Annotated in this window: 78 protein-coding genes and 3 pseudogenes; 42 read left to right on the top strand and 39 right to left on the bottom strand. The window is 63.1% G+C overall.

Annotated features, from left to right (window positions below; all coding sequences use genetic code 11):
• Window positions 1-249: 249 nt before the first annotated feature.
• The 4 genes from KUO17_RS16490 (at window position 250) to KUO17_RS16475 (ending at window position 3,285) form a co-directional block, all read left to right on the top strand.
• The gene (locus tag KUO17_RS16490) at window positions 250-651 is read left to right on the top strand and encodes an SH3 domain-containing protein (RefSeq protein ID WP_217976600.1); all 402 of its coding nucleotides are present in this window, start codon (window positions 250-252) and stop codon (window positions 649-651) included.
• A gap of 7 nt (window positions 652-658) precedes the next feature.
• Window positions 659-1,336, top strand: a complete 678-nt coding sequence (locus tag KUO17_RS16485) for a response regulator transcription factor (RefSeq protein ID WP_217976599.1) — start codon at window positions 659-661, stop codon at window positions 1,334-1,336.
• 140 nt (window positions 1,337-1,476) lie between these two features.
• On the top strand, window positions 1,477-1,893 hold the full coding sequence (locus KUO17_RS16480; protein ID WP_217976598.1) for a Spy/CpxP family protein refolding chaperone: 417 nt from the start codon (window positions 1,477-1,479) through the stop codon (window positions 1,891-1,893).
• Between the two features lie 54 nt (window positions 1,894-1,947).
• Complete coding sequence (locus KUO17_RS16475; RefSeq protein ID WP_217976597.1) at window positions 1,948-3,285, top strand: sensor histidine kinase; 1,338 nt, start codon at window positions 1,948-1,950, stop codon at window positions 3,283-3,285.
• A 126-nt stretch (window positions 3,286-3,411) separates the two neighbouring features.
• Here KUO17_RS16475 and KUO17_RS16470 read toward each other — a convergent pair whose 3' ends face one another.
• On the bottom strand, window positions 3,412-3,975 hold the full coding sequence (locus tag KUO17_RS16470; protein ID WP_217976596.1) for a nitroreductase family protein: 564 nt from the start codon (window positions 3,973-3,975) through the stop codon (window positions 3,412-3,414).
• 100 nt (window positions 3,976-4,075) lie between these two features.
• On the opposite strand from KUO17_RS16470, the gene KUO17_RS16465 reads away from it, so the two are divergent.
• Window positions 4,076-5,530 (top strand): TrkH family potassium uptake protein, encoded by a 1,455-nt coding sequence (locus tag KUO17_RS16465; RefSeq protein WP_217976595.1) that lies wholly within the window; start codon window positions 4,076-4,078, stop codon window positions 5,528-5,530.
• On the opposite strand, the gene KUO17_RS16460 is transcribed toward KUO17_RS16465, so the two are convergent.
• The gene (locus KUO17_RS16460) at window positions 5,487-6,560 is read right to left on the bottom strand and encodes an AraC family transcriptional regulator (RefSeq protein ID WP_217976594.1); all 1,074 of its coding nucleotides are present in this window, start codon (window positions 6,558-6,560) and stop codon (window positions 5,487-5,489) included. The genes KUO17_RS16465 and KUO17_RS16460 overlap by 44 nt on opposite strands.
• Window positions 6,561-6,719: 159 nt before the next feature.
• Here KUO17_RS16460 and KUO17_RS16455 point away from each other — a divergent pair.
• Window positions 6,720-7,032: pseudogene (locus KUO17_RS16455) on the top strand (Mpo1-like protein).
• Window positions 7,033-7,132: 100 nt separating this feature from the next.
• Window positions 7,133-7,720, top strand: coding sequence for an HD domain-containing protein (locus KUO17_RS16450; RefSeq protein ID WP_217976593.1), 588 nt, complete (start codon window positions 7,133-7,135; stop codon window positions 7,718-7,720).
• Here the strand turns inward: KUO17_RS16450 and KUO17_RS16445 are convergent.
• Both KUO17_RS16445 and KUO17_RS16440 read right to left on the bottom strand, forming a co-directional pair.
• Window positions 7,710-8,546: a UDP-2,3-diacylglucosamine diphosphatase gene (locus KUO17_RS16445; protein ID WP_217976592.1), complete on the bottom strand. Its 837-nt coding sequence runs from the start codon at window positions 8,544-8,546 to the stop codon at window positions 7,710-7,712. The two genes, KUO17_RS16450 and KUO17_RS16445, sit on opposite strands and share 11 nt — an antisense overlap.
• Window positions 8,547-8,641: 95 nt before the next feature.
• Window positions 8,642-8,926, bottom strand: a complete 285-nt coding sequence (locus KUO17_RS16440; RefSeq protein WP_217976591.1) for an Rdx family protein — start codon at window positions 8,924-8,926, stop codon at window positions 8,642-8,644.
• 70 nt (window positions 8,927-8,996) lie between these two features.
• Between KUO17_RS16440 and KUO17_RS16435 the strand changes: the two genes are divergently transcribed.
• A complete protein-coding gene (locus tag KUO17_RS16435) occupies window positions 8,997-11,186 on the top strand; it encodes a patatin-like phospholipase family protein (protein ID WP_217976590.1) in 2,190 nt (729 codons plus the stop codon).
• Here the strand turns inward: KUO17_RS16435 and KUO17_RS16430 are convergent.
• The gene (locus tag KUO17_RS16430) at window positions 11,183-11,617 is read right to left on the bottom strand and encodes a MarR family transcriptional regulator (RefSeq protein WP_217976589.1); all 435 of its coding nucleotides are present in this window, start codon (window positions 11,615-11,617) and stop codon (window positions 11,183-11,185) included. The genes KUO17_RS16435 and KUO17_RS16430 overlap by 4 nt on opposite strands.
• A gap of 118 nt (window positions 11,618-11,735) precedes the next feature.
• Window positions 11,736-13,868 carry a DNA helicase RecQ gene (gene recQ, locus KUO17_RS16425; RefSeq protein ID WP_217976588.1) on the bottom strand — a complete coding sequence of 711 codons (2,133 nt, stop codon included), beginning with the start codon at window positions 13,866-13,868 and terminating at the stop codon, window positions 11,736-11,738.
• A gap of 245 nt (window positions 13,869-14,113) precedes the next feature.
• Between recQ and KUO17_RS16420 the strand changes: the two genes are divergently transcribed.
• Window positions 14,114-14,701 (top strand): UPF0149 family protein, encoded by a 588-nt coding sequence (locus tag KUO17_RS16420; protein WP_217976587.1) that lies wholly within the window; start codon window positions 14,114-14,116, stop codon window positions 14,699-14,701.
• Complete coding sequence (locus tag KUO17_RS16415; protein WP_217976586.1) at window positions 14,655-15,077, top strand: YbaN family protein; 423 nt, start codon at window positions 14,655-14,657, stop codon at window positions 15,075-15,077. The genes KUO17_RS16420 and KUO17_RS16415 overlap by 47 nt, the downstream gene beginning before the upstream one ends.
• Window positions 15,078-15,197: 120 nt before the next feature.
• Here KUO17_RS16415 and KUO17_RS16410 read toward each other — a convergent pair whose 3' ends face one another.
• Window positions 15,198-21,608, bottom strand: coding sequence for a retention module-containing protein (locus KUO17_RS16410; protein ID WP_217976585.1), 6,411 nt, complete (start codon window positions 21,606-21,608; stop codon window positions 15,198-15,200).
• Between the two features lie 513 nt (window positions 21,609-22,121).
• On the opposite strand from KUO17_RS16410, the gene KUO17_RS16405 reads away from it, so the two are divergent.
• The 3 genes from KUO17_RS16405 to KUO17_RS16395 are packed head-to-tail and all read left to right on the top strand — an operon-like array spanning window position 22,122 to window position 27,043.
• Window positions 22,122-23,495 (top strand): TolC family outer membrane protein, encoded by a 1,374-nt coding sequence (locus KUO17_RS16405; RefSeq protein ID WP_217976584.1) that lies wholly within the window; start codon window positions 22,122-22,124, stop codon window positions 23,493-23,495.
• Window positions 23,496-23,522: 27 nt separating this feature from the next.
• On the top strand, window positions 23,523-25,676 hold the full coding sequence (locus tag KUO17_RS16400) for a type I secretion system permease/ATPase (protein ID WP_217976583.1): 2,154 nt from the start codon (window positions 23,523-23,525) through the stop codon (window positions 25,674-25,676).
• A gap of 11 nt (window positions 25,677-25,687) precedes the next feature.
• Window positions 25,688-27,043 (top strand): HlyD family type I secretion periplasmic adaptor subunit, encoded by a 1,356-nt coding sequence (locus KUO17_RS16395; protein ID WP_217976582.1) that lies wholly within the window; start codon window positions 25,688-25,690, stop codon window positions 27,041-27,043.
• Between the two features lie 30 nt (window positions 27,044-27,073).
• On the opposite strand, the pseudogene KUO17_RS16390 reads toward KUO17_RS16395, so the two are convergent.
• The 4 genes and pseudogenes from KUO17_RS16390 to KUO17_RS16380 all read right to left on the bottom strand — a co-directional run bounded on the left by KUO17_RS16390 (window position 27,074) and on the right by KUO17_RS16380 (window position 30,342).
• A pseudogene (locus KUO17_RS16390) lies at window positions 27,074-27,668 on the bottom strand (tRNA-uridine aminocarboxypropyltransferase).
• Window positions 27,669-27,745: 77 nt separating this feature from the next.
• Entirely contained in the window at window positions 27,746-28,774 is a 1,029-nt protein-coding gene (locus KUO17_RS16385) for a methyl-accepting chemotaxis protein (RefSeq protein WP_425274868.1), read from the bottom strand.
• A gap of 255 nt (window positions 28,775-29,029) precedes the next feature.
• Window positions 29,030-29,305, bottom strand: a pseudogene (locus tag KUO17_RS27245) (PAS domain-containing protein); the annotation flags it as partial.
• Window positions 29,306-29,448: 143 nt separating this feature from the next.
• Complete coding sequence (locus KUO17_RS16380) at window positions 29,449-30,342, bottom strand: LysR family transcriptional regulator (RefSeq protein WP_217976580.1); 894 nt, start codon at window positions 30,340-30,342, stop codon at window positions 29,449-29,451.
• A gap of 222 nt (window positions 30,343-30,564) precedes the next feature.
• Here KUO17_RS16380 and speB point away from each other — a divergent pair, with 222 nt between their 5' ends.
• Window positions 30,565-31,515: an agmatinase gene (gene speB / locus KUO17_RS16375; RefSeq protein ID WP_217976579.1), complete on the top strand. Its 951-nt coding sequence runs from the start codon at window positions 30,565-30,567 to the stop codon at window positions 31,513-31,515.
• A 140-nt stretch (window positions 31,516-31,655) separates the two neighbouring features.
• Complete coding sequence (locus KUO17_RS16370) at window positions 31,656-33,035, top strand: sodium:solute symporter family protein (protein ID WP_217976578.1); 1,380 nt, start codon at window positions 31,656-31,658, stop codon at window positions 33,033-33,035.
• Between the two features lie 218 nt (window positions 33,036-33,253).
• Here the strand turns inward: KUO17_RS16370 and KUO17_RS26970 are convergent, their stop codons facing one another.
• From KUO17_RS26970 to KUO17_RS16360, 3 genes are all read right to left on the bottom strand, one after another.
• The gene (locus KUO17_RS26970) at window positions 33,254-33,379 is read right to left on the bottom strand and encodes a PA1414 family protein (RefSeq protein ID WP_341869625.1); all 126 of its coding nucleotides are present in this window, start codon (window positions 33,377-33,379) and stop codon (window positions 33,254-33,256) included.
• Window positions 33,380-33,537: 158 nt separating this feature from the next.
• The gene (locus KUO17_RS16365) at window positions 33,538-34,467 is read right to left on the bottom strand and encodes a DMT family transporter (RefSeq protein WP_217976577.1); all 930 of its coding nucleotides are present in this window, start codon (window positions 34,465-34,467) and stop codon (window positions 33,538-33,540) included.
• Between the two features lie 100 nt (window positions 34,468-34,567).
• Window positions 34,568-34,963 carry a transcriptional regulator gene (locus KUO17_RS16360; protein WP_217976576.1) on the bottom strand — a complete coding sequence of 132 codons (396 nt, stop codon included), beginning with the start codon at window positions 34,961-34,963 and terminating at the stop codon, window positions 34,568-34,570.
• Window positions 34,964-35,091: 128 nt separating this feature from the next.
• Between KUO17_RS16360 and KUO17_RS16355 the strand changes: the two genes are divergently transcribed.
• Complete coding sequence (locus KUO17_RS16355; RefSeq protein WP_217976575.1) at window positions 35,092-35,361, top strand: hypothetical protein; 270 nt, start codon at window positions 35,092-35,094, stop codon at window positions 35,359-35,361.
• Between the two features lie 49 nt (window positions 35,362-35,410).
• Here the strand turns inward: KUO17_RS16355 and KUO17_RS16350 are convergent, their stop codons facing one another.
• The gene (locus KUO17_RS16350; RefSeq protein ID WP_217976574.1) at window positions 35,411-36,739 is read right to left on the bottom strand and encodes a DEAD/DEAH box helicase; all 1,329 of its coding nucleotides are present in this window, start codon (window positions 36,737-36,739) and stop codon (window positions 35,411-35,413) included.
• Between the two features lie 142 nt (window positions 36,740-36,881).
• Between KUO17_RS16350 and KUO17_RS16345 the strand changes: the two genes are divergently transcribed.
• Complete coding sequence (locus tag KUO17_RS16345) at window positions 36,882-38,183, top strand: mechanosensitive ion channel family protein (RefSeq protein WP_217976573.1); 1,302 nt, start codon at window positions 36,882-36,884, stop codon at window positions 38,181-38,183.
• Here KUO17_RS16345 and KUO17_RS16340 read toward each other — a convergent pair.
• The 3 genes from KUO17_RS16340 to KUO17_RS16330 form a co-directional block, all read right to left on the bottom strand.
• Window positions 38,124-39,002: a carboxylate/amino acid/amine transporter gene (locus KUO17_RS16340; protein WP_217976572.1), complete on the bottom strand. Its 879-nt coding sequence runs from the start codon at window positions 39,000-39,002 to the stop codon at window positions 38,124-38,126. The two genes, KUO17_RS16345 and KUO17_RS16340, sit on opposite strands and share 60 nt — an antisense overlap.
• Window positions 39,003-39,170: 168 nt before the next feature.
• Complete coding sequence (locus KUO17_RS16335) at window positions 39,171-39,770, bottom strand: FMN-dependent NADH-azoreductase (protein WP_217976571.1); 600 nt, start codon at window positions 39,768-39,770, stop codon at window positions 39,171-39,173.
• A gap of 109 nt (window positions 39,771-39,879) precedes the next feature.
• Window positions 39,880-40,194 carry a 3-phosphoglycerate kinase gene (locus KUO17_RS16330; RefSeq protein WP_217976570.1) on the bottom strand — a complete coding sequence of 105 codons (315 nt, stop codon included), beginning with the start codon at window positions 40,192-40,194 and terminating at the stop codon, window positions 39,880-39,882.
• A gap of 49 nt (window positions 40,195-40,243) precedes the next feature.
• Here KUO17_RS16330 and KUO17_RS16325 point away from each other — a divergent pair, with 49 nt between their 5' ends.
• The 4 genes from KUO17_RS16325 (at window position 40,244) to KUO17_RS16310 (ending at window position 44,448) form a co-directional block, all read left to right on the top strand.
• Window positions 40,244-41,167: a PA3225 family LysR-type transcriptional regulator gene (locus KUO17_RS16325; RefSeq protein WP_217976569.1), complete on the top strand. Its 924-nt coding sequence runs from the start codon at window positions 40,244-40,246 to the stop codon at window positions 41,165-41,167.
• A gap of 12 nt (window positions 41,168-41,179) precedes the next feature.
• Window positions 41,180-41,995: an alpha/beta fold hydrolase gene (locus KUO17_RS16320; RefSeq protein ID WP_217976568.1), complete on the top strand. Its 816-nt coding sequence runs from the start codon at window positions 41,180-41,182 to the stop codon at window positions 41,993-41,995.
• Window positions 41,989-42,546: a peptidylprolyl isomerase gene (locus KUO17_RS16315; protein WP_217976567.1), complete on the top strand. Its 558-nt coding sequence runs from the start codon at window positions 41,989-41,991 to the stop codon at window positions 42,544-42,546. Before KUO17_RS16320 ends, KUO17_RS16315 begins: the two co-directional genes overlap by 7 nt.
• Before the next feature lie 69 nt (window positions 42,547-42,615).
• Window positions 42,616-44,448: an ABC transporter ATP-binding protein gene (locus KUO17_RS16310; RefSeq protein WP_217976606.1), complete on the top strand. Its 1,833-nt coding sequence runs from the start codon at window positions 42,616-42,618 to the stop codon at window positions 44,446-44,448.
• Window positions 44,449-44,539: 91 nt separating this feature from the next.
• On the opposite strand, the gene KUO17_RS16305 is transcribed toward KUO17_RS16310, so the two are convergent.
• From KUO17_RS16305 to hrpA, 6 genes are all read right to left on the bottom strand, one after another.
• The gene (locus KUO17_RS16305; protein WP_217976566.1) at window positions 44,540-45,664 is read right to left on the bottom strand and encodes a GNAT family N-acetyltransferase; all 1,125 of its coding nucleotides are present in this window, start codon (window positions 45,662-45,664) and stop codon (window positions 44,540-44,542) included.
• A 97-nt stretch (window positions 45,665-45,761) separates the two neighbouring features.
• Window positions 45,762-47,075 carry an OprO/OprP family phosphate-selective porin gene (locus tag KUO17_RS16300; protein ID WP_217976565.1) on the bottom strand — a complete coding sequence of 438 codons (1,314 nt, stop codon included), beginning with the start codon at window positions 47,073-47,075 and terminating at the stop codon, window positions 45,762-45,764.
• Between the two features lie 209 nt (window positions 47,076-47,284).
• Window positions 47,285-47,524 carry an anti-sigma factor family protein gene (locus KUO17_RS16295; RefSeq protein WP_217976564.1) on the bottom strand — a complete coding sequence of 80 codons (240 nt, stop codon included), beginning with the start codon at window positions 47,522-47,524 and terminating at the stop codon, window positions 47,285-47,287.
• A complete protein-coding gene (locus KUO17_RS16290) occupies window positions 47,518-48,126 on the bottom strand; it encodes an RNA polymerase sigma factor (RefSeq protein WP_217976563.1) in 609 nt (202 codons plus the stop codon). Before KUO17_RS16290 ends, KUO17_RS16295 begins: the two co-directional genes overlap by 7 nt.
• Window positions 48,127-48,139: 13 nt before the next feature.
• Window positions 48,140-49,261: a beta-ketoacyl-ACP synthase III gene (locus tag KUO17_RS16285; protein WP_217976562.1), complete on the bottom strand. Its 1,122-nt coding sequence runs from the start codon at window positions 49,259-49,261 to the stop codon at window positions 48,140-48,142.
• A gap of 206 nt (window positions 49,262-49,467) precedes the next feature.
• On the bottom strand, window positions 49,468-53,379 hold the full coding sequence (gene hrpA / locus KUO17_RS16280; protein WP_217976561.1) for an ATP-dependent RNA helicase HrpA: 3,912 nt from the start codon (window positions 53,377-53,379) through the stop codon (window positions 49,468-49,470).
• 447 nt (window positions 53,380-53,826) lie between these two features.
• Between hrpA and KUO17_RS16275 the strand changes: the two genes are divergently transcribed.
• Both KUO17_RS16275 and KUO17_RS16270 read left to right on the top strand, forming a co-directional pair.
• A complete protein-coding gene (locus KUO17_RS16275; RefSeq protein ID WP_217976560.1) occupies window positions 53,827-55,191 on the top strand; it encodes a glutamine synthetase family protein in 1,365 nt (454 codons plus the stop codon).
• A gap of 27 nt (window positions 55,192-55,218) precedes the next feature.
• Window positions 55,219-56,526: an NAD(P)/FAD-dependent oxidoreductase gene (locus tag KUO17_RS16270; RefSeq protein ID WP_217976559.1), complete on the top strand. Its 1,308-nt coding sequence runs from the start codon at window positions 55,219-55,221 to the stop codon at window positions 56,524-56,526.
• Window positions 56,527-56,629: 103 nt separating this feature from the next.
• Here KUO17_RS16270 and fadD1 read toward each other — a convergent pair whose 3' ends face one another.
• Both fadD1 and fadD2 read right to left on the bottom strand, forming a co-directional pair.
• Window positions 56,630-58,327: a long-chain-fatty-acid--CoA ligase FadD1 gene (fadD1, locus tag KUO17_RS16265; protein WP_217976558.1), complete on the bottom strand. Its 1,698-nt coding sequence runs from the start codon at window positions 58,325-58,327 to the stop codon at window positions 56,630-56,632.
• Window positions 58,328-58,601: 274 nt separating this feature from the next.
• Window positions 58,602-60,290: a long-chain-fatty-acid--CoA ligase FadD2 gene (gene fadD2 / locus KUO17_RS16260; RefSeq protein WP_217976557.1), complete on the bottom strand. Its 1,689-nt coding sequence runs from the start codon at window positions 60,288-60,290 to the stop codon at window positions 58,602-58,604.
• A 200-nt stretch (window positions 60,291-60,490) separates the two neighbouring features.
• Between fadD2 and KUO17_RS16255 the strand changes: the two genes are divergently transcribed.
• Both KUO17_RS16255 and KUO17_RS16250 read left to right on the top strand, forming a co-directional pair.
• A complete protein-coding gene (locus KUO17_RS16255; RefSeq protein WP_217976556.1) occupies window positions 60,491-61,435 on the top strand; it encodes an alpha/beta hydrolase in 945 nt (314 codons plus the stop codon).
• Between the two features lie 43 nt (window positions 61,436-61,478).
• Window positions 61,479-61,949 (top strand): MaoC family dehydratase, encoded by a 471-nt coding sequence (locus KUO17_RS16250; RefSeq protein ID WP_163946281.1) that lies wholly within the window; start codon window positions 61,479-61,481, stop codon window positions 61,947-61,949.
• Here KUO17_RS16250 and KUO17_RS16245 read toward each other — a convergent pair.
• The 3 genes from KUO17_RS16245 to KUO17_RS16235 are packed head-to-tail and all read right to left on the bottom strand — an operon-like array spanning window position 61,936 to window position 64,046.
• Window positions 61,936-63,189, bottom strand: coding sequence for an RNA polymerase sigma factor (locus KUO17_RS16245; RefSeq protein WP_217976555.1), 1,254 nt, complete (start codon window positions 63,187-63,189; stop codon window positions 61,936-61,938). The genes KUO17_RS16250 and KUO17_RS16245 overlap by 14 nt on opposite strands.
• On the bottom strand, window positions 63,189-63,680 hold the full coding sequence (locus KUO17_RS16240; RefSeq protein WP_217976554.1) for an SRPBCC family protein: 492 nt from the start codon (window positions 63,678-63,680) through the stop codon (window positions 63,189-63,191). Before KUO17_RS16240 ends, KUO17_RS16245 begins: the two co-directional genes overlap by 1 nt.
• Before the next feature lie 21 nt (window positions 63,681-63,701).
• Window positions 63,702-64,046, bottom strand: a complete 345-nt coding sequence (locus tag KUO17_RS16235) for a YciI family protein (protein WP_217976553.1) — start codon at window positions 64,044-64,046, stop codon at window positions 63,702-63,704.
• Between the two features lie 137 nt (window positions 64,047-64,183).
• On the opposite strand from KUO17_RS16235, the gene KUO17_RS16230 reads away from it, so the two are divergent.
• Window positions 64,184-64,972 (top strand): helix-turn-helix transcriptional regulator, encoded by a 789-nt coding sequence (locus KUO17_RS16230; RefSeq protein WP_255263621.1) that lies wholly within the window; start codon window positions 64,184-64,186, stop codon window positions 64,970-64,972.
• A 193-nt stretch (window positions 64,973-65,165) separates the two neighbouring features.
• Here KUO17_RS16230 and KUO17_RS16225 read toward each other — a convergent pair whose 3' ends face one another.
• The gene (locus KUO17_RS16225; RefSeq protein ID WP_217976552.1) at window positions 65,166-65,825 is read right to left on the bottom strand and encodes a LysE family translocator; all 660 of its coding nucleotides are present in this window, start codon (window positions 65,823-65,825) and stop codon (window positions 65,166-65,168) included.
• Window positions 65,826-65,955: 130 nt separating this feature from the next.
• Window positions 65,956-66,912 (bottom strand): threonine dehydratase, encoded by a 957-nt coding sequence (locus KUO17_RS16220; protein ID WP_217976551.1) that lies wholly within the window; start codon window positions 66,910-66,912, stop codon window positions 65,956-65,958.
• A gap of 89 nt (window positions 66,913-67,001) precedes the next feature.
• Between KUO17_RS16220 and KUO17_RS16215 the strand changes: the two genes are divergently transcribed.
• The 3 genes from KUO17_RS16215 to ada all read left to right on the top strand — a co-directional run bounded on the left by KUO17_RS16215 (window position 67,002) and on the right by ada (window position 70,172).
• Entirely contained in the window at window positions 67,002-68,396 is a 1,395-nt protein-coding gene (locus KUO17_RS16215; RefSeq protein ID WP_217976604.1) for an aminotransferase-like domain-containing protein, read from the top strand.
• The gene (locus tag KUO17_RS16210) at window positions 68,393-69,016 is read left to right on the top strand and encodes a DNA-3-methyladenine glycosylase family protein (protein ID WP_217976550.1); all 624 of its coding nucleotides are present in this window, start codon (window positions 68,393-68,395) and stop codon (window positions 69,014-69,016) included. Before KUO17_RS16215 ends, KUO17_RS16210 begins: the two co-directional genes overlap by 4 nt.
• Before the next feature lie 97 nt (window positions 69,017-69,113).
• The gene (gene ada / locus KUO17_RS16205) at window positions 69,114-70,172 is read left to right on the top strand and encodes a bifunctional DNA-binding transcriptional regulator/O6-methylguanine-DNA methyltransferase Ada (RefSeq protein ID WP_217976549.1); all 1,059 of its coding nucleotides are present in this window, start codon (window positions 69,114-69,116) and stop codon (window positions 70,170-70,172) included.
• A gap of 1 nt (window position 70,173) precedes the next feature.
• Here the strand turns inward: ada and KUO17_RS16200 are convergent, their stop codons facing one another.
• A complete protein-coding gene (locus KUO17_RS16200; RefSeq protein ID WP_217976548.1) occupies window positions 70,174-70,431 on the bottom strand; it encodes a DUF2790 domain-containing protein in 258 nt (85 codons plus the stop codon).
• Window positions 70,432-70,711: 280 nt separating this feature from the next.
• Here KUO17_RS16200 and KUO17_RS16195 point away from each other — a divergent pair, with 280 nt between their 5' ends.
• Window positions 70,712-71,164, top strand: a complete 453-nt coding sequence (locus KUO17_RS16195; RefSeq protein WP_341869624.1) for a GNAT family N-acetyltransferase — start codon at window positions 70,712-70,714, stop codon at window positions 71,162-71,164.
• Here the strand turns inward: KUO17_RS16195 and def are convergent.
• From def to KUO17_RS16180, 3 genes are all read right to left on the bottom strand, one after another.
• On the bottom strand, window positions 71,116-71,655 hold the full coding sequence (gene def, locus KUO17_RS16190; protein WP_217976547.1) for a peptide deformylase: 540 nt from the start codon (window positions 71,653-71,655) through the stop codon (window positions 71,116-71,118). The two genes, KUO17_RS16195 and def, sit on opposite strands and share 49 nt — an antisense overlap.
• Window positions 71,645-72,628: a YihY/virulence factor BrkB family protein gene (locus KUO17_RS16185; protein ID WP_217976546.1), complete on the bottom strand. Its 984-nt coding sequence runs from the start codon at window positions 72,626-72,628 to the stop codon at window positions 71,645-71,647. The genes def and KUO17_RS16185 overlap by 11 nt, the downstream gene beginning before the upstream one ends.
• 166 nt (window positions 72,629-72,794) lie before the next feature.
• Window positions 72,795-72,986 carry a CsbD family protein gene (locus KUO17_RS16180; RefSeq protein ID WP_217976545.1) on the bottom strand — a complete coding sequence of 64 codons (192 nt, stop codon included), beginning with the start codon at window positions 72,984-72,986 and terminating at the stop codon, window positions 72,795-72,797.
• A 243-nt stretch (window positions 72,987-73,229) separates the two neighbouring features.
• Between KUO17_RS16180 and KUO17_RS16175 the strand changes: the two genes are divergently transcribed.
• Both KUO17_RS16175 and KUO17_RS16170 read left to right on the top strand, forming a co-directional pair.
• Window positions 73,230-74,714, top strand: a complete 1,485-nt coding sequence (locus KUO17_RS16175; RefSeq protein ID WP_217976544.1) for a right-handed parallel beta-helix repeat-containing protein — start codon at window positions 73,230-73,232, stop codon at window positions 74,712-74,714.
• Between the two features lie 188 nt (window positions 74,715-74,902).
• A complete protein-coding gene (locus KUO17_RS16170; RefSeq protein ID WP_217976543.1) occupies window positions 74,903-75,286 on the top strand; it encodes a hypothetical protein in 384 nt (127 codons plus the stop codon).
• On the opposite strand, the gene KUO17_RS16165 is transcribed toward KUO17_RS16170, so the two are convergent.
• Entirely contained in the window at window positions 75,287-76,123 is an 837-nt protein-coding gene (locus KUO17_RS16165; protein ID WP_217976542.1) for a CvfB family protein, read from the bottom strand.
• 148 nt (window positions 76,124-76,271) lie between these two features.
• Here KUO17_RS16165 and KUO17_RS16160 point away from each other — a divergent pair, with 148 nt between their 5' ends.
• Window positions 76,272-76,991: a TorF family putative porin gene (locus tag KUO17_RS16160; RefSeq protein ID WP_217976541.1), complete on the top strand. Its 720-nt coding sequence runs from the start codon at window positions 76,272-76,274 to the stop codon at window positions 76,989-76,991.
• A gap of 65 nt (window positions 76,992-77,056) precedes the next feature.
• A complete protein-coding gene (locus KUO17_RS16155) occupies window positions 77,057-77,923 on the top strand; it encodes a DUF6279 family lipoprotein (protein WP_217976540.1) in 867 nt (288 codons plus the stop codon).
• A gap of 6 nt (window positions 77,924-77,929) precedes the next feature.
• Here the strand turns inward: KUO17_RS16155 and aceK are convergent, their stop codons facing one another.
• The gene (gene aceK, locus KUO17_RS16150) at window positions 77,930-79,651 is read right to left on the bottom strand and encodes a bifunctional isocitrate dehydrogenase kinase/phosphatase (RefSeq protein WP_217976539.1); all 1,722 of its coding nucleotides are present in this window, start codon (window positions 79,649-79,651) and stop codon (window positions 77,930-77,932) included.
• A 254-nt stretch (window positions 79,652-79,905) separates the two neighbouring features.
• Between aceK and KUO17_RS16145 the strand changes: the two genes are divergently transcribed.
• Window positions 79,906-80,808: a DMT family transporter gene (locus KUO17_RS16145; RefSeq protein ID WP_217976538.1), complete on the top strand. Its 903-nt coding sequence runs from the start codon at window positions 79,906-79,908 to the stop codon at window positions 80,806-80,808.
• On the opposite strand, the gene KUO17_RS16140 is transcribed toward KUO17_RS16145, so the two are convergent.
• A complete protein-coding gene (locus KUO17_RS16140; protein ID WP_217976537.1) occupies window positions 80,790-81,692 on the bottom strand; it encodes a DMT family transporter in 903 nt (300 codons plus the stop codon). The two genes, KUO17_RS16145 and KUO17_RS16140, sit on opposite strands and share 19 nt — an antisense overlap.
• A gap of 526 nt (window positions 81,693-82,218) precedes the next feature.
• On the opposite strand from KUO17_RS16140, the gene KUO17_RS16135 reads away from it, so the two are divergent.
• Genes KUO17_RS16135 through KUO17_RS16125 form a run of 3 tightly spaced genes read left to right on the top strand, consistent with a single transcriptional unit; the run spans window position 82,219 to window position 87,214 of the window.
• Window positions 82,219-85,908 carry a hypothetical protein gene (locus tag KUO17_RS16135; RefSeq protein WP_255263620.1) on the top strand — a complete coding sequence of 1,230 codons (3,690 nt, stop codon included), beginning with the start codon at window positions 82,219-82,221 and terminating at the stop codon, window positions 85,906-85,908.
• Window positions 85,905-86,807, top strand: a complete 903-nt coding sequence (locus KUO17_RS16130; protein WP_255263619.1) for an RHS repeat-associated core domain-containing protein — start codon at window positions 85,905-85,907, stop codon at window positions 86,805-86,807. Before KUO17_RS16135 ends, KUO17_RS16130 begins: the two co-directional genes overlap by 4 nt.
• The gene (locus KUO17_RS16125) at window positions 86,783-87,214 is read left to right on the top strand and encodes a hypothetical protein (RefSeq protein WP_217976536.1); all 432 of its coding nucleotides are present in this window, start codon (window positions 86,783-86,785) and stop codon (window positions 87,212-87,214) included. Before KUO17_RS16130 ends, KUO17_RS16125 begins: the two co-directional genes overlap by 25 nt.
• Window positions 87,215-87,265: 51 nt before the next feature.
• Here KUO17_RS16125 and KUO17_RS26710 read toward each other — a convergent pair whose 3' ends face one another.
• A complete protein-coding gene (locus KUO17_RS26710) occupies window positions 87,266-87,391 on the bottom strand; it encodes a hypothetical protein (protein WP_255263618.1) in 126 nt (41 codons plus the stop codon).
• A gap of 199 nt (window positions 87,392-87,590) precedes the next feature.
• Here KUO17_RS26710 and KUO17_RS16120 point away from each other — a divergent pair, with 199 nt between their 5' ends.
• The 4 genes from KUO17_RS16120 to KUO17_RS16105 form a co-directional block, all read left to right on the top strand.
• Window positions 87,591-87,896, top strand: a complete 306-nt coding sequence (locus tag KUO17_RS16120; protein WP_255263617.1) for a hypothetical protein — start codon at window positions 87,591-87,593, stop codon at window positions 87,894-87,896.
• 825 nt (window positions 87,897-88,721) lie between these two features.
• Window positions 88,722-89,069 carry a hypothetical protein gene (locus KUO17_RS16115; RefSeq protein WP_217976534.1) on the top strand — a complete coding sequence of 116 codons (348 nt, stop codon included), beginning with the start codon at window positions 88,722-88,724 and terminating at the stop codon, window positions 89,067-89,069.
• A gap of 585 nt (window positions 89,070-89,654) precedes the next feature.
• A complete protein-coding gene (locus KUO17_RS16110) occupies window positions 89,655-90,056 on the top strand; it encodes a hypothetical protein (protein ID WP_217976533.1) in 402 nt (133 codons plus the stop codon).
• Between the two features lie 48 nt (window positions 90,057-90,104).
• Window positions 90,105-90,287, top strand: a 183-nt coding sequence (locus KUO17_RS16105) for a hypothetical protein (RefSeq protein ID WP_217976532.1), incomplete at its 3' end; no start/stop codon positions are given.

Below are 90,287 nucleotides of genomic sequence, written 5' to 3'. Positions count from 1 at the left end.
GGGGCTGCGCCCTGCCCCCTGCACGACACCTACGTTCGGCCTCCTGGGGGACGGAAAATCAAGATCAACAGCAAGATCAAGATCAAGATCAAGATCAAGATCAAGATCAAGATCAAGATCAAGATCAAGATCAAGATCAAGATCAAGAGCTGACCGTGCGGTTACTGCCTAAAATTCGCCCAGATGTTCATCCTTCTCGTTTACCTGCCGACAACGTACTCAACACCCGATTGGAATCAAGGAGTTCCGATGCGTCAAGGTCCGTTGTCCATGCTGCTGTGCCTGCTACTGCTGACCCCGCTCGCCCAGGCCGAAGAACCTGCCGCCAGCACCCCACTGTCGTTGAGCGCGGGTAGCCAGATCACCGAATTGCAACAACGCCTCAAAGAAAGCGAACGCCAGCGCGAAGCATTGAGCCAGCAATTGCACAATGCCGACAGCGAACGCGAAAGCGCACAGCTGACCCGCCTGCGCCAGGAAAACCAGCGCCTGAAGCTGCAACTCAAGGAAACCCAGGCCAACCCGCTGCCAAAACTGCTCACCGAACAGCAACAATGGTTCGTGATTGGCGCCGCAGTTGCCCTGTTGGCCGTGCTCTGCGGTATCTTTGCCAGTGGCAGCCACAGACGGCGCCGGCAATGGTTGAATTGAGTGAGACATGAGCGAGCTGTTACTGATTGATGATGACCAGGAACTGTGTGAGCTGCTAAGCAGTTGGCTGACCCAGGAAGGCTTCCAGGTACGTGCCTGCCACGACGGCCAGAGCGCCCGCCGCGCGCTGGCCGAGCACGCGCCGGCAGCAGTGGTGCTGGACGTGATGCTCCCCGACGGCAGCGGCCTGGAGCTACTCAAGCAGCTGCGTAGCGAACACGCCGAACTGCCCGTGCTGATGCTCTCGGCCCGCGGCGAACCGCTGGACCGCATCCTGGGCCTGGAACTGGGCGCCGATGACTATCTGGCCAAACCCTGCGACCCCCGCGAACTGACCGCCCGCCTGCGCGCCGTGCTGCGCCGCAGCCACCCGGCGGCTACGCCCACCCAGATGGAGATCGGCGATCTGCGTTTCAGCCCCGCACGCGGCGTGGTCGATATCGACGAGCGCGAGCTGACCCTGACCCTGTCCGAAAGCCGCATTCTCGAAGCCCTGCTCGGCCAGCCAGGCGAACCGCTGGACAAGCAGGAGCTGGCGCAGATTGCCCTGGGCCGCAAACTGACGCTGTACGACCGCAGCCTGGACATGCACGTCAGTAATCTGCGCAAGAAGATCGGCCCACACGCCGACGGGCGCCCGCGTATCGTCGCACTGCGCAGCCGCGGCTATTACTACAGCCTGTGAAGACCATCACGGCCTCGGTAATGTCAGCGAGGCCCACAATCCTCTTTACCCAAGCTTTACCCTTGCCTGACCGCCGCTGACCTTGATCTCCCTAAACTGGGCACATCCGGTAACGACCGGCCTCAGAAAGGAGAGTCACCATGCGCAAGACCCTTATCGCCCTGATGTTCGCTGCCGCTCTGCCGACCGTAGCCATGGCCATGCCAGAAGGCGGCCCACGCCACGGCGGCGAGCACCACCGCGGTGGAGCGCCTTTCGCCCAGCTGGACCTGACCCGCGAGCAGCGCCAGGAAATCGGCAAGCTGATGGGCGAGCAGATGAAGAGCCGCCACGAGATCACCGAACGCTACCTGGCCAAGCTGCCAGCCGCCGATCAGAAGGCCATGAAAGACGAGGTCAAGGCCAGGCATGACAAGATCGACGCCCAGATCCGCGGCCTGCTCAAGCCTGAACAACAGAAGCAGTTCGATGAAATGAAGAAAAAACAGGCAGAGCGCAAGGCCGAATGGGCCGAGTTCAAAGCCTGGAAAGCTGAAAAAGCGCAAAAGGCCCAGTAAGCTGTAGCCCCGCCCGGCCTGCCCCAGCAGGCCGGGCTTTCCTGTGTTGAGGTAATGCCCTTGCGATCATTGTTCTGGCGCATCCTGGCCAGCTTCTGGCTGGCCATCACCCTGGTTGCCGGGCTGTCGATCCTGCTCGGCCATATGCTCAATCAGGATGCCTGGATTCTCAGCCGCCACCCGGGGCTCAACACACTGGCGCAAAAGTGGTCGCAGCGCTACGAACAACAAGGGCCGGAAGTGGCCCAGCGGTTCCTGGAGCACCGCAAGCGGCGCTACAACATCGATGTGCAGGTGCTCAACGAAAGTGGCGAGGCAGCAGTGCCCGGCACCTTTCCGCGCCGCGCCGCAGCCTTCGAGGCGCGTCGCCACAACGGCGAACCCCTGCCATGGCGGCGCCTCACCGAGGAATACACCAGCCCCACCAGCGGCGACACCTACCTGCTGATCTACCGTATCCCGCACCCCGAGCTCGACGCCTGGCACCGTGACAGTCTGCTGTGGCCGTTGAGTGCACTGGGAATCGCACTGGTGGTGCTGACCCTGTTCAGCCTGCTGGTGACCCTGTCGATCACTCGGCCACTGAGCCGCTTGCGCGGCGCCGTGCATGACCTGGGCCAGACCACCTATCAGCAGAACAGCCTGGCGCGCCTGGCCAACCGACGCGATGAATTCGGCGTGCTGGCCAACGACTTCAACCGCATGGGCGCGCGCCTGCAGAGCCTGATCGCCAGCCAGCGGCAACTGCTGCGCGATGTGTCGCACGAGTTGCGCTCGCCGCTGGCGCGCCTGCGCATCGCCCTGGCGCTGGCTGAACGCGCCGAGCCTGCGCAACAACAGACCTACTGGCCGCGCCTGACCCGCGAGTGCGATCGTCTCGAGGCCTTGATCAGCGAGATTCTGGTACTGGCGCGGGTCGATGCCGAAAGCGCCAGTGCCGAGCCGGTGGACCTCAATACGGTATTGGCCACTGTGCGCAAGGATGCGCTGCTCAGCGCCGCCGAGCAGCAGATCCAGTTGCATGCCGTACCCGGTTTGAATCTGCAGGGCTGGCCGACGCTGATCGAGCGGGCACTGGACAACCTGCTGCGTAATGCACTGCGCTTCAATCCACCGGGACAACCCATCGAGATGACCGCGCAGCGTGACGGCGAGCGTATCGTGCTGACGGTACGCGACCATGGGCCGGGGGTAGCCGAGGAGCATCTGGCGCAGTTGGGTGAACCGTTCTTCCGTGCGCCTGGGCAGGCGGCAGCCGGGCATGGCCTGGGCCTGGCGATTGCGCGCAAGGCGGCGGAGCGCCATGGCGGCAGCCTGACCCTGGGCAATCATCCACAGGGCGGGTTCGTGGCGAGCCTGGAACTGCCGCTGGCGGGGCCGACCAGCAACTGATCATGAACCGATTGCCCTCTTCGCTGGCAAGCCAGCTCCCACAGGATTATCACTGCTCTGAAAGGCAGTGAAGTACCTGTGGGAGCTGGCTTGCCAGCGAAAGGGCCATCATCAGTACAGCCCGTCTTACTCCGGCTGCAACCAGGCGCTGACAAAGGCCTCGGTGTCCACTACCGGTGCGGTACGCGGCTCGTTCAACGGCGTGCCTACATACAGGAAGCCGATCACCTCCTCGCCCTCGCCCAGCCCCAACCCCTTGGCCACCTGCGAGCTGTACGACAGCTCACCCGTACGCCACACCGCACCGATGCCCTGGGCATAAGCGGACAGCAGAATCGCGTGCGCAGCACAGGCCGCCGTCAGCCGCTGTTCGGACCTGGGCACCTTGAAATGATCCTGCAGCCGGGCAATCACCACAATCAGCAACGGCGCGCGCAGTGGCATTGCATGCGCCTTGTCCAGTGCGGCCTGGGTCGCGTCACCCTGGGCCTGTACCGCGTCTGCCAGCAACACGCCCAACTGCTCTCGGGCCGCCCCTTCGATGGTCAGAAAACGCCAGGGGCGCAACTGCCCGTGGTCTGGCGCGCGCGACGCAGCCTGAAACAGCAGCTTGCGCTGCGCGGCGTCGGGTGCCGGTTCCACCAGGCGTGGAACGGAAACACGGTTGAGCAACGCGTCGAGAGCCTCCATCGGCTACCCCCTGTCGAGAAATGTGCGGCTATTCTACCGTTTACTTAAAGGGGGCCATAGGTAGAATGGCGCCCCTCCGTTTCAGACCAGAGCAGATCACATGGCGTTGCCGACCTTAAGGATCATCGGTTTCATTATCGGCATCTTCCTGATCACCCTGGCGATCAGCATGACCGTACCCATGGGCACGCTGATCATCTACGAACGCACCGAAGACCTGCACTCGTTCCTGTGGGCCAGCATGATCACCTTCATCGCCGGCCTGGCGCTGGTGATCCCCGGCCGCCCCGAGCACGTGCACCTGCGCCCGCGCGACATGTACCTGCTGACCGTGAGCAGTTGGCTGGTGGTGTGCATCTTCGCCGCATTGCCGTTCCTGCTCACCCAGCACATCAGCTATACCGACGCCTTCTTCGAGAGCATGTCGGGCATCACCGCCACCGGCGCTACCGTGCTCAGCGGCCTGGACAGCATGTCGCCGGGCATCCTGATGTGGCGCTCGCTGCTGCACTGGCTGGGCGGCATCGGCTTCATCGGCATGGCGGTGGCGATCCTGCCACTGCTGCGTATCGGTGGCATGCGCCTGTTCCAGACCGAGTCGTCCGACCGCTCCGAAAAGGTCATGCCGCGCTCGCACATGGTGGCCAAGTCGATCGTGGCAGTGTACGTGGGCATCACCGCCATTGGCGGGCTGGCATTCTGGCTGGCCGGCATGAGCGTGTTCGACGCCATCAACCACGCCATGTCGGCGATTTCCACCGGCGGGTTCTCCACCTCCGACCAGTCCCTGGCCAAATGGGATGCGCCTGCGGTGCACTGGGTGGCGGTGGTGGTGATGATCCTGGGCAGCGTGCCGTTCACCCTCTACGTGGCCACAATGCGCGGCAACCGCAAGGCACTGCTCAAGGACCAGCAAGTGCAAGGCCTGCTAGGGCTGCTGGTGGCCACCTGGCTGGTACTCGGCACCTGGTACTGGGCCACCACCAACCTGCACTGGCTGGATGCACTGCGCCATGTGGCGCTGAACGTGACCTCGGTAGTGACCACCACCGGCTTCGCCCTGGGCGACTACAGCCTGTGGGGCAACTTCTCGCTGATGCTGTTCTTCTACCTGGGGTTCATCGGCGGCTGTTCAGGCTCGACGGCGGGCGGGATCAAGATCTTCCGCTTTCAGGTGGCCTACATCCTGCTCAAGGCCAGCCTCAACCAGCTGATCCACCCACGCGCAGTGATCAAGCAGAAATACAACGGTCACCGCCTGGACGAAGAGATCGTGCGCTCGATCCTGACATTCTCGTTCTTCTTCGCCATCACCATCTGCATCATCGCACTGCTGCTGTCGCTGCTGGGCGTGGACTGGATGACCGCGCTCACCGGCGCGGCCGCCACCGTGTCGGGCGTGGGCCCGGGGCTGGGCGAAACCATTGGCCCGGCGGGCAACTTCTCGAGCCTGCCGGATGCGGCCAAATGGATCCTGGCCGGCGGCATGCTGCTGGGGAGGCTGGAGATCATCACGGTGCTGGTGCTGTGCATGCCGGCGTTCTGGCGTCACTGATCCCCTCGGCACTGCCGCCCTTGGCGGCACCCTTGCGCGCACGGTACTCACCCGGCGTGAGGTCGAACCAGCGGCGGAACGCCCGAAAGAAGTTGCTCGGGTCGGCAAACCCCAACAGGTAGGCCGTCTCCAGCAGGGTCATGTTCGGTTGCGCCAGGTACTGCTCGGCCAGTTCACGGCGAGTATCGTCGAGCAGCGTCTGGAAGCTGGTGCCCTCTTCCTGCAGGCGCCGCTGCAAGGTGCGCTGGGACAGATGCAGGGCCTGTGCAACCATCTCGCGCTTGGGTTCGCCCTGGGGCAACATCCGGCACAGCACCTGACGGGCCCGATGGGTGACCCGACTTTCGGAAAAACGCGCCAGGTACTCACCGGCAAAGCGGTCGTGCAGGATGGCCATGGCTTCATTGGCCGTTGGCAGCGGCGCCTCCATGTCGGCACGTTCGAACAGCAACGCATCGTGCGGCGCGCCGAACACCAGAGGGGCGCGAAACGCCTGCCTGTAGGGCTCGATATCCACCGGCTGCGGCCCCTGCACCAGCACACGGCGCAACTGGATGACGCGTCCGCTCAACCAGCTGCACAGCGACAGCGCGCACGCCAGCGACGCTTCGGCACTGTGCCGGGTGGGCGGCAGGTGATCGCCATGTACGGTGAGTATCAGCGAATAGCCTTCCGGCCCCAGGCGAAAGCTCAGGTCCGAGCTTTCGGCAATGATGCGCTGGTAACGCACCAGGCGCTCGAAGCCTTCGGCCAGGGTACGGCTGGACATCAGCGCATAGCCCACCACATGAAACGAAGCCGGGCGCACCACCCGAGCCATGTTCAGGCCAATGGCGTGGTTGCCCGACAGGTCTTCGGCCAGTTGCCAAAGCCGGGTCATGGCGTCTTGGGTGAAGCGTGCATCGGGGTCGTCCAGGGCTGCAAAGTCCAGACCGAGCTGCTTGAACAAGGCACGGCAATCGAGCCCTTCGAACTCAAGTGCCTTGACGATCCCCGAGGCCCAGCTTGCTGAAGTGGTTCTTTCGCTCATGGCTGGCTTCTTTTGGCTGATACCGCTCCTGCGGTGAACGCAAAGGATACTAAAGTGGCGCCTATTGTCACTGGTTGATACCGCGCCTGAATTCTAGACTCGGTGCAGGCTCCACCCTATGCGTGTTTCGTCACACCCGACAAACCTGGGAGCGTTGCAGTGAACAGCCCCCCACGCTTCAACAGCTTTGCCGAGTTCTACCCGTACTACCTCGCTGAGCATAGCAACCCTGCGTGCCGGCGCCTGCACTTCGTCGGCACCAGCCTGGTCATCGTTCTGCCGGCCTGCGCCCTGGCCAGCGCCAACGGCTGGCTGCTGCTCGCGGTGCCTGCTGCCGGTTACGGCTTCGCCTGGGCCGGGCACTTTTTTTTTCGAGAAGAACCGACCGGCCACCTTCACCTACCCGTTCTACAGCCTGCTGGGTGATTTTGCGCTTTATCGCGACATGCTGCGCGGCAAGGTGCACTTCTGATAAACGGCACGCAAGGCCAGAAACCCGTCCCGACAAGCCACTACCCGTATCGGCGCAGTGCCTAAACTGACAGTTCTGGCCGTCAACCCACGGAGTGCCGATGACCCAGCAGGCCCGCTTCACCCATATGCAGGACGGTACCGAACAGGACTGGGCCATTATCGCTGGTGACTTTCAGGCCTATGCGCGGCAACTGCCCAATCGTGTGCTGGCGCACTTGCGCCTGCTGGACGGCGACTTCGGCGGTTTTCCCGTCGACCGCCTGAGCCACTCGCTGCAAACCGCCAGCCGGGCCTGGCGTGACGGCCGCGACGAGGAATACGTGGTGTGTGCACTACTGCACGACATCGGCGACACCTTGGGCAGCTACAACCATCCTGACATCGCCGCCGCCATCCTCAAGCCCTTCGTCAGCCCGGAAAACCTGTGGATGGTGGAAAAGCACGGGGTCTTCCAAGGGTATTACTTCTTCCATCACCTGGGCATGGACCGGCACCTGCGCGAGCAATTCGAAGACCACCCGCAGTACCAGCAGACCATCGAATTCTGCGCCCGCTACGATGCCGCCGCGTTCGACCCCGACTACCCGAACCTGCCATTGAGCTTCTTCGAACCGATGCTGCACCGGGTCTTCGCCCAGCCACGCCAGTCGCTTTACAAGGCGGCCCTGCACAAACTCAGCGCCTGACCTGGCGACCCGGCTCGCCAAGCGACTCAAGCTCGGCCACGCGCCGGGCTTCGCTGGCCTGTGCGTCAGCCAGCCGGTACAGCTCGATGCTGCCGTCCCAGTGCTCGATCAGCGCGGTGCACGACTCCACCCAGTCGCCACAGTTGAGGTAGTCCACCTCGCCCACCTTGCGAATCTCGGCGTGGTGGATATGCCCGCATACCACGCCATGAAAGCCGCGCTTGACGCACTCGTGGGCAATCGCCTGCTCGAAGTCGCTGATGAAGTTCACCGCCGTCTTGACCTTGTGCTTCAGGTACGCGGACAACGACCAGTAACCATAGCCATAACGTGCCCGCCAGTGGTTGAGCCAACGGTTGAGGGTCAGGGTGATTTCGTAGGCCGAGTCGCCCAGAAATGCCAGCCAGCGGTGATAGCGGGTAATCACGTCGAACTGGTCGCCATGAATCACCAGCAGGCGCCGACCGTCGGCCGTCAGGTGTTCGGCCTGGTCCACCAACTGGATATTGCCCAGCACCAGTTTCGAGTAACGACGCAGGAACTCGTCATGGTTGCCGGTCACGTAGATCACGTCGGTACCGCGCTTGCTCATGGTCAGCAGGCGGCGGATCACGTTGGTATGGGCCTGCGGCCAGTACATGCCCCCGCGCAGCTTCCAGCCGTCGATGATGTCGCCGACCAGATAGATGCGGTCGGCCTGGTAGCCCTTGAGAAACTGCGACAGGCGTTCGGCCTGACAGTCGCGGGTGCCCAGGTGCACATCCGAGATCCACAAGGTACGCACACGCTGCTTGCGCGAGGGTTTACCAAGCTCGGCATGGGTCATGGGCAGGCTCCGGGAGAGTTTGTGCGAGCTTGCCTGTGGGCGGTTAACCGAAAGTGACCGTCGTGCTGCAGTTGCGTGACAGGGCGCCGGCCGGCTCAAGGCCGGTCGTTGTGGCCCAGGTCACGCTGCGGGTCGATCTGATCACGCACCCGTTGCTTGAGCACCTTGGCTTCGGGAAAGCCGCCATCGGCCTTGCGCTCCCAGATCTGTACACCGTCACAGGTGATGCGAAAGGCGCCCCCGGTGGCGGGCTCCAGCGCTACCCGGCCCAGGTCGTCGCTGAAGGTGCTCAGCAGTTCCTGGGCCAGCCAGGCCGCGCGCAGCAGCCACTGGCACTGCGTGCAATAGGTGATGACAATTTCGGGTTTGGGCGTGGACATACGCTAACGGTCTCCTGAACGGTGGTCGCGCTTATACTAGCGACCTTTAGCCTTTGCTCCGAGAGCCACGATGCGTCGTCTGCTGTTGTGCCTGCTGCTGTCTTTCACCTCCCTTGCCCTGGCCGCAACCGAAACCACTCGCCCCAAGGTCGGCCTGGTGCTGTCTGGCGGCGCGGCGCGGGGCCTGGCCCACATTGGCGTACTCAAGGCGCTTGAGGAGCAAGGGGTGAAGATCGACGCCATTGCCGGCACCAGCATGGGCGCGGTGATCGGCGGGCTGTATGCCTCGGGCTACAAGGTCGACGAGCTGGAGAAACTTGCCCTGGCCATCGACTGGCAACAGGCGCTGTCGGACGCGCCACCGCGCAAGGACATCCCGTTCCGGCGCAAGCAGGATGACCGCGACTTTCTGGTCAAGCAACGCCTGAGCTTTCGCGATGACGGCAGCCTGGGCCTGCCGCTGGGGGTGATCCAGGGGCAGAACCTGGCGCTGCTGCTGGAAAGCATGTTCGCGCACGCCAGCGACACCCGCGACTTCGACAAGCTGCCGATCCCGTTCCGTGCGGTAGCCACCGACATCGCCAGCGGCGAGAAAGTGGTGTTTCGCAAGGGCCACCTGCCCCAGGTGATTCGCGCCAGCATGTCGATCCCAGCGGTGTTCGCCCCGGTCGAGCTGGAGGGGCGGCTGCTGGTGGACGGCGGCATGGTCGACAACATTCCGCTGGATATCGTGCGCGAAATGGGCGTGGACATCGCCATCGTGGTCGACATCGGCACCCCGCTGCGCAGCCGCAAGCAACTGGCCACGGTGGTCGATGTGCTCAACCAGTCCATCACCTTGATGACGCGGCGCAACTCCGAGGAGCAACTGGCCTCGTTGCACGCCACCGACATCCTGGTGCAGCCGCCGCTGGCCAGCTTCGGCGTGACCGACTTCGGCCGCGCACAAGAGATGATCGACGCCGGTTACCGCGCCACGCGCATTCTGGACCCACGCCTGGCGAAATTGCGCGTGCCCGACAGCACCACCGCCGAGCTGGCCGTCGCGCGCTCGCCCGGCCAGCGAACACCGGTCATCACCGCGATCAAGGTGGAAAACGACTCCAAGGTCAGCGACGACGTGATCCGCTACTACATCCGCCAGCCCATCGGCGAGCCTCTGGAACTCGATCGCCTGCGCACCGACATGGGCACCCTGTACGGCCTGGACTACTTCGACCGTGTGCAATATCGCGTGGTGCACAAGGGGCAGGACAACACCCTGGTAATCAACGCGCGCGGCCGACGTGGCGGTACCGATTACCTGCGCCTGGGGCTGAACCTGTCGGACGACCTGCGCGGTGACAGCGCCTTCAACCTGGGCGCCAGCTATCGGGTCAACGGCATCAACCGGCTGGGGGCCGAATGGCTGACCCGGGCGCAGATCGGCGACCAGCAGGAGCTCTACAGCGAGTTCTACCAACCACTGGACATCGGCTCACGCTACTTCCTCGCGCCCTACCTGGACATCGGCTCGCAGAACATCGAAGCCACCCTGGACAACGACCCCATCGCCGAGTATCGCCTGGAGCGCTACGGCCTGGGCCTGAACCTGGGCCGCCAGATCGGCAACAACGGCGAAGTGCGGCTGGGGATTGGCCAGGCCTGGGGCCAGGCCGAGGTGCGCATTGGCGAGCAAAACCTGCCCAAGGTGAATTTCAACGAAGGCTTCTACGACCTCAAGTACTCGTTCGACACCCTGGATAACGTGTACTTCCCCCACAGCGGTGAAGACATCAGCATGACCCTGCGCCAGTTCGAGCCGGGCCTGGGGTCGGACCAGCGCTACCGGCAATGGGACCTGAAGCTGGACAAGGCGCTGAGCAGCGGGCCTAACTCCTGGGTGTTCGGCGGGCGCTACGGCAGGACCCTGGACGATGCCGAGGTGGTCACCTCCAGCTTCGTGATGGGCGGTGCGCGGCAGTTGTCGGGCTTTCGCCAGGACTCGGTGTCGGGCCAGAACATCAGCCTGATGCGCATGGTCTACTACCGCCGCCTGACCCCGCAAGCGTACCTGCCGCTGGACTTCCCGCTGTACCTGGGCGGCTCGCTGGAGCGCGGCCGCGCATGGAACAACGACAATGAGTTCGACAGCGGCTACATCAATGCCGCGAGCATCTTCCTGGGCTTCGATACGCCGCTAGGCCCGTTGAACTTCAGCTATGGCAGCAACAGCGACAACCAAAAGGCCTTCTACCTCAACCTCGGGCAGACCTTCTAGGATTTTTCCAGATTGGCCAGGATGCGCGCATGTACCCGCATGCACACGCGCAGCTCTTCTTCGTCGACCCCGTCGAAGAGTTCGACGCGCAGGGCGTTGGCGATGGTCTCGATCTGATCGATCAGGGGTTTTGCCGGTGGGCACAGCACGATTTTCTTCGCCCGCCGATCCTCCAGTACCGCCTGGCGCTTTACCAGGCCCTGCGCCTCCAGGCTGTCGAGCAGGCGTGCCAGGGTAGGCCCTTCGACGCCCACGCTCTGCGCCAGCTCACGCTGGGTCGGGGCGTGTTCGAAGCGCGCCAGATGCAACAGCACCAGCCAGCGCGCCTGCGACAGGTTGAGCCCGGCCAGGCGGCGGTCGAGCTCGGCGCGCCAACCCCGGGACATGTGGGCCAACTGCATCCCGAAGCGGTGTTGATCGGTCAACGGCATAGAAAACTCATCATCAGAACTAATTAATAGGCAGCTAATCATGACCTTGGGCCTTAGGCAAGGCTCAGGCCTTGGGTCAGCCTGCGATAATCGTCATAAATGATGACAAGACGCTCGCTTACATCTCGAACTCGGCCGCCAGTGCCGCGCGTACGCAGTACAGCACGCCTTCGGGCACACGCCCGCCAAACTGCTCAATGATCGCCGAAACCGGTGGCAGCTCGCCTTCGCCGTCGAGGAAGGCGTCCTGGATTTCGCCCATCAGCTCTTCGGGCAGGTCCAGTGCCTGCTCCAGCGACAGCTGCTGACGGCCGATGGCCTCGGCCAGCAGGCTGTATACGTTCTTTTCACTGCATTGCAGCTGCCCGGCGATCTGTACCGGGGTCATGCCGGCGCGGGCCAGGCTGATCAGTTCGTGCCGCAGGTCGGCCACCACCGCCGGCGCCTCTGCCGCGCCCCCCAGCACTTCGAGGAAGGCCTGGCCGTAGCGCTCCAGCTTGCGCGCGCCCACGCCACTGACCTGGGCCATTTCACTCAGGCTGCCTGGCTGGCTGCGCAGCATCTCCAGCAAGGTGGAGTCGGGGAAGATGACGTACGGCGGCACACCGTGCTCTTCGGCCAGTTTGCGCCGCAGGGCACGCAGGGCTTCCCACTGCTCGCGCTCTTCGCCGCGCACCAGCTGGCTGGCCGGGCTGCCCGAGCTGCTGCTCTTGCTGCTGGTCTGCGGCTTGAGGTCACGGCGCAGCTCCAGGCTGACTTCACCACGCAACAGTGGCCGGCAGGTATCGGACAGGCGCAGCCCGCCATAGCCCTCCAGGTCGATATCGGCCAGGCCACGGGCCACCAATTGGCGGAACAGCGAACGCCATTCGCCTTCGGAGCGGGCCTTGCCCACACCCCATACCGCGAGCTTCTCATGGCCGAAGTTACGGATCTTTTCGTTGTCCTTGCCCAGCAGTACATCCACCAGATGGCCCACGCCATAGCGCTGACCGGTACGGTAGATGGCCGACAGAGCCTGGCGTGCAGGCTCGGTGGCATCCCAGGTCTGTACCCCGTCGACGCAGTTGTCGCAATGGCCGCACGGCTGCGGCAGCTCTTCATCGAAATAGTTGAGCAGGATCTGCCGGCGGCAGCGAGTCTCTTCGCACAACGCCAGCATCGCATCGAGCTTGTGCTGCTCGACGCGCTTGTGGCGCTCGTCGCCTTCGGAGTTCTGCAGCATCTGCTTGAGCATCACCATGTCTTGCAGGCCGTAGGCCATCCAGGCATCGGCGGGCAGGCCGTCGCGCCCCGCACGCCCGGTTTCCTGGTAGTAGGCTTCCAGCGACTTGGGCAGGTCGAGGTGGGCGACGAAGCGCACGTTGGGCTTGTCGATGCCCATGCCGAACGCGATGGTCGCGACCATGATCAGGCCTTCCTCATTGAGGAAGCGCCGCTGGTTGCTGGCACGGGTCTCGGCGGGCAGGCCGGCGTGATAGGGCAACGCCGGAAAGCCCTGCTCGCAGAGAAACGCCGCCACGTCGTCGACCTTCTTGCGCGACAGGCAGTAGACGATGCCGGCGTTGCCGCGCCGCTCGCCAAGGAACGCCAACAGCTGCTTGCGCGGCTGCTCCTTGGGCACGATGCGGTAGAAGATGTTCGGCCGGTCGAAGCTGGACAGAAAGCGCTCGGCGTTCTGCAGGTGCAGGCGCGTGACGATCTCTTCACGGGTACGCATGTCGGCCGTGGCGGTCAGGGCGATGCGCGGCACATTCGGGAACAGTTCGGCCAGTTGCCCCAGTTGCAGGTATTCGGGGCGGAAATCATGGCCCCATTGCGATACGCAGTGGGCTTCGTCGATGGCGAACAGGGCAATGTCGAGGCTGCGCAGGAAGTCGAGCATGCGTGGCTGTACCAGGCGCTCGGGCGCCAGGTAGAGCATCTTGAGTTCACCGCGCCGGATGCGTGCGGCCAGCTCGCGCTGCTGTTCGGCGCTCAGCGTGGAGTTCAGCGAGGCCGCAGCCACGCCCAGCTCGTCGAGGGTGGCGACCTGGTCTTCCATCAGAGCGATCAGCGGCGACACGACCACGGCCAGGCCTTCGCGCAGCAGCCCCGGCACCTGGAAGCACAGCGACTTGCCACCGCCGGTGGGCATCAGGACCAGCGCATCGCCGCCCTTGGCCACGCATTCGATGATCGCCCCCTGGCGACCGCGAAAGCTGTCGTAGCCGAAGATGTCCTTGAGGACGCGCTGAGCCTGTTCGAGCATAAAAACTCCATAAATCGCAGAACCATCCTGGCCACAGGCTGGATGAAAAGCTTGCCCGCCACACCTGAAATTGCGTAAGCGGCTTTTGCCGCAGCCGCGCGCAGGCGTGGCCAGGCCGAAAAGCCGGGCATTATACCGGACCCTGCGTCTGTGCAGGGGGCTCTGCGATAGGCGTCATCCTTTGCCTCGCAGGCGCCGCAAGATGCTAGAATTCCAACATCGTTTATTCCCAAGGTAGCCCTGTAATGTCCTTCGCTGAGCAATTAACCCGCCTGCAAGCCTTCCTCGACGCCGACGAGCTGCACGAAGAAGCGCTGGACTACGTTGCCGCCCACGGCTACCTGACCGCGCTGTCGATCTGCTCCGAGGTCGTTCCCGACCGTGAATGGATCGACGCCCTGTTCGCCGAGCCGCCACACTACAAGGACGACGCCCAGCGCGACGAGATCGAAGCCACGCTGCTGCAGCTCAAGGCACACATTGCCCGCCAGCTGGCCAGCGACGAGGAGTTCGAGCTGCCGTGCGACCTCGACCTGGGCGAAGAGCCAGACGACTCCGAGCTGCGCGGCTGGTGCATCGGTTTCATGGAAGGCGTGTTCCTGCGTGAAGAGGCCTGGTTCGAAACCGCCGAAGAAGAAGTCAGCGAAATGCTGCTGCCGATCATGGTCGGTTCGGGGCTGTTCGATGATCAGCCCGAGTTCGAAGACATCGCCAAGGACGCCAACCTGATGGATGACATGATCGTGCAGATCCCCGAGGCGCTGACCGCCTTGTACCTGCTGTGCCATGCCCCTGAAGAGAAACCGGCCCTGCTCAAGCCTCGTCACCACTGAGTCTGCATCCGTGCGCTACCTGCTGCTGGCCATCGGCTGGCTCAGCGTCGCGCTGGGGGTGATCGGCATCTTCCTTCCGGTGTTGCCGACCACCCCTTTTTTATTGCTGGCCGCCGCGTGCTTTGCGCGCAGCTCGCCGCGCTTTCATGCCTGGCTGGTGAATCACCCGCGGCTGGGGCCGTGGATACGTGACTACCTCAGTGGCGAGGGCATCCCGCTCAAGGGCAAGGTGTACGCGATCGGGCTGATGTGGTTGAGCATCGGCTTTTCGTGCTACCTGGTGCCATTGGCGTGGGCACGCGGGTTCATGCTGGCCAGTGCGGTGCTGGTGACGGTGTATATCCTGAAGCAGAAGACCTTGCGCAGACCGCTTTAGCGCTGCGTCGGCCCCCTTCGCTGGCAAGCCAGCTCCCACAGGTTGACCACCGCCCTCATGCTCAGCGGTGTACCTGTGGGCGAAGAGGCCTGTGCAGTCGCTACAGGACGGCTCGACTGCTTACACCGTATCCACCTTCAACGAATGATCATTGAGCATGCCGTTGATGATCGTCGCGGTATCCGCCCCCGCCGAGATCACCCCGCCCGCCCCCGCCGTCACGCCATAGTGGTGAGCCAGGTCCACGCCCGCCAGTTCGATGGTCTGCGTCGGTGACGCACCCGCCACCGCGCTCACTTCGATGGTCGAGATCACCCCGGTGCCGGTCTGGTTCACCTTGAAGTGCAGGTAGTCATCCAGGGACGCCGACGTGGCATTCTCTCCCTGCAGCAGCTGTGAAAGGTCAAGGCGATCGGTGCCCGGGGTGAAATCGGTGAGCCGATCATGCCCGCTGTTGCCCTGTTGCCACAGGAAGGTGTCGCTGCCTGCCCCGCCGGTCAGGGTATTGTTGCCCGGCCCGCCGATCAGCACGTCATCCCCACCGCCGCCGATCAGGATGTCATTCCCCAACCCGCCTGTCAGCGTGTTGGCGTGGTCATCGCCGGTCAGCTTGTCATCGAAATTCGAGCCCACCAGGTTCTCGATCGACACCAGCCGGTCCAGCCCGGCGCCCACGGTATTCTGCTCCCCCAGTTCGGCCAGGCTGACGGTCACACCGCTGCCCGCACTGGCATAGCTGGCGGTATCGATGCCGGCGCCGCCGTCGAGCAGGTCGTTGCCGGCACCACCGATCAGCAGGTCATTGCCCTCCCCGCCATACAGCAGATCGTCGCCTTCGCCACCGACAAGCACGTCATTGCCCGCACCGCCATTGAGCGTGTCGTGGCCCGCCCCGGCCAGCAGGATGTCATCGTGATCGGTGCCGTTGAGCGTGGTGCCGGCCTGGTAGTTGATGTCCACTGCCCCCGTGGCGCTGCCGCCGTGCCCGTCGCTGACGGTGTAGGTGCCGTTGTAGGTCGGCGCCTGCTCATGCGCGCCGGCGTAGTTGATGGCCATGTTCAACTGGTAGCTTTCCGCGCCCTTGCCACCATCATCGTTCACCTGATTGACCAGGCGAATGCTGTACACCCCGTCATGCTCGGCGGCGAAACTGCCGCCGTCGGCGATCGTGTGGTAGGTGCCGCTCTCGTCTTTCCATTGCATCAGCAGGTTTCGATCGGCGGTGCGATTGTGATCAAGCGTCAGGGTCTCACCCTCACGCAGGCTCACCTTGATCACGTCCTCGTCGTTGCCGTTGGCATTGCTGACTGCGCCCAGGTAGCCACTGACCACCAGCGCTGCAGTCATGGACCCTGCCGTACCGGTGAAGGCACTGCGGGCAATCACGCGTTCCTGATTGGCCAGGGTATCGTCCGAGCCATTGAAGCCGATGGTCGGCCTGGTGCTGCCCAGGGTGAAATCGGCGCCCTTCTTCCAGCCCGTGTCGAAGGTGATGGGCGAAGCGCCGAGCGCGTCCTTGTTGGCATCGCTGTCATTGGCCAGCAAGGCTTCGGCCGGCACACTGATGCTCGGCGCGAAGATGTTGGTAATGATGTGGTCGGCACCGGCCACCGGCACAGCATTGGTGTTGACGTTGATCACCAGATTGGCGCTGCTCAGATCGCCGTCATTATCGCTGGCGACGAACTTGATGGTCTCCACCTGATTGCTGCCAGTGTCCTTGGGTGGCGTGTAGGTGAACTGGCCATTGTCCATGTCCACCACCAGCGTCCCACCCAAAGTGGCCTTGACCGTGATGCTGTTGGTGGTGGTGTCGAACACGCCGCGGTCCGCGCCGCCGCTGGCGGCATAGCTGCCCTGGTTGGACTGGCCCTTGGGGTCGAAGGTGTAGGTGGTGCCATCGATGACCAGCGACTTGATGAAGCCACCGTCGGCGCCAAAGTCGCCACCACTCATCAGGCTGCCGGTGATCGGCGCGCCCTGCACCGTGCCAGACAACACATTGCCCAACTGCGAAAGGTCAGTGACCACCACCGAGTGGGTGTCGGTGTGGGTGCTGCCGTCATAGGCCGCCGGGTTGAGGTTGCCGGCATTGACGCCGTTGCCCAGGCCGATGGCGTAGGACTTGATGCCGTTCTGGTCGAGGAAGTTCTCCCAGGCCGCAGTGCGCGTATCGGTCAGGGCATGCCCCGAGGTCGGTACGCCGTCCGAGAAGAAGTAGCTGACGCTCTGCGCCCCCTCCAGCTTGCCTGCCGTCTTGTAAGCGTCCTGCGCCACGTTGACGGCCGAATCGTAGTAGGTCGAGCCATTCGGGGTCAGGTCCTTGATCAGCGCCTTGGCCTGGTCCACCGTGACCCACACCTCGGACCGGTCGCTGGCGCCAGTGGCGAAGGTGACGACTTTCACTTTCACGTCGCCCATGTCGTCGTACTTGTCGAGCAGCGCGCCGATCGCCTCCTTGGCCAGTTCCATGCGCGTCAGACCGCGCACCCCGGACTTGTCGGCCATGCTGCCGGAGATGTCGATGACCAGCAGCAGGTTGGTGTCGACCTGGCCCGGGGTGATCGAGCGCGCCGCGTCCACGGCCTTGGGCACATCGTCGACGATACGGATCACGATGCTGCTGGTGGTCGAATTGCCCAGCGCGTCGGTGGCCTTGTAGGTGAAGGTTTCGTTGCTCACCACATTGGGGCCATCGTTCAGCCCGCCCTCGGTTTTCGGGGCCGAGGTGAGCGTGTACTTGTAGGAACCATCGGCGTTCAGCTGGATCTGGCCATAGCCCCCCGTGGCGCTGCCCACCAGGGTGTAGGTGAGCGCCCCCGAACCGCCATGAACAGAGCCGACCAGGCTGCCCGTGGCCGTCTCGCCGGGCGAGGTGGGGTTGCTGCCCACCACGCTGCCCGGCGCCAGGTCCTGAGGGTCCTGGGTCAGGTCCAGGGCTTTTTCGTAGACCTTCACATCATTGTCCGGGCACGCCACCAGCTTGCTGTCGGTGACGTTGATGGTAAGGGTCGTGGTGCTTTCATCGCCGTCTGCGTCACGGATGGTGTAGGTGAAGACATCCTTCGCGCCCGTTGGGTTCACGGCGTTGGGGTCGGCCTTGTAGACCGCCTCGCCATTGGCATTGAGGATCAGCGTGCCATAGCTACCGGCAATGCCCACGCCCAATGAACCACTGGCCGAGGTCGACGTATCGGAGCCGGCACGCACGCCGACCACCGCACCGTTCAGGGCCGGCCCGTCGGCACCGAGCACATCGTTGCCCAGCACGTTGCCGGTAACGGTGCCACCCTCGATCACCGTGGCGCTGTCCGACTCGGCAACCGGCATGTCGTCGACGATCTTGATCACGATGGTGCTGGTGGTGGTATTGCCCAGCGAGTCGGTGGCCTTGAAGGTGAAGGTCTCGGTACTGTCTACATTGGCGCCGTCATTGCCGTTGCCGCTGTGCGGGGCCGAGGTCAGGGTGTACTTGTAGCTGCCATCGGCGTTGATCTGGATCTGTCCGTAGGCACCGGTAGCGCTGCCCACCAGGCTGTAGGTAATGGCGCCGACACCGCCCGACACCGTCCCTTGCAGATTTCCGATCGAGGTTTCGGTCGCCCTTTCCGGCGCGCTGCCCACCACCGTACCCGGCGCAAGGTCCCAGGTATCCTGGGTGAGGTCCAGCCCGCGTTCATACACCTTGATGTCATCGTTATCAGGGCACGCCACCAGCTTGCTGTCGGTAACATTGATGGTGAGGGTGGTGGTGCTTTCGTCACCGTCCGCATCACGGAGGGTGTAGGTGAACACATCCTTCGCGCCGTCCGGTGTCACGGCATCCGTATTGGCCTTGTACTGGGCCTCGCCATTCGCGTTGAGGATCAGCGTGCCGTAGGTGCCGGCGATCGCGACGCCCAGCGAGCCACTGGCCGGGGTCGAGGTGTCGGAACCTGCGCGTACGCCAACCACCGCCTGGTTGAGGTCGGGTTTATCGGCACCGAAGGTGTCGTTGATCAGTACATTGCCCGTGACCGTGCCGCCTTCAACCACAGTGGCGCTGTCGGACTCGGCCCTGGGCACGTCGTCCACGATGCGGATCACGATGGTGCTGGTAGTGGTATTGCCCAGCGCGTCGGTGGCCTGGTAGGTGAAGGTCTCGCTGCTGACGATATTGGCGCCGTCATTGCCGTTGCCGACATGCGGGGCAGACGTCAGGGTGTACTTGTAACTGCCATCGGCATTCAGCTGGATCTGGCCATATGTGCCCGTGGTGCTGCCTACGAGGGTATAGGTGAGTGCACCCGAGCCACCTGTGACGGCCCCCACGAGGCTGCCGGTCGCGGTCTCGCCGGTCGAGTTGGGATTGCTGCCCACCACCGTGCCCGGGGCCAGGTCCTGCGGGTCCTGATTCAGGTCCAGGGCTTTCTCGTACACCTTCACATCATCATCCGGGCAGGCTACCAGCTTGCTGTCGGTCACATTGATGGTGATGGTCGTGGTGCTTTCATCGCCGTCTGCGTCGCGGATGGTGTAGGTGAACACATCCTGGGCGCCGGGCGGTGTCACGGAGTCAGGGTTGGACTTGTACTGCGCTTCGCCATTGGCATTCAGGATCAGCGTGCCATAAGTGCCGGCAATGCCGACGCCCAGCGAACCGATGGCGGACGTCGAGGTATCGGAACCGGCGCGCACGCCGACCACCGCCTGGTTCAGATCCGGTCTGTCTGCGCCGAAGGTATCGTTGTCGAGCACATTGCCGGTGACCGTGCCGCCTTCGACCACTGTGGTGCTATCGGCATGGGCCTTGGGCACGTCGTCGACGATCTTGATCACGATGGTGCTGGTGGTAGTGTTGCCCAGCGCATCGGTGGCCTTGTAGGTAAAGGTCTCGGTGCTGACGATATTGGCGCCGTCGTTGCCATTGCCGATTTGCGGGGCCGAGGTCAGGGTGTACTTGTAGCTGCCGTCGGCGTTCAGCTGGATCTGGCCATAGGCACCCGTCGTGCTGCCCACCAGGGTGTAGGTGATTGCCCCAGAACCGCCAGTGACGGCCCCCACCAGGCTGCCGGTCCCCGTCTCGGCGTTGGAGCCGGGGTTGCTGCCCACTACCGTACCCGGCGCCAGGTCCTGCGGATCCTGAGTCAGGTCCAGCGCTTTCTCGTAGACGGTCACATCGCCATCGGAGGTGGCGACCAACGTGCAGTCGGTCACGTTGATCGTGATGGTGGTGGTGCTCACGTCGCCGTCAGCATCCCGGATGGTGTAGGTGAACACATCCTGGGCACCGGGCGGTGCCACGGAGTCAGGGTTGGACTTGTACTGGGCCTCGCCATTGGCATTCAGGATCAGCGTGCCGTACGTACCGGCAATGCCGACGCCCAGCGAACCGATGGCGGACGTCGAGGTATCGGAACCGGCACGCACGCCCACCACAGTCTGGTCAGGCGCTGGGCGATCGGCGCCCAGGCTGTCGTTGACCAGTACATTGCCGGTAACGGTACCGCCTTCGACCACCGAGGCAGTATCGGGCCGCGCCTGCGGAACATCGTCGACGATGTTCACATCCAGGCTGCCGGTCGCCTTGCTGCCGTCGGTGTCGGTGGCGACCACCGTGAAGCTTTCACTGAGGTTGTTGATGCCCTGCCCCGTCGGGTGCGACTCGTTGTCGAGCAAGGTGTAGCTGTAGCTCACCACGCCGGTGTCGGGGTTGTAGCCGGTAATGGTCAGGGTATTGCCCAGTGGCGTGGTCAACGCTTGCGGAAAACCGCTGACCACACCGCCCGTGATCACGTTGATGCCGCCCACGGTGAGCGTCTGCAGGCCATCAGGGGCGGTCACGGTGAAGGTGCCGCTCCGGGTCAGGCTCGAAGCATCGGGGCTGCGCCCATCTTCCAGGTTCCTTTCATAGACGGTCAGCTCACCACCCTCGACCTTCAAGCCGTCCAGGGTGACCGGGTGATCGGTGGGAGGCTCGGGGGGATTGACCGGTGGCAGCACCGGGGGCACCACGATGCCGGGCCCGTCACCGTCGTTGTCGAGCCCGCCCAACCAGGGCTTGGGCAGTTCAGGAGCGTTGTTGAAGCCTGCCGTAGGGAAACCGATGATCGGGTCGACGCGCCCTGCCACCTCGTTAAGCTGCACGAAGGAATGCCCGCCCCCCAATGCACCCGGCGCCCCACCGTTGCCTGGCCCGGCCGCCGTTGCCTCGGCATCCTGGCTCGGGTCTGCACCGGCAGCGATGGCTTGCTGGAGTTTCTGCACATCGGTCAGTTGCGCGTCGGTAGGCGTAACGGGGTCCGTCGTATTGACGTGCGGCGCCTGGTTGGCCAACAACTCGGGGGTCAGCGAGAGGCTGCTGTCGCGCCCCAGGGTCAGCTCGGCACCGTTGCTCAGGTGCACTGCCACCGCGCCGGCAGGGCCGGTCTCCAGCTGTTCGCCGGCGAATACCCGATCGCCCTCGTTCAGCACCCGACGACTACCGTCGGCGGCTACCGCGAAAACCTGGCCGATAACCTTGCTGACCACACCAATCATTGAATTAGCCATGTGCACGCCTCCCGCGCCGAAGGGTTTTTCGCAGAAAAGTGCCAGGGGTATCGCGTAGCCCGACGTGATGATCGCCAGGCCGAGTCGGAGAACACCATCCAAACCGATCGCGTCGATTTCAATGAAATCAATGCAGTCAGCCCCACAACGCTCCGGTGAAGGCTGCCGCGATCTGGCACCTGGCTATCTGCCAAAAAATTGTCGCCAAAATCGCTGTGCTTTCCTTCCCTCCGCCACATCCATGCCCTAGTGCTGCAAAAAATCTGGAACTTTCATCGATACCCGGAAAAGCACCCTAGCGCTTTGTTGACGGGCTACCTGAGTAGAACAATGTCTTGGTTTTCCGGCACCGCATAAGTTTTTTTTTCGCATAGCGGTTATGAGAAATACTTCTTAGCTCGCCTGATAAATGTTCTTAGCTCTGTTGTTACAAGCCTGAAACGGTTTGATCTTCATTTTTCGTCATTTTTTTGGCGACCGTGGGATTCACAAGAGATCAGGGAGATGTACCCCATGCGCGTTTTGACCCCTTTGAGCAGCGCCATTCTGTTTGCCATGGTTTGCGCCAACGCGCAGGCAATGTCCTTGTCCCAGGCGGTGCAGAGCGCCGTGGACTATCACCCGGAGAACAAAGCAGGCATCAATAACCGCTTGTCTGCCGACGAGGATGTCAAGGCCGCACGCGGGGGCTACTTTCCCACGGTCGACCTGGTGGCAGGTTACGGCCGGGAACGCTCCGACAACACCAACACACGGGGCTTCAATGCCGACGGCAGCCGCAACCACAACAAGGAAACCCTGAACTACACCCAGTCCGAACTGCGCCTGCGGCAAATGCTGTTCGACGGCTTCAACACCTCCAATGAAGTGGCGCGCACGGAGGCTGTGGTCAACTCGCGCGCCTACTACGTGCAGGCCACCTCCGAAACCATTGCCCTGCGCGCCATCGAGGTGTACCTCGAGGTACTCAAGCGCCGCGAGTTGGTGAGCCTGGCCAAGAACAATCTGCAGGCACACCTGCGGGTCAACGACCAGATCGGCCTGCGCAGCGAACGGGGGGTGGGCAGCAATGCCGACCTCGACCAGTCCACCGCACGCCGGGCGCTGGCCGACAACAACCTGTACACCGCCCAGGTCGACCTGGCCGATGCCGAAGCCAACTTCATCAGTGTGGTCGGGCGTGCGCCGGACGAGCTGGAAACCCCGGTATCGATCAAGGGTGAAATGCCCACCGACCTCACCAGCGCACGCCAGGGCATGCTGCAGAACAACCCCTACCTGAAGTCGGCACAGGCCGACATCCAGGCCGCCGAACAGCAGTACGAAGTGGCCAAGTCACCTTTCTACCCGCGCCTGGATGCAGAGCTTGCCACGGGTGCCAACAACAACATCGCCGGTGAACCCGGGCACGCCAACAGCGACTGGCGGGCCGGCGTGGTGATGAGCTACAACCTGTTCAGGGGCGGCAGCGACAAGGCCCGCCTGCAGTCGGATGCGCACAAGATCAACCAGGCCATGGACATCCGCAACAACGCCCTGCGCACCCTCAACGAGAACCTTGCGCTGTCGTGGAACGCCATGACCAACGCCCGCCTGCAGACCCCCACCGCGCGTGAATACGCCGATACCACCACCCGCGTGCGCGCCGCCTACCAGGACCAGTTCGGCCTGGGCCAGCGCACCCTGCTGGACGTGCTCGACAGCGAGAACGAGCTGTACAACGCCAACCGCCGCTACACCGAAGTGCGCTACACCGAGGAGTTCTCGATGTACCGGGTACTGGCCAACATGGGCGAGCTGCTGAGCAAGCAGAAGATTTCCTTGCCGCCGGAGGCCATCGCCCGCAGCGAAATCAGAAGCGACGCCACCTTGCCCGACATGCGCTGAGCCGGTGCGTCGTTTCAGGAGTAGCCCATGACCAGCCTGCAACCGGCGAGCTCGGCAGACCCACGCCAGAGCTTCGATGATCCGTTACTCGATGGGCTGCTGATCCTGTGCAAGCTGCACGGCGCCTCAGTCAGCCGCACCAGCCTGTGCGCCGGCCTGCCGCTGGCCGAGCAGCGCCTGACCCTTGAGCTGCTGCCGCGCGCCGCCGCCAGGGCCGGGCTGCAGGCGCGGATACTGCGCCGCGAGCTGGGCGCGATCTCGGCGCTGAACCTGCCAGTGCTGCTGTTGCTCAACGACGGGCGCAGCGCGGTGCTGCGGCGCTGGGGCGACGACGGCCAGGCGCTGATCCTGCCCAGTGAAGCCGAGGGCGGCGAGCAATGGGTCAGCCGTCAGGAACTGGCCGAGGTGTACAGCGGCCAGGCCCTGTTCGCACGCCCGCGCCACGAAGTCGAAGACCTGCGCTCGCCCCTGCTGCCACGGGTCAACGCCTGGTTTCGCGATACCCTCAAGCAGTCCCGCTGGCTCTACAGCGATGCCCTGCTGGCCAGCCTGCTGATCAACCTGCTGGGCCTGATGGTGCCGCTGTTCGTGATGCAGACCTACGACCGCGTGGTGCCGAACCAGGCGACCTCCACGTTATGGGTGCTGGTCATCGGCCTGATGCTTGGCACCTTGTTCGAGCTGGTGCTGCGCGTGGTACGTGCGCACCTGCTGGACCAGGCCGGCAAGAAAACCGACCTGATCCTGTCGGCCACCCTGTTCGAGCGCATCACCGGCATGTCGATGAAGGCCCGGCCGGCCACCATCGGCGGCTTTGCCCAGAGCATCCACGACTTCCAGGGGCTGCGCGAGTTTCTCACCGCCGTGACCCTGACCAGCGTTATCGACCTGCCCTTTGTGGTGCTGATGCTGCTGGTGATCGGCCTGCTGGGCGGCTGGCTGGTGGTGATCCCGCTGGTGGCCTTCCCGGTCACCATCGCCTTCGCCCTGTTCATCCAGGTGCGCCTGCGCGATACCGTGCAAAAGAGCCTGAGCCTGGGCGCGATTCGCCAGGCGCTGCTGATCGAAACCCTCGGTGGCCTCGAAACCCTGAAGGCCTGCAGCGCCGAAAGCGAGCGCCAGTACCAGTGGGAAAGCACCCACGGCGCCCTCACCCGCCTCGACGTGCATGCGCGCAACCTTTCGGCACTGGCCACCAATGGCACCCTGTTCATCCAGCAACTGTGCGGCATGGCAACCATTGTCGCCGGGGTCTACAGCATCATCGCCGGCAACCTCAGCGTCGGCGCGCTGGTCGCCAGCTATATGCTCGGCAGCCGCGTACTGGCGCCACTGGGGCAGATCGCCGGGCTGATCACCCGCTACCAGCAGGCGCAACTGACCATGCACAGCACTGACGCGCTGATGGCCCTGCCGCAGGAGCGCCCGGCCGGCCAGCAGCCACTGGAGCGTACCCAGTTGCGGGGCGCGCTGGAGGTCAGCCAGGTGACCTTTCGCTACGCCGGGCAGAACGCCCCGGCACTGAGCACGGTGAGTTTCAAGGTTTCGCCTGGCGAGCGCATCGGCATCATCGGCCGCAGCGGCTCGGGCAAGAGCACCCTGGCGCGCCTGATCATGGGTTTCTACGAGCCCGAGGAAGGGCAGATCCTGCTGGACAACCTCGACCTGCGCCAACTGGATATCGCCGACCTGCGCCAGCAGGTCGGCTATGTTGCCCACGACCTGCCGCTGCTGGCCGGCAGCCTGCGGGACAACCTGACCCTGGGCGCGCGCTACGTGAGCGATGCGCGCATGCTCGAAGTGGCCGAACTGACCGGCGTGAGCGAACTGGCCCGCCAGCACCCGCAAGGTTTCGACCGCCCGGTGGGCGAGCGCGGCATGCTGCTGTCGGGCGGCCAGCGCCAGACCGTGCTGCTGGCCCGTGCCATGCTGCTCGAACCCCCCATCGTGCTGCTGGACGAGCCCACCAGCCACATGGACAACAGCAGTGAAGACCAGCTGCGCCAGCGCCTGCTGGGCTGGGTGCAGGGCAAGACCCTGCTGCTGGTCACCCACCGTACCTCGATGCTCAGCCTGGTCGACCGCCTGCTGGTGCTGGACAACGGCAAGGTGGTGGCCGACGGGCCCAAGGACGCGGTCATCGATGCGCTGCGCAAGGGCCGAGTCGGCTCGGCACTCTAGGGAGTATCAGCATGTCCGCACTGACCGGTCTGGGCGATTACATCCGCAGCTTTGGCAAGACCGCCGAACGCGACTACATGCCGGAGCTGGCCGGGGCCACGCTGCAGGACTCCCCGCGCCTGTCGCGGGTGACCGTGTGGCTGGCGGCGGCCTTGCTGCTGATCGCGTTGATCTGGGCCAAGTTCGCGGTACTCGACGAGGTGACCATGGGCGAAGGCAAGGCGATCCCGTCGAGCAAGGTGCAGGTGATCCAGAACCTGGAGGGCGGCATCGTCACCGAGATCTTCGTGCGCGAAGGGCAGATGGTGAACAAGGGCGACACCTTGCTGCGCCTGGATGACACGCGGTTCCTGTCCAACAAGGGCGAAAGCGAGGCCGACCGCTATGCGCTGACCGCGCAGGTCGAGCGCCTGTCGGCCGAGGCCGAGGGCCGGCCGTTCCAGCTGTCCGAAGAGGTACGCAGCAAGGCGCCGCAGGTGGCCGAAGACGAGCTGTCGCTGTTCCAGTCACGCCAGCGCCGGCTCAACAGCGAGAAACAGACCCTGAGCGAGCAACTGCGCCAGAAGACCCAGGAGCTGGCCGAGTTTCGTTCCAAGCTCGAGCAGTACCGCTCGGGGCTGGCGCTGCTGCAACAGGAACTCAACATGTCGACGCCGCTGGTGGGCAGCGGGGCCATCTCGCCGGTGGAGATCCTGCGCCTCAAGCGCAGCGCAGTAGAGGCGCGCGGCTCGCTCAACGCCACCAGCCTGGCGATACCGCGGGCCGAAGCGGCGGTGGCGGAGATCCGCAGCAAGATCGAGGAGTCCGAGGCCGGCTTTCGGTCCGAGGCCGCCAAGGAACTCAATGACAAGCGCACCGAGCTGTCGAAGATCACCGCCACCAGCATCGCCATCGACGACCGCGTGACACGTACCACGGTAGTGTCGCCAGTGCACGGCATCATCAAGCTGCTCAAGGTCAACACCATCGGCGGCGTGGTGCAGCCGGGCAGCGATCTGCTGGAGATCGTGCCGTTGGAAGACAACCTGCTGATCGAGGCCAAGGTGCGCCCGCAGGACGTCGCGTTCCTGCATCCGGGGCAAACGGCGATGGTGAAGTTCAGCGCGTATGACTACACGATCTACGGTGGGCTGAAGGCCAGGCTGGAACTGATCGGTGCCGACACCGTGACCGACGACAAGGGCAACGCGTTCTACCTGATCCAGGTGCGTACCGACAAGAACCACCTGGGCGGCGACAGCAAGCCGCTGCTGATCATCCCCGGCATGACGGCAACGGTGGACATCATTACCGGGCACAAGAGCGTGCTCGACTACCTGCTCAAGCCGGTGCTCAAGGCGCGCACCGAGGCGTTGCGCGAGCGCTAGTCATAAAGGCTTGCCAAGGCAGACAGCCAGTCAGCGCACATGATTACGCGCGTACGTCTGCTGCCCCATCGCCGCAATCTGCCCCTCGATCAGCGCATCGAAGGGGCGCAGCAGTTCATCGAATACCAGCGGAGCCTCCAGCGCATTCAACGCCTGCGCCACCGCCTCCACCGTCGACAATGCGCCCTCCTGCGGCGCCTTGCGCACGCGATAGCGCGACGGCTGCACCGCCCCCAGCGTGACGCGTGGCAACGCGGCCAACAGCGGGTTCAGGTGCAACAGCTTGCGTGCCTTGCGCCAGGTGCCGTCAGGCACTACCAGCAACCATGGCCGCTCATCGGCGCCATACCCCTGCAGCACCTGGGCATCCTCCCCGGGAAACAGCAAACCCGTTCGGTACCCCGGCACCTGCAGCCACTGCGCCATGTCCTCGAACACCTCGCCCACCCGCAACTCGGCATTGCGCAGCCCCAACGCCGCCAGGCGCGCGGTATTCAACGCATGCTTCACCTCGCTGGGATGCTGCAACAGCACCACCCGCGTGCGACTCGCAAGGCTGGGGATCAAGGCACAAAGGCAATGGGATTGGGGGGCGCAGGCAGCGCTCGCAGTGAATTCTGGACATCGGGTTCTCCTGAGGGGGCGAAGTGTGCCACAACAGGCCCGTAAAACGATCCCACATCCCTGTGGGAGCCAGGCAATTCAGCGGTTGAAGCGCTCCGCCAGGCTATGCAGGTAATCGGCCATGCGCTCCAGGTCCTGGCTGATCTCGGCGCCCTGCTTGGCCTGCCCGGCAGTGTGATCGCACAACTGGGCGATGCGCGTGATCTGCTGGTTGATGTCCTCGGCCACATGGCTCTGCTGCTCGGAGGCCGTCGCCATCTGCTGGCTCATGCCGGTGATGCGGCTGACTGCCTGGCTGATGCCGACCAGCGCCGATTGCACTGCCTCGACGCTGTGCACGCTGTCACGCGAAATCTGCTCGCCGCGGCTGGCGCTGCTCACCGCACGCTCGGCACCGGCGCGCAGCGAGGCGATGATCTGGTGAATCTCCTGGGTGGAGGTGCGGGTGCGCTGAGCCAGTGAGCGCACCTCATCGGCCACCACCGCAAAACCGCGCCCCTGTTCCCCCGCGCGAGCAGCTTCGATCGCGGCATTGAGCGCCAGCAGGTTGGTCTGCTCGGCAATCGAGGTGATCACGTCCACCACGCTGCCGATCGACTGGGTCTGCCCGGCCAGTTCGTTCACTGCGTGGCCGATCTCGGTCACCGCATCAGCCATGCTGCCCATGGCACGCAGGCTCTGCTGCGCCAGATCGCTGCCCTGCTGCGTCAGTTGGTCGGCATCGCAGGCCGCCGTGGCGGTGTTCTGCACATTGTGGGTGACCTCCTGGATGGTCGCGGCCATCTGCGCGATGGCAGTGGCCGACTGGTCGGTCTCGCTGCGCTGGCGGTCGAGCATCTGCGCCTGGGCACCCGACAGGTCGGACGATTGTGCCGCCCGCGCCTTGACCCCGATGCCCGCGTCCACAAGGCGTGTGAGAGCAGTCTGCAGGCGCGCCTCCTCGCTCAGGATCGCCAGGTCCAGCTGGCCCTGCAGGCCGTGGTTGTCGCTGTAGGTCAGCGCGACCAATGGGCTGGTGAACGCCTTGGGATGCTCGGACAACGTGCGCCGGATCACCTGGTTCTGCCGAGCCTCGATCAGGTACCAGGCACCCAGCAGGCTGGCCATCAACACGCCCAATGCCGCGTATTGCGCCAACCACAGGTAGGCCGCCGCCGACAGCAGGCCGGCAACGATCAGCGGCCAGCCGTGCGCCAGTTGAGCACCGGCCCGCGCTGTCCAGGGAATCGCGGCGCGGCCCTGGCGCAGGCGCGCGTACAACGCCGAGGCGCGACGTATCTGGTCGCGGCTGGGCACCGAGCGCACCGATTCGTAGCCACTGATACGGCCATCTTCGTAGATCGCCGTGACATACGCGCTGACCCAGTAGTAGTCACCGTTCTTCGAGCGGTTCTTGACGACCCCCATCCAGGGTTTGCCTTGCTTGATGGTTTCCCACATATGGCCGAACACCGACGCCGGCATGTCCGGATGGCGCACCAGGTTGTGCGTCTGCCCGACCAGTTCATCGTAGGTAAAGCCGCTGATCGCGACAAAGGCGTCATTGCAATAGGTGATGCGGCTGTTGAGGTCGGTGGTGGAGATCAGCCGCTGTTCGCTGGGAAAGGTTCTTTCATGCTCGGTGACGGGCAAATTCATGCGCATCTGGGCGATCCCTGCTTGGAAAAGATGGGGGAATTCTATCAAGGCATGAACAGGTTTAGCAGAGCATTCACGGGCTTGTAAGAGGCTTCTGAAGGATTTTTCACGAGCGTGAGTAAATGATTTTCAGCCGCGCCGGCTCAAGCCGGCGTGAGCTGCGCCTTGAGTCGATCGCGAAACGTCTGGATCAAGGGTTCGCGGCTACGGCCGCGACGGATGATCAGTGAAAACGGCGCCTGGTAGCCAAAGGTCGCAGGCGACAGCGCACGCAGGTCACCCTGGTCCACCCAGGCCTGGGCGTAGTGCTCAGGCAGGTAGCCGATGTAGGCACCCGACAGCACCAGGATCAATTGCGCCTCCATACTTTCGACCGTCGCCGCGCTGTGCTTGAAGCCATGGCGGGCCAGTTCTGCCTGGCTCCAGTAACCACGCCCGACCATGCGCTGCTGCGTGATCACCTGCTCGGGGACACGTCGCTCGGCAAACAACGGGTGGCGGTTGCTGCAATACAGCCAGTGCTGTTCGCGGTACAGCGGCTGGTACACCAGCCCGCTCATGCGGGTCGAGAACGCGCCAATCGCCAGGTCCAGGCGGTTGTCCTGTACCCCCAACTGCAACTCGTAAGGGCTCGACACCGACAGGTGCAGATGCACCGCTGGATGTTCCTGGCTGTAGGCACCGATGGCATCCGCCAGCGGCAACGCGCGATCACCCACCGTGGAATCGATCACGCCAAGGTTGAGGGTGCCACGCAATTCGCCCTTGAGGGCGGCGGCGTATTGCTCGAAGCCGTCCATCTCCGCCAGCAGGCGCAGGGTTTCCTGATGAAACAGTTCGCCCTTGCTGGTCAGGCTGAAACCGCCGCGGCCACGGTGGCACAGCACGATGCCCAGCGCCGCTTCCAGCTGGCTCATGTAGGTACTGATGGCCGAGGTCGACAGGTTCAGCTCGCGCTGGGCGTTGGCGAACCCCTGGTGGCGCACCACGCTGACAAAGATGCGCAGCAATTTCAGATCAGGCAGGGCTGAAGCCATGGCACGGTACTTCCACGCAGTCACGAATACGCGCCAGTCTACCCATAGCGCGCCATTAGTTCATAAAAACCTGAAGTAAGTATTTGCCTGTAGCGATTCTCTTAACCCACTACCTTTTGCAGACTCTGCCCAAATTCACCTGTCAGGCGGCATGCGGGAGCAAGTTCGCCCCGGTCCGACAGGTTCAAACAACTAAAACAATCCAACCCGTGAGGCCCGACCGTGGACAAGATTCTTCACCAACCACTGGGCGGCAACGAAATGCCGCGTTTCGGCGGCATTGCCACCATGCTCCGTCTTCCCCACCTGCCCAGCGCCGCCGGCCTGGATGCCGCGTTCGTCGGTATCCCGCTGGACATCGGCACCTCACTGCGCTCCGGCACCCGCTTCGGCCCGCGCCAGATCCGCGCCGAGTCGGTGATGATCCGCCCGTACAACATGGCCACCGGTGCCGCCCCGTTCGACTCGCTGTCGGTAGCCGACATCGGTGACGTGGCGATCAATACCTTCAACCTGCTCGACGCCGTGCGCATCATCGAAGAAGCCTACGACGAGATTCTCGAGCACAACGTGATCCCCATGACCCTGGGCGGCGACCACACCATCACCCTGCCGATTCTGCGGGCGATTCACAAAAAGCATGGCAAGGTCGGGCTGGTGCACATTGATGCGCATGCCGACGTCAACGATCACATGTTTGGCGAAAAAATCGCCCACGGCACCACCTTCCGCCGCGCCGTCGAAGAAGGCCTGCTCGATTGCGACCGCGTGGTGCAGATCGGCCTGCGCGCCCAGGGCTACACCGCCGAAGACTTCAACTGGAGCCGCAAGCAGGGCTTTCGCGTGGTGCAGGCCGAGGAGTGCTGGCACAAGTCGCTGGAGCCATTGATGGCCGAAGTGCGTGAAAAGGTCGGTGGCGGCCCGGTGTACCTGAGCTTCGACATCGACGGCATCGACCCGGCCTGGGCGCCTGGCACCGGCACACCGGAAATCGGTGGGCTGACCACCATCCAGGCGATTGAAATCATCCGCGGCTGCCAGGGCCTGGACCTGATCGGCTGCGACCTGGTCGAGGTCTCGCCGCCCTACGACACCACCGGCAACACCTCGTTGCTCGGCGCCAACCTGCTGTACGAAATGCTTTGTGTGCTGCCGGGTGTGGCCCACCGCTAACGGCCAGCGTCTTGGATCTTCACCCTGGGATGGAACCTTGGACAGGCCGCGCCAGCGGCCCGTCAGCGGATGAATGACGCCTGGCGCACGTGCCGCCAGCTGATCGATCTCACCATAATAAAGATAATCGGAGACACCCCATGGCCTTGGACATATTCGTTGTACTGATCTATGCCGCCGGCATGCTGGTACTGGGCTGGTTCGGCATGCGCCGGGCAAAGACCCATGAAGACTACCTGGTGGCCGGACGCAACCTGGGCCCGAGCCTGTACATGGGCACCATGGCCGCCACCGTACTGGGCGGCGCCTCTACCGTAGGTACGGTGAAGCTGGGTTACGTGCATGGCATTTCCGGCTTCTGGCTGTGTGCCGCGCTGGGCCTGGGCATCATTGCCCTGAACCTGTTTCTGGCCAAGCCGTTGCTGCGCCTGCGCATCTTTACCGTGACCCAGGTGCTGGAGCAGCGCTACAACCCCATGGCCCGCCAGGCCAGCGCCGTGATCATGCTGGCCTATGCGCTGATGATCGCCGTGACCTCGACCCTGGCCATCGGTACCGTGCTGCAGGTGTTGTTCGAGTTGCCGTTCTGGGCGGCGATCCTGCTCGGCGGCGGCGTGGTCGTGGTGTACTCGACCATTGGCGGCATGTGGTCGCTGACCCTGACCGACATCGTGCAATTCGTGATCAAGACCGTTGGCCTGATGTTCATCCTGCTGCCGATCTGCCTGTACCGGGTAGGTGGCTGGGACGAACTGGTGGCCAAATTGCCTGACACCAGTTTCAGCCTGACCACCATTGGCTGGGACACCATCATCACCTACTTCCTGATCTACTTCTTCGGCATCCTGATTGGCCAGGACATCTGGCAGCGGGTGTTCACTGCCCGTGACGAGAAAGTGGCCAAACGCGCCGGCACCACGGCGGGTGTGTATTGCGTGATCTATGGCCTGGTGTGCGCCCTGATCGGCATGTGCGCGCATGTGCTGTTGCCTGACCTGGGCAATGCCAACAATGCGTTTGCCGCGATCGTCAAATCGGCGCTGCCGGATGGTATTCGCGGCTTGGTGATTGCTGCGGCCCTGGCCGCGATGATGTCGACGGCCAGTGCCGGGTTGTTGGCGGCCTCTACCGTATTGACCGAAGATCTGCTGCCCAAGCTGCGTGGTGGCAAGCAGTCGAGCCTGGGCATCAATCGGCTGTTCACGTGCCTGACCGGGTTTGCGGTGCTGGGGATTGCGCTGGTGGTGGTGGACGTGATCAGCGCGCTGACGCTGGCCTACAACCTGCTGGTGGGTGGCATGCTGGTGCCGCTGATCGGGGCGATCTACTGGAAGCGGGCGACCACGTCCGGGGCGATCACCAGCATGGCGCTGGGGTTTGTCACGGCCTTGGTGTTCATGTTCAAGGATGGGATGGATGCCAATACGCCGATCTATTACAGCCTGGCGGTGGCGTTGGTGAGTTTTGTGGTGGTGAGCTTGCTGTCGCGTCGGCCGGTAGGGGCGGTGAATTTGGCGTAAGGCGCCTGGATCTGCCGATGCTGGATATGCCCCGTCTCTGAAGCGATGCCCACAGCGGTGGCCCAGATAAAACCAAGCATATCCAGCACCCCCATCGACACCCGAAGCCCTCTTGCGCTCTTACAGCCGCTCATAGGCATTTGGGGAGGGCTAGGGAAGTCGAAAAACACACAAAAAAATACCGACGCATTGCGTAATGCGTCGGTTTCAGCAACTGGCTAGCGCCGGGGTCGGCGTTTGCGCTGCTCCTCATCGGTAGGGATCGGTACAGGCTGCAAAGGTGGCGGGATAAGCCCCAATGCCACAGCCAGGTCGTGGAGCCAGTTGAACAGATCGTTTCTCATAACTCCCCCTCACGGGTCATCTGCGCGGCGAAACTCAGCGGCGGCGCTACAAACTCATCATAGCCCGATGTGCACCTTCGCGCCCGGGTAAAAATTTCTCTATTGATTTCAGTCAGGCCCGCATCGCCACTTCAGGATGAACGGTCGTCTGCACCCGCTTACTGCCCAAGAAGGCTGCGCAGGCGCCCACGCACCCACTGTTCGGCACTGACCAGGGTGATGCCCAGCAACACACAGACAGCCCCCAGTATGAAGTTGATGCTCAACGGTTCGCCCAGCAGCAGTACGCCGAACGTCACACCAAACAACGGTGTGATGAACGAGAACACCGCCAGGTTGGACGCAAGGTAGCGGCGCAGCAGCCAGAACCAGGTCAGGTAGCTGAAAAAGGACACCACGATGGCCTGGAACAGCACGCTGCTGATGGAGGTGGGGGTCAGCGTCACATGGCTGAACTGCCCGGTCAGCCAGGCAATCAGCAACAGGCCGAGGAAACCGACAAGCAACTGGTAAAACAGGGTCAGGGTGGCGGGTGCTTCAGACAGGCGCGAGCCGCGCACCACCACGGTAGTGGCGCCCCAGGCCATGCCCGCCATCACCCCCATGGCATCACCCAGCAGCATGCGCCCGTCGAGATTGTCCAGCGACAGCCCGCCGGCGAACGCCACCGCAATACCGCCGAACGCCAGCAGGATGCCCAGCCATTGCAACGGTCGCAGCCGTTCGCTGGGCAGCATGAAGTGCAGGCCGAGCGCGGTAAACACCGGCGCGGTGTACAGGAATACCGACATGTGCGCGGCCGAGGTCAATTGAAGACCCTCGGCAATCAGCAGAAATTCCAGGCCGAACAGGGACCCGGCCAGCAACCCACCCTTCCAGGTCGCACCCACCTGATCCCAGCCGCCGCGCCAGCAGATCAGCAGCGCCACCAGCAACGCCGCAATGCCGGAACGTGCCGCGGCTTGCATCACCGGCGCGATATCGGGCGCGGCCCATTTGATCATCACCTGCTGGATACCCCAGATCAGGCATAGCCCGACCATGACCTGCAAGGCAAACGCATCCGTGGACTGGCGGGATGCGCTCATGGGCGGTAACCGGTTTGATGGCAAGGCATAGGGCTATCTCGGCGACAGTGGATCCAGCGCCGATTATCTGCATGAGTAGCCGGCGATTGCCAGCCTGATCTCAGGCAATCTGTGCCTTGGACGCCACCTCGTCGAACGTGGTTTCGTCCAGAGGATCGTCCTGGTCGTTGAGCACCTGGCGCGGGTGCGCATCACCCGGAATACTGCTGTCGATCAGGCTGAGCAAACGCGAACCGCGGGCAGTCAGCACGAAGTTCTCGCCATTGCCGCCCTGATCTTCGGGGCGAGTTTCGATGAAGCCGCGCTCGAACAACAGCTTCTCGTACTCGCAGGCAGTGGTTTTGAGATGGTCGAGGTCCGGCACCTGATCACCCTTGGCCACCAGTGCGGCAGCGTGCTGCTCGGCATACGGGCGTGGCGTGAAGCTGTGGCCGGCGCTGTTCTGCACTTCGTGCAGCAGGCGCTCGATCAGGTCCCAGTCATAGGTAGTGCTCATCGGTCCAACCTCCAGCGAGGGAATGTAAGGTTGTGACCGACGCGCAACGCGGCGGTTCGACTGAACTTTCACGCGGCGCAATGCCTCCACCGAACACCTTCGCCCGTAATGGAAAACGAGGTTCGACCATGAAGACATTGATGAGTATCACTGCAGCGGCCACCGTGCTGTTTGCCCTGCCCACCTGGGCGTGCACACTGGAGGAAGCGACGCAAAAGCGTGAGGAACTGGCCAGGGAGGTGAGCCGCCTGACGGAGCAGAACCCGCAGAAGGCCAAGGAGATCAATGAGCAATTGCAGGGGATGAAGCTGGGTACCGAGAGCAAGGACCTGCCAGACAAATGCCAACTGATCGACAAGCGCATGCAGGAATTGAAGGCGGCGCAGAAGAAAGTCTGAGTCGGGAGTGATGCGTTCGCCGGCAAGGCCGGCGAACAGGCGCTGAAGCTTACTCGGCAGCCGGTGCCGGCTTGCGCTTCTTCAGCGGCGCCATGCCGTCCTGGCTCACCAGCGACGGCGCATTAGGCTTCGGCTTGGCGGTAGGCTTGCGCTTGGCCACGGCTTTCTTGTCGGTCTTCTTGTCGGTCTTTTTCTTCTTGACCCCGGCCGCCTTGCCCGACGCCTTGACCTTCTTCGGCCCGGTATAGGTACCTTTGACTTCCTTGATGGTGCGGCGCTCGAAGGTCTGCTTGAGGTAGCGCTCGATGCTCGACATCAGGTTCCAGTCGCCGTGGCAGATCAGCGACACTGCCAGGCCTTCGTTACCGGCACGCCCGGTACGGCCGATGCGGTGCACGTATTCGTCGCCGCTGCGCGGCATGTCGAAGTTGACCACCAGGTCCAGGCCGTCGACGTCCAGGCCACGGGCCGCCACATCGGTCGCCACCAGCACCTTGGCGCCGCCCTGTTTCAGGCGCTCGATGGCCAGCTTGCGATCTTTCTGGTCCTTGTCGCCGTGCAGCACGAACGCCTTGATGTCCTTGGCCACCAGGTGACCATAGATACGGTCGGCCATCACCCGGGTGTTGGTGAAGATGATCGCCTTCTGGTAGGTCTCGTTGGCCAGCAGCCACTGCACGATCTGTTCTTTGTGCTGGTTGTGGTCAGCGGTGATGATCTGCTGGCGGGTACCGTCGTTGAGCTGGCTGACAGTGTTGAGCATCAGGTGCTCGGGCTCCTTGAGCACCTTGCCGATCATGTCGCGCAGGCCGGCGCCGCCGGTGGTGGCCGAGAACAGCAGGGTCTGCTCACGATTAGCACATTCGTTGCACAGGCGCTCGACGTCTTCGGAGAAGCCCATGTCGAGCATGCGGTCGGCTTCGTCGAGCACCACCACCTGCACATGTTCCAGGTGCAGGTTGCCGGCATTGAGCTGCTCGAGCATGCGGCCCGGGGTACCGACCAGGATGTCAGGCACCTTGCGCAGCATGGCGGCCTGTTCCTTGAAGTCCTCGCCACCGGTGATCATGCCGGCCTTGATGTAGGTGAACTGGGCGAAACGCTCGATTTCCTTGAGGGTCTGCTGGGCCAGCTCGCGGGTCGGCAGCAGCACCAGGGCACGGATCTCGACGCGGCTCTGCTTCAGGTCGACCAGTCGGTTGAGCACTGGCAACATGAAGGCGGCGGTCTTGCCGCTACCGGTTTTCGCCGTCACCCGCAGGTCACGCCCTTGCAGGGCCAGGGGAATGGCCGCTGCCTGCACCGGGGTAGGCTCGACAAAGTTCAGTGCGGCCACGGCTTTGAGCAGGCGTTCGTGCAGGGCGAATTGGGAAAACACGGGTGTACCTCGGGCAAGTGCAGAAATTCAGCCACATAGGGTAACGTTTTCCGGCGCCCACGCCGAATTTCTTTTGGCATTGTCACGACTTTCCGCGCTCTAATTGCGCCTCCACTCTCTTTGCGGACACCTTCAGTACGGCATGGATATTCAATTGTTCTGGCAAAACGCCCTTGATCTCTGGGGCTCTCTCGATCAACACCCGCTCTTGCACGCCGGCCTGGGCCTGACCCTGCTGCTGGTGATCGCACTGGTGCTGGGCCGCGTGGCACGCTTCGTGATCCTGCACGCGTTCAAGCTGCTGGGCCGACAGCCGGCACTGCACTGGCTCAACGACCTGCTGCAGAACAAGGTGTTCCACCGTCTGGCGCAGATGACGCCGTCGCTGGTGGTGCAGTTCGGCCTCAAGCTGGTGCCGGAACTGAGTGCCACCAGCCAGCATTTTCTCGGCAACGTGGCGCTGGCGTTCACCATTCTGTTCCTGGTGCTGGCCATCAGCGCGCTGCTCGACGCCCTGCTCGACATCTATGCCCGCACCGAACATGCACGCACCCGCTCGATCAAGGGCTATGTGCAACTGGCCAAGATGGTGCTGTTCGTGTTCGGCGCGATCATCATCGTCGCCACCCTGATCGACCGCTCGCCGCTGTTGCTGCTGTCGGGCCTGGGTGCGATGTCGGCGGTGATCCTGCTGGTGTACAAGGACACCCTGCTGTCGTTCGTGGCCAGCGTGCAGCTGACCAGCAACGACATGCTGCGCGTGGGCGACTGGATCGAAATGCCCCAGGTGGGCGCCGACGGCGACGTGGTGGACATCACCCTGCACACGGTGAAGGTGCAGAATTTCGACAAGACCATCGTCTCGATCCCCACCTGGCGCCTGATGTCCGAGTCGTTCAAGAACTGGCGCGGCATGCAGCAATCGGGCGGGCGACGCATCAAGCGCAGCCTGTTCATCGACGCCGGCGGCGTGCGCTTTTTGACCGATGAACAAGAGCAGCGCCTGGGCAATGTACGCCTGCTGACCGACTACATGGCACGCAAGCGCAGCGAGCTGCAGGCCTGGAACGAAGCCCAGGGGCCGGTGGCGGCGCTGTCGGCCAACCGGCGGCGCATGACCAATATCGGCACCTTCCGCGCCTACGCCCTGGCGTACCTGAAAAGCCACCCCGACATCCAGCCGAACATGACCTGCATGGTGCGCCAGATGCAGACCACCGCCCAGGGCGTGCCGCTGGAGATCTACTGCTTTACCCGCACCACCGTGTGGGCCGACTACGAGCGCATCCAGGGCGATATCTTCGACTACCTGCTGGCGGTGATGCCCGAGTTCGGCCTGGGCCTGTACCAGCAGCCCAGCGGCAGCGACCTGCGCGCCGGGCTGTTACCGGCTACCGCCGTTCGCGAGCAGCGGGCGCTGGTGGCCGAGACGGCTGAGCCATAGGGACGCCAGGATCACCGTCCCGCCGATGAACAACCGCCCCAGCGGCTCGTGCTGATTCCAGATCAGCAGGTTGAGCAGCAGGCCCACCGGCACATGCAGGTTGTTCATCACCGCCAGGGTGCCGCCTGAAACCAGGCAGGCACCCTTGTTCCACCAGTACAGCCCCAGTGCCGTCGGGCACAACCCCAGAAACAGCAGCACCAGCCATTGCACGTCGGTGCTCGGCAGGTGCTGCGCGTTGCCGAACAGCAGGAAGGCCGGCAGCACCACCAGCAACGCGCCCAGGTAGAAGTAGCCGAAGCGCCGATAGTGCGGCAGGTCGCTGGGGTAGCGTGCAACCAGGTGCTTGTACAGCACCTGGCCGGCGGCGTAGGTGAAGTTGGCCAGTTGCAGCAGCAAAAAGCCGATGAAGAAGTCCGGGTTGATGCTGTCGAAGCGGATCACCGCAGCGCCGGCCACCGCCACCAGTGCTGCCACCAGCGCCCAGGGGTTGAAACGCCGGTTCAGGGCATCCTCGATCAAGGTCACGTGCAGCGGCGTGAGGATGGTGAACAACAGCACTTCGGGCACGCTGAGCACACGAAAGCTCAGGTACAGGCACACGTAGGTGATGCCGAACTGCAGGGCGCCGATCAACAGCATGCCCCGCATGAAGCGCGGTTCCACCCTGCGCCATTGGGTCAGTGGCAAAAACACCAGCCCGGCCAGCAGCACCCGCGCCAGTACGGCGAAGTAGCTGTCGACGTGGCCGGCCAGGTATTCACCGATCAGGCTGAACGAAAATGCCTGGATCAATGCGACGATCAGTAAGTAGCCCATGTATGCCCCTTGAATTCAGGCGGCGACCTTAGCGGTTCAGGCCAGAGCTATCAACGGTCCTGGTTTTTTTTGGCCAGCAACAAAAAGCCCGGCCAGCGCAAGGCTTGACCGGGCAGGCACACCCAAAGGAGCAAAAAGGTGTCAGGCGGGGGGGGAAATCGGTGTCGGCTAGGCCACCGCAGCCAGCAGCGCCTTGGCCTGGTTCAGGCCCTTTTCGTGGAAATCACCGCCCATGTTCAGGCCCTCGGCATGAATGAAGGTCACATCGTGTATGCCGATAAAGGCCAGCACCTGGCGCAGGTAGGGTTCCTGATGGTCGCTGCTGGCCCCGGCGTGGATCCCGCCACGGGCGGTCAGCACGTACGCCCGCTTGCCGGTCAGCAGCCCCTGCGGGCCGGTCGGGGTGTACTTGAAGGTCACGCCGGCACGCAGCACATGGTCGAGCCAGGCCTTGAGCGTGCTGGGGATGGTGAAGTTGTACATCGGCGCCGCCAGTACCAGCACGTCGGCCGCCAACACTTCGTCGGTCAGCTCGTTGGAACGCGCCAGCGCTTGCAGTTCCTGCTCATTGCGCTGCGCTTCGGGCTTCATCCAGCCACCCAGCAGGTTGCCGTCCAGGTGCGGCACCGGGGTCACCGCCAGGTCGCGCTGGGTGATCTGATCGGCCGGGTTGGCGGCCTGCCACTGGCTGACGAAATCGCGGGTCAACTGCCGGGATACGGAGTCTTGCTGGCGGGCGCTGCTTTCGATGATCAGTACGCGGGACATGGGGGTTGCCTCCATCGGCAAATTCGCTAAGTCGATGGAGACAAGATTAATGATTGACCTATCGATTAAAAAGCGTAAAAACTGGGTGAAACCTATCAGTTAACTTGTTTTATTGTGAGGTGCAGGCCAGTGTGATCCGCAGCTTGATGATCTCGCGGTTGAACTTGGCGGTCACATCCACGCTTTTCTTCGCCGGCACCTGCACACGCCGCACCCGCGGGGCCTCGGGGCCGTTACGGAAGGTCACCTTGCACTGCGCCGCCACCTCGCCGTAGTTGTTGAGGTTGATCGAGCCGATATCCCGGTCGGTGTCGTAGGTGGTGTAGTCGAGTTTCACCCCGTCGATGGTCTTTTCCACGTCGATGGGATAGGCCATGGCCGTCAGCGGCAGCAAGGCCAGCAGTACAACACAGATTTTTTTCATACGGCGCTCTCCATGAAAGTGCGCCAGCTTAGGACAACAGGAGCCGAAGATGAAAGCGCCGCGCGTTACCCTGGATCAGTGGCGAACCCTGCAGGCAGTGGTCGACCACGGTGGTTTCGCCCAGGCGGCCGAAGCCCTGCACCGCTCGCAGTCATCGGTGAGCTATACCGTGGCGCGCATGCAGGACCAGCTCGGCGTGCCGCTGCTGCGCATAGACGGGCGCAAGGCGGTGCTCACCGAAGCCGGCGGCGTGCTGCTGCGCCGCTCGCGGCAGTTGGTCAAGCAGGCCAGCCAGCTCGAAGACCTGGCCCATCACATGGAACAGGGCTGGGAGGCCGAAGTACGCCTGGTGGTGGACGCCGCCTACCCCAGTGCACGCCTGGTACGCGCCCTCACCGCCTTCATGCCGCAAAGTCGCGGCTGCCGCGTACGCCTGCGCGAAGAAGTGCTGTCGGGGGTCGAGGAAGTGCTGCACGAAGGCGTCGCCGACCTTGCCATCAGCAGCTACAGCATCCCGGGTTACCTGGGCACCGAAATGAGTGCGGTGGAATTCGTCGCCGTCGCCCACCCCGAACACAGCCTGCACCGCCTGGGCCGCGAACTCAGCTTCCAGGACCTGCAAAGCCAGTTGCAGGTGGTAATCCGCGACTCGGGCCGCGCGCAACCGCGTGACGTGGGCTGGCTGGGCGCCGAACAGCGCTGGACGGTCGGCAGCCTGGCCACCGCTGCCACCTTCGTCGGCAGCGGCCTGGGCTTTGCCTGGCTGCCGCGTCACCTGATCGAGCGTGAACTGCGCGAAGGCGTGCTCAAGCCGCTGCCGCTGGATCAGGGTGGCAGTCGCCACCCGCTGTTCTACCTTTACTCCAACAAGGACAAACCGCTGGGCCCGGCCACACAGATCCTCATCGAATTGCTGCGCAACTTCGATACCGCGCCGCTGGATGTGCCGTTCGCCGCCCCCGCCCAAGCCTGACAGGACTCGCCGATGGCCTATTTCGAACATGAAGGTTGCACCCTGCATTATGAGGAATACGGCCAGGGCGAGCCCCTGGTGCTGCTGCACGGGCTGGGCTCCAGCAGCCAGGACTGGGAGTACCAGGTACCGGAGCTGGCCCGCACCTACCGCGTCATCGTGCCGGACGTGCGCGGCCACGGCCGCTCCGACAAGCCCCGCGAGCGCTACAGCATCACCACGTTCAGCGCCGACCTGCTGGCCTTGCTGGAGCACCTCGGTACCGGCCCGGTACACCTGGTGGGGTTGTCGATGGGCGGCATGATCGGGTTTCAGTTTGCCGTCGATCACCCGGCCTGGCTGCGCAGCCTGTGCATCGTCAACAGCGCCCCCGAGGTCAAGCTGCGCAGCCGCGACGATTATTGGCAGTGGGCCAAGCGCTGGACCCTGGCGCGCCTGCTCAGTCTGGAAGCCGTCGGCAAGGCTCTGGCCGCACGCCTGTTCCCCAAACCCGAACAGCTTGAGCTGCGACGCACGATGGCCGAGCGCTGGGCGCGCAACGACAAGCGCGCCTACCTGGCCAGTTTCGATGCCATCGTCGGCTGGGGCGTACAGGAACGCCTTGGGCAGATCCGCTGTCCTACCTTGGTCATCACGGCCGACCACGACTACACGCCGATACAACTTAAACAGCGCTATGTCGCCCTTATCCCTCAGGCACGACTGGCGGTCATCGACGATTCACGGCACGCTACACCGCTGGATCAACCCCAGCTGTTCAACCAGACCCTGCTGCAGTTTCTGGCGACAGCTTCAACCCCCTCTCAAGGATCATTGAGTTCATGCTGAAAAAACTTCTGCTTGGCGCCTGCTCGGTCGTTTTCGCCACCAGCCTGATGGCCGCTGAAAAAGCCCCTCACGTCGTGCTGGACACCAGTTTTGGCCAGATCGAGGTCGAACTGGACCCGGTCAAGGCGCCGATTTCGACTAAAAACTTTCTGCAATACGTCGACAGCGGTTTCTACACCAACACCATTTTCCACCGTGTGATCCCGGGCTTCATGGTGCAAGGCGGCGGGTTCACGGCGCAGATGCAGCAAAAGCCGACCCAGGACCCGATCCGCAACGAAGCCAGCAATGGCCTGCACAACACCCGCGGCACGCTGTCGATGGCACGTACCTCCAACCCGAACTCGGCCACCAGCCAGTTCTTCATCAACGTGGCCGACAACGCCTTCCTGGACCCGGGCCGCGATGCCGGTTATGCCGTATTCGCCAAGGTGGTCAAGGGCATGGACGTGGTCGACCAGATCGTCAACTCGCCCACCACGCGCAAGAACGGCATGGCCGACGTGCCGGTTGACCCCGTGCTGATCAAATCCGCCAAACGCATCGACTGAGCATCGGGTTCACAGGGACGTGAACCATGACCGGCCTGGTCGATTCAGACAGGAGTTACCGTTTTGAGGCTGTACCGCCGTTTCGAAAAGCTGATCGATATCTTCCGTGAGGCGCCAACGGCGGCGCCACCGGGCAAAGTCCTGCCTTTCTACCTTTACTACCTGCGCCAGGTATGGCCCAGCTTTGCCGTGCTGCTGGTGGTCGGCCTGATCGGAGCGATGATCGAGGTGGCGCTGTTCAGCTACCTGAGCCGTATCATCGACCTGACGCAGGGCACCCCGAACCTGAATTTCTTTCGCGACCACGCCGGCGAGCTGATCTGGATGCTGGTGGTGGCGCTGGTCCTGCGGCCGATATTCGTCGGCCTGCATGACCTGCTGGTGCACCAGACCATCAGCCCGGGCATGACCAGCATGATCCGCTGGCAGAACCACACCCATGTGCTGCGCCAGAGCATGAACTTCTTCCAGAACGATTTTGCCGGGCGCATTGCCCAGCGCATCATGCAGACCGGCAACGCCTTGCGCGACTCGGCTGTGCAGGCGGTGGATGCGCTGTGGCACGTGCTGATCTATGCGATCAGCGCCCTGGTGCTGTTCGCCGAGGCCGACTGGCGCCTGATGCTGCCGCTGACCGGCTGGATACTCGCCTACATCGGTGCCCTCTGCTACTTCGTGCCCAGGGTCAAGGCACGGGCCGTGGTGTCGTCCGACGCCCGCTCCAAGCTGATGGGGCGCATCGTCGACGGCTACACCAACATCGCCACCCTCAAGCTGTTCGCCCACACCGACTTCGAACAGCAGTACGCCCGTGAAGCGATCAGCGAGCAAACCGAGAAGACCCAGCTGGCCTCGCGCGTGATCACCAGCATGGACGTGGTCATCACCAGCCTCAACGGCCTGCTGATCGTCGCCACCACGGGCCTGGCGCTGTGGCTGTGGACCCAGTCGCTGATCAGCGTGGGCGCCATCGCCCTGGCCACCGGCCTGGTGATCCGTATCGTCAACATGTCCGGCTGGATCATGTGGGTGGTCAACGGCATCTTCGAGAACATCGGTACCGTGCAGGACGGCCTGCAGACCATCGCCCAGCCGGTGACGGTCACCGATCTGCCGAATGCGCCGGCGCTCAAGGTGGAGCGCGGCGCGGTGCATTTCGACAATGTGGACTTCCACTACGGCAAAAAGGGCAGTCGCATCATCAGCGGCCTGAGCCTGGACATCCGGCCGGGCGAGAAAATCGGCCTGATCGGCCCTTCGGGGGCGGGCAAGTCGACCCTGGTCAACCTGCTGCTGCGCCTGTATGACCTGGAAGGCGGGCGCATCCTCATCGATGGCCAGGACATCGCCCAGGTGACCCAGGCCAGCCTGCGTGCGCAGATCGGCATGATCACCCAGGACACCTCGCTGCTGCACCGTTCGATCCGGGAGAACCTGTTGTACGGGCGGCCGGATGCCACTGAAGAAGCACTGTGGGAAGCGGTATGCCGTGCGCGCGCCGACGAGTTCATCCCGCTGCTGTCAGATGCCCAGGGCCGTATGGGGCTGGATGCACATGTGGGCGAGCGCGGGGTCAAGTTGTCGGGTGGCCAGCGTCAACGTATCGCGATTGCGCGGGTGCTGCTCAAGAATGCGCCGATCCTGATCATGGACGAGGCCACCTCAGCGCTGGACTCGGAAGTGGAGGCGGCGATCCAGGAGAGCCTGGAAACCCTGATGCAGGGCAAGACGGTGATCGCGATTGCGCACCGCCTGTCGACCATTGCCCGCATGGACCGCCTGGTGGTGCTGGAGAAAGGCAGGATTGCCGAAGTGGGCAGCCATGCCGAGTTGCTGGCGCACCAGGGCTTGTATGCGCGGCTGTGGCATCACCAGACAGGTGGTTTTGTCGGGGTCGATTGAAGGCCGCGGCGTCTGCTTCGCTGGCAAGCCAGCTCCCACAGGTCCGATGTACGCAGGCCCTGTGGGAGCTGGCTTGCCAGCGAAGGGGCCCTCAAATCTGTTTGAAAGGCAATGCCGAACGCGCTTGCTCGGCATACCCCATCACCCCCACCCGCTCCTGCGCCAGAAAGTCCTGCACCGCCGTCTTCAGCCCCGGATGCAGCAAATAGTGCCACGACCGCGTGATCACCGGCTCGAACCCGCGAATCAGCTTGTGCTCACCCTGTGCGCCCGCATCGAAACGCTGCAGCCCCTGGGCGATGGCCATGTCCATGCCCTGATAGAAACATGTCTCGAAATGCAGCCGGTCGAACTCCGCCAGGCACCCCCAATACCGACCATACAGACTGTCACCAGCGACCAGGCTGAACGCCATTGCCACCTCGCGCCCGCCCTGGCACGCCATCACCACACGGATCGTCTCGGGCATGCGCTCGGCCAGCAGACTGAAAAATGCCCGCGTCAGGTACGGCGCACGCCGGCGCACGGCATAGGTATTGGCGTAACAGGCAAACACGAAATCCCACTGCGCCTCGCTCAACTCATCGCCGCAGTACCACTGGAACTCGATCCCCTGCCCCGCCACCTGCTCGCGCTCCTTGCGCATCTGCTTGCGCTTGCGCGAGCTGAGGCTGTCGAGAAAGTCCTGAAAGTCCCGGTAGCCCTGATTGCGCCAGTGAAACTGGCAGCCCAGGCGTTCCATCCAGCCCTCGCGCCCGCGCAATACCTCATCGCTGGCGGCATCGGTGAAGTTCACATGCAACCCCGACAGGCCTTGTTCGAACAGGCTGTCGGTCACGCCATCGAGCAGTTCCCCGGCCGCCTGCGCATCGCCCAGCAGGCGAGCGCCGCTGACCGGCGAGAACGGAACGGCACACAGCAACTTGGGGTAGTAGTCGATACCCGCGCGGGCACAGGCGTCAGCCCAGCCATGGTCGAACACATATTCGCCAAAGGAATGGGTCTTCACATAGGCCGGCATGGCTGCGCGCAGTTGCCCCGCGGCATCGCGCAGCAAGGCATGCGCCGGCGTCCAGCCGGTACGCGGGCTTACGCTGCCACTGTCCTCCAGGCTGCGCAGAAAGGCATGGCGCAGGAATGGCTGGTCATCCGGCACCAGGGCATCCCAGGTGGCGGCGTCGATATCGGCGAGGTGCGGCAGGCGTGAAATGGGCATGCGCGCAGTCTGCCCCTTCGTGCAGGCAAAAAAAAAGCCCCGCGGGGGCGGGGCTGAAGATCTAACGGATGAAGGAGTGTTGTTGCAGGGGTAACCCTTAGAACACGTACTGCGCGCGCATCACGAAACCGTCGCCGCTGTCGTCGCCAACAGTGTTTTCAGCATTGTCGGTCTTGGCCTTGACGTACACGCCGCTGAGCTTGATCGACTCGTTGGCGTACCAGTTGACGCCCAGGTTGTGCACCTTGGCTTCGATATCACCCACATCGGCAAACGCGCCGTTGTTGTCGTCAACGCTCAGGTGGTCATAGCGATAGAACACTTCCCAGGCTCCGATCTGCTTGTTCGCAGGCTTGATGGCGTCGAACTTGCCGAGCTTGTAGCCACGCGCCTCGCCAGTGATGGTGTAGGCCACCTGACCGTAGTAACCGTCGGCCTTGATGTCGGAGAAGGCAGCGTCATCGGCTTGCACGTCACGCTTGATGTACTCGCCCTGTACCGAGAACGGACCGGCCGCGAAGGCCGCTTCCAGGCCCCAGGCCTTGTCGGTGTCGTAGGCACCGACCGGGGTGTTGTTCTGGCCACCCAGCACCAGGCGGTTACCGTTGGCACCGGCATCCTGACCACCATCGGTGCTCACCCCACGCATGCCCAGGCGGCTGCGGATACGGCCATCGAACGCGGTGTCGGCCAGGTCACGCTGGGCGTAGTTCACGCCGATGTGCAGGACATTGCCGGCTTCGTGCATCGGTGCGAACACACCACGCAGGTTGAACTGCTTGGTGCTGTCGCCGTCCTTGTCCTGATCGGTGGCGTCCTTGGCGAACAGGCCGGCAGAGCCGTACAGCGAGTCACCGGCATTACCCGACACCTGGATGCCCATGCCGCCGTTGTGTGCGTTGGCCCAGTCCGCCAGGTCATAGGCAGCGGTACGCTCCTGCGCGGTTACCCATTTGGAGCTGGTGGCTTTTTCCAGGCCGAACTCGGGGTCGAAACGACCGACCTTGATCGACACGGGCTTGAAGCCGTTGTAGGCCAGCGAGGCTTCGTCGAAGTAGCCGTCCGACTCGCGGTTGTCGCCACCGGAGTTGTGCGAGAAGTCGTAGTTGATCTGGTAAGCCCAGTCGGTGTAGAGCACACCACCCAGCTCCAGGAAGGCGCGACGCATGTAGCCGGCATCAGCCGTGTCGCCATCACGGGTGTAGAAACCATCGAAACGGCTGTAGTCGGCCTGTACCCGACCGCCCAGCTTGAAGCTGAATTCCTTGTCGGTGGTAGCGACCTCCAGGCCGCCCTTGGTCTTGACTACGATATCGGCGCCGTCGGTAGTCACGGTGCCCGCGAAAGCCTGGGCGGTAACGGCCATGGCCAAGGCGCTGGCTACGAAACCTGCGAAGTGCTTACGGATCATCGAACAAACTCCCCTACGTTCATAAACGTTTATGGTCTTGATTACGTTGAAAAAACACGCGGCTCAGGCCACTTGTGCTGGGGAGGAATCTTGGCGGGGGGTTATGTCAGCTCAGTGGCTGTTAGATAAATGTTTCGTGACAGGGGAACTTTTTACTTCGATTGTGAATAAGGCAAAAGGCCCCGTTGCAGGGCCTTTCACGTCGCTTTTCAGGATTTGCCGGCCGAGCGCCGCTCGGTCGCCAGGCGCTCGGCCAACGACTCGACATTGATCGCCGGCGTCTCGGGCAACGCTTTCACGGTCGCCTGGGCCAGGCGCAACTGGCGCAGAAACCGGCGGCAGTGACGACAGAACAGCAGGTGCTGGCGCGTCATCAGGCGATCGCCCAGTGTCAGTTGGTCATCCAGGTAATCGCTGGAACGCGCGACCAGTTCCTTGCAACTCAGCATTGGCCGGTTTCCTCGAAATGCTCCAGGGTGGCAAAGACCTTCAGGCGCGCCCGGTGCAGCAGCACGCGAACATTGGAGAGCGACAGCTCCAGAAGATTACAGATCTCGTGCAGTTCCAGGCCCTGGCGCTCGCGCAGCACCAGCACACTGCGCTGCAGGTGCGAGAGGCTGAGCAGGGTGTGCTCCAGGCATTGGCGCAACTCGTCCTGGCTGAGCAGGGCTTCGGGGCTGTCTTCGTGCCAGGCCGCAGGCCCCGCCAACCAGTGCCCGTCGCGGGCGAAGCGGTCATCGCCGACACTGCCGTGAGGGCCAGGCAGGTCGTCGAGCAACACCTCGCGGCGGTTGTGCCGATAGCGCGTCTTGGCCGCATTCGCGGTGATGGTCAGCAACCAGGTCTTGAGGCTGGAGCGCCGCTCGAAGCCTGGCAAGGCGCGTACCACGGCCAGCCACGCATCCTGCACCGCTTCATCGGCGTGGCGGCTGCCCACGATCGCGTAGGCTACCGCACGCATCGCCCCCTGATAGGTCTGCACCAACTCGGCAAACGCCTGCTGTTCACCTGCCAGCAGGCGTTCGAGCAACCGGGCTTGTGCGTCTGGCATGACGCAACGGCACTCAGCGTTTGCGCAGTATCACGCTGCCGATCGAATAGCCTGCGCCAAACGAGCTGAGCACGCCCAGCGCGCCCGTGGGCAGGTCGTCCTGATGCTTGTGCAGGGCAATCACGGAACCGGCGGAGCTGGTGTTGGCGTAGCTGTCGAGGATCACCGGGGCTTCCTCGACCAGCGCGTCGCGGCCCAGCAGCTTCTTCACGATCAGGTGGTTCATGCTGAGGTTGGCCTGGTGCAGCCAGAAGCGTTTCACGTCGCTGACGTTGAGGTTGTTCTCGCCCAGGTGCTGGCCGATCAGTTCGGCAACCATCGGGCACACCTCGCGGAACACCTTGCGGCCTTCCTGCACGAACAGCTTGTCGGCTGAATCGACACCCTCTTCCCCGGCCCGGTTGAGGAAGCCGAAATTGTTGCGGATGTTATTGGAGAACTGGGTCAGCAGCTTGGTGCTGACGATGTCGAACTGGTGCGCCGAGGTGGCGAGGTCGGCGCGCTCGACCAGCACCGCAGTGGCCGCATCGCCGAAGATGAAATGGCTGTCACGGTCACGGAAGTTCAGGTGGCCGGTGCAGATCTCCGGGCTGACCACAAGCACCGCACGGGCCTGGCCCAACTGCACGCTGTTGCACGCCGCCTGGATACCGAAGGTGGCCGAGGAGCAGGCCACGTTCATGTCAAAGCCAAAGCCGGCAATGCCCAGGGCCTGCTGCACTTCGATGGCAATCGCCGGGTACGGGCGCTGCAGGTTGGAGCAGGCGACGATCACCGCGTCCACGTCGGCCGCCGTGCGCCCGGCACGCGACAGGGCCTGCTCGGCCGCCGCCACGCCCATCTGGCAGAGGATCGACGGCTCGTCGTTGCTGCGTTCGGGCAGGCGCGGCTTCATGCGCTGCGGGTCAAGGATGCCTGCCTTGTCCATCACGAAGCGGCGCTTGATGCCCGAGGCCTTTTCGATGAACGCGGCGCTCGACTCGGCCAGCGCCTGCACCTCGCCCCGCTCGATGGCGGCGGCGTTGTCGGCATTGAACTGGTTGACGTAGGCGTTGAAAGACTCGACCAGCTCTTCGTTGGAGATGCTGTTGGCCGGGGTGTACAGGCCGGTGCCGCTGATGACGACGTTATGCACGGTCGTTCCTCTGTTCGGGGGCCATTGCCTGCCCGGCAACGACCTGTTCGGTCAGTCAAATGGCACGTGAGTACCAAGTTGTACAGGCAACGCCCCAGGCAAGCGGGGCAATGCGCTGTGCTGCATGCTGTAGCGGGACAGGCGCCGGCCAATCAGGGCCGGCGCCGCACCGCGAAGTTCGCCAAGTGTGCCACAAGTCTCGGCGATTAGGCTTCCACCTGACTCCACTGCTTGGCCAGGCGCTTGTCGGAAATCGGCACCTTGGTGCCCAACTGCTGGGCGAACAGCGATACCCGGTATTCCTCGATCCACCAGCGGTACAGCACCCCTTGCTCGTCGCGCTTGCCTTCCTGGGCATGCTTGTCGGCGCGCGCCTTGTACTGTGCCCACAGGCCGCTCAGTTCACCGCTCCAGACGCGGTCCTTCTGTACCTGCGAACCGAGCTTCTCCAGACGCAGCTCGACGGCCTTGAGGTAGCGCGGCAGTTCCTTGAGCCACACGGCCGGGGTTTCACGCACGAAGCCCGGATACACCAGGTTGGCCAATTGCTGCTTGATGTCGTTGAGCGCCACGGCCTGGGCCAGGTCGATCTTGCCCTTGAAACGCTTTTGCAGGCCGTGCCAGAGCTTGAGGATATCAAGGGTCAGTCGCGCCAGGCGTTCGGCGTGGTCGGCCCAGTGGCCGCGCTTGCGCTCGGCCAGCGAGGCCAGGCCCGCGCCATCCCGTGGCAGGCTGCTTTCACCGTCCAGAATGCAGGTGTCCAGGCTGGCCAGCAGGATGTCCTCGACCAGCGCATCGACCCGTCCCAGCTCGCGGTACAGCAGGCCCAGCTCGGTCAACCCGGGCAGCTTGGTGCGCAGGAACTTGGCAGGTTCGGCCAGTTGCTGCAGCAGCAGGCGTTGCAGCGCGCGGCGGTGCTGGAACTCGGCTTCGGCCAGGGTCGAGAAACGCCCTTCCTTGACGGTGCCGCCCTCTTCCACCAACGCCGGGTACACCGTCATCGACAGCCCGGCGATCTTCTGCTGGGCGGTCTGGGCGACCTCGGCGAACACCTTGGCCTCCACCGGCTGCTGGGCCTTGGCCGACTGCGGCACGGCCAGTGCAGCCTGGCTGGCGGCAACGAAGCGCGCCGTGAGCTCGGTCAGGTCGCGGCCCTCGCCAAGAAACTTGCCTTGGCCATCGACCACCTCCAGGTTCATCTTCAGGTGGTTTTCCACCTGCGCCGCTGCCTCGGCCCACGCCTCGTCCGTCACCCGCACGCCGGTCATGCGCAGCAATTCGCGGCCCAGTGCCTGGGGCAACGAGCCCTCGGCGAAGGTCATGCGCTGCAATGCCGCCTTGACGAAGTCCGGCACCGGCACGAAGTTCTTGCGCAAGGCCTTGGGCAGGTTGCGCACCAGGGCAATGCACTTGGCCTCAAGCAACCCTGGCACCAGCCACTCCAGGCGTTCGCCCGGCAGGCTCGGCAGCAACGGCGCCGGCACCCGCACAGTCACCCCGTCACGCGGGTGGTTGGGCTCGAAGTGGTAGCTCAGCGCCAGGCTCAGGTCACCCAGGCGCAGGGTATCGGGGTACTGCGCAGCGGTGACTTCACTGGCTTCGCGCGCCAGCACGTCCTCTTCGCGCATGATCAGCAGTTGCGGGTCTTGCTGGCTGGTGACGCGGTACCAGCTGTCGAAGGTCGCCGTCTGGTGAATTTCAGCCGGCAGGCGCGCTTCGTAGTAGCCGTAGAGGGTTTCTTCGTCAGCCAGGATATCGCGCCGACGCGCCTTGGCTTCCAACTCGTCGAGCTGCTCGAGCAAACGCGTGTTGGCCGCCAGGCACTTGGCCCGTGACTGGATTTCGCCCCCTACCAGCGCCTCGCGGATGAACAGCTCGCGGGACATCTGTGGGTCGATGGGGCCGTAATGCACCGGGCGACGGCCGACCACGATCATGCCGTACAGCGTGACCTGCTCGTAGGCCACCACCTGGCCGCGCTTTTTCTCCCAGTGCGGTTCGAAGTGGTTCTTCTTGATCAGGTGCCCGGCCAGCGGCTCGATCCAGTCGGGCTCGATCTTGGCGACCATGCGTGCATACAGCTTGGTGGTCTCCACCAGCTCGGCGGTCATCAGCCACTGCGGGCGCTTCTTTCCCAGCCCCGAGGAGGGGTGAACCCAGAAGCGACGCTGGCGTGCGCCGAGATAGTCGCCGTCTTCGGTCTTCTGGCCAATCTGGCTGAGCAGCCCGGAGAGGATCGCCTTGTGCAGGCGCGGGTAGTCGGCCGGCTCCTTGTTGATGCTCAACTGCAGGTCGCGGCAGATCAGGCTCAACTGGCGGTGGGCGTCGCGCCACTCGCGCAGGCGCAGATAATTCAGGAAGTTCTTGCGACACCAGTTGCGCAGCGGGCTGGCGGTCAGTGCCTGGCGCTGCTCCTCGAAGCCACGCCACAGGGTGACCAGCGCGGCAAAATCCGAGTCGGGGTCTTTCCACTGTGCATGGGCCTGGTCGGCGGCTTGCTGACGCTCCGGCGGACGCTCGCGCGGGTCCTGCACCGACAGCGCACTGGCGACGATCAGCAATTCCTGCAGGCTGCCTTGCTTGGCACCCTCCAGCAGCATGCGGCCCAGGCGCGGGTCGACCGGCAGACGCGCCAGCTGTCGTCCCAGTGGCGTCAGCTGATTTTCGCGGTTGACCGCCGAGAGCTCCTGCAACAGGTTGAAGCCGTCGCTGATGGCCTTGCCATCGGGCGGCTCGATGAACGGGAACGCATCGATCTCGCCCAGACGCAGGTGCAGCATCTGCAGGATCACTGCCGCAAGGTTGGTGCGCAGGATCTCGGGGTCGGTAAACGCCGGCCGACCGTTGAAATCCTCTTCGCTGTACAGGCGCACGCAGATGCCCGGCTCGACCCGCCCGCAACGGCCCTTGCGCTGGTTGGCACTGGCCTGCGAGACCGCTTCGATGGGCAGGCGCTGGACCTTGGCGCGGTAACTGTAGCGGCTGATGCGCGCGGTGCCGCTGTCGATCACGTAGCGGATGCCCGGCACGGTCAGCGAGGTTTCGGCAACGTTGGTGGCCAGCACCACCCTGCGCCCCGGGTGGGACTGGAAGATCTTCTGCTGCTCGGCCGGCGACAGCCGGGCGTACAGCGGTAATATTTCGGTATGGCGCAACTGCGCCTTGCGCAGCATCTCGGCGGCATCGCGAATTTCGCGCTCGCCGGGCAGGAACACCAGCACATCGCCCGGCCCCTTGCCGAGGCTGCGCTCGTGGGCGGCAATTTCGTCGAGGGTGGCGAGGATCGCCTGGTCGACGGTCAGGTCGTCCTCGACGCGGTTGCCCTCCTCGTCCTGCTCGCTGGTGAGCGGGCGGTACCAGGTCTCGACCGGGAAGGTACGCCCGGATACCTCGATGATCGGCGCATCGTTGAAGTGTTTGGAGAAACGCTCAAGATCAATGGTCGCCGACGTGATGATGACTTTGAGGTCCGGGCGGCGCGGCAACAGGGTCTTGAGGTAGCCGAGCAGGAAGTCGATGTTCAGGCTGCGTTCATGGGCTTCGTCGACGATGATCGTGTCGTAGCGTTCCAGAAAGCGGTCGTGCTGGGTTTCGGCCAGCAGGATGCCGTCGGTCATCAGCTTGACCAGGGTGTTGGCGTCGCTCTGGTCTTCGAAACGTACCTGGTAACCGACCAGTGCGCCCAATGGCGTGCCGAGTTCTTCGGCGACCCGCGTGGCCACGCTGCGCGCAGCGATACGGCGTGGCTGGGTGTGGGCGATCTGGCCGTGCAGGCCACGACCGAGTTCCAGGCAGATCTTGGGCAACTGGGTGGTTTTGCCCGAGCCGGTTTCACCGGCGATGATCAGCACCTGGTGCGCGGCCAGCACCTTCTTGATCTCGTCGCGCTTGGCCGCGATCGGCAGGCTGTCGTCGTAGTGAATACGCGGCACGCTGTGCTGGCGCGCTGTGACCTGTGCGCAGGAAGCCTGAACCCGCGCCGCCCATTGGGCGAGCTTGGCCTCGTCGGGGCGCTTGCGCAGTTCATGCAGTTGCCGGCGCAGGCGATGGCGCTCGGCAATCATGGCATGGTCAATGTTTTTCAGCAGTTGCTCGATATCGGCGTTCTGGTCAGTCATGACGTCTTTTTAATAATGCAGGTGAGCCTGCTTTCACATGATCGGCGTTGTCAGGCGGGGATTGTCGCAGATTTGCCCCGCCACGGCACGGTTCGACCGTTCGGGGCAATGTTTAGCCAGCGCGCAACTGAAGGTATACAAAGCCCGATTTAATGAACCTTGTGCCACGTGGGAGTATCAGCGCATGACTTCACCCTTGTGCATGCCCCGCCCCGTGATGCGCCCTTCGTTCCCGAAGGTGCGGGCTCGCCCCGGTGAAAATCCCCTGTTCAATGTGATCCTCGCCTTCTGGGCCTTGTGGCATTGCCGCCATGCCCGCCCACCAGATACCGCTCGCGCCGCTGACTGAACCGGCGCGCCGCCCTTGTGCGGCCGCACCCTGTCGACCGATTGCCGCGCCGCCGTGCGCGTGATCCCGTACGCCTTCGTGGCGTGAGCGAGTGCACCATGCAGTTTGCCCCTGTAGCAGAGGCCCAGGCGTTTCTGGCCGCCAACCCCGATATCGACATGATCGAGCTGTTCATCCTTGATGCCAACGGCGTGCCACGCGGCAAGCTGCTGCACCGCGAAGAACTGCTGGCCGTGTATGAAAGCGGGCGCCCCTTGCCCAGCACCATCCTGGGCCTGACCCTCAATGGCGATGACGTGGAGAACTCCGGGCTGGTGTGGGATGTGGGCGACATCGACTGCCGCGCCTATCCCCTGTCGGGCAGCCTGGTACGCATGCCCTGGCGGCAGATACCGACCGCCGCGCTGCAAGTCAGCATGCACCCGACCGAGGGGCTGCCGGCGACCATCGCCGACCCGCGCCAACTGCTGGTCAAGGTGATCGATGCACTCAAGGCCGATGGCTACCAGCCGGTGATGGCCTGCGAGCTTGAGTTCTACCTGCTCGACCAGCAACCCGATCACCTGGGGCGCCCGCAGCCGGCGCTGGATGCCGACGGCGGCCGCCCGCGGAGCACCCAGGTGTACGGCCTGCGCGAGCTGGAGCAGATCGAGCCGTTTCTGGCCGACCTCTACAGCGCGTGCAAGGCCCAGGGCATTCCGGCACGCACGGCGATTTCCGAGTACGCCCCCGGCCAGGTGGAAATCACCCTGGAGCACGGCGACGCGCTGCTGGCCATGGACCAGGCGGTGCGCTACAAGCGGCTGGTCAAGGGCGTGGCGCACAAGCACGGCATGCAGGCCTGCTTCATGGCCAAGCCGTTCGACCACCTGGCCGGCACCGGCATGCACATGCACGTCAGCCTGGCCGACGCGGCCGGCACCAATCTGTTCGCCAGCGAAGACAAGGCCGGCACGCCGCTGCTGCGCCAGGCGGTGGGTGGCATGCTGGCCCACCTGCTCGACGCGCTGCTGCTGTTTTGCCCCAACGCCAACTCCTATCGCCGCTTCCAGGCCAACAGCTACGCGCCGCTGGCGCCCACCTGGGGGGTCGACAACCGCACCGTGAGCCTGCGCGTCCCGGGTGGGCCGGCCTATACCCGGCATATCGAACACCGCATCTGCGGCGCCGACGCCAACCCGTACCTGGCAGCAGCGGCGATCCTGGCCGGCATCCACCAGGGCATCCGCCAGCAACTCGACCCGGGCGCCCCGGTCGAGGGCAACGGCTATGCCCAGGCTACCCACCTGCTGCCTACCGACTGGCTGACCTCGTTGACGGCGCTGGAGCGCTCGGACTGGGCCCGCGAAGCGTTCGGCGAGGCCTTCCTGGGGGTGTACCTGGCGGTCAAGCGCGCGGAGTTTCGCCAGTTCATGGCCGAAGTCGGCGAACAGGACTGGCGCTGGTACCTGACCCAGGCGTAACCCCCCTTTTCTGCAAGGAACCGCTACATGAATGCAGCCCTGAATCATGGCCCTGCACAGCGCAGTGCCTCGTACTACACCGCCAGCCTGAACGACACCACCCAGTACCCGACCCTGCAGGGCACGGTCGAGGTCGACGTGGTGATCATCGGCGGCGGCTTCACCGGCGTGGCCAGCGCGGTGGAACTGGCCGAGCGCGGCCTCAAGGTGGCCATTGTCGAAACCAACCGTATCGGCTGGGGCGCCAGTGGTCGCAACGGCGGCCAGGTGACCGGCAGCCTGTCGGGCGACGAGGCGATGCGCAAACAGATGCGCAAGCGCCTGGGTGATGAGGTCGACGATTTCATCTGGCAACTGCGCTTTCGCGGCCATGACATCATCGAGCAGCGGGTGCAACGCTACGGCATCGACTGCGACCTCAAGCACGGCCACCTGCACGCAGCCATGAAGCCTGCGCACATGGCCGAGCTGCAGGCCTTCGCAGACGAAGCACAGCGCCGGGGCATGGGCGAACAGGTGCAGATGCTGGATCGCGACAGCGTACGCCAGCACCTGGACAGCCCGTTGTACCTGGGAGCACTGAAAAACCTGCGCAACCTGCACCTGCACCCGCTCAACCTGTGCCTGGGCGAGGCGCGCGCGGCGCACCAGCTGGGTGCGCTGATCTTCGAGAACTCCGAGGTGCTGCAGATCCTGCACGGCGACACGCCAGCGGTGGTCACCGCCCAGGGTCGCGTCAATGCACGCCAGGTGATGCTGGCCGGCGATGTGTACCACAGGCTCGAAAAACCCCAGCTCAAGGGCAAGATCTTCCCGGCCATGGGCGGCATCGTGACCACCACGCCACTGGGTGAGCTGGCCAGGCAACTCAACCCGCAGGACCTGGCGGTGTACGACTGCCGCTTCGTGCTCGACTATTACCGCATGACTGCGGACGGACGCCTGCTGTTCGGCGGGGGCGCCAACTATTCGGGGCGTGACTCACGGGACATTGCACGCGAGCTGCGCCCTTGCATCGAGGCGACCTTTGCGGCGCTCAAGGGCGTGCCGATCGAGTTCCAGTGGAGCTGCGCGATGGGCATCGTGGTCAACCGCATACCGCAGCTGGGCAAGCTGTCGGACAACGTGTGGTATTGCCAGGGGTATTCGGGGCACGGCATCGCCACCAGCCATATCATGGGCGAAATCATGGCTGAAGCCATTACCGGCACATTGGGCAGGTTCGATACATTTGCCGGCTGCAGCCACATCAAGGTGCCGATGGGCGATGTGCTGGGCAACCCGCTGCTGGCGGCGGGGATGTGGTACTACCAGATGCTTGAAAAACTGCGTTGAGGCCTTCGCTGGCAAGGCCGGCTCCTACAGGTAGTGTGAACACCGCTAAACCCTGTGGGAGCTGGCTTGCCAGCGAACGACCGCGACGCGGTCGCCTTGAAGATCACGCGATCTTCTTCAAGCCCAGCTTCTTCAGCTCTTCATCACGCAGTTCACGCCGCAGGATCTTGCCCACGTTGGTGGTCGGCAACGCATCGCGGAACTCGATCAGGCGCGGCACCTTGTACGCCGTGACGTTGGCACGCATGTGCTCCATCACCTGCTCCTTGGTCAGGGTCACACCCGGCTTGGCGACGATGAAGATCTTGATGATCTCGCCCGACTTCTCGTCCGGCACACCGATCGCCGCACACTGCAACACGCCCGGCAGGGTCGCCAATACGTCTTCCAGCTCGTTGGGGTACACATTGAAGCCCGACACCAGGATCATATCTTTCTTGCGGTCGACGATGCGCATGTAGCCGTCGGTCTGGATCAGCGCGATGTCACCCGTCTTGAGCCAACCCTCGGCATCCAGGATCTCGGTGGTCGCCTCGTCGCGCTGCCAGTAGCCTTTCATCACTTGCGGGCCCTTGATGCACAGCTCGCCCACCTCGCCCAGCGCCAGCTCCTGGCCGCTGTCGTCGATGACCTTGCACAGGGTCGAGGGCACCGGGATGCCGATGGTGCCGATCTGATTCTGCTCGGCCGGGTTCACCGCCGCCACCGGGCTGGTCTCGGTCATGCCGTAGCCTTCGCAGATGGCGCAGCCGGTCACGCTCTTCCAGCGCTCGGCCACCGCCACCTGCAACGCCATGCCACCGGACAACGTCAGCTTCAGGGCCGAGAAGTCCAGCTTGCGGAAGGTTTCGTTGTTGCACAGCGCCACGAACAAGGTGTTCAGCCCGACGAAGCCGGTGAACTTCCACTTCGACAGTTCCTTGACCATTGCCGGCAGGTCGCGCGGGTTGCTGATCAGGATGTTGTGGCTGCCGATCAGCATCATCGCCATGCAATGGAAGGTGAAGGCGTAGATGTGGTACAGCGGCAACGGGGTGATCAGCACCTCGCAGCCTTCATGCAGGTTCGAGCCCATCAAGGCGCGGCACTGCAGCATGTTGGCCACCAGGTTGCGGTGGGTCAGCATGGCGCCCTTGGCCACGCCGGTGGTGCCGCCGGTGTACTGCAGCACGGCCACCTCGCCACTGGACGGGTTGGCTTCATTGATGGCCTTGCCCTGGCCCTTGCTCAGCGCATCGTTGAACTTGACGGCGTTGGGCAGGTGATAGGCCGGCACCATCTTTTTCACGTACTTGATCACGCTGTTGATCAGCAGGCGCTTGAGCGGTGGCAGCAGGTCGGCCACTTCGGTGACAATGACGTGCCTGACCTGGGTCCTGGGCACCACCTTCTCTGCCAGGTGCGCCATGTTGGCCAGGCAGATCAGCGCCTTGGCACCGGAATCGTTGAACTGGTGTTCCATTTCCCGCGCGGTGTACAGCGGGTTGGTGTTGACCACGATCAGCCCGGCGCGCAGGGCACCGAACACGGCCACGGGGTACTGCAGCACATTGGGCAGTTGCACCGCGATGCGGTCACCGGGTTGCAGGTCGGTGTGCTGTTGCAGGTAGGCAGCGAACGCACCCGACAGGGTATACAACTCGCCGTAGGTGATGGTCTTGCCCAGGTTGGTGAATGCCGGTTTGTCGGCGAAACGCTGGCAGGACTGCTTCAATACCGCTTGAATATTCGGATACTCATCGGGATTGATTTGCGAGGCAATCCCGGCTGGGTACTTATCCTTCCAAAAGTTTTCGAACATGGAAGCCCACTCCTCCAGCCACAGCGAATTCTTCACCGCAGTCGATGCGATTGTTATTGATATGTGATGACGGATTATTACAAACCCAAGCATCAGAAGCGGGCCGAGATTAGCAGCTTTGCCAGGAGGCGACTAGAGCTAAAGCGGGCCAAAAAGTCACACAAATGACTCAACAAAAGATGTTAGTCATTTTTAGATCAAGAACACTATTTCGCAAACTCCGGGCTGCGCCATGCCGATCCTGCATCTGCTGCAGGATCGTCGTGGCCTGCCGTCACGCACTATCGCGCAACGCGCGCCGCAGGATCTTGCCCACCGGCGTCATCGGCAACGACTCGCGCAACACGATGTGCTTGGGCACCTTGTAGCCGGTGAAGTTGGCTTTGCAGTAGGCCTTGAGCTCCTCCAGGCTCACCCCCTCCTCGCGCGGCACCACGAACAGCTTCACCGCCTCGCCGGAGCGCTCGTCGGGCACACCGATTGCCGCGCAGTTGGCCACCTTGGGGTGGGCCATCACCACGTCCTCGATCTCGTTGGGGTACACGTTGAAACCGGACACGATGATCATGTCCTTCTTGCGATCGACAATGCGGGTGAAACCGTCCGGGTCGATCACCGCGATGTCGCCGGTCTTGAACCAGCCCTCGGCATCCAGCGCCTCGGCGGTGGCATCGGGCCGCTGCCAATAGCCCTTCATCACCTGCGGCCCCTTGATGCACAACTCGCCACGCTCACCCAACGGCATCTCGTTGCCGTCATCATCGACCACCTTGAACGCCGTGCCGGCTACCGGTATGCCCACCGTACCCAGGCGTGCCTGCGCGCCGTAGGGGTTGGTACTGGCCACCGGCGAGGTTTCGGTCAGGCCGTAGCCTTCGACGATGCGGCACCCCGTGACGCTCTCCCAGCGCTCGGCGGTGGCCTTGACCAGTGCGGTGCCGCCCGAGTTGGTGACCTTCAGCGCCGAGAAGTCGAGGTGCTTGAAATCCGGGTTTTCCATCAGCGCCACAAACAGCGTATTGAGCCCCAGCAGCGCCGAGAACCGCCACTTCTTGAGCTCCTTGACGAACCCGGGAATGTCGCGCGGGTTGGTGATCAGCACGTTGTGGTTGCCAGTGACCATCATGCACATGCAGTTCGCGGTGAAGGCATAGATGTGGTACAGCGGCAGCGGCGCGATCATCACCTCCTGACCGTCCTTGATCAGCTTCTGCCCATCAGGCCCCAGCTGCGAGAAGCACGCCAGCACCTGCAGCATGTTGGCCACCAGGTTGGCGTGAGTGAGCATCGCGCCCTTGGCCAGGCCCGTGGTGCCGCCGGTGTACTGCAGTACCGCGACATCCTCCAGCCCCACCCGCACCGGCTTGAGCGCATGGCCCTGGCCCTGGCGCATCACCTGCTTGAAGGCGACGGCCTGCGGCAGATGATAGGCCGGCACCATCTTCTTGACCTTGGCCACCACCGTGTTCACCAGCCAGCCCTTGGCCGCCGGCAGCAGGTCGCCCATCTTCGCCTCGATCAGGAACTCGATATCGGTGTCGGGCAGCACCTCCTGCACCAGCTTGCCGAACAGGTTCAGGTACACCAGCGCACGGGCACCGGAGTCCTTGAACTGGTGGCGCATTTCGCGGGCGGTGTACAGCGGGTTGGTGTTGACCACGATCAGCCCGGCGCGCAAGGCGCCGAACACCGCGATGGGGTACTGCAGCACATTGGGCATCTGCACCGCGATACGCTCGCCCGGCGCCAGGTCGGTGTGCTGCTGCAGGTAAGCGGCAAAGGCCGCCGACTGGCGATCGAGCTCGGCGTAGGTGAGAGTCACACCCAGGTTGGTGAACGCCGGCCGGTCGGCGAAGCGCTTGCAGGAACGCTCGAACACCTCCAGCACCGACGAATACGTGCTCATGTCGATATGGGAAGGCACACCGGCCGGGCGCTTGTCATTCCAGAAGTCAGCTTGCATTTATTCTTGTCCTCATTCCTGAGCCTGTGGGCTGCCTGCATGCAAAAAGAACTATTCTGCCGACGTTAGCAGTTAAGCCGCAGGTGGCAAACACGCCAAGACCTGTCATTAACATTCTGAATCGTGTTGCCATCGTCCGTTCAATCGGCTGAATCAGCTATACACTTGCTGCATCAGCGACTTGCGCACAGGGCACCGCCATGCACCACGACGCGTTCTGGCTGCCGGCCAGCAATCATTGCAGCCTGTATATCTATCAATGGCTGCCCGACACCGCGCCCCGGGCAGTGGTGCTGCTGGCCCATGGCATGGCAGAACACGCCGGGCGCTACCAGCGCCTGGGCCAGGCCCTGAGCGATGCCGGTATCGCCCTGTATGCGCATGACCAACGTGGCCATGGCCGCACGGCCGAGGTCGGTACCCTGGGGCAGTTCGCCAGGCACGATGGCTGGAGCAGCGTGGTCAACGACCTGGGACTGCTCAGCCAGCACATCGGCCAGCAGCACCCCGGCGTGCCGCTGTTTCTGTTCGGCCACAGCATGGGCAGCTATATCGCCCAGGCGTATCTGCTGCACCACAGTGCCAGCCTGCATGGCGCGATCCTGAGCGGTTCGAACTTCCAGCCACCGGTGCTGTACCGCGCCGCCTGCGCGATCGCCCGCGTCGAGGCCTGGCGCCAGGGGCCACAAGGGCGCAGCGCGCTGATCGAATGGCTGTCGTTCGGCTCGTTCAACAAGGCGTTCAAGCCCAACCGCACTGCGTTCGACTGGCTCAGCCGCGACGCGGCCGAGGTCGACAAGTACACCGCCGACCCGCTGTGCGGCTTTCGCTGCACCAATCGGCTATGGATCGACCTGCTGACGGGGCTGCAGCACATCAGCCAGGCACGCCACCTGGCGCAGATCGACCCGAACCTGCCGATTCTGGTGATGGGGGGAGAATGTGATCCGGTCAGTGCCGGCAAGCGTCTCAAAGACCTGGCAGGCGCCTTGCGCCATGCCGGCAACCCGCGCGTGCAGTTGCAGCTTTACCCGCAGGCGCGCCATGAACTGCTCAACGAAACCAACCGCGACGAAGTGACCGCAGCACTGCTCGCCTGGCTAGACCAGGCCCTGGCCGTTGGCCGCCCGGCCCGCAGCGAGTGATACAGTAGGCACCTTGTCGAACCCTGCTAAGGAATCTGCCTGAATGACCCAGGTCAGCAACACGCCCTACGAAGCCCTTGAAGTCGGCCAGACCGCCAGCTTCAGCAAGACGGTCGAAGAACGCGACATCCAGCTGTTCGCCGCGATGTCCGGCGACCACAACCCGGTGCACCTGGATGCCGAGTTCGCCGCCAAGAGCATGTTCAAGGAACGTATCGCCCACGGCATGTTCAGCGGCGCGCTGATCAGCGCCGCGGTGGCCTGCGAATTACCTGGCCCGGGCACCATCTACCTGGGCCAGCAGATGAGCTTCCAGAAACCGGTGAAGATCGGCGACACCCTGACCGTGCGCCTGGAAATTCTCGAAAAGCTGCCCAAGTTCCGCGTGCGTATCGCCACCCGCGTGTTCAACCAGCACGAAGAACTGGTGGTGGACGGCGAAGCCGAGATCCTCGCGCCGCGCAAGCAGCAAAGCGTCGAGCTGGTCAGCCCGCCACCGATCACGATCGGCTGATGGCCTGAAGTTCGCTCAGACGGCGCTCGATATAGCGCCGCTCGGGTAACTGCCGGGTCAGGCCCAGTGCCGTGCAGTAAGCCTCGCGCGCCTGCGCCAGGTGCCCGGCCTGCACGCACAGCTCGGCCCGCGCCGAGTGTGCCAGGTGGTAATCGAGCAACTGGCCACGGGCCAGAATCGCCTCCACTGCCGCAAGCCCCGCCTGCGGCCCGTCACGCCGGGCCAGGGCGGCCGCGCGATTGAGCTCCACCACCGGCGACGGCCAGCCCTGCAACAGCACATCGTAAAGGCCGACGATCTGCGCCCAGTCCGTGTCGCCGGCACTGGCCGCTTCGGCGTGCACCGCAGCAATCGCTGCCTGCAGGCTGTAGACACCAAAGCGCTGGCTGCGCAATGCCTGCTGCACCAGCCGGCAGCCCTCGGCAATCATGCCACGGTCCCAACGCGAGCGGTCCTGCTGGTCGAGCAGCACCAGTTCACCCTGCGCATCGCTGCGTGCCTGCTGACGCGAGGCCTGCAACAGCATCAGGGCGAGCAGCCCCAGCACTTCGGGGTCAGGCAGCAACTGCTGCAGCAAACGCCCGAGGCGGATGGCTTCGGCACTCAGCTCCTCACGCACCACGCTGTCACCCGACGAGGCCGAGTAGCCTTCGTTGAACACCAGGTAGATCACCCTCAGCACACTGTCCAGGCGCTCGGGCAACTCGGCCAGCGACGGCACCTGGTACGGAATCTGCGCATCACGGATCTTGGCCTTGGCACGCACGATGCGCTGGGCGATGGTCGCCGGGCTCAGCAGAAAGGCACGGGCGATCTCCTCGGTCGACAGGTCGCACACTTCACGCAGGGTCAGGGGCACCTGGGCATCAGCCGACAGGGCCGGGTGACAGCAGGTGAAGATCAACCGCAGACGGTCATCCTCCAGCTCCTGGTCGTTCACGTCTTCGTTCTCCAGCGCCGCCAGCGCCTGCGCCAGCCGCTGCGGCGAGCGTTCGAAGCGGGCGCGCCGACGCAGGCCGTCGATGGCCTTGAAGCGCCCGGTCGACACCAGCCAGGCGCGCGGGCTGGCCGGCACACCATCGCGCTGCCAGCGCTCGACGGCAATGTAGAAGGCCTCGTGCATGGCCTCCTCGGCCAGATCGAAATCGCCCAGCAGCCGGATCAGCGTGGCCAGGATGCGCCGCGACTGCTCGCGGTAGATCGCCTCCAGCGTCGCCCTCACGTCCGGCGCCGGGTTCATCAGTCGGGCATCTGCCGGGTGACCAGGTGCACCAGGCGATCAAGGCTTTCGCCCCAGCCGCGATGGAAACCCATCTGCTCATGCGCCTGGCAGTCGGCAGCGCTCCAGTGCAGCGCCCGGGCGGTGTACTGGGTATGCCCATGCACATCCTCCAGGGTCACCTGTACGGTCATGAACGCCTTGGCCGACGGCACCCAACCCGGCCCGAAGGCATCGGTGAAGACAATGCGCTCTGGCGCGACGATCTCCAGGAACACACCCTGGTTGGGGTACTCGGTACCATCAGGGGCGCGCATCACCGTGCGAAACAGGCCACCGACCCACAGCTGCATTTCACATTCGGGGGTGGTCATGCCGTGCGGTCCCCACCAGCGCGCCAGCAACGCGGGTTCGGTCCAGGCGCGAAAAACCTTTTTTCGCGGCGCCGCAATCAGGCGACTGAGTGACAGTTCATGCAGCGCCGTTCCCTGGCTGGCAGGTGCGAGGCTCATGGGGGTGTCTCCTTGTAGTTGTCAGGGTTGCAGCTCACGCACCGGGCGAACCTCGACGCTGCCCACGCGCGCCGCCGGGATCCCTCGGGCAATGTTCAAGGCTTCATTCAGGTCACGGGCATCCACCAGGTAGAAGCCCGCCAGTTGCTCCTTGGTTTCGGCGAACGGGCCATCGGTCAGGCTCATCTGCCCGCCACGGACACGCACCGTGGTGGCGGTCTGTACCGACTTGAGCGCCTCGGCGGCAAGCATCCGGCCGCTGCCGTGGATCGACTCGGCATACGCTATGCACTCGGCGTCGGCGGGGCTCTCGGGCAGGCTGTGCAGCAGCCCTTCGTCACAGTAGACCAGGCACAGGTATTTCATGGCGCTCTCCATCGATGATGTCCTGCATGGTCGAACGGTGCCTGCCAGAATCGACAGCCTCGCGCGTGCAAACACCAAATCATTTGCCGCCACCGCACGCCTGCGCTAGCGTGGGCACTGCGTGCAACGACGAGTACTTGCCATTGGCCCTGATCACCGAACACCTGCATGCCTGCGGCCTGGTCGAGTCGTCCTGGGTGAAGGCCAGCGCCGCGCAGTTTGCCCGCCATACCCATGAAGAATATGTGCTGGGCGCCAACCTCAGCGGCCACGAGCGGATCTGGCTGGACGGCCGCAGCCTGGACGTCGCGCCTGGCCAGGTCACGCTGTACAACCCGCTGGCGGTGCAGGCCTCGGAGTTCGGCCCGCAGGGCGTGGAGTACATCAGCCTGCACCTGGCCCCCGACGCCCTGGCGCAGGTTACCGGTGACAGCCATCGGGCGCGCCCGCACTTCGCACAGGGTGCGTTCGATCAACCGGCGCTGTACCGGGCGATCGTCGACTTCGCCCACAGCACCCGGTTTGAACCCGCTCGCCAGGAAGAAGCGTTGCTGGCGCTGCTGGCACAGCTGCTCGAACACGCACCCGGCACCCCTGGCGAACACCAGGCCAGCTTGCGCCACAGTCTGGGCCTGATGGCCGACACCCTGGACCGCAAGCTGGAGCTGGACGAACTGGCGCAACGGGCGGGCCTGAGCAAGTACCACTTCGTGCGCAGCTTCAAGAAGGCCACCGGGCTGGCACCGTTGCAGTACCACATGCAACTGCGCCTGATCGAAGCCCGGCGCTGCCTGCGCGCGGGCGTGCATCCGCTGGACGTGGCGGCACGCCTGGGCTTCTATGACCAGAGCCATTTCATCAACAGTTTTCGCCGGGTGATGGGCGCAACCCCCAACCATTACTGGCTGGCCTGCAAACCCTCATGACTCAAAGAGCCCCTCTCGGAGCCCTTCTAGATCATTGCGGCAGGAACCCTGCCGTGACGCCTTTGGAGCGTTTGGCCGTGCGTTTTTCCTTGGCGGATTTGGCGGGTTTTTTCTTGACCGATTTTTTCGCATCCAGACCTTTCATGACAGGCCCTCCGCTGAGCGCGACACCTGCTTGCCGGTGACTGACTGATTATAGACCGGCTGCCGCCGTTGGCGCGGCGAGGATGAACTCGCGGTAGCCGGACAGGATCACGTACACCGCGAAGTAGCAGAAGATCGCCGCCGAAGCCAGGTACGACCAGGTCAGCAGGCGATCGCCCAGCAAGCGTCCGCCGTGGCTGGCCAGGGTGCACAGGGAGGCGCACCAGAACAGCCCGGCCACGAAGAAGCCGCTCAGGAACAGCCCCGCCTCGAGCAGGCTGCCGCCACCGGAGCGCGAGATCAGCACGCCGCCTACTGCGGCAAACCAGAGGATTGCGCTGGGCGAGGACATGGCCAGGAAAATCCCGCGCAGAAACTCGCGCCAGGGCGATTCACGCACCACCTGCACGTTGGTGTCCAGGTGCGCCGTACCGCGCCAGGCGGCCAGCAGCATCTTCACCGCGAACCACACCAGCAGGGCCGAGCCGCCCACCCACAACACCCAACGCACGCTGCTGAACTGCAGCAACACGGTCATGCCCAGCAACGCTGCCACGGCATACACCAAGTCCCCCACGCACGTCCCCAGCCCCAGCCAGAACCCCTGCCAGAAGCCACGCTGCATGGCCAGGGTAATCATCGCGATGTTGGCCACGCCGATGTCCAGGCACAACGACAGGCTGAGGAGAAATCCGTTGGAAAAAGGCATGAATGCTTGCTACCGGCTATGAAGGACAGGCGCTATTAGAACCAAAAGGGGGGGCGGTGTATTGGAAGAAATTGCCGTGCTCAGACACGCGCTGCCCGTTCGAATATCCAAAGGCATCATTCAAGACGTTTCAGCGCCCGTTCAACACCTGCGCATACCGCTCCCGATCGATATTGGCGCCGCTGAGAATCACCGCCACCTTGCGCCCCTGCTGTCGCTCACGTTCCTGCATCAGTGCCGCCAGCCCCGCAGCGCCGGCGCCTTCGGCGGTGTTGTGGGTGTCTTCGTGGAAGATGCGCATGGCCGCGCCAACTTCATCGTCGCTGACCCGCACCACCCGCGCGGCGCCCTGGCGGATGATCTCGAACGCCTCGGGCAGTGGCATGCGGCAGGCCATGCCATCGGCAAAGGTGTTGGCCGTGGCCGTGGTGACGATGCGGCCTTGCTCGATGCTCTGGGCAAAGGCGTCGGCCTCGGTCGACACCACACCGACGATTTCGGTGCGCAGCCCCAGCAGATCCCGCGCCTGGATCAGGCCGCAGATGCCCGACCCCATGCCGATCGGCACATACACGCAATCCAGCGCCGGCACCGCCTCGAACAGCTCCAGTGCATAGGTGGCCACGCCACGAATCAGGTCGGGGTGAAAGGCCGGCACGCTCTCATATTCGTGCACCTGCGCCAGGCGCGCCGCCTCGGCGCGGGCCAGGTCGAAATCGGCGCCATGCTCAACCAGTTGCGCACCCAACGCACGCATGGCGGCGTTCTTCTCCCGCGAGTTGCCCTCGGGCACCACGATGATGATCGGCACGCCGGCATTGCGGGCGGCCAGCGCCAGGCTCTGCCCATGGTTGCCACGGGTGGCAGTGACCAGGCCGCGCACGCCGGGCGTGCGAGCCAGCAGTGCCTGCACATACAACAGGCCGCCGCGCACCTTGAACGCGCCGGTGGGCGCATGGTTTTCGTGCTTGACCCATACCTCACAGCCGATCCGCTCGGCCAGGCGCGGCCAGGCGTACTGCGGCGTGGCGGGAATGCTGGCATGCACCAGGCGTGCAGCTTCACGCAGGGCGGGCAGATCGAACATGAATCACCTCGACGGTCTTGGGGTCTGACCTGATGCTAGCCGCACCGCATTGTATGGGTGAAACTTTATATTGCATGGCCAACAATAAAATGTGGACACCGACCCTCGCAGACACCGCTTTGCCCCGCTACCTGGCCCTGGTCGAGGCGATTGCCCTGGCGATCGAATGCGGCGAGCTGAAAGTGGGCGAACGCCTGCCACCGCAACGGCGCCTGGCCTGGAACCTGGGCCTGAACCCAAGCACCACCCAGCAGGCCTACCGCGAGGCGGCTGCCCGCCATCTGGTCGCGGGCGAGGTAGGGCGCGGCACCTATGTGCTGGCCGGCAGCAGGGAAGCGACGCTGTTTCGCCTCAAGCAACCCGGCCCGCAGCCTGCACAGATCGACCTGTCGACCAACGTACCGGCGGTAGATGACGCAAGCCCGGACCTGGCCGCCACGTTGCGCCATTTGCTAGGACAAGGCGATACCCACCAGCTCGAGCACTACCTGGGCGCCGAGCAACTGCTGAGGGCGCGCGTGCACGGCGCCGCCTGGCTGAACCGGCGTGGCCTGCAGCTCAGCGCGCAACAGGTGCTGTTGTGCGGCGGCGCCCAGCACGGGGTGTTCAGTGTGTTGCTGTCGCTGTGCCAAGCGGGTGACGCCGTGCTGGTCGAAGCACTGACGGCGCCCGGCATCAAGGCAGCCTGTCGCCAGTTGCGCCTGCCCCTGCATGGGATTGCGATGGACGGCCAGGGCATCCTCCCCGATGACCTCGACCGGGTCGCGAGGGCCACCGGCGCACGGGTGGTGGTGCTGACACCGACCCTGCAGAACCCGACCGGAGCGTGCATGGGCGCAGCGCGGCAAGCGGCCGTTGCAGCGGTGATCGAGCGCCACGCATTGACCTTGATCGAAGATGATGTGTACGGCGCCCTCACCGATACCCCCGCGCTGATGACGAAGGTGGGAGCGCGCGGTGTGCTGGTCAGCAGCCTGTCGAAAAGTGTCGCGGCCGGGTTGCGCCTGGGCTGGATCGTCGCTTGCCCGGCGCTGCTGGAGCGTATCGACCCCCACGCCCAGGCAACGCACTGGCCGGTGTCACCGCTTGATCTGGCGATCGCCTGCCGCTGGATCGATGACGGTACCGCTGCAAGGCGGGTAGCCTGGCAACGTGAAGAGGTGCTGCAGCGCTGGCGGATGGCAAAGCGTGTGCTTGGGTCGGCGCTGGCAGGTGATATGCCCTCCCCGCATGTCTGGGTGCATGGCCTGCTGGCGGATGCCTGCCGGGAAGCAGGCGTAGCGGTGGTGCCGGCCGAGGTGTTCGCGGTTAAGCAGAGTGACGTGCCGGCGGTGCGCATCAGCTTGTCGGCAGCACGCAGCCGGGTCGAGCTGAAGCAGGCCTTGGAGCGGGTGGCCGGCGAATTCAACCGCAACATCCGGAGTGAAACGGCCACTACCTTACCTACACTGAACCTGCCCCCCCAGCCACGGAAACCGGCATGAACCCGCTGTTCTACACCCAGGCCACCGACCACCTGGCCGCTCTGGACCCGGTCTGGGCCGAGCATATCGAGCGCACCGGCCCGTGCCTGCACCAGCCGTTGCCCACCCGCGACCCGTACCAGGCGCTGGTACGCGCCATCGCCTACCAGCAACTGCATGCCAAGGCCGCCGAGGCAATTCTGCGCCGCTTCCTGGCGCTGTACCCCGACAGCGACTTCCCCAGCCCCGAACAACTGCTGGCCAGCACCCCCGAACAACTGCGCGGCTGCGGCTTTTCCGCGCGCAAGCTGGCGACGGTCCAGGCGATCGCCCAGGCGCGCCTGGACGGCCTGGTACCCGACCCTGCGCAAGCCCGCGCCCTCGATGAAGCCAGCCTGATCGAACGCCTCACGCAACTGCCCGGTGTCGGCCGCTGGACGGTTGAAATGCTGCTGATCTATACCCTGGAGCGCATGGATATCCTGCCCGCCGATGACTTTGGCGTGCGCGAAGGCTACCGACGGCTGTTCAGCCTGCCTGCCCAGCCCACACGCAAACAGATGCTGGAACTGAGTGCCGCCTGGAGCCCCTACCGCACGGTGGCTGCCTGGTACCTGTGGCGTGTGCCTGCCACGCGCTGATGAGGTAGTGCACGAATTCGAACGCAAGACCCGGAGTGTCGCCGCGCGACCTACTCCGTACCCTGACGCCATCGACCCCAGCCACGAGCGAGAGCCCATGAGCCGCAAACGCCCGATCAGTGCCACCGACCCACGCTGGCAAGCGCTGCTGGCCCGCGACCCGGCCGCAGACCCGCTGTTCGTCTATGGCGTGCGCACCACTGGCGTGTACTGCCGAGCGTCCAGCCCGTCGCGCCTGCCACGCATCGAGAACGTCGAGTTCTTCGACACCGCCGAACAGGCCGAAGCCGCCGGCTACCGCCCGAGCCGGCGACGTGGCGCCAACCACAGCCAGGTGGCCGAACAGCATGCCGCGCAGGTCACGCGCGCGTGTCAGTTGATCGAGCAGGCCGAAACCGAACCCAACCTCAAGCAGCTGGCGGCCCATGTCAGCATGAGCCCCTACCATTTCCACCGGGTGTTCAAGGCGGCCACCGGCCTGACGCCCAAGGCCTACGCCGGCGCGCATCGGGCGCACAAGGTACGCAGCCAGCTCACCCAGGCGAATTCGATCACCGACGCGCTGTACGAGGCGGGCTACAACTCCAACAGCCGCTTCTATGAGGCCAGCGCGGCGCTGCTGGGCATGACACCGGGTGCGTATCGGGCCGGAGGCGTCAACGCACGCATCCGCTTCGCGATTGCCCAGTGTTCGCTGGGGGCGATCCTGGTGGCGCAGAGCGAGCGTGGCGTGTGCGCGATTTTGCTGGGTGATGATGCCGAGGTGCTGCTGCATGACCTGCAGGACAAATTCCCCAAGGCCGAGCTGATCGGCGCCGATGCAGCATTCGAGCAACGGGTCGCCAGGGTCGTGGGGTTTGTCGAGGCTCCCGCCCTTGGCCTGGACCTGCCGCTGGATTTGCGCGGCACCGCCTTCCAGCAACGCGTGTGGCAGGCGCTGTGCAGCATCCCGCCCGGCAGCACCGCCAGCTACGCCGACATCGCCCAGCGCATCGGCGCGCCCAAGGCAGTCAGGGCCGTTGCCCAGGCCTGCGCCGCCAACAGCCTGGCGGTGGCCGTGCCGTGTCATCGGGTAGTGCGCAGTGACGGCAACCTGTCGGGCTATCGCTGGGGGGTAGAACGCAAAAAAGCGCTGCTCGAACGCGAGCGCAACTGAATCAGCCCTGGCTGCAACCGTCGCCCATGACGCGGTAGGCGATGGTGTGGCGCTGGCCCTGATGGTCTTCGTAGGTCATGGTGGCCGGCACCACTTCACACACATTGGGCAGTGTCGACAGGCTGATGACCTTGGCAATGTCCAGGTGGGTGGAATAGTCGTATTGTTCAAGCACCGGCTGGGCAGCCGCCGTCTCTACTTCATCAGCCAGTGCAAAAGAAGACACACCGACCAGAACGAGTGCAAGTAAGGTTTTCATGATAATAGGCCTGCAAGGCAATCAAACGCAGTGTTTGACTTCATCAGCCGAGGTGGCGCGGAGAAGTTGTCATATCAACCGGACATGACACGAAGTACCGATCCCGTTACGTTCAAATGACTGGGGATGGAGCCAGTCTATAAGGTTGAACAGCCTGTTGAAGCAGGGCGCCGGACATTCACTGTTACCAAAACGGTAACAATATACCCGTTACGGCAAGCTCGACAGCGCACACCGCGCGGTGTAAAAGCCCGCCCCAGAGCCCCTGTCGGAACCTGATGTGAACCCAATACGCTACAGCCTGCTGAGCGCCGCCGAGCGCCCCCTGTTGAACAAATTCTATCGTGCCGAAGGATCAGCCATGCGTGCCAGCGCCAAGGGCGAGGCGTGGGTGGCGCGGGCGGGCGAGATCATCGCGGCGTTGAACCTGAGCGCGGTGCCCGACGGGTTCTGGTTGACCGGCTTGCTGGTGGCGCCCGACTGGCGTGGCCGCCACGTCGCACGTCAATTGATCGAACAGGCAACCTGCACCAAGGCCGGCACGCTCTGGCTGTTCTGCCATCCCGAGCTGCAGGCCTTCTACCAACCGCTGGGGTTTGCCCTGGCGGCGCAGATGCCGATGCAGCTCAACGAACGCCTGGCCCGCTACCAGCGCAGCAAGCCGTTGATTGCGCTGGCAAGGTGTCAGTCGTCACTGGCCGGGTCGAGTCCCGGGAACAGCACGTCGGTATAACCGAACTTGCTGAAGTCGTGAATGCGCGAGGGATACAGGCGGCCGATCAGGTGATCGCATTCGTGCTGCACCACCCGTGCATGAAAGCCCTCGGCCAACCGCTCGATCGGTCGCCCTTGCGGGTCGAGCCCGCTGTAGTGGATGTGCCGATAACGGCTGACCACACCCCGCAGGCCAGGTACCGACAGGCACCCTTCCCAGCCCTCCTCGAGCTCGGTGCCCACCGGGGTGATCACCGGGTTGAGCAGAATGGTCTGCGGCACGGGCTCGGCATCGGGGTAGCGCTCGCTGCGCTCGAAACCGAAAATCACCAGTTGCAGGTCTACACCGATCTGCGGCGCGGCCAGGCCAACCCCGCCGACATGCGCCATGGTCTCGAACATGTCGGCAATCAGTTGCTCGAGCTCGGCGCTGCCGAACAGACTGGCCGGCACTGGCGGGCAAAGGCGCAACAGGCGCTCGTCACCCATTTTGAGAATGTCACGAATCATGCGGGGCTCTGCTCAGGGGTTCAGGTTCGGCCTCGGGCTTGATGGAGTGATCACGCCCCAACCCGGACACATGCCTTTTATCATGTTCCTGCGCCGGGGTATCGGGCATTTGCTTTTCACCCGGGTCCTTGCCTTCGGCAGACATGTGCTCGATCACCGCATTCATCTCCGCGCCGAGCAACAGCACGGCGGCGGAAATATAGAAGTACAGCAAGAGCACGATGATCGCCCCGATGCTGCCATACATCGCGTTGTAGTCGGCGAAGGTCTTCACGTAATAACCGAACCCCAGCGAAGCGATGATCCACACCACCACCGCCAGCACCGAGCCTGGCGTGATGAAGCGAAACTGCTGCTCCACATCGGGCATCACGTAGTAGATCAGCGCCACCGCCACCATCATCAGCACGATGATGGCCGGCCAGCGCAGGATGGTCCACAGCGTGACGATGAATTCCTGCATGCCGATCTGCGAAGCGATCCATTCCATCACCTGCGGCCCCAGCACCATCAGCGCGGCCGCGGCCAGCAGCATGCCGGCGATGCCCACGGTGTAGATCACCGACAACGGGATGCGCTTCCACACCGGGCGCCCTTCGACCACGTCGTAGGCGGCGTTCATTGCGCTCATCATCAGGCGCACGCCAGCCGAGGCGGTCCACAGCGCAATCACGATACCCACCGAGAGCAGCCCCCCCTTGGACTGCTGCAACTGGTCGATCACCGGGTTGACCTGCTCCAGCGCCTGCGGCGGCAGCACCAGTTCGGACTGCAGGCGCAACCAGGAAAAAAAGTCCGGCAAGTGCAGGAAGCCGATCAGGGCGATCAGGAACAGCAGGAACGGGAACAGCGAAAACAGCATCTGATACGCCAGCGCCGAGGCATAGGTAGACATCTCGTCATCGAGAAATTCGCTCACCGTGCGCATCAGTACACGGTGCAGCGGCAAGCCGCGCAAGTCGGGGAATATCATAGCGTCTCCTTTCGCCGCTCGACGGTCATGGGCCGTCGTCCAGAGCTGGGGGGTGTTTTTACCTCACGGTAGTCTAATGGACCACAAACGCGAGGTTACGATTCATTGCCGCAGACAGCAAAACGGCCACCCGAAGATGGCCGTTGTGGGCTACCGGCTGGGCCGGTCAGGGCTTTTTCACTGCATCCTTGACGGCGTCTTTCGCCTTACCCACTGCCTGCTGGGTTTCGCCTTTGACTTCCTGGGCCTTGCCTTCGGCACGCAGTTTGTCGTTGCCGGTCACTTTGCCTACGCCTTGCTTGATATTACCTACCGCTTCGTTGGCCAAGCCTTTTGCTTTGTCCGAAGTGCTGCTCATGGCATTTCTCCTGAAGGGGAACGGTTTGCTGTCAAAGTCGACAGTTAGTGGACACACGCCCTTTCGCGAGAGTTTCAAATATTTTTTCAGGCGTTTTTTTGCACGACAGATAAACAGCGGGCGAATATCGCCCCCAATCGCGCTTGCCCTGCGCCCTGGCGAGATGGCTTTGCTTAAAATCGCACACCCGCGACCTGCACCCCAGGCGCAATAAAAACAACAGACCTTGCGGTAGCCTTATCCATGCGCACATTCCCTTTGGTGGCAGCCTTGCTGCTGTCCGTACCCGCCCTGCACCTGCACGCTGCCCCCGCCCGGCAGCCCCCGGCACTGACCACTCTGGTGGTCGACAGGTATGCCGATGACCACCAGGCCGGCAGCCTGCGCTGGGCCATCGAACGCAACAACCAGTCCCCAGGCAACTACCGGATCGAGATCCGCCCGGTGGGCCAGGCGCCCTATGTGATCAAGCCCGCCTCTGCGCTGCCAGCAATCCTGGGGCCGGTGAGCATCGAAGGCACGGCCTGGAAACGCAGCGGCGAGTACATCGCCATCGACGGCTCGGCCTACATCAAGGGCGACGGCACCCAGGCTTGCCCTGGCGCGATGCCGGGCCAGTTCGGCACCAACGTGCGCACCACCACTGGCCCCGGCCTGGTGCTGCGTGACACTCAGGGCGTGCAGATTTCCGGCCTGGACGTGCGCAACTTCTGCATCGGCATCCTGATCAATCGCGCCAGCCACAACGTTATCCAGGACAACCGCATCACTGCCAACAAGGGCGGCGCCGGCATCATGCTCACCGGCGACGATGGCCAGGGCAATCCCACTGCAACCACCACGGTCAACAACAAGGTGCTGCGCAACCAGTTGGTGGACAACGGCGACGGTCTGGAGCTGACCCGCGGCGCGGCGTTCAACCTGGTGGCCGACAACCTGTTTCGCTCCACCGCAGCCAATGCCGAACCGTCCCAGGGCATCGAGATCCTGTGGGGCAATGACAACACGGTGGTGCGCAACCGCTTCGAGGATTACTCCGACGGCCTGCAGATCAACTGGGGCCAGCGCAATTACCTGGGCGCCAACACCTTTACCGGTAACTCCATCGGCGTGAGCGTCAGCGGCGAGGGCAACATCCTCGACGGCAACCTGATCCACGGCAATCGTATCGGCGTCGCGTTGCGCCCTGAGCCGACTTCCACCAGCAACCGCCTCAGCGCCAACCGGATCTGGAACAACAGCCAGGATATCCGCCGCTGCCAGGCCGGCGGCTCATGCGTGCCCGAGCAGCGCACGGGGGCAATCGTGTTCGGCGTGCCGGCCCTTGAACATGCGGTGTATGTAGGGTCACGCGGGATTGGTGTGGACCCGTCGGCGAACAACCGCGCGATCATCTGTGCTGAAAAAGCCCCGACTGAAGGCTGCCAGCCATTGCCCAACCATAACCAGGCAGCACCTGTGCTGATGGCATTGAAGGGCGAGCGGCTGCTCGGTCAGGTAAAGGGGGAGCCACGCAGCCTGCTGCGGGTGGAGGTGTTCGGCAATGCGCAGGCAAGCGCAAGCGAGGCCGAGCAGTACCTTGGCGAGGTTCAGGTGGCGACGGATGACAAGGGTGAAGGGCAATTCGAGTATGCAGTGACGCAGAGCGATGACTTGCATGCCTTCACGGCGACCGTCACCCGCAGCGACGGGGCGACCTCCGAGCTGAGCAAACCGTTGGTGCGCTGATACAGCGGGAGCGCTGTGCGCTCCTTCGCTGGCAAGCCAGCTCCCACAGGGCTGTCACCCACCGCAAGGGCGGCGCGCTACCTGTGGGGCTGGCTTGTCAGCGAAGGGGCCTGACAGGCCCCGCTTTAGTTTTCAGCGCAATCCCAGCACAATGGTCGACCTTTCAAGCGTCACCCGTAGGAACCTGCATGAAACTCGACAAACCCGCCGCCATCGCTCGTCGCAACCAGGCGCTGGAACGCCCGGTGCTCAACAGCGACAACACCCTGTTCGCCGTGCTCGATACCAAGCGCAGCCTGTGGTGGTTCGATGTACCGGTAAAGCTGGTGCTGCCCAAGAGCGTGGCCGACTGGGTCAACCTGCTGATCTACACCCCCGAAACCGACCAGGTGCAGCACCTGAAGGTGCCGGTCAACTTCCTGCGTGCACACCTTGAGAAAATGGAAGTGCGCAAGCCAGGCAAGCGCCGCTCGACCATCAGCCTGGCGCTGAGCGCCGATCGCGACTCGTTGCTGCAGGACCTGCGTCCAGGCGGCGACAACCTGAGTTTTGCCGCCTTCGTGCAGGTCTGATCAGACCAGTTCGATACGGTCGGCGTGAATCACGATGCGACCGTCCTTGTACAGGGCGCCGATGGCTTTCTTGAAGTTGCCCTTGCTCACCCCGAACAGGTCGCTGATGACCTGCGGGTCGCTCTTGTCGCTGACCGGCAGCACGCCGTTGGCGGCCTTGAGCTTGTCGAGGATCTTGTCATTGAGGGTGCTGGCCAGGGCCTGACCGATCGGCTGCAGGCTCAGGGCAATCTTGCCGTCGCTGCGCAGCTCCTTGATGTAGCCCTTCTCCTGCTTGCCCGAACGCAGGAACTTGAACACCTCGTTCTTGTGGATCAGGCCCCAATGCTTGTTGTTGATGATGGCCTTGAAGCCCATGGGGGTTTCTTCGGCCACCAGCAGGTCGACTTCCTGGCCCACGCTGTAGTTGGCCGGCAGCTTGTCCAGGTAGCGGTCAAGACGCGCGGTGGCGGTGATGCGGCGGGTGCGCTTGTCGAGGTAGGCATGCACCACGCAGTACTCGCCCGCCTTCATCTGGCGCTTCTCTTCGGAGTACGGCATCAGCAGGTCCTTGGGCAGGCCCCAGTCGAGGAAGATGCCGATGCTGTTGATTTCCACCACCTTGAGGCTGGCGAACTCGCCCACCTGCAACTTGGTTTTTTCCGTGGTGGCGATCAGCTTGTCTTCGCTGTCGAGGTAGATGAAGACGTTCAGCCAGTCCTCGACCTCGGTGGGCGTGTCCTTGGGGATGTATCGATTGGGCAGCAGAATTTCGCCGTCCGCCCCGCCGTCCAGGTACAGACCGAAGTCCGTGTGCTTGACCACTTGCAAAGTGTTGTAACGCCCAACTAAAGCCATTTCCGGAAATCCTCGTTGCGAGGCTGGCATTCTACACGCTGGCGCTGCAAACCGGCCTATCACGCGCAAAACCGATGAACGGTCGCCCCGCAAACGCCTGGGCCGTTATGCTCTGACAGCTCTGGATCAAGCCTCTTGGGGGCGATGCATGCCCAAATATGCCTGGTTGCTGGTTGCTGTCGTGGGGTGGCAGTTGCCGGTACACGCTCAATTGCTCAAGCGCGAGTTGGGCGATTTCGACCTGAGCCTGGGTTCCACACCCTCGCGCAGCATGGCCCAGGGCCTGGTCAAGCCTGCCACCTCGGGCACCTTTCACGGTGGCCTGGACCTGGCCCACGACAGCGGCTGGTACCTCGGCCAGTGGGCGCCGAGCATGGGCCTGAGCAATGCCGGCAACCTGCAGGTCGACTCCTATGTCGGCTACAAGCAGCCGTACCAACATACCCTGGGGTACGAAGTGGGCGTGATCCACTACAGCTACCCCAACCTCAGCGACGCCGACAGCCAGGCGCTGTATGCCGGCTTGAACCTGCAGGGCCACCGTTTCGGCGTGGCCCTGGGCACCGACCGCAACCGGCGTACCAGTACCCTGTTCAGCGAGCTGGGCCAGTTCAGGCCACTGGACCTCGGGGTCAGCCTCAAGCTCACCCATTACGCCCTCAACACCCCGTTCACCCTTGGCGAGCACGACAGCGTGCAGGCCTTCAGTGACTGGTCGCTGACCTTCTCGCGGCCGTGGCTGGGCATCGACCTGGACCTGATCTACAGCGACTCGAGCCTGACCGACAGCGGCTGCCAGGCCTGGGCCGGGCAGGACCCGCACTGCAGCGGCATGCTCACCTTCAAGGCCGAGCGCGCACTGTTCTGATTGGCGGGAACCGCCAGGGCGTGCATTGTTCTATAACCACAAGGACACCCTGCAAGGATTCGCTCATGTCAGCCCGGCTGCGCCACTTCGTCCATCTGTCATTGCTGATACTGCTATGCGGCGCGGGCATCGCCTGCAGCCGCATCGACCTGGCCTACCGCAACCTCGACGTGCTGGTGCCCTGGTCGCTCAGCGATTACCTGGACATGAACCGCCAGCAGAAAACCTGGCTGGATGAGCGCCTCAAGGAACACCTGGCCTGGCACTGCCGCACCCAGTTGCCCGGTTACCTGACGTGGCTCGATGGCGTCCAGCAGATGGTCGCCAGCAATGAGGTGACCGATCAGCAGTTGCAGGCGCGCACCCGGCAAGCCAAGCAGGCCATTGCCCAGGTGGCCGATCAGATCACGCCTTCGGCGGCGCAACTGCTGCGCGGGCTGGATGACGACCAGGTGAGTGAAATGCGCCAGGCCTTCGCCGACGATATTCGCGAGCGCCAGGCCAAGTACGTGAAGACGCCGCTGGCGCGACAGATCGAGCAGCGTCAGCAGCGCATGGAAAAGCGTCTGACACCATGGCTGGGCGAGCTCAACGCGCAACAGCGGCTGCGGGTGGCGCAGTGGTCGCAGGCGCTGGGCGAACAGAACCGCCAATGGATCGCCAACCGGGCGCACTGGCAGGCGCAGTTCAGTGCAGCCATGGACCAGCGGCGCAGCGAAGGGTTCGAACCGCGGCTGGAACAGTTGCTCAAACACCGCGAACAACTGTGGACGCCCGAATACCGTATGGCCTACCAGCGTACCGAGCAGGAGGCACGACGCTTGCTGGTGGACCTGATGGCGCAGAGCACCGAGCAGCAACGCCAGCATCTGCAGGACAAGCTGGCCAAGGTGCGGCAGGATTTCAGCCAGCTCAGGTGCCTCAAATCCTGAAGAGCTTCAGCTATCCCTTGCCTTGCGCCGATACGGAAACACATCGATCACCTTCCCCGCCCGGATCGCCGCCTGCAGGCTCTTCCAGTAATCGGCGTCATACAGCTCGCCATGCAACTGGCTGAACAGGCGCCGCTGCCCCATGTCGGCAAACAGAAACGGCGGAAACTCCTCGGGGAACACATCCAGCGGCCCGATCGAGTACCACGGCTCACTGGCCATCTCGTCCTCGGGAAAGCGCGGCGGCGGGATATACCGGAAGTTGGCCTCGGTCAGAAAGCAGATCTCGTCGTAATCGTAGAACACCACCCGCCCGTGCCGGGTCACGCCGAAATTCTTCAACAGCATGTCGCCCGGGAAGATGTTCGCCGCCGCCAGTTGCTTGATCGCCAAGCCGTAATCCTCCAGCGCCTCGCGCACCTGCGCTTCGTTGGCGCTCTCCAGGTACAGGTTGAGCGGGGTCATGCGCCGCTCGGTCCAGCAGTGGCGGATCAGCACCGTGTCGCCTTCCAGCGCCACGGTCGAAGGTGCGACCTCCAGCAGTTCGGCCAGGCACTCGGGCTCGAACTTGCTCAGCGGGAAGCGAAAGTCGGCGAACTCCTGGGTATCGGCCATGCGCCCCACCCGGTCGACACTTTTCACCAGGCGGTACTTCTCGATCACCGTGGCGCGGTCGACGCTTTTGGACGGTGAAAAGCGGTCCTTGATGATCTTGAATACCGTGTTGAAGCCCGGCAGGGTGAACACGCTCATGACCATGCCGCGCACGCCGGGGGCCATGATGAAGCGGTCATCGGTGCTGGCCAGGTGATTGATCAGCGCGCGGTAGAACTCCGACTTGCCGTGCTTGTAGAAACCGATGGAGGTGTACAGCTCGGCAATGTGCTTGCCCGGCAGGATGCGCTTGAGAAAGCCGACGAACTCGGCCGGTACCGGCACGTCGACCATGAAGTACGAGCGGGTGAAGGAAAAGATGATCGACACGTCGGCTTCATCGGTGATCAGCGCGTCTATCTCGATGCCGTGGCCTTCGCGGTGCAGCAGCGGGATCACCAGCGGCCACTGCTCGTCCTGGGTGAACAGCCGACCCACCAGGTAGGCGCCCTTGTTGCGGTAGAGCACCGAGCAGAACAGTTCGACCTGCAGCTGCGGGTCCTTGCACACCCAGTCGGGCAGGTTTTCGCGCAACTGCGCCTCCAGGCGCGCCAGGTCGCCGGGCAGGTCGGCGAAGGGCGCCTGGAACGCATAGTCGGCGAAGATCTGCGCCAACATCGGTGCCAACGCGCCTTCGGGACGGTAGAGGCGGGTTTGTGCCGCCCGCTCGTGGCTGCGCAGGGCCGGGCGCGTGGTGTGGATGAACATGCAGCCGTCGCTGATCAGGTCATGGCTGAACAGGCTGCAGAAGATCGAGTTGTACCAGGTCTCGGACAGTTCATCGTCCAGGCGCGGGTCGATCAAGCCGATGTAGGCGCTCTTGACCAGTGGCCAGGACGCCACATCAAGCAGGACGTCGGGTTCGAAGCCGCTGCGTAGCCAGCCGCTGACTTCGCTGACCTTTTCCTCGTAGAGGTTGATACGTGCCGCAGAGGCCGTCTGGATCTGCTGCCATTGCGCCTGCTCGAAGCGCTGGTGGGCGCCGTCGGTGATCTGGCGAAAGTGCTCGCGGTAGTTGTCGAACCCGTCGAGGATCCTGCGGGCGATGGCGGCGGCCGGCCATTGTTGGGGCATGGGTAAGACCTCTGCGGGAATTTCAAAGCCTGAGCTTAGCCAGTCGCCGGGGGCAGCGATAGCCTGAGCTGGCCCCTTCGCCGGCAAGCCGGCTCCCACAGGTACCGCGCCGCTCTCAAGCCAATGGCGTACCTGTGGGAGCTGGCTTGCCAGCGAAGGGGCCACCAAGAATTCACAGCGCAAGAAAGCGGGCGAGCCCCGCCCTCCTTTTACCGTAAACTCGCGCCCCTGCCCCTGTACACCCGGAGAACCCCGTGAGCCCCATCGCCATCACCCGCCTGTTGATTCTCGCTGCCGTGTGGGGGGCCAGTTTTCTGTTCATGCGCATCATCGCGCCGGTGCTGGGCACCTTGCCCACCGCCTTCTTCAGGGTGTCGATCGCCTGCGCCGGGCTGCTGGTGATCCTCACGCTGCTGCGCGTGCGCTGGGATTTCCAGGGCAAACTCAAGGCCTGCCTGGTGCTGGGCATGATCAACTCGGGCATCCCCGCCACACTCTACTCGGTGGCGGCACAGGTACTGCCTGCCGGCTACTCGGCCATCTTCAACGCCACCACCCCGCTGATGGGCGTACTGATCGGCGCGCTGTTCTTTCGTGAAGCCATGACCCTGCCCAAGCTGGGCGGCATCTTTCTGGGCCTGTTCGGCGTGGGCATCCTCAGTGGTGCGGGGCCGGTAGCGTTCGATGCCAAGTTGATGCAAGGCGCACTGTCATGCCTGGCAGCGACCACCTGCTACGGCTTTTCGGGGTATCTGGCGCGGCGCTGGCTGGACCAGCAAGGCGGCCTCGACAGCCGCCTGTCGGCCCTGGGCAGCATGATGGGCGCGACGCTGCTGTTGCTGCCGCTGTTCGGCTTCAGCGTGATCACCCAGCCACCGGCCAGCTGGGGCGGCTGGTCGGTGTGGCTGTCGCTGCTGGGCCTGGGCCTGTTGTGCACCGCCTTCGCCTACATCCTGTATTTCCGCCTGATCAGCGAGATCGGCCCAGTCAAGTCCTCGACCGTGACCTTCATGATCCCGGCCTTCGGCGTGCTCTGGGGCGCGTGGCTATTGGACGAGCCGTTGTCGATGGCGCACCTGTATGGCGGGTTGATGATTGCGCTGGCGTTGTGGCTGGTGCTCAAGCCGGCCAAACGTCTTCAGTTGGCCAGCGACTGATCCACCGAATCGACCTTTTTGACGTCAGGCTTGCGGAACACGAACAGCAGGCCCACCACGATCAGCCCCATGCCCAGCAAGCTCAATGCGGCGAGGCGGTTACCGAAGATCAGGTAGTCCATCACCGCCGTCACCGCGGGCACCAGGTAGAACAGACTGGTGACGTTGACCAGATTGCCCTTGGCGATCAGCCGGTACAGCAGCAGCGTTGCCAGTAGCGACACCACCAACCCCATCCACAGCGCCGAAAACACGAAGGTGGCGTTGAGATTGATCGCCAGCGGCTGGAACGGCGCAAACAGCGCGCACATCAGCAGGCCCGCCAGGTACTGCAACGGCAGCGTGCCCACCGGATTACTGGTGATGCGCTTCTGCATGATCGAGCCGAACGTCATGCTCGCCAACGCCAGCAGCGCAAACAGCATGCCCGCCAGCGAGATGCCGCCCAGGCCGATGCCCTGGTACACCACCATCACCAGCCCGACCAGCCCCAGGCCCAGGCCGAACAGCCGGCTGAACGAGCGCTTGCGCTCCATCAGCACCACCGTAAGGATCGGCTGCACGCCCATTACCGTGGCCATGATGCCGGGGGTCACCTTCAGGTCCAGCGCCAGCAGGTAGAAGATCTGGTAGGCGCCGAGCAGCACACAACCGGTGGCGATCGCTTGCAGCAGCGGGCCACGGCCACGCGGCCAGTGCAGCTTGAGCAGCGGGCCGAGCAGCACCAGGCCGGCGAAGGCAATCGCAAAGCGGATCAGCAGGAAGGCAAAGGGCGAGGCGTGGGCCAGGCCGAGCTTGGAGACGATGGCGCCGCTGCTCCAGAGCAGGACGAACAGGCTGGTGGTGACCGCCGCGGCCACGGAGTGTTTCGAGATAACTGACATGAAATGCCACCTGTATTCGGGCAAGTAAGCCGAACGGTCGGGCTGCACGGTGCAGCCGGCCGTATTCAGTAGTGTTCAGGTGTGGTGGGGCGCAGCCAGTGGCCGCTCAGCCCAGCACTACAACCACGCCTGGTGGTGCAAGAACGCACGCTACGAGGCTACTGACAGGTGGTGGGTAGTGACTGATCATGGCCGGCTGCTGGGCCCCACACACGGCGACTACCGCGACGGGCGCGGTGGCGGATACGGTGGAGGGGCAGGACGCTGGCATGGGCAGGTCTTCGGTGAGGTGAACTGTGGACGAATATAGCCACGGAATTCTGCCTGCGCAACCCTCCCCCACAACCATCGTGCGCTGATCAAAACCTATCAATCGATAAATATTCTCATTTGATAAATGTTTTCGCCTGTCCATTCATTACGCCTGCGCTGCACAGCTAACATCCTCGCCCGCTCGATCAGCCACGCCCTGGCGCGCTGCGCTGATGCACCGAGCAATCAAGACGCTTACTCAAGGATACGGTCAATGGATGATCGATTCATCTCACGCGCGCGAACAGGCGTGATCGCTGCACTCGAACTCACTGTCACACTGGGCACTCCGCTTGGCTGCATCGGCTACGGTATCGTCGCGCAAGCCGCCACCGATACTGAAAAAAGCGATACGCGCAATCAGCTGGTTCAGGAGCTGGGCAGTGACCATCAAAACGATGTCGACCTGGCGTCAGGTAACCTCACGCTGCGAAATCGCGACGTTGTCCTGCCCGGCAATGGCGGCATGGATATAGAAGTGTGGCGGTCCTATGACCTGGCTGCCGTCTCGGCGGGCCTGTCCTCTTCCCATAACCAGTCATTCAAATGGGCGGCACTGGGCCCCGGCTGGCGTATCAGTGCGGCGCCGCGAATAGAGATCGATGACAACTTCCGGCTCTACGACCTGTCGAGGCGCATGTACTATGCCGACGATGGCATCGACAAGTTATGCAAGGGCCAGAACCCATCCACAAGCGACTCGTCTTCGGTAAAAGCCTACCTGCGACTCCCCACGGGCCACGACGAACGGCTTTACTTTGCCCCCACTCATGCCTTGACCAAAAGCGGATGGAAGATCACCTGCGGATCGGGACAGCTTCGTGCATATTCGAGAAATGGCGTCACGTATGACTTCGGCAGTTATGCACAACGCAAGGTCGGCCTGCACGCCATTTCCCGAGGAGACCAGGAGCCGCCTGGCAACTACGACATGCCGCTGCCCAGCCGGAGCACGACCTTTTACCTGGCCACGACCGCCAGAGACGTCTACGGCAACACGCTGAGCTTTACCTACCGCAACCCCGCCAATCACATACCGCCAAGGAATGTACCGGGCGTCAACAACGGCGCCGGTTTCACTGAAGTCATCAATTTCAAGGAAATCGAGGCGTCCGATTTTCCGCTGACTCGGATCAGTGCCGGGGATGGCCGATTCATCGACTTCACCTATAGCGCCGCGAATGGTCGCTTGAGCACGATGACCGACCACACGGGTCGCAAATGGAGCTACCAGTACGCCGCCCTGGGCACGGAAGGCCAACAGGTCTTGAGCAAGGTCACGCCACCGGCGGGAGGATCCTGGTCCTATGCCTATGGTCCGGGCGAGTTCGCAAGCACTGTCCCTCCTCAGACGATTCCCCTCACCGCCGTCAGCATTGCGGCGCGCAAGCTGCAGAAAGTGACCAACCCTTGGGGTGGATCAGTTTCCTACACCTATGGTTTCTACAAGAACGCAGTGGAGTACAGGGATTACGGCGCCCATCCATTCAAAAAGTATGCAGTCTACGAACGGGTTGCCAGCAAAACCCTGTCCAACGGTGGAACCTGGAACTACAGCTACACCCGAGGCAGTGCAGGTGTGCCCGATACCACCAAAGTCACCAGCCCCATTGGTGTCGAGACCTACACGTTCATCGGCCCTGCCTACAACATCGCCACCACGCTTTCGGCCAGCTTCCACAACACGGCATGGCGTATCGGTACGCCAGTCAGCAAGGTCGGTGCCGGTGGTGAAACCGAGACCTACACCTGGCAGAATCGGCTACTGACGACCGCCCCGACGGTGGTTCACGAACTGGGAACGGTCAGGGACCAGCAGTCCTGGGTGGCCGACCTGCAAAAACACACCATCACCCGCAATGGCGCCACCTACACCACCGAGTACGCAGGCTACGATGCCTACGGCAATCCGGGTAGCCGCACCGAAACCGGTCCCAATGGCGGCAGCCGCGTCACGAAGCTGACCTACTTCAACGACCCGACCAAATGGATCATTGGCCGCCTCAAGGACGAACTGTTCCCCGGCAGTTCGGTCACTCGCACCTTCGATACCAACGGCAACGTTCTGGCAATCAACCGCAATGGCGTAGTCACCGGTCATACCTACGACGCGCAGGGCAATCTCGCCAGCCAGACCCGTCCCGGCAACCGCGTGTATACCTATGGCAACTACAGGCATGGCGCCTGGCAAACCCAAGCTCAGCCAGAGGGCATCAGCCTGACCCGCGTGGTCGACAACACCGGCAATATCACCAGCGAGACCAACGGGGAAGGCAAGACCACACGTTACACGTTCGATGGGCTCAACCGCGTAACCTCAATCACCCCACCGTCGGGAACAGCCACGACCATTGCCTATACACCGACGCAAAAAACCTCCACCCGCGGCGCGCAGATCGAAACCACCCGGTATGACCCGTTCGGTCAAGTGGCCAGCATGACGCTGGGCGCAATCACCACGCGTCACGAGTACGACGCCCTGGGCCGACAGACCTTCGTGTCGCATCCGGGCGCTGCTACCGGCACCCGCTATCAATACGATGCGATGAACCGAGTCATCCGCACCACCCACGCCGACGGTACCTTCCAGTCAACCGCCTACGGCCCCGGCACCCAGACTGTCACCGATGAGCGCGGCAAGGTCAGCACGTCCACCTACAGGTATTACGGTGACCCGTCGCAGGGGCAACTGATGGCGATTGTCGCAGCCGAACCCAGCGCCAACGTGACCTTGAGCCGCGATACCCGCGACCAGATCACCGCCGTGACCCAAGGCGGTCTCAAGCGCAGCTACAGCTACAACGTCAACGGCTACCTTGTCTCGGTCACCAACCCGGAAACCGGTGTGACTACCTATGGCCGAGATATCGCCGGCAACATGACCACGCGTGCCGTGGGCGCTTCCGGCGTTACCCGCTACGCCTACGATGGCCAGAATCGTCTTACCTCGGTGACCTACCCAGGCACCACGCCCGCGGTGACCAAAACCTATAACAAGAACGGCAAGCTGCTGACCAGCAACGCAGCCGGTGGCAACCGCAGCTTCGCCTACGATGCGGCTGGCAACCTGATCCAGGAGACCCTCGCACTCGACGGCAAAAGCTTCACCGCCAAGTACGCCTACAACGGTCTGGACCAGCTCAGTAGCGTGACCTACCCGCAGTCTGGTCGGGTGGTAACCTACGCCCCGGACGCCCTGGGCCGCCCCACCACCGTCAGCGGTTATGTCAACAACGTCAAATACTGGCCGAGCGGGCTGATCCAGCAGATCACCTATGCCAACGGCACGGTGAGCAACTACGGGCAGAACCCGCGCCTGTGGCCAGCGACGTTCAACACCCAGAAAACCGGGGGTAGCCTGTATCTCAACAGCAGCTACACCTACGACGGCACCGGCAACCTGGCGACTATCCGTGATACCGCCAACAGCGCCTTCAATCGCACCCTGGGCTACGACAACATCAACCGCCTGACCAGCGTCGCAGGGTTCTGGGGCGAAGGCAGCATTGCCTACAGTGGCGGCGGCAACATCCTCAAACAGACGCTCGGCCAGTCCACCCTCAACTACAGCTACGACGCACAGAACCGCCTGAGTGCCGTCAGCGGCCTGCGCGCCAACAGCTATGGCTACGACGCCTACGGCAACATCAACAGCAGCCAGGGCAATACCTACACCTACAACGGCGTGCCGAACCTGGTGTGCATCAACTGCAGCAACCCGGCAGGCAAGATCGAGTACCGCTATGACGGCCTCGACCACCGCAGCAGCGTAACCAGGGCGGGCGCCGCTCTGTATGAAATGCACGACTCCAAAGGCCGGCAACTGATCGAACTGAACGGCAGCACACTCACCGAGTATTTCTACCTGGGTGACAAACGCATTGCACAGGAGGTCACCCCATGAGCCTGCGCACAGGAGCAACCCGCATGGATGCGTTGAAAAAAATCGGCAAGCAACTTGGCGTGGCGCTGCTCACGCTGAGCATGACCAACATGGCCATCGCAGGTACTGCCACCTACTTCCATAACGACATTTCAGGCACGCCACTGGCCGCCACCGATGCCGCCGGCAACCTGCTGTGGACGGAGAACTACAAGCCTTACGGTGAGAAGCTGACCAAGTCCCCGGCCAGTGCCGGCAACAGGATCGGTTTTCATGGAAAGGCGTACGACGACGGATCGGGGCTGTCGTACATGGGCGCACGCTACTATGACCCGGCACTGGGGCGGTTCATGGGTGTCGATCCGGTCGGCTTCCAGGAAGACAACCTGCACAGCTTCAATCGCTATACCTACACCAACAACAATCCGTACAAGTACGTCGACCCGGACGGCAACTATGCCTTCCTCATCCAACCGATGATCTACCTGGTCACTGCGCTGGCCGCTGCGGTGACCATCGATACAGTGATGAAAGGGGGGGCTCAACCGGGTGCCAACGGCTTCAACGCAGGCGGTATGGCGTATCCCGGCAGCAATATCGACAGCACAACGCAACCGCAGAGCGGGCGGGTCCACAACGAAAAAACCGACACACCCGACCGTTCCAGACAAAGTACCTCTCGGCCAAACGAAGGCTCACCTAACAGTGACTTCTGGCCGGGCAAACGCGAAGACGGCTCAACGGCTGACGGGCGCCGTTTTGGCAAGGATGGTCGCCCTGAAGTCGATTATGATCACAGTCACGGTAATCACGTAGGTACCAATGGGCAACCGTTAGGCGACCATGCTCACAACTGGGACAGTAAACCCGATGGATCAATCAGGAGAGGCCCGCCATGCCAGTACTGCCAACTCAAGTGAATCTCGATGACTGGACCACGCTGGACTCCGAAGAGGCCGTGAACCAGTTGATCAACACGTTTGGCGGCTTCAGCGATTGCATCCTGACCCGACATGAAAGCTGGGGCGAGTGTCACGTCGATGACGATTTGTGCATTGTCTACCCGCCGCCAGCGTTCGCCGCCGACCAGAAACTGCGGGCCACCTTTGAACGTCAGTCAGCACATGTCAAATCCGTTGAGCTGCTTTTCCTCGGTTTGAAGTGCCTTCAGGTCATCGCCAGAGACGCACATCGTGATGGCATCATCAATACGGTAAGGATCGAGCGTCTGGAAGATGGCGACCTGTCGTTTGTTGCCTCTGCACAGGAAAACGCTGAAGGTATTTTCTCTGCCACGGCGCGTTCCATTCTCTGGCGCGAAGCCTGAACCTTAACGCCCTTCGCGCCCGTCACCGGCTTTGCCGGTGACGGGCGCTCCTCAACTCCCCTCCCCCAACGGCTGCATCAACTGCAACTGCTGGCGATACTCATCGGTGATCTGCCGCGCACTGCTGCCGTCGGACACCACCTTGGGCGTGATCCCTTGACGGTCATCACCGTGCACTAGCAGCTCCTCGAGCAGGGATATCAGAAGCCCCCGTTAATGAGGTGCAGCTACCGTGGGGAGCGTATAAAACCCCGAACGATTTAACCTACACTCCAAGTGGTTACTGATGAAAAATAAAAGTACGATTTTTGAACATCTAACCTCAAGTCGAAACATGCTGCTAAATGGCAGACCTAACGTGCATGTCGAGCCCTGCTTGAAACTAGCACTGAGCGCACTGAGTGAAGTCGAATTGCCTTATATCCGTGCCATTCTGGAAACCTGTCTCGCAGAGGTCTTGCTTCAAATTGAACGAACCGACTTCCGCAGTGCGGGGTTGATACTGAATCTGATACATAACTTACCGCACGACCAAGCCAGCGAAGAACGGTGGGACATAGATTATTTTCTGGGCAGCGAGCTCTGTGGTTTTCTGGAACATTTCAATGAAATAAATTCGTCGAGAAAAATCACGTTATGCGTAATGAAAAACATTGGAGTTCAACATACTGATCGCCACTGACACGCCTCTGAACAAATCCTAGCGTGAGAAAACAGATTAAAAAACGCCAACTGATTACAATTACGACCGGGCAGAGGCCGCGTCAAAGGGCGAATCGGTTGCACAACTCATCCCAGTCAATGTACCGGCCAGCCCTGTGATGGCCGAACGCCTCATGCGCCGACTGACCTTTCTTGAGGAGTCCATCTTGTGCAACTTCAGGGACGATCTTAAACAGTAGAGTCCCCATCGTCCGTCAAACTGCCCGGAGCCTGCTGGGTCGAGCACCGGGCAAGTCGGCATTCAAAGGGCGAGCGACTGATCCACTGAACCGACCTTTTTGACGGCGGGCTTGCGGAACACGAACAGCAAGCCCACCACGATCAGCCCCCTACCCACCATCGGCGCTTTTTTGTGTCCGTGGTTTCGTTTTATGGTGGCTGCGTGGGGGAGATATTCGGGTCTGCCGGGTTCCTTTTGCCCCGGTCTTGCAGACCCCCACGTAGCCGCCACCCTATCAACTGCAGTAACGCGTTGATCGAATCGGTACTTGATGGCATGGAGGCGAAAGCGGCAAGCGACTAACGGCGTAATGCCCGGGCCGCAGACGCGGCCCACAGGTGGTACGCCCGCGCCTTAACGGGAGCCTACGTTGGCATGAGCGAAGCCGTTAATCCCGATGTGTTCCATTTCAGTCACATAACATCTAAAAGGAAAACATTCCCAACGCTTCGAATAATCCTTATGAATAAGGATTTTTATTGACTCGCATTCGTCTGCCACTATTATTTTTGCCTTGGCACTTAACGTCGTGTGGTGCACGTCCGTGTAATGAGAGAGGCGACAATGGCATACCCAAGCACCTTGGACTTCCTGGAAAGCTTCGGCATTGAGCCTACCGAAGTAGACTCAAGCATCGCAATGTCCCGCTACTTGGTAAAGTCCGGAACCTCCGGGGTGGTGTTCGATTTTTCTTTCAGCGAAATCATGAACTCGTTTCAGGTATCCATGTGCCTGGGCAACCAGGTGCTAGCAACCCTTTCATCCGAAGGCGTGGAAACCATAGATATCTTTCACGACCCGCAGGCTGATGGCATTCGAATACGCTTCAATATTGACAACTCATTGGCGCACGCCAGGCTGACACTGTCGCCTGACATCAACTTGCACTGGTCGATACTGTGCAACACTTGATCGCTTCAAACCTCAAATGAAATCCCCGTACGTTCTGACAAACAGTCGACTCAACACGGCATCAACCTGCACACATGATAAAAAACTTCATTATTTCCTCGTCAGTAAACCTTAAGTTTGACGGACAGGAACCCGACCTGCACAACTGCTACCGTGTTCAAACGATCACACACTGCAGTCAGACCAGAACGCTCGAGATCATATTTTCACAAACGTATCCACCGAACGCACCCACTACGCTGATCACACTCGAATTCAGCAACATTACGACCGTGAGCGTGTCCGAAAACATATTCAATCTGAGAGAACCCTACCTGGAGGAGATGGGGTATAAAAACCCTGATGACACTGACCTCGACTGGTTAATCGAACAGCGAAAATCCGCGCCTGAAGACCACTTGATATTACGATTCTGCGATGACGAATACATTCGTATCTATTGCGATCGCGCCACGGCGACAACAACACAAAAGCCAGAATCAATTCTGAAACTTTGAATCCGCCTTGGTCGACTTCGCTGGCACACCACCGCGACATTGAACGGGAACGTACACAGCGACAGCGTCCTCTTCAGAGAACAGGCATATGCACAAAAGCATCAGGCACCAGATACTGGTTATATTTCTTTCATTCTCACTCATCGGTATAGCGAGCGCCTTTCAAGTCAACGAAATCACCCTCGACGAAAAAGTAGCGCGTTCGGAACTCGTCATCATCGGCGATGTTATCAGTACCCTCAGACACACTGGCGACTTCGGTTACGATGTAGCCGTGATCACGCCGTTCACTGTTCTCAAAGGCACCGTGAGCAGTGACATCAGGGTAGCCTTCAACGGGACCCTTTCAGAGTCTCGACCCCGGTGCTGTGAAAAAGGAGGGCGCTACTTGTTCTTCATCGCAAAAAACCCAAGCGGCGACTACTTTTCCATCAATGGACCTTATGGCATATTCCGAATTGATCGAGCAAACAGCCCCGCAACACCGTGAATGCAATATGTCACATCTTCAACGTCGAACCGTGAAGCAAACTTGAACATGCCACTGTTCAATTATGACGACATCGTCAAACCCACCCACACAGCCCCCTCCTCTGCCCGCCCGGGCAGCAAGGCATGGGTTGTCGGTATATACGAGGTACGTCACGGCGACTTTCTGAAAAAGTTTCCAGACGGCGTGGTGTATACCATCGAATTTGAAGGTATGCGATCCATAAACCCC

The sequence above is a fragment of the Pseudomonas aegrilactucae genome, from assembly GCF_019168305.1.
GTDB lineage: Bacteria > Pseudomonadota > Gammaproteobacteria > Pseudomonadales > Pseudomonadaceae > Aquipseudomonas > Aquipseudomonas aegrilactucae.
Note: the sequence above shows the minus strand (reverse complement) of the source record. Positions and strands in the feature narration are given on the sequence as shown.

Coding starts and splice junctions, on each gene's coding strand:
- KUO17_RS16490 (WP_217976600.1), top strand. CDS start 250: ATGCGTCAAGGTCCGTTGTCCATGCTGCTGTGCCTGCTACTGCTGACC.
- KUO17_RS16485 (WP_217976599.1), top strand. CDS start 659: ATGAGCGAGCTGTTACTGATTGATGATGACCAGGAACTGTGTGAGCTG.
- KUO17_RS16480 (WP_217976598.1), top strand. CDS start 1,477: ATGCGCAAGACCCTTATCGCCCTGATGTTCGCTGCCGCTCTGCCGACC.
- KUO17_RS16475 (WP_217976597.1), top strand. CDS start 1,948: ATGCCCTTGCGATCATTGTTCTGGCGCATCCTGGCCAGCTTCTGGCTG.
- KUO17_RS16470 (WP_217976596.1), bottom strand. CDS start 3,975: ATGGAGGCTCTCGACGCGTTGCTCAACCGTGTTTCCGTTCCACGCCTG.
- KUO17_RS16465 (WP_217976595.1), top strand. CDS start 4,076: ATGGCGTTGCCGACCTTAAGGATCATCGGTTTCATTATCGGCATCTTC.
- KUO17_RS16460 (WP_217976594.1), bottom strand. CDS start 6,560: ATGAGCGAAAGAACCACTTCAGCAAGCTGGGCCTCGGGGATCGTCAAG.
- KUO17_RS16450 (WP_217976593.1), top strand. CDS start 7,133: ATGACCCAGCAGGCCCGCTTCACCCATATGCAGGACGGTACCGAACAG.
- KUO17_RS16445 (WP_217976592.1), bottom strand. CDS start 8,546: ATGACCCATGCCGAGCTTGGTAAACCCTCGCGCAAGCAGCGTGTGCGT.
- KUO17_RS16440 (WP_217976591.1), bottom strand. CDS start 8,926: ATGTCCACGCCCAAACCCGAAATTGTCATCACCTATTGCACGCAGTGC.
- KUO17_RS16435 (WP_217976590.1), top strand. CDS start 8,997: ATGCGTCGTCTGCTGTTGTGCCTGCTGCTGTCTTTCACCTCCCTTGCC.
- KUO17_RS16430 (WP_217976589.1), bottom strand. CDS start 11,617: ATGCCGTTGACCGATCAACACCGCTTCGGGATGCAGTTGGCCCACATG.
- recQ (WP_217976588.1), bottom strand. CDS start 13,868: ATGCTCGAACAGGCTCAGCGCGTCCTCAAGGACATCTTCGGCTACGAC.
- KUO17_RS16420 (WP_217976587.1), top strand. CDS start 14,114: ATGTCCTTCGCTGAGCAATTAACCCGCCTGCAAGCCTTCCTCGACGCC.
- KUO17_RS16415 (WP_217976586.1), top strand. CDS start 14,655: ATGCCCCTGAAGAGAAACCGGCCCTGCTCAAGCCTCGTCACCACTGAG.
- KUO17_RS16410 (WP_217976585.1), bottom strand. CDS start 21,608: ATGGCTAATTCAATGATTGGTGTGGTCAGCAAGGTTATCGGCCAGGTT.
- KUO17_RS16405 (WP_217976584.1), top strand. CDS start 22,122: ATGCGCGTTTTGACCCCTTTGAGCAGCGCCATTCTGTTTGCCATGGTT.
- KUO17_RS16400 (WP_217976583.1), top strand. CDS start 23,523: ATGACCAGCCTGCAACCGGCGAGCTCGGCAGACCCACGCCAGAGCTTC.
- KUO17_RS16395 (WP_217976582.1), top strand. CDS start 25,688: ATGTCCGCACTGACCGGTCTGGGCGATTACATCCGCAGCTTTGGCAAG.
- KUO17_RS16385 (WP_425274868.1), bottom strand. CDS start 28,774: ATGGCCAGCCTGCTGGGTGCCTGGTACCTGATCGAGGCTCGGCAGAAC.
- KUO17_RS16380 (WP_217976580.1), bottom strand. CDS start 30,342: ATGGCTTCAGCCCTGCCTGATCTGAAATTGCTGCGCATCTTTGTCAGC.
- KUO17_RS16370 (WP_217976578.1), top strand. CDS start 31,656: ATGGCCTTGGACATATTCGTTGTACTGATCTATGCCGCCGGCATGCTG.
- KUO17_RS26970 (WP_341869625.1), bottom strand. CDS start 33,379: ATGAGAAACGATCTGTTCAACTGGCTCCACGACCTGGCTGTGGCATTG.
- KUO17_RS16365 (WP_217976577.1), bottom strand. CDS start 34,467: ATGAGCGCATCCCGCCAGTCCACGGATGCGTTTGCCTTGCAGGTCATG.
- KUO17_RS16360 (WP_217976576.1), bottom strand. CDS start 34,963: ATGAGCACTACCTATGACTGGGACCTGATCGAGCGCCTGCTGCACGAA.
- KUO17_RS16355 (WP_217976575.1), top strand. CDS start 35,092: ATGAAGACATTGATGAGTATCACTGCAGCGGCCACCGTGCTGTTTGCC.
- KUO17_RS16345 (WP_217976573.1), top strand. CDS start 36,882: ATGGATATTCAATTGTTCTGGCAAAACGCCCTTGATCTCTGGGGCTCT.
- KUO17_RS16340 (WP_217976572.1), bottom strand. CDS start 39,002: ATGGGCTACTTACTGATCGTCGCATTGATCCAGGCATTTTCGTTCAGC.
- KUO17_RS16335 (WP_217976571.1), bottom strand. CDS start 39,770: ATGTCCCGCGTACTGATCATCGAAAGCAGCGCCCGCCAGCAAGACTCC.
- KUO17_RS16330 (WP_217976570.1), bottom strand. CDS start 40,194: ATGAAAAAAATCTGTGTTGTACTGCTGGCCTTGCTGCCGCTGACGGCC.
- KUO17_RS16325 (WP_217976569.1), top strand. CDS start 40,244: ATGAAAGCGCCGCGCGTTACCCTGGATCAGTGGCGAACCCTGCAGGCA.
- KUO17_RS16320 (WP_217976568.1), top strand. CDS start 41,180: ATGGCCTATTTCGAACATGAAGGTTGCACCCTGCATTATGAGGAATAC.
- KUO17_RS16315 (WP_217976567.1), top strand. CDS start 41,989: ATGCTGAAAAAACTTCTGCTTGGCGCCTGCTCGGTCGTTTTCGCCACC.
- KUO17_RS16305 (WP_217976566.1), bottom strand. CDS start 45,664: ATGCCCATTTCACGCCTGCCGCACCTCGCCGATATCGACGCCGCCACC.
- KUO17_RS16300 (WP_217976565.1), bottom strand. CDS start 47,075: ATGATCCGTAAGCACTTCGCAGGTTTCGTAGCCAGCGCCTTGGCCATG.
- KUO17_RS16295 (WP_217976564.1), bottom strand. CDS start 47,524: ATGCTGAGTTGCAAGGAACTGGTCGCGCGTTCCAGCGATTACCTGGAT.
- KUO17_RS16290 (WP_217976563.1), bottom strand. CDS start 48,126: ATGCCAGACGCACAAGCCCGGTTGCTCGAACGCCTGCTGGCAGGTGAA.
- hrpA (WP_217976561.1), bottom strand. CDS start 53,379: ATGACTGACCAGAACGCCGATATCGAGCAACTGCTGAAAAACATTGAC.
- KUO17_RS16275 (WP_217976560.1), top strand. CDS start 53,827: ATGCAGTTTGCCCCTGTAGCAGAGGCCCAGGCGTTTCTGGCCGCCAAC.
- KUO17_RS16270 (WP_217976559.1), top strand. CDS start 55,219: ATGAATGCAGCCCTGAATCATGGCCCTGCACAGCGCAGTGCCTCGTAC.
- fadD1 (WP_217976558.1), bottom strand. CDS start 58,327: ATGTTCGAAAACTTTTGGAAGGATAAGTACCCAGCCGGGATTGCCTCG.
- fadD2 (WP_217976557.1), bottom strand. CDS start 60,290: ATGCAAGCTGACTTCTGGAATGACAAGCGCCCGGCCGGTGTGCCTTCC.
- KUO17_RS16255 (WP_217976556.1), top strand. CDS start 60,491: ATGCACCACGACGCGTTCTGGCTGCCGGCCAGCAATCATTGCAGCCTG.
- KUO17_RS16250 (WP_163946281.1), top strand. CDS start 61,479: ATGACCCAGGTCAGCAACACGCCCTACGAAGCCCTTGAAGTCGGCCAG.
- KUO17_RS16245 (WP_217976555.1), bottom strand. CDS start 63,189: ATGAACCCGGCGCCGGACGTGAGGGCGACGCTGGAGGCGATCTACCGC.
- KUO17_RS16240 (WP_217976554.1), bottom strand. CDS start 63,680: ATGAGCCTCGCACCTGCCAGCCAGGGAACGGCGCTGCATGAACTGTCA.
- KUO17_RS16235 (WP_217976553.1), bottom strand. CDS start 64,046: ATGAAATACCTGTGCCTGGTCTACTGTGACGAAGGGCTGCTGCACAGC.
- KUO17_RS16225 (WP_217976552.1), bottom strand. CDS start 65,825: ATGCCTTTTTCCAACGGATTTCTCCTCAGCCTGTCGTTGTGCCTGGAC.
- KUO17_RS16220 (WP_217976551.1), bottom strand. CDS start 66,912: ATGTTCGATCTGCCCGCCCTGCGTGAAGCTGCACGCCTGGTGCATGCC.
- KUO17_RS16215 (WP_217976604.1), top strand. CDS start 67,002: ATGTGGACACCGACCCTCGCAGACACCGCTTTGCCCCGCTACCTGGCC.
- KUO17_RS16210 (WP_217976550.1), top strand. CDS start 68,393: ATGAACCCGCTGTTCTACACCCAGGCCACCGACCACCTGGCCGCTCTG.
- ada (WP_217976549.1), top strand. CDS start 69,114: ATGAGCCGCAAACGCCCGATCAGTGCCACCGACCCACGCTGGCAAGCG.
- KUO17_RS16200 (WP_217976548.1), bottom strand. CDS start 70,431: ATGAAAACCTTACTTGCACTCGTTCTGGTCGGTGTGTCTTCTTTTGCA.
- def (WP_217976547.1), bottom strand. CDS start 71,655: ATGATTCGTGACATTCTCAAAATGGGTGACGAGCGCCTGTTGCGCCTT.
- KUO17_RS16185 (WP_217976546.1), bottom strand. CDS start 72,628: ATGATATTCCCCGACTTGCGCGGCTTGCCGCTGCACCGTGTACTGATG.
- KUO17_RS16180 (WP_217976545.1), bottom strand. CDS start 72,986: ATGAGCAGCACTTCGGACAAAGCAAAAGGCTTGGCCAACGAAGCGGTA.
- KUO17_RS16175 (WP_217976544.1), top strand. CDS start 73,230: ATGCGCACATTCCCTTTGGTGGCAGCCTTGCTGCTGTCCGTACCCGCC.
- KUO17_RS16170 (WP_217976543.1), top strand. CDS start 74,903: ATGAAACTCGACAAACCCGCCGCCATCGCTCGTCGCAACCAGGCGCTG.
- KUO17_RS16165 (WP_217976542.1), bottom strand. CDS start 76,123: ATGGCTTTAGTTGGGCGTTACAACACTTTGCAAGTGGTCAAGCACACG.
- KUO17_RS16160 (WP_217976541.1), top strand. CDS start 76,272: ATGCCCAAATATGCCTGGTTGCTGGTTGCTGTCGTGGGGTGGCAGTTG.
- KUO17_RS16155 (WP_217976540.1), top strand. CDS start 77,057: ATGTCAGCCCGGCTGCGCCACTTCGTCCATCTGTCATTGCTGATACTG.
- aceK (WP_217976539.1), bottom strand. CDS start 79,651: ATGCCCCAACAATGGCCGGCCGCCGCCATCGCCCGCAGGATCCTCGAC.
- KUO17_RS16140 (WP_217976537.1), bottom strand. CDS start 81,692: ATGTCAGTTATCTCGAAACACTCCGTGGCCGCGGCGGTCACCACCAGC.
- KUO17_RS16135 (WP_255263620.1), top strand. CDS start 82,219: ATGGATGATCGATTCATCTCACGCGCGCGAACAGGCGTGATCGCTGCA.
- KUO17_RS16130 (WP_255263619.1), top strand. CDS start 85,905: ATGAGCCTGCGCACAGGAGCAACCCGCATGGATGCGTTGAAAAAAATC.
- KUO17_RS16125 (WP_217976536.1), top strand. CDS start 86,783: ATGCCAGTACTGCCAACTCAAGTGAATCTCGATGACTGGACCACGCTG.
- KUO17_RS16115 (WP_217976534.1), top strand. CDS start 88,722: ATGGCATACCCAAGCACCTTGGACTTCCTGGAAAGCTTCGGCATTGAG.
- KUO17_RS16110 (WP_217976533.1), top strand. CDS start 89,655: ATGCACAAAAGCATCAGGCACCAGATACTGGTTATATTTCTTTCATTC.